The organism is Neorhizobium galegae (assembly GCF_021391675.1).
In the GTDB taxonomy this organism is placed as follows: Bacteria; Pseudomonadota; Alphaproteobacteria; order Rhizobiales; family Rhizobiaceae; genus Neorhizobium; species Neorhizobium galegae_B.
Genome location: NZ_CP090096.1, coordinates 976,134 through 1,091,476, shown reverse-complemented (window position 1 = coordinate 1,091,476; position 115,343 = coordinate 976,134). Strand labels below are relative to the sequence as shown.

Genomic DNA, 115,343 nt, shown 5'->3' with positions numbered 1-115,343 from the left:
GGCGTCGCCGCGCTGCCTGAGGAGATGCCGGGCAATGGCACCTGGCGCTCCCAACGGCGTGGGGTTCCTCGGCGTTGACCGCGATGCGACAGGGGAAATCCCATCGAAGCTTGCCTGTTTCGCAGTCAAACTGATAAGCCGTGGAAAGGCGATGGAGAGGCTGCATGGCTGCGGATACCGGGCAGGGACTTTGGGATTTCGCATTGCGGCTTTATGGTGCCCCCGGTGTCAGCGAAGCCTGCCTGCTGCTTCAGGACGAAAGCGGCGTCGACGTGCCGGTGCTGTTGTTCTCCGCCTGGCTGGCTAAAAATTCCGTGGCGCTTTCGCCAACAGAGATTGCCCGCATCGACGGCCTCGTCGCCAACTGGCGCAATGAGGTGATCGAACCGCTGCGCGCCGTGCGCCGGCGATTGAAGAACGGGCCGCATCCGGCACCCACCGAGGAGACACAAACCTTGCGCAACGGCGTGAAGGCTGTCGAACTCGGTTCGGAAAGGATCGAGCTGGCGGTGCTGGAGGCCGAAGGGCAGGCGCTGATGGCAGCCGATGGTCCAACCGGCGATGCAGCTGGCAATCTCAGAAATGTCGTGAGGTTTTTCCGTGGAGCGGAGCCGGATGAGCGGACGGCCACGGCCCTTGCCGTGATCGAAAACGCGCTTGCGGCCCTTTAGAGTCGACATTCGGAGCACAAAATCAATGCTGGCCGGGTGAACCAGGGCCGTCCTTCCAGCGCTTGACCATCGGCAGGTGGATATCGAAGAGATCAAGCGCCCGGCCAACCGTCTGGGTCACCATCTCGTCCAGTGAGCTGGGCTTCGAATAGAAGGCAGGCACTGGCGGCATGACGATCGCACCGTTGCGGGTCGCCTGGTCCATCAGGGCGATATGGCCGGCATGCAACGGCGTCTCGCGAAACAATAGCACGACACGCCGGCGTTCCTTCAGGCAGACGTCGGCCGCGCGCACGATCAGCTCGTCATTGTAGCAGTTGGCGATGCCGCTCAGCGTCTTTACCGAACAGGGTGCGACGAGCATGCCGGCGGTGCGGAACGAGCCGGAGGAGAGCGCCGCGCCGATATCCTTGTGATTATAGAGCACGTCGGCCAGGCTCTTGATCTCTTCGGCACTCATGTCGATTTCGTCGATCGCGGTGCGAAAAGCGGAGGGCGAGATCACCGCATGGGTCTCGATATCTTCGACTTGCCTCAAAAGCTGCAGGGCGCGAACGCCATAAACGACACCGGATGCACCGGTGATGGCGATGATGATGCGGCGCATGGGACATTTCCCTGAACAATCTATCGCGACGCCTTAGCGCCACTTTCCGATCGGCGCAATGCGGCGATCGTCGGATTGCTCGCATGTGTTCGGCCGCGGCCTCCTCCAGCAGACGCGGTGTCGGGCTCGGGCGCCCCGTTTCGATCGCCGCCGCAGGGAACTCGTGATCTTGTTTCGTACGGGCGCCGGCCCGTGGACAGGCGGACCGGCCGATGCCGTGATCGGGAACCCGAGGGCTCGCGGCAGACTGATTCCGCTGCGAAAAAACTCGCAGACGAGTTCTTCGAAAAGCTTGCGATACGAGCCGTGATGGTTGATCATGCGGCCGATGCCGGAGTAGCGGAGGCTATTGCGACGGCGGCGGTTGCCGCGCCAGTCATGTCAGCTGCACCATCGGCACCTATTTCCCTTGCGGCTCCCGAAGCTGCCGGACCGTCTGTCGCGCCTGCGGCGACGGCCGCGCGGCCTTTCAGCCGTATGTCTTATATCGCCGCCGGCACCGCCGTCGCTGTCATTGTCATCGCGGCTCTCGCCGCCCGAGTTTTTAACAGGAGGGGCGCATGTCCCGCATCACTATCACCGTCAACGGCGCGCCTGAGACGCGCGAGGTCGAAGACCGGACGCTGCTCGTGCAGTTCATCCGCGAACATCTCGGCCTCACCGGCACCCATGTCGGCTGCGACACCAGCCAGTGCGGCGCCTGTACGATCCATCTCGACGGCGAGGCCGTGAAGAGCTGTACCGTGCTTGCCGTCGCCGCCGACGGTTCCCAGGTGACGACGATCGAGGGGCTGGCCGAAGGCGGCAAGCTGCACCACGTGCAGCAGGCTTTCCGCGAACATCACGGCCTGCAATGCGGCTATTGCACGCCGGGCATGATCATGGCCTCGGTGGACATGATCCGCCGGCATGACGGCATGCTCGACGAACATACCGTGCGCCACGAGCTCGAAGGCAATATCTGCCGCTGCACCGGCTACCACAACATCATCAAGGCAGTGCTGGATGCCGCCGAGAAGCATCGCGCGGCACATGCCGTCGCGGCCGAATAAGCGGGGAGGATCACGCAATGTACGCAACGACCTACCACAAGCCGAAGACGCTGGCCGAGGCCGTCGATCTCTACACGAATTCCGACGAGCCCTCCTACCTCTCGGGCGGCCACACTCTGATCCCGACGCTGAAGAGCCGGCTTGCCGCGCCCGCGCATCTGATCGATGTGCGCAGCATTCCGGAGCTTTCCGGGATCGCAATCACCGCCGAAAGAGTGATCATCGGCTCGGCGACCAAACATGCCGCCGTCGCCGCGTCCAAGGAAATCAAGGCCGCCATCCCGGCGCTTTCAGGCCTAGCCGGATCGATCGGCGACGTCCAGGTGCGCCATATGGGCACGATTGGCGGCTCGACCGCCAATAACGATCCGGCCGCCGACTATCCCGCCGCCGTGTTGGCGCTCGATGCGATCGTCCATACGGATCGACGCGAAATCCCCGCCGAGGATTATTTCCAGGGCCTCTACACGACCGCATTGGAGCCAGGCGAAATTCTCGTCCGGGTCGAGTTCAAGATCCCGGAAATCGCCGGCTATGCGAAATTCCGCAATCCGGCCTCGCGTTATTCGATGGCTGCCGCCTTCGTCAGTAAACATCGCGACGGCCATATCCGCGTGGCGATCACCGGTGCGGGCAACGAGGGCGTGTTCCGCTGGACCGAAGCCGAGGCGTTGCTGACCGAGAACTTTTCGGCCGAAGCGCTGGAGGGCCTCACCATCGACCCGTCGCGGATGATGGGCGACATGCACGCGCCGGCCGACTACCGCGCTCATCTCGTCGCCGTCATGACCCGCCGCGCGGTGCAAAACCTCGGCGGCACACATATCCTCTGAGGACAGATGCGCTGATGGAGAAAGGCCGGCGGAGCGACGCGCCGGCCATCGCGGCAGGTCGCGCAACCGAGACGGTATCTTCAACAATCCTGGGGTATGCCGAAGGTCGCAGCGATCCGGCCGAGTACGGCGATCAGAACCGCCTTGTCCTTGCCGGCGATCTCGTCAAGACGGCGGTCGTAGACGACGGCGATCGCGTGCAACTGCTTTTGCATCCTGCGGCCATTTTCGGTGAGCCTGACGCTATAGCTGCGCTGGTCGTCGGGGTTCGGCCGCCGTTCGATCAGTCCGCGATGGGACAATGCCTTGAGGCTGGAGGTGAGCGTCGAGCGGTCGCGACCGCAGATGCGGCTGAGCTCTGACGGCGTCATGCTCTCCCGTTCGGCAAGCACTGTCAGAAGCGCATACCACCCGGGCTTCAGATCCGCCTTGCCGGCCGCCCTGGCAAAGGCCTGGAAGGACGTCTCCTGGGCTACCCGCAGATGATAGCCGATCAGATTCTGGAACATGGCCGGGACAAGCATCTCGGTTTCCGCGGATACCGTATGTGCGTCCGGCCGCGTCGATGGTTCCACCGCCATTTTTGCATTCCTCCCAATATGGAAACTAGTAGGAATGGGGGAGGGCGGCAAGATAGTTTGATATCAAATTACCTTGCTTTGATCGATTGTCCGACAAAGCCGGGCGGACTGCAAGCGAAGCGATGGGCATAGGCCTATCGCGGGAAGATCTGCGACTGGTTCGAGGTATCCAAAAGAAAACCCGCGCCAGACAGCGGCGCGGGCGGAGAGGAGGACTAAGGTCGATGGGCAGATCTATTCGGCCGCCTGGTATCGATCGACGGCTGGAGAAGGTTTCGGGCCGAGCGCCGCGATCAGGGTGATCAGCACGGCGAGCGTCGCGACAAATGCGACAGCGGCGGAATAGGGTTCCCAGCCGACACTGGGAGCGCCGCTGAACACGGCAGATGTTGCCGCCAGCACGACGCCGCCGCCGATCTGGAAGGCGGCGAAGAACATGCCGGAGGCAAGCCCCGACTTGTCCTCCTCGATATCGGCCAGCGCTGCGACCTGGATGGACGGGAAGGTCATGGCATAACCGAGGCCGAGCGGGATCTGTGACAGTATGACGAGCAGGATTGGGTCGATATGGCCGACCGACAGGACCCAGAAGATGTAGCTGATCGCCTGCAGCCCGACGCCCGCCGTCATGAAGCCGGTCGTCCCGCGGTTCTGCGCAAGCGTCGCGAAACGAGGCGCCAGGAACATCACGAAGGCGCCGGCGCCGGCAAAGCAGAAGCCCGTGGCAAAGGCCGACCAGCCATAGACGTCCTGGTAATAGAGCGTCGCGGTGAACTGGAAGCCGATATAGGCGCCCTGGTAGAGAAAGCCGACGATATTGGCATGGGTGAGCCTGGCGCGGCGGAACATCGCCAGCGGCACCATCGGATCCTTGTGGCGGGCTTCGATGGTGAGGAAGGCAATGATCAGCACGATTGCGGCCACGAGCGAGCCCCAGGTGAAGATGTCGGCCCAGCCGGCGGAAGCGGCGTTGGTGATGCCGAACACGAAGAGCAGCAGGCCGGGGGTAATGGTAATTGCGCCGGCCCAGTCGAAGCCGGGACGCGGCCCGGTGCGGCGCGCGTCGAGCGGCAAGGCTATCGGCGCGAGAAGCAGGGTCAGGATCGCGACCGGCGCACCCATTACCAGCGTAGCCCGCCAGCTGATCAGCGTTGCAGCGCCACCGAGCACCATGCCGAGCACGAAACCGGCGGCTCCGGTGGAGGCGAAGAGGCCAAGCGCCTTGGCGCGCTGCGGCCCTTCGCCGAAGACTGCCAGCAGAAGCGCCAGCGCTGCGGGTGCCGTGAAGGCTGCGGCGATACCCTTGATAAGCCGGGCGGCGATCAGCGTCGGGCCGCTGTCGACAAAACCGCCGGCGATGCTGGCCGCCGCAAAGATCGCCAGCGACCAGAGGAAGACGCGGCGATGACCGAAAATGTCGGCTACCCGGCCCCCGAGAAGCAGGAAGCCGCCGTACCCGAGCACATAGGCGCTGACCGCCCATTGCAGGGAAGTGGTCTGCATGCCGAGTTCGGCCTGGATGGCGGGAAGTGCGACGCCGATGGTGGAGACATCCATCGCGTCGAGAAAGTTGGCGGTGCAGAGCAGCAGCAATGCGAGCCCCGCAGCTCCTCGGAATTGAGGATTGCTCATGGGATTGTAATCCTTGTTCATACTGCCCCCGGAGCGGGGAGGTCGAACCGGGCCGGCAGAGGAACGAGAAATTGTCCATCTTCCGAGCCTATTGCAAATTGATAATTGCCATGTCAGGTATTACTGGTGATGATGAATGATGCGACCCTTCGAAAGATTGACCTCAACCTGCTTCTGGCCTTTGCGGTGCTGATGCAGGAACGCAACGTCAGTCGCGCCGCCGAGCGGCTGCTACTCGGACAACCGGGCCTGTCGGCGGCCTTGAAGCGGTTGCGCGAGGCACTGGACGACGACCTGTTCGTACGTGTCGGACGTGGCTTGCAGCCGACGCCCCGGGCGCTGGCAATTGCGCCTGTGATCGAGGACGCACTTTCAAACATCGAGCGGGCGATCCGGCCGCCGGCTGCATTCGACCCGAAAAGCTGGGAAGGCGAGTTCCGCATCGGTATGTGCGACAATCTCGAATCGGCTTTCTTCGGCCCGCTCGCCGCCCGTCTGCGACAGCTCTCGCCCGGATCGCGGCTGATCGGTGTCGCCTCGGAACGGCGTGACGTCTCCCGCATGCTGGATGCCGGCGCCTTTGATTTCAGCGTCGCCGTGCATGACGAGCCGCCCTCCTGGCACGTCCGCGCGCCGCTCTTCACCCAGTCGTCCGTCTGCATTTACGACCCCGCGCAGATCAAGCTCAAGGCGCCGCTCGGCCTTGACGCCTATGCCGATGCGCCGCATGTCGCCGTTTCCTTCGAGGGCAATTCCTCGACCAGCATCGACGTTGCACTCGCCGGCTACGGTAAAACCCGCAATGTCGTGGCGACGGTACCGCGGTTCTCGGCACTGCCGACGGCACTTCGGGCCATGCCGGCCATCGCCACTATTCCGGAATCGATCGCCCGCTGCATGGCCCAGCTCCATAATCTGGCGATCGACTTGCCGCCGATCGACCTGCCGGCCGAGCCGGTGAGCATGCTCTACCGGCGCGTCGACCATGCCGACAGCCGTGCCTTATGGTTCCGCGCCCTCTTCGTGGAAGTCGCCGGCGCGGCGCTCGAAGCCTCCGGCTGCAAGATGGGAATTTCGAAGATTGCAGCTTGAGCCCGAACAGGGCCGGTATCGATGACGGTGGCTAAGATTTCCGGGAGGCTATCAACGTATTGACCCGGTGTTTCAGGCCCGCCTCCCGCCATTCGGAATGGCACGTTGGAGGCGGGCGTCAAGTTTGATGCGTGATCACCCTATCAGGGCGGTCACGAAGGCGACCGCATAAAAGCCTATGATGATCAGGCAGGCGGCGGCCAGCAGGAGGGCTGGAATACTGTTCATGACATCCTTTCCATGCCAGCCCCCCTCAATGCGCGGCAAGCCCGCAATATCCCTTTGAACCGGTTTACGGTCCGCAAAGGTTAATGATTTCCTGCCTTACATTAGGCATTTCAAATTAAAGAGCCGGTGACTTGATGCCGTGCGCCTGGCATGGTCTGTTGAGGAAAATGCTGTGCCGCCACAGGGCCTTGAGCTCGATTTTTTCAGTGATGAGAGTGACATGAGAGATTTCGAATTACCCGGCCGTTCGCTCGCTGTCGGCCGCACTGCGATGGCCGCCACCTCCCAGCCGCTGGCGACGCTCGCCGCCGTCGACATCCTGCGTAGTGGCGGAAATGCCGTGGATGCAGCGGTTGCAGCCTGTGCCGTACAATGCGTTGTTGAAGCCGGCTCGACCGGCATCGGCGGCGATTGTTTCGCACTCCTCTCGCTCGGCGGCACGGACGAGGTGCTGGCCTATAATGGGTCAGGCCGGGCACCGGCTGCCGCAACCGTCGAACATCTCCGCTCGCTCGGCGTCACCAGCCTCACCCGCACCTCGCCGCACACGATCACCGTGCCGGGTGCGGTGGATGCCTGGACGCGGCTGGTTGCCGATCACGGCCGCATGAAGATGGCCGATATTCTCGCTCCGGCCGTCAAGCTGGCGCGCGACGGCTATGTTCTGCCCCCGCGCACGGCGCACGATCTTGCCGCCCAGGCGGAGATCCTGAAGGACGATCCGGCGGCGAGCCGTATCTTCCTCGTCGACGGCAAGGCGCCGCCGACGGGTTCGATCCAGTATCAGAAGCAGCTTGCCGATACGCTCGAAGCCATCGGACGGGAAGGCAGGGACGCTTTTTATCGAGGCCCGATCGCGGAAGGCATGGTGAGCTACCTGAACGGCATCGGCGCGCTGCACGCGCTCGAAGATTTCGCCAATGCCAAAGGCGAATACGTGACGCCGATCAAGACGACGTACCGTGGCCACGAAATCCACGAATGCCCGCCCAACGGCCAGGGCATCATCGCGCTGATGATCCTCAACATCCTGTCGCATTTTCCGGGCAAAGGCGATCCGCTTGCCCCTGAGCGCCTGCATGTCGAGGTCGAGGCGACGCGACTGGCTTACGCGGCGCGCAACCGCTTCCTCGCCGATCCGGCCAAGGTCGACGTGCCGGTCGATTACCTGCTCTCGGACGAACTTGCCAAGCAGTTGGCCGCCATGATCGATCCCGAAAAAGCGATCGAGAACCTGCCGCCCTTCGACGAAGTGCCGCACAAGGATACGATCTATCTCTCGGTCGTTGATGGCGACCGCAATGCCATCAGCTTCATCAACTCGATCTTCTTCGTCTACGGCAGCGGCCACATGGATCCGAAGAGCGGAGTGATGTTCCACAATCGGGGCTTCAGCTTCTCGCTCGATCCGGACCACCCGAACGTGATCGCGCCGGGCAAGCGGCCGATGCACACGATCATCCCCGGCATGGTGACGAAGGACGGCCGTGCCGTCATGCCCTTCGGTGTCATGGGCGGCCAATACCAGGCCATGGGCCACGCCCAGTTCCTCTCAAAAGTCTTCGACTACGGCATGGACCTGCAGAGCGCCATCGACCTGCCGCGGCTCTTCCCGCTGCCTGGGACCAACCAGGTCGAGATGGAGGCCCGGCTGCGCAACACGATCGGCCCGGAGTTCACCAAGCGCGGTTTCGAGGTGAAGGCGCCGGAATCGGCGATGGGCGGCGCCCAGGCGATCTGGATCGACTGGGAAACAGGCGTGCTGAAGGGCGGTTCCGACCCCCGCAAGGACGGCATGGCTCTCGGCATTTGAGCTGTCCGTACAATTTGAGGTGGGACGCTGCCCAGTGTATTGATGTTGTCGTCGCGGCGAAGCTCGGTCGTTATCCTAACAGGGAGCAAGGGCTCCATGGCGGCAGGTTAGCCCATCCGGGATGGGCCGGAAGGGGGCTGTCGGCTGCTAAGACGGTCACCGCGAAAAGCAGACATCGAGGCGACGGTGCGAGGGTCTGGGGTTGCCTCGAAGCGGATATCAGATATGTCGCCAAACTGGTCGCAAAAATCAGATTTTGCGACCGAGTTTTGCGATACAGATTCCCTTGAAGGTTCCGCCTTAGCGATTTTGTCGCGAATGTTAGGATTGAGACAAAGGCTAGGTTAGCCAATGTCGTCAGCAATAAAGCCGCCGGTCTGGCGTCTCCACAGGCGGGCAAACAGCCCGTCCTGCTCGACCAGTTCTTCCGGCCTGCCCTCCTCGACGATGCGGCCGTGATCCAGCACTACGATGCGGTCCATCCTGGTAATGGTTGAAAGACGGTGGGCGATGGCGATCACCGTTTTTCCCTCCATCACGAGGTTTAGCCTTTCCTGGATGGCGGCCTCGGATTCGCTGTCCAGCGACGAGGTTGCCTCGTCGAGCACCAGGATCGGCGCATCCTTCAGGAGCACGCGGGCGATGGCCACCCGCTGGCGCTGACCGCCCGACAATTTGATGCCGCGATCGCCGACGAAGGCGTCATAGCCCTTGCGGCCCTCGCTGTCGGCAAGATCGGCGATGAAGCCATCGGCGCTCGCCATCTTCGTCACCCTTTCGATCTCTTCCTGCGTCGCCTCCGGCCGGCCGTAGCGGATATTGTCACCGACGGAACGGTGCAGCAGCGCGACATCCTGGGCTATGACGCCGATCGCGCGGCGAAGGCTTGCTTGCGTCACCGCCCGGATATCCTGCCCGTCGATCCGGATCGCGCCATCCTTGATATCGTAGAAGCGCAGGAGCAGGTTTGCGAGCGTCGTCTTGCCAGCCCCGGAAAGGCCAACGAGGCCTACCTTCTCGCCGGGCTGCACCGTCAGCGACAGGGCGTCGATCACCGGTTTGCCCGACTTGTAGGCGAAGCGGACATTCTCGAACCGGATCTCGCCCCGATGCACAACAAGTTCGGCCGCATCCGGCCCGTCGGTGATCGTCGGCGGCGTCGTCATGACGGGCATGGCGTCCTTGATCGTGCCGATCGCCTGGAAGATCTGCTGGCCCATCTGCAGGAATGTAAATGTGTGACCGGAGAGGCGGCTGAGAACATATACGGCGGCCGTGAACTCGCCGATCGTGACGAAGCCGTCGACGAGCCCGGTAAAGCCGATCGACAGGATTGCCAGCCAGTGCATCATGTTGAGGACTACGACGATGACCTCAGCGGTACGGTAGATGCGTTGTTCGCTCTGCTGAGCTTTGATCGCGTTGCCGATTATGCCTCTGATGGCGCCGGCCTCGCTGTCTTCCGCGGCGAACTGCTTGACCATCTGCATGTTGGCGTAGAGATCGGTGATGGCGCCGGAAATCAGGCTGCGACGCTTGGCGGAGCGGCGCGCGCGCTCGGTGAAGACGGGTGCCAGCCTGACGGCGAGCAGCACATTGAGCGTGATCCAAATGACGGCCGGAAGGGCAAGCTGCCAGGACAGCGCGCTCAGAAGGATGACGGAGCCGACCATCTGCATGATAAAGCGCGGGATGGACTGGAAGGCCGAAATGACCTGCTGCTGCACCGCTGACGCCACCTGCTGCAAGCGTGAGGCGACTTGGCCGGCATAGAGATCGTGGAAGAAGGCGAGGTCCTGCCGTTCCACCGCCCTGTGGCCCTGCCATTGAATGGCGGCCGGCATGCCGATGCCGAGCGTGTGAGAGTTCAGCGTATTGACGAGGAAAGAGGCAATCGGGATGCCGGGGAAAAGCATCAAGCCTAGTAAGATCAGCAGCATCCGGTCGTTGTGCAGGAAGGCGACAGCACCCTGCTGCGTGACGCCATCGACGATAACAGACAGGCCCCAGACGATAGTCAGGTTCATGGCCTCAATCGCCATGGTGCAAAGGGCGAGCGTGATCAGGATGCCGCGAAACATCAAGACGAAATGAAGAAGAACGGCTACTGGCCCGTTCGACGGCAGCGGCCGGTAGGGGATGTCGAGCGGCCGGATCAGGCTTTCGAAGGGGCGGTAGATCGCATCTGAAATCGACATGGGTGCTCGAACTCAAATTGGAAGAAAAGGCGAGGACTCATCATAAAGAGCAGGATCAGCTTTTGGCTGCAGTCTGAATTAGAACAGCTCAGCAAATGTTAGTGTTTCTGCGACGATACAATTGCGGTCTTGCCGCCTAAGCATAGGCAAGGCACCAGCCGGGACCTCGAACCCAACATTGCTCGGTTGGCAGCTCATCACTACGATACAGCCGCGTCACCCTCTTATGCTCCCCGCTCTCGAATGCCGCGGCAAGCGCTTTTTCCGATTCCGCGTCGCGCATTCCTGCACAGGGGAAGATTGCCACCGGGGAAATCCATTTCGCATGTAATTCTTCACCCCTGCGCGTTACGAGGAACACGGCTCCTCGAAGGTGCATGTTGCTCCAGTTGCTGCTGGTAAATCCAAGATCGGTTGAAAGCGGTAGGATCAGCCTTCCGCCGTCATTGAGCCGGTCCAGCCAGATATCCGCCGGGCGGGTCGCTCCAGCGTTCACATAGATCACATCGGCTGAATTGAAAGCCACGGAACTGCCATCCCCTTGAACCACGGAAACGTTCCGATACGCGGTGAGATTTGCTTTCGCTCGCGCAGCAAGCTCCGGCTCGAACTCGATCGCCGTCACCTTGCCGGATGCGGCAACGAGGTTCGCCATGATCGCAGAATAGTACCCGGCACCAGCGCCAACATGCACGATATGCTCGCCGGTTCGCGACGCAGCCTGCGAAAGCAGGAATGCATGAAGTGACGGCTGCCCGTTGTTGATGTGGCGTTCGGGAACGATCCCGATGATGTCATCTGTATAGACGTAGACCGGATCGGCGGTCGGGGTTGGAACATAGGCTTTTCGCCTTCGGAAGACCGGCCACGGGCCGGGACCAAGGAAATCTTCTCGCGGCACTTCGGCAAAGGCTGTTTCAACGCGCTCATCGACAACTTGAACGGCCGCCGTGATCTGCTTCGCATAAGCTCGACGCACGATCTTCAATTCGTCCGGTGTCATCAGCAGATAAACTCCAATGAACAGTTCCCTGTCGCAAAATTCCCGATTAAAGCGAGACTTGTTTTCCCAACTTTTGCCAGGTCGCAGAATAGGGAGTTTTGCAGCAGCCACAATGCCTCCTGTCGGAGGTGCAACATGCTGCCGCGCGGATCCACAGGTCTGCTTTCGGGGCTCCGCTAGGGGATGCCCTACGACTGGGAGTGGAGGCGCGATCCTGACATGATGGTGGTCGGCCCTAGGCGGCTATACAGATTGGGCGCCGAGAGACGCGCGACGGTCGTCAATCTCTGATGTTAAGGAGGCCGTCCGCACTCGCTTCGAGGGCATAGACAGGTTGCCGGTATGTGGATAGACGGTCAGGATCTGAAGCGCTCAATTTCAATCGTCACCCTCTATCAAAGGTCAGGCTTGTGAATCGAAACGTCGATGCCATCCTGCGCTATTGGCGCACTTCTTTGGCAGATGGTGCTTTGGGGGAGGGCCAGTTTAGCCAACGGGATCGCCAACGTTTTATCGAACTCTCTGCCGAAACCCTGCGGGACGGCCTGCTACCAAAACAATCAGTCAGCCAACTGTTCAAAGACCAGCCAAAAGCGAAGGTTGTCGGGGTTCGCTTGTGGCCGCTGATTGTGGCAAGACGGTCTTCACATGGTGCGGCCAGAGGTGATGGGCTTCCCGAACTGGTTGGGCCGATCGTTACCGAAGCGCTGGTTGATGTCCAGGGGAAGATCTTACCGCAACGCAACACCATTGCGCGAGATTTGCTGACGCCGTTACCTTCCGACGAATTTAGCATCGGCGCGGTAGACGCCTTGGATAGCTTCCTGACCGCGGAGCCTCTGCAATTGGGCGATCGTTTGGACTGGGCAACTTACCTCGCACATTGCCGCAAAATGCTGGATGCCGTGGCGGAAGGCTGGCCCGCCGGAGATCAACATTATGTCCCTGCCGGCTTTGGTCTTTTAGAGCCGGCCGAAGACGCTTCGGCGACAGTGCGCAACATCTTGAACCTTTACGACAAAATCCTCGCCGATCGTCCGAAGGCGCCGCTTCTCAACAAAATCGTTTCACCAGTCGAGCGATTGGTCATCGACACGAAAGTCGAGACAGCTCTTGCTCGTCGTCTAGGCCATTCCAATCCCCATTTCCCCTTGGCTGAGCAGCAGCGGCAGGTTCTGGCCTGGTTGGACGCTGCAGTGCCGGGGGATGTCATCGCCGTCAATGGTCCGCCGGGGACGGGTAAGACGACCCTCCTTCTATCTGCTGTGGCAGGACTTTGGGTTCGTGCAGCGCTGAATGGCGGGGAGCCGCCTGTGATTGTGGCTACGTCGTCGAACAATCAAGCCGTTACGAACATTATCGACGCATTCGGCAAGGATTTTGCCAAGGGCGACGGGCCGCTCGCTGGGCGTTGGCTACCGGGGGTAGACAGCTTTGGCATATTTCTGCCTGCAAATTCTCGACGGCAAGAAGCGTCAGAGAAGTATCAAACCGAGGATTTCCAAACCCGCATGGAAACCGTCGACCGTTTTCGGGCCGCCAAAGATGCATGGCTAACCTCTGCCCGTGCCGCATTTCCTGACAGTCAGGGGAACGTCGCCGAATATGTCTCAGCGATCCAGCGCGCCATTGCCTATCAGGTGGCGAAACTTGAAGAGGCTGACCGCAGTCTAGAGCAACAATTTTTCGCGATGGGCAAAGCGCAGGAATTTGGAGGAGACCCGGCAGCGGCTGAAGCACGTGCTCAGAAAAGTGTCAGTGAGCGAGGCCTGGTGGTCGAAAGAATGAAACGCCATCGCGCAGAGTTCGATCGCCAACAGGCTCAGGAATCCAGCCTCTTGGCTTTTTTCAGTTTTCTCCCCGCCGTTGAACGCAAGCGCGTTCTCAGGGCGCGCGTAGCGCTGGGGGGACTTTCCGGCCTCGATGGTCTGAAGCGTATCTCCGAGGTCGATCAACAGCTAGCTCGGTGGATTCAAAAGGCCGAAATTGAGTACGCCTCGGCAAAGGAGGCATTGAACGGCATCAGGACGTTAATGGCCGAAATCAATGCGGCCCAATCTGCTCGAAAAAAGGCACTGATCTCACTCGACGGAGGGGACGGGCAGGAGGATGGTTTGGAAGATCGGATCGATCTATGCCAACGTTTCGAGCTCTTCCGATTGGCCACTCATTATTGGGAAGGCCGCTGGTTGATGGCGATGGAGGCTGATCTGACGGGAATTGTGGCCTCTACCGTCAAACGAGGTCGATCGACGCTGGTTCCGCGCTGGCATCGACGCATGATGTTGACACCATGCGCAGTGTCGACTTTCGCCACCCTGCCTTCAAAGCTCTCTTACAGCCGCCGGGACGGAGCCGAATGGGCCAATGAGTATCTTTACGATTTCATCGACCTGCTGATTATCGACGAGGCGGGTCAAGCCTTGCCCGAAGTTGCAGGCGCGGCCTTCGCTTTGGCTAAACGCGCCTTGGTTATCGGCGACACCAAGCAGATCGAGCCGATCTCAGCCGTGCCCCGCGCCGTCGATGTTGGGAATTTACGCGAGGCCGGTCTGCTGGAGGAGGATGCGGACATTCAAAACCTTGACGCCACGGGTCTTTGCAGCACGTCAGGCAGTGCGATGCGGCTGGCCCAACAGGCCTGTCAGGTTTCGCCTTGGTCAGACCTGGAGCCGGGCCTGTGGTTGTTTGAGCACCGCCGTTGCCATGATGAGATCATAGAGTACAGCAACGCCCTTTGTTACAAGGGCAAGCTTCGCCCCCGTCGTGGGCCCGCGCCGAGCGATGCGCTTTTGCCGGCGATGGGATACGTTCATGTTGACGGCAAGGCGGTCCGCGCGGGCAATAGCCGATCAAATCCCACTGAAGCTCAAACAATCGGGGCTTGGATTGCTGAAAACCGCACGTCTTTGGAGGCGCGATACAATCGCCCAGTAGAGCAAATCGTTGGCATTGTTACCCCTTTTGGCGCACAGGTCCGCGAGCTGCGGAGAGCTTGCTCCGCGCACAAGCTCACTGTCTCGGGGCGAACAGGCATAACAATCGGAACCGTCCATACACTGCAAGGTGCCGAGCGCCCAGTGGTGATCTTCTCTCCAGTCTATTCCAAACATGCCGACGGTGGTTTCATTGACAGCTCTCCCAGCATGTTAAACGTTACCGTGTCGCGCGCCAAAGACAGCTTTCTGCTGTTCGGAGACATGGATGTGCTTGCGAATGCGACACCTGGTTCGCCGCGTGCCTTATTGTCGAGCTTCCTCGACCAACCCGGTCTGGAGCTTGGTTTCCAGCCGACTCCGCGTGCCGATTTGCAGGAGAGCGAAGGACCGCTGCAAATCCTGCGAAACGCTGCAGAACACGACGCGTTTCTATTGAAAGTCTTGTCTGCCGATGCGCGGCGCTACCTGATCGTCAGCCCTTGGATCAGACTTCGCACGATGGAGCGCACAGGCATATTAAAGGCCCTGGAGCTGGCTACTGCCAGGGGCGCTGAAATCGACATCTACGCCGACCCGTTGTTGAACGGGACCCTGACACCCGGCGGCACCAATCAAATAGAAGAAGCCGCTGCCGCGCTGAAACAGATTGGTGTCAGCCTGCACCGTCTTGAGAAGCTTCATAGCAAAATTATCGCCGTGGATGACGACCTTCTCTGTGTGGGATCCTTCAACTGGCTAAGTGCCGCCCGAGAGGGGCAATATGCGCGCCATGAGACGTCTTATGTTTATCGAGGCAAAGACGTCGAGGCCGAAATCCGCGTGACGAAAGAAGATCTAAAACGGCGAGCTAGCTAAATGACGGATTGATGTAGCTGATCCGGCTGCTGCCAGTCTCCTTATGGCGTACAGAGCAACTGGCGCGGCCGCGAAGATGGTGTCTTCTGCTTTCAGGCGCGCGATAACGTTCTCCATGACCAATGCGGAGGCGCATAGCCGCTACTTGACTTTTTCAACCGGGGCCCCTCCTGCGCGAGGCGCACGGCCCTGATCCGCAGGGCCGCACATTTTCAAATCTCCGTATGCTCAGCCAGTTCCAGCGCATCCTCGATGTCGACGCCTAATTCCATTGGCCATGCACTAAAAGCTTGCTGCCGGGCGGATGGCCCTGCCGGGCGGGAGCAAGCGAGCCCGACGACCGATGAGGATCATCATGTTATTGACGAACCGCGGCGACACCCGAAAATGCTGGGCAGCCTCCCGATTGCTGTTGCCTTTCTCCACAAACGCAACGACACGCGCACGCAACTCGATCGGATGCGGCTTGCCCATGGCGGGTCTCCTTCCATGGGGAAAGCGAATCACAAATCGACCAAATGCGGAATCCTCAATCTGGTGAGATGCGACACGCTTTTTAGCCTTGGGGTTTATTGGCTGTTATAGGGCATGTTCTGAGATTGCAGCCGTAACGTTGACAATAGTGTCAATCGGTTAGCTGACGCGGGGCATCCGCATCATTGATTTTGTGCTTTGCGCATCTGGGTCGGTGGTTTGAATCTGGTCAAGCGAGCAAAATTCTGTCGGTGTTGTCACATATGGCGCGACCCTCGCGTCCTGCACTTTTTTACCAAGCGACTTCGTAGATCCTGACAGCGTCCGGCAGCGACACCGTGCGCGGATTGTTGACCAGCAGACGGGTCTGTTCCATCGCACTTTCCGCTAGCAGAGGAAGTCCGTCCTTGGGAACTCCAACATCTCTCAGGCGTACGGGCAGGTTCAGGCGCACAGGCAGCATCGCCAATCCTTCGATAAAGCCGGAAATCCGCTCGGCCTGGCCTGCAGGCTCAAGATGAGGATAGAGGCAAGGCGCCAGCTCAGCATAGGCATCGCCACACACGGTCGCGTTGAAGCGCAGGACATGCGGTAAGACAAGACTGTTGGAAAGGCCGTGAGGGACGTGATAGCGGCCACCGACCGGATAGGCGAGCGCATGGACAGCAGCGACCGGCGAGTTGGCAAAGGCTTGTCCGGCGAGCATCGCGCCGAGCAGCATCGCCTGTCTGGCGGCCAGATCGGTTCCGGTCATGACGGCGATCTCGATATTCGCCCCGAGAAGCCGAAGAGCCTCCTTGGCAAGGGTACGGGAAACCGGATTGTTATTTGTACTTGCGGAGGTGAACGCCTCGATGGCGTGCACCATGGCGTCAATCCCCGTTGCAGCGGTCACGGTTGGTGGAAGTCCGAGGGTCAGTTCGGCGTCGAGAACGGCAACATCCGGTAGCAGCACCGGTGATACGACGCCCTTTTTTTGATATGCGCCCGTGGTGACGATGGAAATCGGTGTGACTTCTGATCCGGTGCCCGCCGTTGTCGGCACAAGCACCAGCGGCAGACGCTGCCCGCTTACCTTGCCCACTCCATAGATATCATCGAGTGCTTCGCCGCTTCTGCAGAGCAGAGCTACAAGTTTTGCGACATCGAGCGACGAGCCACCGCCGATGCCCAATATACCGGTTGCGCCAAACTCGATCGCCTGCGCCACAGCCGCATGAATGATGGCTTCCGGCGGATCGGCGACAACGCCTGTAAAGAGCGATGTTTCGGCGCCACCTGCCGAAAGGCTCGCCAGGGCCGGCTGCACCAGCCCCGCCTTGACGATCCCATCATCTGAAATCACCAATACACGCGACCCGAGCAGGGTCGTCAGCTCCGAAAGCCTTGCGACGCAGCCCGGCCCTGCAATTATCTGCGGGACGGTTGCGAATGTGAATGTGGACATCGTACCGGCCTCTCACTGATGCCATTTGACGAGAGGTTGATAGTGGTGCGGCTGGCGCATGACAACAAGATCCTTTCGGCGGACGATATTCGTCGGGTAGGGCGTATCGAGATTGGTGGTGTCGACGGTTGCAGCCGCAATACCGTCCTCGTCGAGGATCACCGATTCGTGACGCGGAAAGGCAAAGGAATCCGGCCCGAACACCGCACTCTTGCCCAGGTATCCCCGCGCCGCATCCAGCACATTGGCGAAGGCGAAATAGACGTTGTTCTCGCCACCGCGCACGCGCAATGCATGCCAGTGATAGGGGTCGGCGCCTTTCGGAATCGGATAGTTGTGCGGGATCTTCGTGCCGGCGTGACCGCCGGTAAAAGTGCCGGCGATCGCTGAGGGGCAGGCGACCAAATCGCACCCCATCAGGGAGAGCGAACGGATGGCTTCCGGATAGAGCGCGTCGTGGCCAATCGCCAAGCCGACGCGGCCGATGGCAAGATCGTAGACTTTCCATTCGTCGCCGGCCGTCGCCCAGCTATCGGCAATGCCGAGATGCGTCTTGCGGTAGCTGCCCACAAGTCCCTCGGGTCCTGCGAGGACCGCGCTGTTGTAAACCTTGTCTCCGTCCGCCTCGGCAAATCCGGCGACGAGATGGAAGCCGAGCTTCATTGCCAGACGAACAAAGGCGGATACCGTCTGGCCTGAGAGCAGCTCCGCCCGTGTTTCAGGGGCCTCCAGTCCGGTCAGCGACAGTTCCGGGAAAACCAGAATGTCCGGTGCTGTCGTCGCTTTCGCGTCGGCTGCCAGCTTAGCGATGCGGGCAAGATTATCTTCGATGACAGAGGATGGGGCGAACTGAGCGACGGCGGCGCGCGATGCGCGCCCGCGCGGGATGGGCTGATAGCCATAGAGACGGAAGTAGTCGCCTGGATTCCAGGTGAAGCTGTTGGTCATCATGTTCATGTAGAGCTCGGGCCGGCGGGCCTTGAACACCGGTTCACACAAGACCTCGCGGCGGCGGGCGCGGGCAAGATCGACCGTGCCATAGGCAATCCCGTCGCCCGTATCGATCGATGCGGCAACCGTTCCGTCGGGCTCGATCAGGCAGCTTCCCCCGGAAAACTGTACGGTTCTTTCCAATCCCCAGCGGTTGCTTTCGATGACATAGCAGGCGTTTTCGAAGGCGCGGTTGATCCAGTAGGGTGCCGGCGTGCGCTCTTGCAGCCAGTTGGAGATGTGGCAGATGATATCGGCACCCGCCAGAGCTTCCAGTCGCGCCGTCTCGAAGAAGTGCAAATCCATGCAGACCAGCATCGAGATCCGGCCGATCTCCGTTTCGAAGACCTCGTGGACGATATCGCCATTGGCGGCCCATTTCGGCTCGGCGATATAGGGATGCGACTTGCGGTGCCGGCCAACGACGCCCTCAGGGCCAATCAGGACGGCGGTATTGTAATAGAGATCGCTCGCCGGATCGACTTCTGGCATGCCGACGACGATATAGCAGCGGTGTTTTCTGGCAATGGCCTGGAAAACATCGGTGGTCGGTCCGGGGATAACCTCGACGAAAGGTTTCACTTCGGCCCTGTCGAACCAGCAATAGCCGGTCGTGCCCATTTCGGGCGTGACGATCAGGCGCGCGCCTGCCGCCGCTGCCTCCTCGCAATGGGCTGCCAGCCGGCTGATATTGCGCGCTTTCTCGAACATGGTCGGCTCGAACTGAATGGTGGCCGCGGTGTAGCTTTGTGTCGATGTCATGGTCGTTCCCATTGTCTCTGTGAAAGGATGTCCGGCTGTTTCAGACAGCCATATGCCGGTGAACAAGCGCGTCGGAGAGCGCGTCGATGGCGCCAGTCGCGACCACGCGTCCCTTTTCCAGCATCGCGAACTGGTGAGACGCGTGCCGCGCAAAAGCGACGTTTTGTTCGACGAGGATGATCGTCATGCCGATCTCGCGATTGAGCTGAATGATGATCTTTTCGATCTCCTCGACGATGGATGGCTGAATGCCTTCGTTCGGTTCATCGAGAAGAAGTATCTTGGGGTCGGCGGCCAGCGCGCGGGCGATAGCAAGCTGCTGTTGCTGGCCGCCCGAAAGTACGCCGCCCGGTCGATCGAGGTTGGCCATCAGGTATGGAAAAAGCTCCGGCACCAGCGCTGGAATTTCGCGTTTGCGATCAGTGCGCGCAAAGGTGCCCATCAGGATGTTCTCGCGGATGGTAAAATCGGGAATGATCTCCCTCCCCTGGGGGACATAGGCGATACCGGCCCGTGCCCTCATATGCGTCGGGGAGGAGCCGATATCCGTTCCCTGCAGATGCATCTCGCCCGTCATGCGGTCGGTCAGTGCCATCAAGGTTTTCAACAGCGTCGTCTTGCCGGTGCCGTTGCGACCGAGGATGCTCGTGACCTTGCCGGCCGGAATATCGAGCGTGACGCCGTGCAGGATATGGCTGCGGCCGTAATAGCTGTGCACGTCCTTTAATGACAGCATCAGGATATTCCTTTCGAACCGAGATAGGCTTCACGGACTTTCGGATTACGCTCGATATCTTCGACGCTTCCCTCGGCCAGAACTTCACCGAGATGGAGAACGGTGATGCGCTCGGCGATTTCGCGGACGAACCCCATGTCGTGTTCGACGACGAGGATCGTATGGCGACCTTTGAGATTGTTGATGATCTCCGCGGTTTTGCGGGTTTCGGCCTGGGTCATGCCAGCCGTGGGCTCGTCGAGCAGAACCACCTTGGGGTCTTGGACAATAAGCATGCCCAGTTCCAGCCACTGTGTCTGGCCGTGACTGAGATAGGCGGCCATCATGTTATGCTCGGCTTCGAGGCCTATTAGTGCCAGAACGTCGTCCACGCGCCGTGCCTCGGCGCGCGAAAAGCCGAACCGGAGATTGGCAAGCACCGAAGGGTTGCGGCAATTGGCGACCTCCAGGTTCTGACGCACCGTCAGGTCGCGAAAGACGCTGGGGACCTGGAATTTTCGGCCAATTCCGGCGCGTGCGATTCTGTGTTCAGGCCAGTTGGTGATGTCGGTGTCGTAGACGAAGACCTTGCCCTGCGTACTGTGGGTCTTGCCGCTGACCAGATCCATCAAGGTTGTCTTGCCGGCTCCGTTTGCGCCGAGCAGCACGCGCAACTCGCCGTCGAAGACGGTGATGCTGACATTGTTGACGGCTCTGAACCCGCCGAAATCGACACTGAGACCGTCGATGATCAATGCGATCGCACTCATATCACAATGCCTCGCTTTGTTGCTGCAAGGATGAAGATGCCGCACCTGGTTTGAGCCGGCGGATAAATTGCCGCAGCACATCATGTGCAAGGCCCCCAAGGCCACGCGGCATGAACAGAACGACGAGCACGAAGATGAGGCCGATGATCGCTTTCCACGCCTCGACCAGCGCTTCGGTCTCGCTGACCTCAGCCTCGATCATGTTGATCAGGATCGCGCCGATGCAGGCGCCAAGCAGGGAGGAGCGGCCGCCGACGGCAGCCCAGACGACCATCGTCACCGAGAATGACAGATCCATGAACGTCGGAGAGGCGAACTCCGCGACGACCACGTAGAGCATGCCGGCAACGCCGGCGATCCCCGCCGAAATGACAAAGAAGAACACCTGGTAGAGCGAGACGTCGAAGCCGAGATACCGCGCGCGCACCTGGTCATCGCGGATCGCTTGCAGGATCATGCCCGCACGGGTTTCCACGATAAGACGGGCACCGATGAGTGTCAGCGACAGGCATACGGCGCACAGATAATAGGTCGCCCGGCTGTAGGGGTCGAATTCGATGCCGCCGATCGTCAGCCAGCCAAGATCCGTCAGGCCGTTGAAGCCGTTTGTCACCGGTTGCGCATCAACCATAATGAGACGCACGAGCAGAACAAGCGCCAGCGTGATGATCGAGACGAACACGCCGGAAATGCGCTTGCGGAAAACCAGCATGCCGAGCGCGCCGGCAATCACCACAGGAAGCACGATACCGAGCACGAGACCCACCGACTGGCTTTGAAAGGGAAGCCAGAGGAAGGAGCCCTTGTTGATGCAGCAAAGCTGCGTCGGTGCGCCGGGCTCGGCATTCCAGAGCATGAAATCCGGAACCGGCTTGTCGGAGCCCTGTTGGAGACTGGTCGGGCTCGACAGCTTCAACGACATGGCCAGCATATAGGCGCCCAGGCCGAAAAACAGCCCCTGGCCCAGATTGAGAATGCCCGCATAACCCCATGTGAGCGCGATGGCGACGCCCAGCATCCCGTAGACCAGATATTTCGAAATGCGGTTCAGCCAGAATTCGTCGCCGAAAACGGGGGCTGCGAAGATCACCGCGATGAAAAGCACATAGGCGGCGGTCTGGAATTTCCGTTCGATGCTCATGTCAGCGCCCCTTGAACGAGAACAGCCCGCTGGGCTTGACGAGAATGACGAGGATGACGACGCCGAACACGACGGCACGCGCTAAGATGTCGTTCGTGCCGATGGCCACCAGCGCATTGATTTCGCCCAGAAGCCCTGAAGACAGGATGGTGCCGAAAAGGCTGCCAACCCCGCCGGTGACGACGACCATGAAGCCGTCGACGACCATCGTCGTGCCCATATCGGGAAAAACAGTTTTGAAGCCGGACATCATGACGCCGGCGACGCCGGCAAGGCCGGAACCGAAAGCAAAAGTCATGGCGTTGACGCGTTTCACGTCGATGCCGCAGGCTGCCGCCATTTTCGGGTTCCGGATGATGGCGCGAACCTGCATGCCGGCCGCCGTTCGGTAGAGAATGAACCATGTCGCCAGTGTCAGCACGGCGGTAACGACGATGATGAAGGTGCGGTAGGCGTTGATGTCAGCACTGGCGAGCCTGAACGTGCCCTGCAGATAGGACGGCACTGCTACGTTCTGCAGGCCGGCCCCCAGACCTTCGACATGAATGCCGAAAAAGGACAGGCCGAATTCAAGCCGCACAGCCTGCTGCAGGAGGATGGCGATCCCCCAGGTGGCGAGAAGCGTGTCCAGCAGACGGCCATAAAGCCGCCGCACAACCACCCGCTCGATCAGCAGACCGAGCAGGGCCGTCACGACGAAGGCCAGAGGGATCGCGAGCAGAAGGCTTGCCTTCAGCCAGATGCCGGAGAGGACGGCGACATAGGCGCCGATCATGACCATCTCGCCATGGGCCATGTTGATGACGCCCATGGCGCCATAGGTGATGGCAAGGCCGAGCGCCACCAAAAGAAGGATCGAGCCCAGACTGAGACCGATAAAGAGAATGTCGAGCATAGCGCCACCGTTCGTGAGAAGGGCGGGCCGAATTCTTCTGCGCCTTGCCCATCCTGAAGACAGGATGACAGCTTGCGGAAGGAGAGGGGAGGCCCGCCTTCGAGACATGATCCCGCCATCCATGGATGGCGGGACGACGCGGGGAGGGGTCAGCCCTTGAGCTTTGCGGCATCGAGGCCGTTGCTGGTGCAGAACAGGTTGCTCTCCGTCTCGCCATAGGCCGAATAGGGCAGGGGCTTGATCGGCGCGGGGTAGGCGTTCACCACCTTGCTCTGGCCGTCCGCCTGCCATTGCCCGATGCGCGGCGTCAGCCAGCAATGCAGGTTATCGGGGTCGGTGGTCACCTTGCCGCCGGGTGCTTCGTAGGTTTGGCCGCGAATGCCGGCCCTGATCGCGTCAGCCGAAAGATCGCCGGATTTTTCGACGGCCTGCTTCCACAGGAAGACCTGGAAATAGGCAGCTTCGAGAGAGTGGTAGGTCACGGCTTTCGGATCGTTGACGAACGTCCTGAAGCGGTCGATGAAGCTCTTATTCGCCGGCGTGTCGATCGACATGAAATAGGGGAAGGAGGTGTAGCTTCCGGCCGCATATTCGGCACCCATCGCCGCGATTTCGATTTCGGAGGTAACCGTCGCGCAGATCGGCAGAACCTCCTGCGAGAGCCCCTGGTTCTTGAATTCGCGGTAGAAGGCGATGATGGAGTCGCCGACGACGTTGGACAGGACCACGTCGGCACCCGACTCCTTGATCTTGCTGACCATGACGGCCCATTCCGAATGGCCAAGCTCCAGATACTCGTCCGCCACCCACTTGGCGCCGGCGGCTTCGATCAGCTTCTTGGAAACCTTTGCCATCTCGCGCGGATAGACATAGTTCGAACCGACGATGAAGAATTTCTTCTTGCCCAGTTTCTGGACGATCCAGGGAATGTAGTTGGAGAGCTGCTGGTTCGGAACGGCGCCGGAATAGACGACGTTGCGCGAGCACTCGAAGCCTTCGTAATGCGTCTGGTAGAACAGCATCGCGCCGCGTCGCTCGAAGATCGGGAGCACGGCCTTGCGGCTTGCCGATGTGTGGCAGCCGAACACGGTCGGAATCTTGTCCTTGAGGATCAGTTTCGAAGCCTTCTCGCTGAAGGTCTTCGGATCGGAAGCTCCATCTTCGACGACAACCTCGACCGGACGGCCAAGAACGCCGCCGGCCGCGTTGATTTCGGCCACGGCCATCATGACACCGTTTGCCAGAAGCTTTTCGGCAACCGAAAGCCCGCCCGTCTGTGAATAGAGCGCGCCGACCTTGATGGGGTCGGCAGCGAAGGCGCGGCTGCTGAGAGCCGGCAGGGCGAGGGCGGCGGAGGCGGTGGCTGCGGTTTTCAGAAATTCACGTCTGTTGAACACCATCTTGGTTCCCCTTTTTTTGATTGGCGCACACGGCGGCACGGCCCGCCGAACGGCAAGGCTTTCATGCCGGAAATGAGTAGAGAACTGACGTCACTGTCAGCAGACAACAAAAAACCCGCCAAGCCTGTCACAGCCTGCGGGCACCCTTGCCATCACCGCATCACGGCTGTGCCGCGTGCAACAGCGGCACATGGCTTCGTCAAACGAAGGGATGTGCCGGAGGTGTTTAATCGTAAACACGCGAAAAACTAATCATGTTTTTGGGATGGGCGCAAGAGCTGTTCGGCGTTGATAATCGAATTGGCAATTTCATCGATCGGCACGCGCCGAGCCATCGCCTGCTCGCGCATTTCGCGATACGCCTCATTCTCGCTGGTGCCGCGATTGGCCATCAGAATGGCTTTGGCCCTGGCAAGTTTCTGGTCTCCCAGTACCTTGCGCTTGTATTTGCGTGCTTCCTTGACGAGCTTTTGGCGCTCCAGCCAGAGGTTGCGGGCGATGGCGAGATTGGTCAGCAGACCAAAGGGTTTGATCGGTCTTTCGACAATGGCGAGTGCGCCGCTTTCCAGAACGATCTGCAACGTCGAGGGGTTTTCGTAACCGACGATGGCAAGCATGGTCGGAGCAGGATTGGGGAAAGACTTCAGCAGGCGTTCGATTTCTGGTCGCGCCTCATCTTCCATGGCAAGGAAGACGACATCGGTGCCGTGCGGCAGTTCGGGTGGCACCGGCCAGAGGCAACTGACCGTACAACCGATACGGCGCAGGTGATCGACGAGAAAATCTCCCTCGGATGTCCGGGGATGGATAACCAGAACCTTGAGATCCCGCAAATCTCTGAGAAGGGCGAAAGACATCGTCGCTCCTTCTCAAACCTGGACACGATGCGGGAAAGCCTGCGTCAGGTCCGGGCGATATTCGCGCATGAACGGGTCTGGCGCCACCCGGAGCGACGGATCGTAGACGATGTCGTAGCTGCCCTGTGCATTCACCCTTGCAACTCTTGGCCACAGATGTGTGTGGTTTGTCAGCCGGTCGATCTTCACCGCTCCCTGCGGTGCATCGTACTCGACGTCGTAGAGTGCCGGCAGAAGCTGCTCAAGCCCGTCGCCACCGGCGCGCTGCAAAGCCGCCGCATAGAGATAAACCTGGAAATAAGCCGCTTCGGCCGGAGCGGTCGGCAGCATCTGCAGGCCGTATCTGTGTTGGTAAGCCGAGACGAAGGCGCGGGCACGCGGTGTATCCAGAGACGCGAAGAAGGGGGCTGCGGTGATATGCCCCTCGGCCACCTCCGGTCGCATGCGGATCACGTCGGCCTCGCTTGTCGATTGGCTCGCGATCGGCATCGTCGCCGCATCGAATCCGGCCTCCTTGAACGCCGTGTAGAAGGGAATGATACCGTCACCGACGATCGTCGAATAGATGACATCCGGCTGTGCCGCGCGAATATGCCGGATGATCTTGGCGACGTCCTCGGTTTTGAGGTTCAGGGGAACATACATCTCGTCCAGGACCTGTCCGCCGACCTGAAGAAACAGGTCGCTGATCGTCCGGTTGGATTCATAAGGATAAACGTAGTTCGAACCCACAAGGAAAACCCGTTTTCCATAGTGCTTGGTCAGGAAGTCGACGAGTTGAACGGAGTTTTGATTGGGGGCTGCACCCGTATAGATGCAGTGCCGGGAGTATTCGAATCCCTCGTAGAGCGTCGGGTAGAACAGCAGTGCATCACGGGCCTCGATGACCGGCAGAACGGCTTTGCGGGTGCTCGACATATGGCAACCGAAAACGACCCGGACCCGGTCTTCGTCGCAAAGTTTGACCGCAAGCTCCTTGTAGAGATTGGGCGTCGATTGCGGATCATAGGCGATGGGCTCGATCACCCGGCCGAGCACACCGCCGGACGCATTGATTTCGTCGATCGCCAGCAAGGTCGCGGCCCTTTGTGTTTTTTCCACGGCTCCGGTTACGCCCGTTTCGGAGAACAGCACGCCGACCCGCCAGCTTTCTGAATGCATCATCGCCCACCAAAAAATAAAAAAGCTCCCGCCCGTTTCCGGTCGAGAGCTACCCTGCTCATGGAATATCAGAGGCCCATTGAAGCCTGCCAATCCATGATGTCAGTTTCCGTGTCCGGTGACAATAGCGGAACGAAAGGCCGTGGATGGTTATCGGCGTGCATCCTCAACGAGCATCGCAGCACCTTTCACGAGGCCGAATTGCCGGGGAACCTGTTGGCGTAACCGAATGCACCGTCCGAGTAGATCAGGCTGCGCATAGCCCCATTGCGGATAATGCCTCTCACCTTGCCGATCAGTATGGCATGGGTCGGACTTTCGTATTCCTGTTCGAGTGTGCAATCGAAGGCCGTGAGGGCGTCGCGAAGCACTGGAACACCGGTGGTCAGGCTTCCCCAGTCGCCAAAAGAAAACCGGGCGGCGCCATAGACCTTGTCGCGTCCTGCAAAACGCTCAGCTATGTGGCTTTGTGCTTCAGTCAGGAAATTCGCACTGAAGGCGCCGTTTGCCCGGATTGCCGGCAAAGCGTGAGAATTGAGATTTACGCAGGCGAGAATCATCGGAGGGCTGTCCGAAAGCGAGCAGACGGCTGAGACTGTCAACCCGTTCCGCTCGGTATCCTTGCCCGTGGCCAGAACTGTGACTGATGTCGCCGGCAATCGCATGGCCGCCCGAAAGCTGGCAGGGTCGATGGCGGAAATGTCGGTCGTGAGGTCAAGGGCAGTCATGGGTGCTCCGTAGCATTATTTCGGCGGAACGCGGGCTTGCTCGCCGCCTCCGTTCAGCCATTGGAGGATAGCGGTCAAATGGGTACGCATCGCATTTTCAGCTTCGGAGGCGTGGCGGTTGCGGATCGCTTCGGCGATCATTTGATGATGTCGCCATCCTGTTTCTGCAGTGAACGCGGGGAACATCGCCCGGAAGCCGGGATCGCGGGTGATTTCCATGATCTGTTCGATCAGGTTGAGGGCCAGCGCGTTATGGCTGGCAATCGCTATCGCGCGGTGGAATTCAATGTCGATTTCCAGATCGAAGATCAGGGCGTCCGAGCGCGCGTGAGCAGCCTCTATCGCCTCGATTTCGGCTTTGGTGCCGCGAACGGCGGCGAGCCTCGCAATCTCCGGCTCCAGCGAAAGGCGGACTTCCCAGCATTCGGCCGGGCTCGTCATATGGGCAATGCCAGATTTTGCAGGCAGCCGCTGCGTCTTGCTGACACGCCGGCGACCGCTGGGAAGTTCGGCCGTGGCTCGCAGCAGCCTGAGTGCCTTGCGCAGGACATAACGGTTGACGCCGAGCTGATCCGCCAAAATCCGCTCCGCTGGAAGCTTTCCTTCGGTTGCAGAGATGTGCCGGACCTGTTGCGCGAGGGTTTCTATTGTCTGACCAGCCTCAGTTGTCATCGTTCGTTCGGTTTCCTGTCGCAGTTTTTGAGTCTCTGGACTTTAACAGACTGCGCGGACCGGATCATCATGGTTGAACCAATCAGCTCGACCATCATCAATGTATGAACCAGGAGAAATAATGTCAATGGTTCTTGTTTTTGGTTCGCCAGTGGTTGAATTTTTGGTTGTCTTCTTTCTGAAGTGCACAAAATATGCTCTTTTCTCAATGGAAATAACTCCTTTAGATTCAAAATGTTACCTGGTGATGACCGAGGTGACGCCTGAATCGCGGTCGATTTAAGTAAGAAAACGGTCAAGAAATAGACATTTTGGCATTTTTGGATGTAAACCAAATTCGTGGTTGACGATTGAAGAAATAGCGTGTTCACTCTGGTTGAGAATTTGGTTGACGCCGGCATGCACCTGTCAGCACCCGGACCGGAGGACAGCAAGTGAACAGCATTGCTCCAAAAACGATCCCCTCTCACGCGCTTCAGACGGGCGCCGAATTCAAGGCGTCGCTCGATGATGGGCGCCAGCTTTGGGTCAACGGCCGCAAGCTTGCCAAGGTGACGGACGAGCCGGCACTGGAGGCCGGCATAGATCTGATGGCGTCGATGTTCGACGACCAGTTCGATCCGGCATATGCCGATGCGACCACCGTCCTGGATCGCAAATCGGGCCTGATCGTCGGTCGCTCCTGGCAGGTGCCGGAGACCATCGAGGACATCAGGGGGCGTCGGGCGATGATGGAATATACGTCCCTCAAGACCGCCGGTACTTTCGGGCGGCCGATCGACCTGGGGCCGACCATCGCCGTGGGCATCCTGGCGCATCTGCATCTGTTCAAGGACTTCAAGTCCGGTTTCGACGAATGCCAGCCGGATTTTATCGAAAACGTCCAGGCCTATGTCGAAGAAGGCCGGATGAATTCAATCACCTGCGCCGAAAGTTTGACAGGCCCGCAGAACGACCGTTCGTCACCCATGGCCCAGGCTGCTTCGCTGCTGCGCGTCAAAAAGGTGACGAGGGACGGGGTTTATGTGTCGGGTGCGAAATCGGTGGGTTCCATCGCAGCCCAGACCAACGAAATCTTCTTCACCAATCTCGGTTATCCGGGCACTCCCAAGGAGGCTTGCATCTGGGGCGCCGTGCCGATCAATTCGAAGGGCATCAAGCTCGTCAGCCGCGAAATGCTGTCGCAGCCCGGCGCCGATCCATTCGACCATCCTCTGACGCACAAGGGCGAAGAAGCCGATCAGCTCGTCATCTTCGATGAGGTCTTCGTGCCGAAGAACCGCATCTTCAATCTCGGCTCGGAACATGGGCTTGCGGTATCGGGCAAAGCGACGATCTTCGCTCACTGGCACGTCCTGACGCGCCTCAAGGTGAAGTCGGAGATCTTCGTGGGCTGCGCCCAGATGGTGACCGAAATCCTCGGCACCGATCAGATCGTCGCGGTCCGGGCCATGCTGGCCGAGATCATCGAATATAACCGCACGCTCGAAGCCTTCGTGATCGCGGCCGAGGCCGGCAGCTTCGTCAACGAGAGCGGCGTAATGGTGCCGGACGTGATGATGCTGACCACCGGTCGCCTTTATGCCATCCGCAATTACCCGCACATCATTCACGTCCTGCAGGAGATGTGCGGTCAAGGCCTCGTCATGCGATTCGGCAAGGCAGCCTTCGAAAACCCGGAAATCGGTCACCATCTCGCCGAGCTGCTGCCCGGCAAGGGCGTCACAGGCATGCAGAAGGAGCAACTGATGAATTTCATATGGGATCTCACCTGCTCCTCGCTCGCCGGCCGCGTGGCATTGTTCGAAAACGTCAATGCCAGCCCTGCGCCGCGCATGCGCGAACGCCTGGTCAACGAGTTCAACAGATCATCCTGCGTCGCCAAGGCGCGTGAAGTGGCCGGGCTGTAAGGGGCGGACGATGGCAACACAGCTCGAAATGGTAAAGCTGTTCAGCGAGCAGCTGAAGCTTTGCAAAATGAAGCCCGACGAGACGGTCATCATCCTGTGCGAAGACGATATACGTGCCGACTATGCCGCAGCTTTCATGCTGGCGGCTCGTGAGCTCGGCGCAACGCCATTCCAGATAACGCTGCCGCTGCGCGACAAACGCTCGGCCAAGCAGACGACGGGCAAGAATGCACTCGCCGGAAATCGTCCTGCCATTGAGGCCTTGAAAAAGGCGGGCCTGATCGTCGATGTGATGGGCACGCTTTTTTCGCCCGAGCAGGACGAGATCTGCGGTGCCGGTGCGCGGATGCTGTTCGTGCGCGAACCGTTCGACGTTCTCGTCCAGAATTTTCCCAACGAGGATCTGCGCCGCCGCATCGAATATGGCGAGCAGCTGCTCGGCAAGGCAAAAACGCTGCGCATCTGGTCCGATGCCGGCACCGATGCCACTTTCGAGATGGGCGGCTACCGGGTCATGACCCAGTATGGCTATACCGATACGGCCGGGCGCTGGGACCACATGGGCACAGGCCAGGTTCTGTCACAAGCCCATGACGGCAAGGTCAACGGCAAGGTTGTGGTGATGCCGGGCGATACGGTTACCGCCTTCCAGCGGATGATCGAAAGCCCGGTAACGCTGACCATTACCGACGGATTTGTCGTCGATATCGCAGGTTCCGGCACCGATGCGGTGCTGCTGTCCGATTATATGGAAAGCTTCAAAGATCCCCGCGCATACGCCATCAGCCATATCGGCTGGGGCCTTCTCAACACTGCGACCTGGTTTCATCGCGCCATCACCCGGACGCGCGAGCAGGAAATCAGCGTCAATTCGCTTTCTTATTACGGCAACGTGCTGTTCTCGACCGGTCCCAATACGGAACTCGGCGGTACCAACAACACGCTCTGCCACATGGATATTCCGCTCAGGAAGACGTCGCTCTCGTTGGATGGCGCGACGATTGTCGACAAAGGACGGATCGCCATTCCCGAAATGACGGTGTGAGACTTCCTCCAATGACAAGGTGAGAAAGGAGACGTGATGGTTGAGATCGAAGCTGCCGCTCAAATCGCCAGCACACTGCCCAGGAAGCGATCCGTGGTCACAGCCTGGAGCCGGCAACGGAACCGCCTCACATTCTGGCTGATGACGGCACCGATGCTGTCCATGGCTATCCTTTTCATCGCACCCATCCTGGTGCTGGTCTGGATGAGCTTCGGCGGCGGCTCGGATGCCGCCCCCTTTGACGGCTACAAGGCACTGCTGCAGCCCGTCTATCTCAGGCTTCTGGGGTTCACGCTGCAGCTCGCCTTCCTCTCCACGATCATCTGCGCCATTCTGTCTTACCCGATCGCATACCTGATGGCGAATGTCCGTTCTCAGGTCAATTTGTGGATCGCCGTCGCGCTCTTCATCTCGCTCTGGCTGTCATTCCTGGCCCGCACCTTCTCCTGGATCATCATCCTTCAGCGCCGCGGCGTGGTGAACAATTTTCTGATCAGCACAGGCCTCACCGACCAGCCGTTCGAACTGGTCTACAACAAGATCGGCGTCTATGTCGGCATGATCCATATTCTGCTGCCATTCATGGTCATCACGCTGATCCCGGCGATGAAGGCTATCGACCCGGCCTATATGCGGGCGGCACTGTCCCTCGGGGCATCACCTGCCAAGGTTTTCCGGCAGATCTACTTGCCGCTGTCGCTGCCGGGGCTTGTCGCGGGCTCGATGCTCGTCTTCACACTGGCTTTCGGCTTCTTCATCACGCCGGCAATCCTCGGCGGAGGTCGTGCACCGACGATCGTCCTGGCGATCCGCGACCAGATCCAGCAGCTCGGTGACCTCCAGCTCGCCGCCTCGACCTCGATGGTGCTGCTTGTGATCTGCCTCGCGCTTCTCATCGCCTATGACCGGGTGTCCGGCGTCGACAGACTTTATGACAGGGGAGGGCGCTGATGGAACTTCTCCTCACCGATCCGCAGCGTCGGCTTCTGAAGCTCTATGCCAGCCTGTTCCTGTTCTTCCTGGCGATCCCGGTGCTTTTGCTGGTGCCGATCTCCTTCGGGCAGGGCAATGCGATCACATTTCCCCCGAAAGTCTTCTCTTTCGAATGGTACACGATCCTCGTGGAAGATCCGCGCTGGGGCCGCACCGCGTGGCTTTCGCTGGAAGTCGCGGCGCTCGCCACGGTTTTTGCGACGGTCATCGGTGTCGCTGCCGCCGTCGGCATTGCTCGTGTGGAAAATCCGGCGCTCGCGAAATTCCTGAAGATCTTCTTCATAGCTCCGATGATCGTGCCGCTGATGGTGATCGGCGTCGGGCTCTATATCGTCTTCGCAAAGCTCGGCCTGCTCGGCGCCATCTGGCCGCTGGCGCTGGCGCATTCCATCGTCGTCCTACCGTTCGTGGTGATGCCGGTCATGTCTCGGCTCACCTCTCTCGACCCCGCGCTCGAACGGGCATCCGCGTCGCTCGGTGCGGGCCAAATGCGCACACTTGTATTCGTGACGCTGCCATTGCTGCTCCCGGCCGTCATCGCAGCCGCGGTGTTTTCCTTCGTTTTCTCCTTCGACGAGGTGGTGCTTGCCCAGTTGCTGGCTGGGCCGCGTTTTGAAACTTTGCCGCGCAAGATCTACGAGAGCCTCAGCCAGAACGGCCTCGACAAGACGATCACCTCGATCGCCTCGATCCAGCTTTACCTCGTGTTGGCATTCCTCGGCATCCACGTTCTCTGGCAGCGGCATCTGAAACGGCGCCTGACCGCATCACCGGCGCCAGGTGCGACGCTGGTCAAAGACCAGCCGAACACAGCCATGTCCGCCGCCCCGCTTGTTTCCCATCCCGGAAGGACGTCTGCCATGAAACACTTTTCTCCTCCCGCCGGCGAAGCCGCCCTTGCCGCCGAAAAGCATGGATTCGGCATCCATTTCCAACGGTTGACCAAGTTCTACGGCAGCAAGGCGGTCGTCGAGGATGCCAATTTCAGCGTCGAGCCGGGCGAGTTCCTGACGGTGCTCGGTCCTTCGGGTTCGGGAAAGACGACGCTGCTGATGTTGATCGCCGGGTTCGCTTCGCCGGATGCCGGACGACTGATGCTGGGCACTCGCGATATTTCGCTGGTTCCCCCGCATCAGCGCGACATTGGTGTGGTGTTTCAGTCCTATGCGCTTTTCCCGCACATGACGGTTGCCCAGAACGTCGCCTATCCCCTGAAGGCACGTAGAATGCCGAAGGCCGAGCAACAGCGTCTAGTCAAATGGGCGCTCGACCGCGTGCATATGGGCGCCTATGCCGACCGCCGAATCCCGCAGCTTTCGGGTGGTCAGCAGCAACGCATCGCGCTTGCCCGCGCGATCGCCTTCAGCCCGCGCGCGCTCCTTATGGACGAACCGCTGTCGGCGCTCGACCGCAACCTGCGCATCGAGATGCAGCGCGAGATCCGTTCGCTTCAGCGCGAGCTGGGACAAACCGTCATCTTCGTCACCCACGACCAGGAAGAGGCTCTGAACATGTCGGACCGCGTGGCGGTGATGAATGAAGGCCGGATCCAGCAGGTGGCCGCGCCGAAGGATCTCTACCTGACACCCGTCAACAGCTTCGTCGCCGACTTCTTCGGCGAGTCAAACCTGTTTCGCGGCAAGGCAGACGGCGACCGGTTGTCGCTTGGCGGTCGTGCCCTGCCGCTGCCCGCATCGCGGTCCGGACAGGCCATCCTGTGCGTGAGGCCCGAGGTGGTCCGGCTCGATGATCCCGATGCACCGGACTGGGCATTCAACGGCACCGTTACGGATGCCCGCTTCCTAGGTTCGCTGTTGCGTATCCAGTTGCAGACGGAGCTTGGCCCGATGGTCGTGACCCGGCAGACCGACGGGCTCACCGTGGCACCCAATCCAGGCGACAACCGCAAGATTTCCTGGGGCCCGGCGATGAGCCACGCCATGGCGGACTGAAACGAAACCGGGGCCGCAAGAGCTCCCAAAAACCAACAGAGGAAGAACAGCATGAAAGCCAAGAGACTTTTTTCTGCGGCCGCCGCCATCGTGCTCGGCTACGTCCTCCCTGCAGCTGCCCAGGACGTTCCGGCATCCTTCAAGGGCACCGGTACGCTGATCGTCAACAACTGGGGCGGCCCGACGGTCGAGAAGATGCACAAGGCCTGGTACGGCGATTTCACCGGCGCCACCGGCATCGCGCTGTCGGCAACCTCGATCCCCGACGTCTCCAAGCTGAAGATCATGGCCCAGGTCAACAACGTCGAATGGGATGTGGTCGATTTCGAGGGGAACCAGATGCTGATGGCGACGAAGAACAATCTGCTCGAGCCCATCGACTATGACCTGCTGTTCTCGCTGGTTCCGAAGGACCAACTCGATCCGGCCATGCTTTCGAAATACGGCGTCGGTTCGACCGCATTTTCCACCGTGATCGCCTGGAACAAGGAAGTCTTCCCGAAAGGCGGGCCAAAGGACTGGGTTGAATTTTTCGACACGCAGAAATTCCCGGGCCGCCGCGCGCTTTATGCAAATCCCAAGCCTGCGCTCGAAATCGCGCTGATGGCGTCCGGCAAGAAGGCTGGTGAGCTTTACCCGATGAATATTGACGAGGCCTTCAAGGCGCTCGACGCCATTGGCCCGAAGGTCAATCTCTGGGTCGAAAAGACCTCGCAGTGGGACGTTCTGATCCAGAACAAGGAAGTCGACCTTATGGGAGCTTCGCTCGCCCGCACCATGGCCCAGATCGCAGCCGGCGAACCCTACGCAGTGACCTTCAACCAGTCGATCGTCGAACAGTCCTTCTGGACTATTCCCAAGGGGGCTCCGAACGCCAAGGAAGCGCAGAAACTGGTCGCATGGATGATGCGCAAAGAAGGTGCCAAGAAGGCGCTCGAATTGCTGCCTTATTACGGCATGACCAATGTAGCGGTCTATAAGGAGCTCACGCCCGAGCTCATCTCCAAGCTGCCCGGCTCGCCGCAGAATGCCAAGAACACCCACAAGATCGATGCGCAGTGGTGGCTCGACAACGAGCAGGTCGTGCGCACGCGCTGGCTCGACTGGTTGAGCAAGCGGTGACCGGACGCCCGTGGAGTTCCGAAAGTCTTTGCATACCACCAACTCTCAGTAGGGGAAGCAGCAATGAAACATGGAACTTCCAGACGGCAATTCCTTGGCGGCGTGGGCGCGGCCGGACTTGCGATGGGCTCGGCAATACGCCCCACGTTTGCGCAGGCAAAAGCGGGATTGGACACCCTCAAAGGGCAAGGTAACATCGTCGTCTGTACCTGGGGCGGCGGTTATTCGGACACGATGAAGCGCATCTGGTTCGAGCCGTTCGGCAAATCGACAGGGATCAACGTATCGACCACGTCCATTCCCGACATGTCCAAGCTCGAAGTGATGGAGAAGGTCGGCAACGTCGAATGGGATCTGGTCGATACTGAAGGCGTGCAGATGCAGATTGCCATAAAGAAAGGGCTGCTGCAGCCGATCGACTACGATCTGATCTTCTCCATAGTGCCGAAGGAACAGATCGATCCCAAGGTGATCACGAAGTACGGGATAGGCTCGGTCGCCTTCTCGACGGTGATTGCCTGGAACCACGATCTCTTCGGCGCCGCCGGGCCGCAGACCTGGGCGGAATGGTTCGACACGACACGCTTCAAGGGGCGACGGGCGCTCTATGCACAGCCGCGTCCTTCGTTCGAGATCGCACTGATGGCTGCAGGCGTGCCCAAGGACAAGATTTACCCGATCAACATCGATGACGCGTTCAAGGCGCTCGATGCCATTCGCAGCAAGGTCAATCTCTGGGTCGAAAAGACCTCGCAATGGGCCGTGCTCATGCAGAACGGCGAGGTGGATCTGATGGGCTCCTCGCTTGCGCGAACGCTCGAGGAAAAGAAGCGTACCGGCAAGATCGACTTCTCCTTTAACCAGTCGATCGTAGAGCAGTCCTATTGGACCATTCCGAAGTCGGCGCCCGGCGGGAAGGAGTCTCAGAAGCTGATCGCCTGGATGATGCAGGCGGAAGGCATGCTGAAATATGCCTCGGCCCTGCCGTTCAACGTCGCCAACACGTCGATTTACGCAAACATCCCGAAGGACATGCAGGTTCAGCTGCCCGGCTACCCGGAAAACGCCGCCAAGAACATGCATATCGATGAGGCTTGGTGGGCGGAAAATACGGCATCGGTTCAGCCACGCTGGCTCGAATGGATGAGCCGCTCCTGATGAGAACTGACGCAGGCGGGCGGACTGCCCGCGTCCAGCACCGGAGATAACATGGAACTGTCCGATCTTACAGCAAGGCAGATGTTCGAGAACCTCATCGCCAACCCAGCCCGCCCGCACTACGGCTTCGGAACGCGGCCGATGCTGATCAATGTCGATATGCAATGTGCCTACACCCAGCCGGGTGTCTACAAGACCGCCTACGAGACCGATCCGCGCCAGGCGGAATACGTGAACCGGCTCGCGGCCTATAACCGCAAGCTCGGACTGCCGGTGATCTGGACTTACGTCGCCTTCTCGCCCTCTGGCGACGATTGCGGGGTGTTCGGAACACGCGCCAATGATCCGGATGCGCTGAAGAACATCAAGATCGGTTCAGAGCGGGCCGCCCTCGATCCGAGGCTTGAAATTGGCGCCGAGGACGTTCTTCTCAACAAGAAGATGCCGTCGGCTTTCTTCGAAACGCATATCGACTCGCTGGCGCGCTTCCACAAGGTCGATACCGTGATCGTCACCGGAGGCTCCACGTCTGGCTGCGTGCGGGCGACCGTCGTGGATTCATTATCGCGGTCATTCCGTACTATCGTCCCGATCGAATGCACTGCCGATCTGCATGAAAGCCCGCATTTTTCCAACCTGTACGACATGCATAAGAAATACGCCGACTGCCTTCCGGTGCAGGAGGTCTTCGAATGGTTCGAATCCCTTGCTTAAATTTGCGGATCAGGATTGCGACGTGCCGTTCGTTCATGACGGCATCACCCCTCTGCCCGGCGGGCTGCGAGGGTCGGTGATGCTTCTCGGTAGCTTCGACGGAATGCATCGCGGCCATACGGCACTTCTGGAGGTCGGACTTGACCAGGCTCGGCGCCGCGGGGTGCCTCTCTCGATCCTGCAATGCGATCCCCATCCGCGCGCCTTTTTTGCCGGGCCGTCGCGGTTTCGCGTTTCGACGGGCGCCGCACAACTGAAGCTTTTGGCGGCGGCGGGGATAGATCTCGTGTACGCACCGCATTTCGACGCGGGCTTTGCGGCGACCTCGCCGGAGGATTTCATACTGCGCCTTCTGCTCGACGGGCTGGGTGTGACAGGCGTCGTGATGGGCCGTGACTTCCGCTTCGGGCATCGTCGAACGGGCGATGTCTCGCTTATCGAAGCTCTGACGAAGCAGATGCCGTTTACCCTTGCGGTCGTCGGGGACGAGATGGAACGCGGTTGCCGCATCTCTACCTCATCCGTGCGGACCGCGATCACGGCCGGGGACATTGGCACGGCAACGCAACTGCTCGGCCATCGCTGGTTGACCCAGGTGAATCCGACCGGCAGCGGGCGCTGGCAGTTCTCTCCAGATCAGATTCTGCCGCCGCCCGGGCGTTGGCAGGTGACGGCCTTGAACCTGGCCGGAAACTGCCTGGCAGATTGCGATCTGCTTCTAGATCCCGCCGGTTTCGCGCAAGTGGCCGCGCCTGGCGGCACCGCGATCGTCGAATGGCGTAGCGGCCCGGCCAGACACATGTCCTCCAATCCGAAAAGCAGCGACACGTATGTCTGATTACGATAACCTTGATGCCCTGGCGATGGCGGACCTTGTCCGTCGCAGAGAGGTTGCCCCCGATCATTTCGTCAGGGAGGCAGCGGCACGGGTCGCCGTGGCCAATCCGGTGCTGAACGCGGTCGTTCATGAGTTTTCCGTCCCCGCTGCGATTGAAACAGAAGTCCCGTTCGCCGGCGTTCCGCTTTGGCTGAAGGATACCGGCGTGGCGGTAAAGGGCGAGCTGATGACGTCCGGCACCCGTCTTTATCAGGGCGTCCGCAGTCCCTCGGACAGCACCGTGGGCGGACGGTTGCGTCGCGCCGGTTTCGCCTTCATGGGGCGGACCAACACGCCTGAACTGGCGCTGTCCTTCACGGCCGAAGGGGAATTCCACGGCAGTGCTCGCAACCCCTGGGACCTGACGCGCAGCCCCGGCGGCTCCTCTGGCGGTGCCGCGGCCCTGGTCGGCGCTGGGATAGTGCCCCTGACCCAAGCCTCCGACGGGGCAGGATCCATCCGCGTGCCCTGCGCCCACACGGGAACCTTCGGCTTCAAACCATCGCGGCTTCGCAATCCTCATGGTCCGCTGCAGGCCGAGGGCATGGCGGGTATGTCGACCCTGCATGGGATTTCCCGCAGCGTGCGCGACAGCGCGGCCATGCTCGATATCACCCATGGTGGCGATATCGGCGATCCCTGGTCCTGCCCGGCACCATCGGGGAGTTTTCTATCCGCAGCCCTCAACCCTCCGAAGCGTCTGCGGATCGGAATGCAGATCGAGGGACCGGAAGGTTATCCGCTATCACCCGAGGTGGTTGAGGCGACCGAGGATGCGGCGCGATTGCTGACGGAGCTCGGACATAATGTCGAAATCGCAGCCCCCGTCTATGACAATGGCGCACTGGCGCGCGCTTGGTTTGTCGTGGCGGCAGTCAATATCGGACGCGGCGTCAAAGGTTTTGCGGCGGCTCGCGGCATTGCCGATCCATTGGCTCTGCTCGAACCTGTCAACGCCGAATGGGTGCGCCGATCGGCAGGGATCTCGGGCGAGGATTATCTCGGGGCGGTCCAGGTGCTGCAGGCATCGAGCCGGGCGATGGGGACATTCTTCCAGACCTACGACATCTATTTATCCCCTGTCACGGCAGAGATCGCGCCGAAGCTCGGCGAGCTTGCGGGGACGGGCCTCGGGCCGGAGGAATTCTTTCGTCGTTTCTGGGCACATGCCCCGCTGACAGCGGTCTTCAACGCCTCCGGCTGCCCCGCCATGAGTGTGCCGCTTTACTGGACGACTGCAGGCCTTCCCGTTGGGGCCCATTTCGGTGCGGCTTTCGGAGGAGAGGAATTGCTGTTCTCGCTCGCGGGCGAACTCGAACTGGCGCGCCCCTGGGCTTGGCGCCGCCCAAAGCTGGACCTGGAGGCGATGTACTCATGATCGACCCGATGACGATGACGGCGCGCAAGATAGCCGCAGATGTAGCCAGCGGGAGCCTACATCCCCATGACGTCACCGATGCCTATCTCGACCACATCGCCAGACTGGAGCCTCAGCTGAATGCCTTTGCATGGCTGGATCCGGATGCAGCGCGCGCCGGGGCGGAAGCTGCCGTGCAAGGCCCGCTTGCGGGCGTCCCGTTCGGGATCAAGGATGTGTTCGACACGGTCGACATGCCGACAGGTTACGGCTCCGCCGCCTATGCGGGGTCGCGTCCGGTGCGGGACGCAAGCGCGGTCCATCTCACACGCATGGCGGGGGGCATCGCGCTCGGCAAGACGGTGACGACGGAATTCGCAAGTGCGGCACCCGGTCCGACATGCAACCCCTTCGATCCGGCACGGTCGCCAGGCGGCTCCTCTTCCGGGTCCGCGGCTGGGCTTGCAGCCGGTTTTTTCCCGCTTGCATTCGGCACGCAGACATCCGGCTCAACGGTGCGTCCCGCGTCGTTCTGCGGGGTCGTCGGGTACAAGGCGAGCCGTGGCCTCATCGACCGAACGGGCGTGAAGCCTTTGGCGGAGAGCCTGGATATCGTCGGGGTGATGGCCCGCGATGTCCGCGATTGCGCCCTCTTCGCCTCGGTCCTTGCACGCAGGAATGACCTTGCGCTGACGGATGACACCATTGAGCTGCCGCGCGTTGGCCTATTCGCATATGATCTGGCAGACACGCCATCGACCGCCTCAATGGACATACTCGACAACGTCGCCGGAATCCTGGGGGGCGTCGAGACGCTCGCTAAACCGGATTGGTGGGACGATCTCGGTCAGGCGCAGGCCGATGTCTTTGCCTGGGAGGCCTCCGCCGCACTCGGCCCAGAGCGTGATCTGCACTGGGGCCTTCTAAAACCGCGCTCGCATGAGTTCTTTGCCCGCCACGAGGGAATAACCTTCGAGCGCTGGCGTGCGGGGATCAACAAGCGGGATTCAGCCATGGCCGATCTCGACAGTCTTTTCGGGGACTGCGACCTGCTGATCACCCAGGCGGCTCCCGGCGAGGCACCCATCGGCCTCGGTGCAACGGGAGCGGCAGCCTATAACATCCGCTGGACGCTTCTGGGGACCCCCTCTCTCTCGATCCCCGCCGGCCTCGGACCGTCCGGATTGCCGATCGGAATTCAGCTCGTTGCGCGTCCCGGCGACGATGCAAGACTCCTTGCCTGTGCTGCCGCTATCGAAGATATCCTGCGCCTGGCGGATGTCGTGGTACGGCCCGAAAGAATTGCAATACCTCATGCTTCTTAGTGATCTCGGGCGCTTGCCCCATGCGCTGCAATGGGGGCTGCTTGTTGTCGGCGGCGTCGCTCTGGGGCTCGGCATGGAGTTTTTGCATGTCCCTGCCGCTCTTCTGCTCGGACCGCTTATTTGGGCGGCGATCCTGGGAATGAGGGGCATGGCGATACGCGTCACCGCGCCGACGTATCAATTTGGGCAGGCCATTGCAGGGGCGCTGATCGGCTTGAACATCAATCCGCAGATCCTGGCGATGACGACGCAAATGTGGCCGGTCGTTTTGCTGTTCGTCATCCTGACGCTGGTGTTTGCCTGCGCAGCCGGACTGGTCGCGACCCGCCTGACAGGGCTTGATCGCGAAGTCGCCATGTGGGGTTTCATGCCGGGCATGGCTGGGACGATGATAGCACTTGCCCACGACCGCGGCCTCGACAGCAGAATGGTCGCCTTTATCCAGATCCTGCGCCTCCTCATGGTCATCGCTGCGATGGTCGCGTTCGGTGCGGTTTTGGTCGGGCCTGCGTTACCTCATGCTGCCGCGGAGCCGGGTCAGCCTGCCTTGGCCATCGTGCCGACGCTTCTACTGGGCGCGTTGGGTGTCGCGACGGGGAAATGGCTCAAACGGATACCCGCCGGCGCATCATTGGTACCGATCCTTGTCGGTGGCGTTCTGTGTCTGAACGGGATCGCATATACCGTGCCGCATTGGCTTGTCACCGCCGCCTTCTTCTTCCTTGGGGCTCAAACCGGATTGCGTTTCACACCCGAGATTGTCAGGGTCGGAGCGAAAGCGTTGCCAATGCTGGTCCTTACCGTTGTTCTGCTGCTGGTGCTTTGCGGCGTTTCGGGCGTTGTTCTGTCCCTGGTGTCAGGATCGGATCTCATGAGCTCGGTCCTCGCAACCGTTCCCGGGTCGATCGATTCGATTGCGCTGGTCGCTCTTTCGACCGGGTCTGACATGTCGTTCATCATGGTGCTGCAAACCACGCGCCTGTTCGCGGTAATAGTGTTCGGCCCACCAATAGCGCGCACCTTGCTGCAACTTTTGAAGCTCGCCCGTATCTGACAGCGTCATTTATTATAGTCATTTATAGACGTTGCAGTTCTAAGCGGCGCGCGTCGTTCTCATCGCTCTCGTTCATCCGGACCGACAGAGCAGCAGTCTCGAAGTCAACGCGTTCCGCATCCGGGGCCTTCTTCGCCAGTAACGCTGCCAGAGCGCAAGGATCCGACTTTGCCCGGCCCGGTCTCGTCAATTCAGCGTGGTTCGGTTGGTGGCGTTGGGGTGAATTGGGGGTTCTCCCCTTCACGGCGTTTCTCAAGCTGGAGCCAGGCAACTTTTCACCCTGCACCCGCCGGCGAGGGCGTCCGCCAATTTGGGTAGCCGCGAGGCGGATGCAAACATCCGATTGTTGTTGCTAAGTGGCGGGAATGAGCGCGTCGTGCCACCTCCAGCATTGTGCTGGGAGGAGGACTATCATGCCGTGGAAGCGGATACCGGCCTACATAGCGGGCGTTCAATGGAGCACGCCCGTTGCCGTTCGCATCGGTTACGGTTCGCCTGAAATGATTGAGAACGCCGCGGACGCGCTGGAATTTCTTGAAAGACGTTGGCCGCATGAGCGCGATAAACAGTATCAGGCAGCAAAGCAAGCGTGCGAGGGCGCTCTCTTCCATAGCCGTTCAAGCTCCATAGCTCGCGAGGCATTCATAGCAGCCGCCATTGAGGCATATGTTCTTGCTTAGCGCAGCGTGTGCTTGGCTGTTCCTCCTGACTTCGCCCTTGTTCCCGGGTACAACCCGCGGCACTAATCTCTCGGGTATCAACCGCGGTGATGAGTGTCTTCAGGGATCGTCGCGCGTGTGCCATCCCAACATCAATCTCCCGTTGCCGATGGCCAGACCCGAGCTAGATCAGGCGTCAGCCAACCGCATTCTCATAGTCGAACGTAATCAAAATGGCTTGTGCCGAAGCGTCATACACGCCGTCAACCCTGATGCCATGCGTCTGCAGTTCCAGTACGCGACTTTGAAATTCGAGCGATTTCAGTTGTTGGCCAGCCTGCAGAATGCCTCCGTCAAATCTGAGGTCGAGCCTGTCACCCATCATATGCGATGCTCCCGCTCCGCCGCTCCTGATGAGTTCAACTCCACGCTTGGTCACTTGGATCGTTCCGGCATAAAGTTCGCCCAGACCGGCATGTTTACCGATGATGGAATTTATGACGTCGTCGCTCAGAAGCAACAGCAATGCGTTCTTTGCCTTTTGCTGTATTTCCCGTCGCTCCGCGTTCGCGCGATCCGAGGCCTGCTGCAGTTCGGCTTCTCTTTGCGCTCGAGCAGCATTTACCGTGGCCGCGATGCGCTGTTTCAGGCCAGTGGCGGGGTCTCCCGCCGATTTGACCATCGGGCGGTTGCCAAGAGCCTCCACCGGGTGTGAACTCTCGGCGATATTCACAACCTGTCCATCAAACGCGGTCGGCTTCATGATATTTTAGCCTTGTTGGTCGGTCTTCCGAATTCCGGAGCAGGAAACTTGGCCTCCGCGAGCATAGCGACCTGCGTTGCCGAAGCACCAAGCTTGAGAAAAAGCCGCTCAGCTTCCACCTCACCCAATCGGTATTTTTTCGCAAACTCGTAAACTGCGGCTCGTGGTCCGTCCAAACGTGGTTGTACGGCTTCGAATTTTATCATGGAGAATTTCTCCTAGGGCCCATCAAGGGTCTCGCATGCAGGGGTGGCGCGAGCGGCGATTGTCTTCATAGGCTCTGATCACCGCCTGCTGAACGGCCGCGCGCGACCTGTCGAACGTGTTGAGATCGCACGTTTCGCTTCGTCGAGACTGCGATTTCTGTTTAGAAATTGCAGTGCATATCAGCCTCACTCGGACGGTGACTAGAAGAACAGTGGTGTCACTCCATGGGAAGAAGTCGTCACGTCCCAATCATCGCCGCAAAGCTCAACCAGTAGGTGACGAATACGTTGGTGCCGAAGGGGACAAGACATCAACGATCGACTCAGATTAGCTCACGTGGCGGCCGACAAGTCCAACGCCAAATATTGAACCATTTGCGGCCGGCCTACATGAGTGACATCTCATCCAGCAGGTTCTGCGTCAGTTCGACCGCCCAGCCAACGTTTTCCGCGCGCAGTGCAAGCCCTTCAGTACCGGAGGAAGACTGCTACCGGCCGTTTACGCCACGATGTCAGGGGGTAACCCTCTGCAAGATCGAGAAGGGCCTGCTCCAGCGCCTCTTGGCAGCCAATATCACGATCTGAATAGGGAGCGGCAATCCGAGGCTTAGTACGAACATCTGATCCTCGATCGTCTTTCAGATAAGCGCTAATTCTTATTCGAAAGCAATAAATACATCTTCAAATTTATGATTGTCATTCGCAAGAATTTCCAACTATATCAAAATATTGTCCCCACTTTTAGATTGTCTGGAAGATCGCATGCCATTGCATTTTTTGAGATTTGCGATTATATGAAAATGCGGATCGAAAAATATTGAGTCAGATTTCGAGTTTATTTATTTTTCTTCTTTCTTGAAATCGTTCCGATCTAAGCAATCGCAGGCTGACCGTAATCTTTTTGGCCTGATTCAGATCAGTCCCCACGGACTGTCCGCCACCCCAGCAGGATACTCCGACCTCAGATCGACCCGGTCTTAGCGGTACGATGAAGGAGTTCCACAATGGTAATCGAACAGGCCGGTGTGCGGGTTGCGCGCAAACCCTGGGGCAGCCACGATCTCCAGCCCTGGACGAAGACACGCCACGACGACGCGATCGGCGAAATTTGGTTCGAGCGCGCCGACGCGCAGGCGCCCGATCCTGCTCTGCTTCTCAAGCTGCTCTTCACAAAAGAAGCCCTGTCGATCCAGGTCCATCCCGACGACGGCCTTGCGCAATCGCTAGGCATGGGAAACGGAAAGACCGAAGCATGGTATATCCTTTCAGCGGAACCGGGCGCTCAGGTTGCCGTCGGGTTGAAGAGGAGGTTGACGCAGCCGGAACTGCGCCATGCGATCCTTGATGGATCCGTCGCCGATATCGTGGATTGGCGAAATGCCATCGCGGGCGACATCATTTTCGTCCCGGCCGGAACCATTCATGCCATTGGCGCCGGGCTCGTTGTCGCGGAGATTCAGCAGAGAAGCGATACGACATTTCGTCTTTTCGACTATGGCCGCAAGCGCGAACTGCATGTGGAGCAGGCCGTCGCGGCTGCGGATTTAGAGCCGGCGAAGGCACAGGCAATTCCGGTGGACCTCACAGAGGTCAGGACACAACTGGTCTCCTGCCCTTTCTTTGTCCTCGAACGGGTCAACCTTCCGGCAGACTCGAACTGGGAGTTGAACGCGGAATGCGAAACTTGGGTGCTGGTCATCGCGGGTGAGATAGACGTCGGGACGGCTTATGCCGGCATCGGAGATGCGTTGTTTGCCGACGCTTCGCACACCCATATCAAGGCCGGGAGCAAGGGACTGACCGCCCTGTTTGCCTATGCCGACGCGGAACCAAGGCCCGGCCTGCTACGCAATCTCGACGTACGCGCCACCAAGCCAGCGACCCGGCATCTTGAACAGGCACTCATTCACCACCAACAATCGGCGGGCTTGCCATTCCGCTCAACGGAGGCATGACCATGACCCAACTCAGGAAAATTGCATTCATCGGCAATTCGCTCCCGCGTCGCTGCGGCATCGCGACTTTCACCAGCGATCTTCAACAGGCGGTTTCCAAATCCCCGGCAAAGGTGGAGACGGTAATCGTGGCAATGAACGATCACGGCCATACCTATGATTACCCTCCCAGTGTCTCGCTTCAAATACGTGACGAAAACCTCGAGGATTATATCAGCGCCGCCGAGGCCCTGAATGCCGGACGATTCGATGTAGTTTGTCTCCAGCATGAATTCGGAATTTTCGGCGGCGAAGCCGGTAGCTATATTCTGGAACTGATGTCGCGTCTGAAAATGCCGATCGTGACGACCCTGCACACGGTTCTTGCCGAACCCAATGCAGCCCAGCGGCGCGTTCTGACGCGGATTATCGAGACATCAGCAAAGGTCATCGTCATGGCCGAGAAAGGCCGTGCGCTTTTGCGTCAGGTCTATGATGCCTCGGCAGACAAAATCGAAGTGATCCCGCATGGGATTCCCGACATCGCCTTCGCGGAAACCGACCTCGCAAAGGCGAAACTCGGGTTCAGTGATAGGCCGGTTATCCTGACATTCGGACTGCTTTCGCCCAATAAGGGCATAGAGGTGATGATCGATGCGATGCCTCTGATCCTGGAAAGCAGCCCGGACGCTGTCTATGTAGTACTCGGTGCGACCCACCCCAATCTTATCCGCAATCAGGGCGAGGCCTATCGCGAGAGCCTAATTGACCGGGTGCAGGCGCTCGGCGTGGAAGACCATGTCGTTTTCCTAGACCAGTTTGTCGACCAGGCGAAGCTCCTGGACTTCATTTCCATGTGCGACGTCTATGCAACGCCTTATCTGAACGAGGCGCAGATGACATCGGGCACCCTGGCTTACAGTTTCGGCTTGGGAAAAGCGGTCGTTTCGACACCCTATTGGCATGCGCGCGAACTTCTGGCCGAGGGCCGCGGCATTCTGGTTGCGTCCGGTGATGTAAAAGCCATCGGCACCGAGATCGCGGGATTGCTGACGGATGACACAAGGCGTGATGCCATGCGTGCGCGTGCTTATGCCAGCAGCCGGTCGATGACGTGGCAAAGGACGGCCGAACGTTATGTGGCCGTCTTCGAGACCGCCAAGCGACATTTACGACCCGTCGCAACCGCTGCCGGGGAGAGAAATGCTCCAACACGCGACGTCTCCGTTCTGCCGGATACGCAGCTCACCTATTTCCTCTCCATGTGCGACGACACCGGCCTGTTCCAACACGCCGTCCATTCGGTACCTGATCGCGCGCACGGTTATTGTGTCGATGACAATGCACGGGCATTGCTTCTGGCGAGCGCCCTCAACACGTCCGGCGAAAAATCTCTACCGGAGACGCTGACGAGCCGATTTGCATCCTTCGTGCAACACGCGTGGAATCCCGACAAGAAGCATTTTCGCAACTTCATGGGCTTCGACCGGAGATGGCTTGAGGACACCGGTTCCGAGGACAGCCACGGGCGCACGCTCTGGGCTCTGGGAGAATGTGCCCGCAGCGATATCAATGCGTCCCGCCGTAGCTGGGCGGCGGCCCTGTTCGCGGAAGCTCTGCCGACGGTGGAGATGTTTCGCTCACCGCGCGCCTGGGCTTTCACCCTCATTGGGCTGAATGGCTATTGTGCCATAAGGGGAGAGGATCTTTTCGCCAAACGGATGCGCCGTCTTCTCGCAGACCGTCTGATGGATATCCTCGTTCGTGTGGAGACGGGGGATTGGGCCTGGTTCGAGGAAGGCCTCTCCTATGACAATGCACGCCTGCCCCAGGCGCTGATCCTCACGGGCCACGCCAGCGGAACATCCGCGTATGTCGTTGCGGGTGTGCGGACCCTGCGTTGGCTGATGACAAAGCAGACAGCGCCGGGGGGGCATTTCCGACCGATCGGAACCGATGGTTTCGGCGACATCCGCAAGCCGCCCCAGGAGTTTGATCAGCAGCCGCTCGAGGCCACGGCGACGATCTCGGCCTGTCTTGCCGCCTGGCACGCCGATCAAGGCGCAGAATGGAAAAACGGTGCCATCAGCGCATTTGCCTGGTTTCTCGGCAGCAACGATCTTTCGCAGACACTCGTCGACATCGACACGGGCAGTTGTCGCGACGGACTGCACCGCCTGCGCGTCAACGAGAATCGGGGTGGCGAATCTGTAATCTCCTATCTTCTGGCCCTTGTGGAGTTTCGCAGGTTCGTCCGTGTCAGCGAGCAGCCTGCAGAACCCGCTCTCCTTCGCGCGCTCTGCGCCTAATCGCCAATCAGATCAATTGAGGTTCCTTTGTCACAAGCAACTTTTCTGAACCGTCAGGCCCTTTTCCTGCACCCCGATTCATCGCGCGTGGTCGTGCGACCTTTCAAGCCTGCCACCGAACCAAGGGACCTCAATCCCACCGAAAAGTCGCGGGCAAATCATATCGTCGATCGCGTTCTGGCGCTTGACCTGGAGATGACGGAAATCCTTCTCGCCGACGTCCTGGAGAATTTCGAGGGCCGCCACCGTAACCTGCTGGCGACGTTCGAAAATCGGGCCGCGGAAATGGAAGAGGCATTCGCGCCTCACGCCAACTTCACGAAAAAACAGCGTCAGCTGGTTGGCGCGTATTTTCTCAATGAATATTCCTTCGAAGCATCTGCGTTATTCAATCCCAGTATTGTCTCCCATCCGGATCAATCCGGTCTGGAAAAGGGGAGCCGGCGTTTCGTTCTCAGCTTGCGTGCCGTCGGCGAAGGGCACGTGTCGTCCCTGACATTCCGTACCGGCGTGATCGCCACCGATGGTGGCGTTGACATCGATCCGACGGTGCGGCTCGCTTCCACGCCAACCGTCACTGCGCGCACATTCGTTGCGGCAGGCGAGCAGGTCGACGTCAGCTTCGGTTCCGAACAGTCCATCAGCGAGCGGGTCATCTTTCCGATCACACCCGCTCAGTCGAACGGAATCGAGGACGCTCGATTTGTCGAATTCGAGGACAACGGAGAGAAGACATTTTACGCGACCTACACCGCCTATAACGGCATGGGTATCCGCTCGGAACTGCTGGAGACCAAGGACTTCGTGTCTTTCCGCTTGAGCCCACTCGCAGGCACCGTGGCCAGGAACAAGGGAATGGGCCTGTTTCCCCGCAAGATCGATGGCCGCTACGCGATGATCGGCCGACAGGATAGCGAGAACCTCTACCTCATCTATTCCGACGATCTCTATACCTGGAATGGCGGGCAGTTGATCCTCGGCCCCAAGTTTCCATGGGAGTTCGTTCAGATGGGCAATTGCGGCTCGCCGATCGAGCTCGACGAAGGCTGGCTGCTGCTGACCCATGGCGTCGGCGCCGTCCGCAAATATGCTATCGGCGCGGCGCTGCTCGATAAACAGGATCCCTCCAAGGTCCTCGCCCGTTCGCGGGAACCGCTGGTGCGGCCGGAACCCTCGGAGCGGGAAGGGTATGTGCCGAACGTCGTCTATACCTGCGGCGCCATGCGCCACAACGACCAGATCGTCCTGCCATACGCGGTATGCGACACGTATTCGAATTTCTCGACGATCAAGATTGCAGATCTTCTGCGAACGCTCGACGGCTGAGCCATCTCATTCCGCCGCCATGGCAGGAGCCACGCTAACCTTCAGCGATCGGTCTTTCTCAATCCCGGGCGTGGTCATGCCATACCCGGGATTGCCTATGTCTGGACGAAGCAGATGCGGAATAATTCTAGATAAGACGGTCTTCTTCCTTTGCCGGCAGCGAACGGCGACGCGCGCTTTCCTCTGCCGATTTCTTGTGTCCTTCGACGGCGGCCCCTCGGATCTCGTCGAAGCGGTTTGTTTCGCTCTCCGGCGGCAAGGGTACTGCAGCGACTTTCTTTTCGAAACGGATCATGATGTCATTTTCCTGTTTGGCAGATGGAGGACGCGCCCCGATGACAGGGCGCCAAGCGATCTTGAGGAGGCGGTTAGGCGGCCAGGGCGGTGCTGCAGCCTTCGGCAACGCGGCTGTCGGCGGAGGTTTGGCCCGGCATGGTGGCCCAGCCGCCGGCTTCGATGAACTGACGCTTCCTGTAGCTGTCGGGGATGGCCTTGAGTTCGGTCAGTTTTGTTGCTGCGTCCGGTGCCGCATTGAAACGCTGGACGCAGATGGCGGAGGCGAGTTCGCCCCGAGCCGTATCGCCCGCAGCCACAGACGAGGCGCGCGACGAGCCACCCGTCACCCAGCCGCCCCAGTTGAACCCGACGACGATGGTGGCAATCACCGTGATGAAGCACGCCCAGACAAGAACAGTCTTGCTGGGTTGGTAGCCGTCGAAACGCTGGGCAATAGAATTCTTGCTGCCGTTTTGCATGGCGATTGGTGTATCCCTTTATGGATGTTGCGGGTCGGCTCCCCGGTCGCATCGACCGCGAAGTTTAGGCACTACTCTGTGTATCTCATTCCGGCCACACCGGCGGCAAGGCAGCGCCATCGGCCGGGAAACGTCCCTTTTCCCGCTGCCGCACGGGAGCGTCCCCGCGTCTTCTACGCGGTCCGTTTCTTGACCCTAGCCCGAAGGTCGGCTTGCCGCTTTCGCCGCGCAATCCGGGTTCAACGGCGATCATTTCGCCATCCTGCGGCTTTGCCTGACGATACCGCGAACGATGATCCCGCCCTGTATTTGAGAACGCCTTCGGCGGGCCGGATGGCGCCCCGGTCGTGGAGTGGGCGGTATTTCATGGTCCTTCTGCTGCCGGCGAATGGCGCAGCTATGACCCACGATTACCACTTCGGTGGCCGCTACACCAATGCTAAATGTTCGCTTTTACAATGGTCCACCCCGGCGCATTCGTTCGGCTCATGGCGACAGAAGAGCGGCTTCGATACATCCCCATGCGGGTCGTATGCCCGGCCCCGCACACCTGTTGTCGCGGGCATCTCCATAGCAAGCTCCGCTTGAAACGCTTGCTACGCGTCTACGCCGCGTTGCTGAAGGTAAGATCGCAAAGTCGCAAGAGCGAACATCATCAAGCGTCCGGGATTGGCCCCTAAACTACGCTCGGAGTAGCCAGTCGCCTTTCATGCAATATTCCAGGAGTGGCCTGCTGAATCGGTGGCCCCCAGGCAGCGGCATGTACTTCGAAGCAGCCAGAACAAAATGCGACGGCGCCATCAGGCGGATCATTGCTGGTCAGGACGCCAGAGATGGCTTCATCTCGGCCGCTATCGATGCCCACGTCCTAGCTTATTGACGAGTTGAGCTTGAAAGAAGGTTTCGTGATGATTCGATCTTAATCGCACCGATAACCGCGATTCCAAATTTGCCGCGCGACATTGAACCAGGCGCTCGATAAGATCGACTGGATGCACATCTCTAGCATCTCAGAAAACGTCGGCTTCAGATCGGAAAATTTACAACAATGTTTGATTTCCGCGGAGTCGAAGATGCGCAAACGCTTGCTCAGGCGATCGTCAACACCATTCACGATCCGCTTCTGGTGCTTGATGAACGCTTCAGCGTCCTGGCGGCCAGCCGATCCTTCTATGAGACCTTCAACGTAGATGCAGCGCAAACGCAAGGTCGCCTGCTATACTCCCTCGGCGACGGCCAATGGGACATCCCCGCATTGCGCACGCTGCTGGAAACGATTATTCCCGCCCGAACGGCAATGGACGGCTTTGAAGTGGAGCATAACTTTCCCGGTATCGGGCGCAGGACCATGCTGCTGAATGCCCGGCAGGTGGTCTACGCTGAAAAGCCGGGCAAAACGATCCTGCTTGCCTTCACTGATATTAGCGCGCGCCGATTGATCGAGCGTGAAAAAGAGGTCCTGCATGAGCGTACGGAGGATCTCCTGCACCAGAAAGAGGTATTGCTGCAGGAGATGCAACACCGCGTCGCCAACAGCCTGCAAATCATCGCGAGCATTCTGCTGCTGAAAGCCCGCGCTGTCACCTCGGACGAAACCCGCCGTGATCTTCACGATGCGCATCAGCGCGTCCTGTCGGTGGCGGAAGTACAAAAACACCTGCATCAGTCAGGCGGCGTCGATCAGATCGAGGTGGCGTCCTATCTCACTACGCTTTGCCATAGCCTCGGATCGTCGATGACCGGCGAAAGCCAGCCAATTCTGATCAGGGTCATGGCGCAGGACGGTAAGATCGGCTCCGACCAAGCGGTGAGTCTAGGGCTCATCGTGACCGAACTGGTCATCAATGCGGTGAAATACGCCTTCCCGTATCAAAAGGCGCAGGCGGCTGTTCTGGTGTCATACGAGGTCAGCGGCAGCGATTGGAAACTGACGGTCTCCGATAACGGCGTCGGCAAGGACCGGACGCTCTCCGAGAGAGCAGGGCCTGCCAAGACCGGCGGTGGCCTCGGAACGGCAATCGTGACCGCTTTGGTCAGGCAGCTAGGCGCACAGATCGAAATGGATGGCGGCAATGCCGGCACCACCATCGTCATTACCCGTGCCACATTCTTATCCCGCCCTCCAAGCGTAGACTAGACCGGTTTCCTATGTCGCTTGCTCAATCCTCTCCGGGAGCCGGACTGAACCGCCTAATCTGAACGGGTGATGCGTACGCTTCGGAATGGTGCGATATTTGAGAGCCAACCAGACTGTCGACAGTACGTCCGATACGTCGGGGAACATCCCCTTTTTTTCAGCAGACTGGCTGCGGTGCGGTGGGCTTTCAAGTGGGTCGCGTCGATCATCAACTGCTCGGGCTTGCCGCGTTTAGCGGTCAGTTCGGCCAGAATCCGGTTGAACACGCCGAGCCTGCTCCAGCGGATGAAGCGGTTATAGATCGTCTTGTGCGGGCCGTATTCCCCGGGAGCGTCGCGCCAACGTAGCCCGTTGCGCAGGACGAAAATGATGCCGCTCAAAATCAACCGGTCATCAACGCGCGGAATCCCGCGGACAGTGGGAAATACGGCTCGATCCGCCGCATCTGCGCCTCCGACAACAACAGCAAATCACTCACTGCGGCGGCCTCCTTTCGATCCCGATGAATCAAAGGCAGGAGGCGGGAGTAAGCAATTTAATAGGTCCTGACCCTAGGGCAACGCCCCCCAGATTGGTGACGCGACCCCTCAAATTGGCATCAGGGATGGTCCCTTTCTCATGATGAACACGAGATGTTGCTTATTCATCTGGTTGCCAAGACGACATCATTGTTGCACCACCATTGCGTAGTATAGACTCGATTTTGCAAATGGGATCAAAGCTGAATGCGCATACGATATGGTTTCCTTGGCCTGTTCCTTGCAATCGCACCGTCGGCCTACTCGTTGGAACTTGGACCGCCGCCGGTCCTGTCGCCATTGCAGGAGCAGGCGCAAGCCGCTCATTTGAGCGCGCAATTCCTGACGCGATATGCTTACAAGCCTGTTCCGCTCAATGACGCCTTGTCGGCTAAAATCCTGGATCGGTTTATCGAGTCTCTGGATTCCGACCGGAGCTTTTTCCTGCAAGCCGACATCGACAAGTTCACGGCCGACAGCACCAAGATCGACGATGCCATCCTGGGTGAAGACCTGAAGGTTCCGTTTTCGATTTTCAACGTCTATTCGCAGCGAGTTGTGGACCGCATGACGTATGCCCGCAGCCAGCTCAAACAGGGCTTCGATTTCAGCGTGCGGGAAGACTATTCCCTGTCGCGCGACAAAGAGCCCTGGCCGAAATCCGAAGAGCAAAGCAATGACCTCTGGCGCAAGCGTGTCAAGGGCGACTGGCTGCGGTTGAAACTGGCAGGCCAAGCCGATGCGACGATTCGCGATACCCTCGACAAACGTTACAAGAATATCCTGGAGCGTGTTTATACCTACAAGAGTGACGATGCGTTCCAGTCATTCATGGGCGCCTACACCACGTCCGTTGATCCGCACACGGACTATTTTGGTGCCGCCGCTTCGGCCAATTTCGACATTTCGATGAAGCTCTCACTGGTCGGTATCGGCGCGGTGTTGCAGGAGCGCGATGGTTACACGACGGTCCGTGAGCTCGTGCCGGGTGGACCCGCGCAATTGTCCGGAATGCTGGCCGTCGGCGACCGCATTGTCGGTGTCGGTCAGGGCGATGATGGCGCCATAAAGGAAGTCGTGGGCACGCGCCTTGATGAAGTCGTGCAAATGATCCGCGGGGCGAAAAATTCCGTTGTGCGCTTGGATGTCTTGCCGGCGGATGCCGGAGAGAATGGAAGCCGCCGCGTCATCAGCCTGGTGCGAGACAAGATCAGCCTCGAAAAACAGGCTGCAAAAAAGGCCATCCTGCCCTTGGAGGACCGCGGTGTCGCGCGCAGAATTGGTGTGATCACCTTGCCGGCGTTCTATGAGGACTTCGAAGCGCGACGAAAAGGCGAGAAAGACTACAGAAGCGCAAGCCGCGACGTTGCCAAGCTTATTGGTGAACTGAAGCGGGAAAAGGTCGACGGCGTCCTGATCGACTTGCGCGACAACGGTGGGGGCTCGCTGGCCGAGGCGATTGATTTGACAGGCCTGTTCGTCGGGAAAGGCCCGGTAGTTCAGCAACGTGACGCCGAAGGTAAGATCAAGGTAGAAAGCGATGATCTGCCTACGCCTGCGTGGACGGGTCCGCTTGGGGTGTTGATCAATCGCGGCTCAGCGTCGGCCTCGGAGATTTTCGCCGCAGCGATACAGGACTACGGTCGCGGCGTGATCGTCGGCGAACCTAGCTTCGGTAAAGGTACCGTGCAAACGGTGGTCGATCTCGATCAGGTGGCCCACAACAGCAAACCAAAATTCGGCCAACTGAAACTGACGATCGCCCAATTTTTCCGGGTCGATGGGGGAACGACACAGCTGCGCGGCGTGACACCCGACATCAGCTTGCCGGGCCTCTCGGACCCCAAGACCCTTGGTGAAGCGAGTTATGACAATGCGCTGCCTTGGGGTCAGATCAAGCCTGCGAATTATGCGGCCGCAGGCAACAGGAGCGGATTGCTGCAGCAACTGCAAAGCCGGCATGATGCTCGGGTACAAAGCGATCGGGATTTTCAGCGTTTCGCAGAAGACGCAGCCGAGCTGAAGGCGCAACGTGAAAAGCGTGTCATCTCCCTCAATGAAGTTGAACGTCGTAACGAGCTCACTGCTCTTACGACCCGTCTCAAGGCGCGCGAGCAGACAAACGATGGTTTGGTTCCGGACAAAGACGATGGCCTGCAAGCAAACGAGCGAAGCCTGAATGCTGATATCGCGATTGAAAATGCCCGCAAGAACGCCAAGGACGTCTTGAGAAACGAAGCAGCCTCCATTGTTGCCGATCAGGCCGATTTGCTGGAAAATGCGCGAAAGACCGGCACTCGGTAAATGGGGAATGCCGACGGAAAATAGTCGTGTCTAAGGCTTGGCCTTCGACACGACGCTTGTCCAGGTGCATCGAAATCTCGATTTCGCTCATGACATGCGCGTCCAAACCCAATCCGCTCCATGGTTTCATCCCGCTCAAGGAGCGCATTCTGTGGCGCGGATGCGCTCTCTTTAGCCGCTTATGGGGGGCAACCTCGCGAGCCCTTCCACTTCTCAGAGCCGCTTGTAGGTCACGCGCCAGCCTTCCTTCGGATCCGAAGGAAGGGCGAATTTCTATACACATTTGGCTGCTGAGTGTCCGCGATGTTGCGGGGCCACACGCCCTGTCAAACTGGCGGTTTTTGATTGATGCCTGAGTGTAGCGCGTCTCTAATTTCTATTGCAGCTTCGACGAACTTCTCGAACTCGTTTGTATCGAAGGGGTAGTATTGATGGTTGCCTGCGGCGTTGGAGGCAAGTACCACAAAGACACCGTCACTGTCCTGCTTGAGGCGGAAGGACATTACGCACTTTCCGTTCATGAGAGGAACGTCAGATCGCCGTATTATCTGCCCGGTCATTACCCTTTTTATGGACTTAAATAATCCTTCCATCTTAACCTTTCGATTCCAAAGCGCCTGCACAGAGCAAACTTCTTGCTCTGTGTATCGCCGTGTTGAGAGGATCAAAATAAGCGCGATTCCTCCGCAAGTTGACGCCGCCTTTCAGGGCGTGATCGGAAGGCATCGCGCTCGATCAGAATGCATTGATCTGGCGTTTCGCCTCTGTCCGGGTTTTCGTTCCGCGCCTGCCTTCAGCCCGGTACAGCCGTTCGAAGAACCGGAGCGTTCGCTCCGGCGGGCCGCTGCCTTTCTTCCTCACCTTGAGGGCACGGCTTCACGAACATCGTCGAGCGGCAGTTCGACGCTGGCGTTCGGCTCGGCGAGGCCGTGGCTCGCGACATGGTGGCACTGCGCGTAGGCCCCGATGTCTCTTATTCCGTGGTCGGATCACTCGAATATTTCGAACGTCGCTCACAGCCGAAGAAGCCGCAGGAACTGACGGACCATGATTGCATAAACCTGCGGCTACCCACGTCGGGAATGCTCTATGCCTGGGAGTTTGAGCGGGATGGACATGAATTCAGCGTGAGGGTCGAGGGTCCGCTCATCTTGAGCAACATCGGGCCTGCGATCGACGCCGCGCTGGATGGTATCGGCCTGGCCTACGTGCCCACCGACCTCGTTCGATCGCACGTGGAGAGCGGGCGGCTCCTGTCGGTGCTTTCGGACTGGTGTCCGACCTTCCAAGGCTACCACCTCTACTACCCCAGCCGACGGAACCCATCCCCGGCCTTCTCGGCGTTCGTCGAGGCATTTCGGTACAGATCCCGACGACGACAAACGGTGATAGGGCTGGGGCCAAGTCAGCAATAGACCACGGCGCAAAATTAGGCCAGTTTGCTACTATCAAGCAGGAGTATAGCCGCCCTTCGTCGGCCGGAGAACAAGAGGTTCGAAAAGAGCCCCACTCAGCCACCGATCGGCCGTTATCAGCAATCGTTGGAGGTTGAATGGCTGGTCGTCTGGACGGTAAGATCGCGCTCATCAGTGGCGGCGCGGGTGGGTGCGGCCTAGCCGCCACCGAGCTTTTTGCGCGAGAGGGGGCGGCGGTGGGGATTGTCGATCTCCCGCATAGCCAGGGGGCGGCTGTCGCCGCCCGTTTGCGTGAAGAAGGCCGAAAGGTAGCATTTGCACCAGCCGACGTTTCCGACGAACTGCAGGTGAATCGGGCGGTAGACGCAATTTCCGGTGAACTCGGACCGATAACGGTGCTGTTCAATCATGCCGGAACGATCATCGTCCGGCCGTTCCTCGAAACCTCGGTGGCGGACTGGGACCGGCTGATGGCCATCAATGTCCGCAGCATGTTCCTGATGACCCGTGCGGTCCTGCCGCACATGATCAAGGCGGGCGGCGGGTCCATCGTCTGCACGTCGTCGATCTCGGCGGTCGCCGCGACACCGATGGAAGTTCTCTATGATACGACCAAGGGCGCGTGCCACATGTTTGCCCGGGCGATCGCGGTCGAATTTCGCGACCACAACATCCGCTGCAACGCGGTTTGCCCCGGCTTCATCCAGACGCCACATGGCCAGAAGGAGGTCGAGGAATTGACCCGCTACGGGGTCGATGTTTCGGATACAGTGATCGCGGCCCAGCAGGGCAGGATGTGCCGACCGGACGAGGTCGCCAAGGCGGCGCTCTATCTGGCGAGTGACGACGCCAGCTTCGTCAGCGGTACTCATCTGTTTGTCGATAATTGTTTTACAGCGATGTGAGGGAAACATGGCTCTGGAAAAAGGCGGCCTGTGGCGCAACTGGGTCGGCAATCAATATTGCGTTTCACAATTCAAGGCATCGCCGGAAACGGAAGCTGAAGTGGCGGAGCTTGTCCACGAAGCCGACAGGCGTGATCTGGCGGTGCGCGTTTCGGGCTCGGGACATTCCTTCACGCCCGTCGTCGGCACCAACGGGCTGTTGCTGTCGCTCGCAAATCTGCGCGGCGTGCAGAACATCGACCATGATCGGAAACAGATCACGGTGGCAGGGGGAACACGCATAAACGAAGTCGGCAGGACGCTGAAAGAACACGGTCTTTCATTGATGAACCAGGGCGACATCGACAGCCAGGCTGTCGCCGGTGCGTTTACCACCGGAACCCACGGTACCGGGATCAAGCTCGGTAACCTGGCCTCATCGATTGCCGGCATGCGTATCGTCACCGCGGCCGGGGATGTCCTCGATATCGACGGTCGCGACGGTGACAAGCTGCATGCAGCCCAGGTCTCGGTGGGAACGCTCGGCGTTATCTCCTCGCTGACGCTCAACGTCATGGACGCCTATAATCTGCACGAGCGTCTATGGCGGGACGATTTCGAGACCTGCATGGAGCGTCACGACGAGCTGGCTTCCAGGCACCGCCATTTCGGCTTCTTCTGGTGCCCGACGCCGGAAAGCCGCCATCTGTACTGCCTTCCCGACACCTCTGCGGTATCGAGCACGAACAAACTGGCCGATGTCTGCGAGATGAAGGTGATGGACATCACCGACGCCGCTCCGATGGAGAGCGAATTCGAAAAGATCGCCTACAGTTCCGAGGTCTATCCGATCGAATACGTGCCGAATTTCGTCGAACTGGAATATGCTGTTCCTCTCGAACACGGCAAGACCGCGATAAGGGCGGTCCGGGACCTGATGCTGAACAAGCACACCAACTGCATCTATCCGATCGAATACCGCTTCACGGCTGGCGATCCGGCATGGATGAGCCCCTTTCACCGCCAGGACAGCATCACCTTGTCGGTGTCGGGTGGCCCGGGCATCGATTACTGGCCCTTCCTGAAGGATGTCGATCAAATTCTAGGCGGATACAATTCTCGCCCGCATTGGGGAAAGATGCATTTCCTCGACACGCACGACGTCACAAGGCTTTACCCTCGCGCCAAAGAATTTCGAGCGCTGAGGCGGGATTTGGATCCGAAGGGCCGGTTCCTGAACGATCATTTGAAGATGTTGTTTGGATAAGCGTCAAGTCAGACGTGCCTCGACTTGGCGCTTCGGCCGGGCAACGATCGACCGAGCTGGCGGCTTCATCTAGCCAGCGCTAGATCGCCCGGGCGACCCTTTGGGCGTAACCTGAGGCAATCCGGAACCGCGTTCGGGCCGGGTATCGTCAGGGGTCTGGACCGCCGGGGCGATAGGGGTTATCTGCAGGGCTTGTCGCGATGCTGAAGACATCGCCGAAACATCACCGCAGACACCCAAGGCCTCTCAAAGTGAAAAAAGTCCAGCGCAGCTTTGCCGTCGAATACAAATCGGGTCGGCGAAAACTCAATTCCAATCCGAACTCGATCTGGGGAGACATGGATCTCAAGTCCGTCGCGCAAGATCTGCAGGACGAGGCAATGCCAATCCTGTCGGAAATTTCCGAGGTTAGCAGCGCCGGAATGTCTTTCGCCGGAGAACAACAGGCCGCGGCGTTGTTGACACCGTCGATTGAGCAGCAGACAAATGCATCGGCTTTACAGGAGACCATAATGGCCGACGATATTAATACGATGACTGACGCTGACACGCCGACGGTTGCGGCGCCCGCACCGAAGAAGGAGCGCAAACCTCGCGCCAGGAAGGCGGCCGCTGAAACGGCCTCAGCCGCAGTTTCGGCGCAACCGGCAGCGGCTTCGAATGCCGCAGATGGAAAGCCGAAGAGAGGTCGCAAGGCAAAGTCCGACGAGGCTGTGACAAGCGCCAAACGTGCGCCTGTCAAACGTACTCCGAAGGCCGTGCAGGCTGCGACCGCACCGTCGGTGGCGGCAGTCGATGAGTTTGCGGATCTTCTGCAGCTGGAAGAGGAAAACCAAAGACTGCGCAAGCAGCTGGCCGAGAAGCTGCGTGCTGAAAATGCCGATCTGCGAAAGCGGCTCAACCTCGGTTGATCGACAGCCGTCGGTCAAGCGCTGGCCGCATTCTTAAGGCTATATCGAGACGAACATCTTGGCGGCGGCCAGTCCCGCCGCCAACGCTTTTGCTCGCAGCCTGCATGCGGGGTAGAATACGAGGTCGAATAAAATGGCGTCACCATGGAAACTTCTTGCCCGGCTTGTGTCACCGCGACGTCAGCAGCGCCAAGAACAGGGCTCGACCGATGACGTGAAGCCGGACGCTTTGGCCATCGCCAAACCGACTGAAACGGTCGCCGACAACGGATTGAATGCCGCGGATCCTCCGGTCGACGAAAAGCCAGCCCTTCACGAACAATCGGAGGCGGCGTCGGCGGACCCGGATCATTCCGAAGAAACGGCAAGCGGTGTTCACGGCACGGCAGATATCGAGGGCGCCAGGCCCGTGGAGGCCGCTGATCCGGCCTTGTCCGATGACGCAGGTGCGGTCGCACACGGCGCATTGAAACCCTCGCACACTGGCGAGGGTGCAACGCGAAAGCGCAGCAGGCGGGGCAAGACAACGGAACCGATTGAAGCCGTTCCCCCTCCCTCTCCAGGCGTTCCGGCCGTTTCTGACGACGCGATCAGCCTTGATGAAGAGATCAGGCTGCTCCGGACCCAATTGGCGAGCAAGCTTCAGCTGCAAAATGCACAACTGAAGAGGATGCTGGAGCGGTTCGAGCGCTGAACGTGTCATTGTCCATCGCGCCTAATCCAGCCAATGCAATCCGGCTCGGCATGGGCGTGATTGGCCTCGATCCCACCGTTAAAGGCGTGGTCTTGGAGCATTCGCCAAGGACAGCAGATGCAGTTGGAGCAGGGGGGCTCTATACCTTCTGCCACAAACCGGCACCCAGTCCTTCGACGGCTCCCTGCCCAGCTTTCCGGCAACGATCTCCCGGCATGACCGACGACGACCATGAGTAAAGCGAAACGCGCGAAGCTTCATGATGATTCCACAAATCCTCATGCTCCCCAAAATTGCACTTGATGGCCCCCGTTGGTCCGCTACAAAACGACGACGATAGCCACGAAGCAAAGAATTTGGGATGTATGGCAAAAAAAGCATATAACGAAACGTCCAAAGTCGATCGCGCGGATGAGCCGCGAGAGCGCATTGTTGCGGCCGCGCGCGAAGTATTCATTGAGCAGGGGTTCGATCTCGCGACCGTTCGCGACATCACGAGGCGGGCCGATGTGAATGTTGCTGCCGTCAATTATTATTTCGGCTCCAAGGAAGAGCTCATCAGCGAAGTGCTTAACCTGATGATGGAGCCCTATACGCATGCCCGAATAGAGGCTTTGGAAAAATGCGAGGCCTCAGCCCGGCCGAGATTCCCGATTTTGGAGGAGGTCGTCGGGGCTCTTGTCCGACCGATGGTACAGTTCAGCCGCGATGCCTCGGGCGCCCGTCCGCTGACGCGGCTGATCCTGCAGGTCCGTTCGCGGCCGCGTGAATCGACCAACCGTTTTTTTATACGCCGCGTCGATCCTGCAGTGTTCCGTTTTATCGACGCCTTCAGTCGAGCACTACCGGATATGCAGCGTCGCGATATCTTCTGGCGTTACAATTTTTCGATTGGCGCCATCATGCAGGTCCTGATCGATTCAGACCCGGCATCGCACCGCCTCAAGCAGTTGTCCGGCGGCCTTTGCGATACCGATGACGACGAAGAGATCATCAGCCAGCTCTCGCGGTTTATCTGCACTGGATTTCAGGCGCCTGCCATCGGGTGATAATCCCGAATTTCGAACTTACAGCGAGAAGCTCGCTCAAGATAAGATATACTACAGTATCTATTTAAAAATGGGATCTAGGCTGGATATTTATCTTTTTTATTGCCTTTTGAGAAAAAGGCTAGGGCATATATTTCAGGATTAGACGGTCTTTCCAATTATCCCTTCAATCGCACGCTGCTTTTTCCAAGTCTCCGGCCGTTGCTTGTTTATTGGGCGATTTGACCGATTAAAGTCATTGACTCCATCCCGCCTCAAATTATGTTTCAAACATTGTTTAACATTCACGGAGTCCTGCAATGACTGCTGCTGCCCCCAAGATCACTGGATCCTTCGTTGCCTTGATCACTCCATTTGACAAGTCAGGCGCCGTCGATATGGGGGCATTCCGCGAATTGCTTTCCTTCCATGAGGCGAACGGCACGTCCGCCGTCTTGATCATGGGCTCGACCGGCGAGGTATCCATGCTGTCGGCCGAGGAGAAGAAGAAAATCATCGTCGAGACGTCGAAGATGAAAACGGCCAAGATGCCGATCTTCTTTGGCTGCACCGGCAACAACACTGACGTTACGATTGAAAATGTGAAGTTTGCCAAGGATAACGGCGCAGACGGTGCCATTCTCGCCGCTCCAGCGTATATCTGCGCCCCGGAAGCCGACATCGAAGGCTATTTTCTGGAAGTCGCCGACGCAACAGACCTGCCTCTCGGGCTCTACAACAACCCGCCGCGCGTCAAGAGCGACCTGCACTGGGATCACCTGCTGCGCATCTTCAAGCATCCGAACTACGTCATTCATAAGGAATCCACTGCGCGTGTCGGCCAGGTTGCCCAGGTTCTCGCCGCGCGTCCGGATGTTTCGGTGATGTGCTGCGACAGCCCCAATCTCGGTCTCGTCGTTCCAACAATGAGCCTTGGTGGTCATGGCACTGCAAACATGGGCGGCAATATTGCCCCGGCCGAAGTGGCGGTCATGTCGCGTCCGTGGACGAGCTATGTCGAAGCCGAAGGGTTCCGCGACAACTATTTGAATCTTCTCCCGCTGCTGCACTACAATTACTCGGCCATTAACCCGGTGGCCGTGAAATCGCTGATGAAGGCTGTCGGACTGCCGGCTGGCGAACTGCGGCGGCCATTGACCGGTCTTGAAGGCGAAGCGCTCGCAAAGGGCATTCGCATCGTCCAGGATCTCGGTCTCGACAAGAAATATGGCTGGAAGCTGCAGCCCGCTTCGGCCTTGGCCGCTTGAGGCTCGGCCGATGGATCTCGGGATTTCCGGTCGGAATGCTATCGTTAGCGGCGCTAGCCGAGGCATGGGCAAGGCCGCCGCAATGGCTCTCGCTCGGGAGAATGTGGATCTGACCATCGTCGCCCGGACGCCCGAAACACTGCAGGCGGCAGCCGCAGAAATTCGAGCGGTTACCGGCGCCCGCGTCACCACCGTCGTCGGCGATATTACCACGCTTGCCGGTCGTGAAGCCGTTCTGTCTGTCTGCCCAAACCCGGACATCCTGGTCAACAACGCCGATGGCGAACTACCCGGTGATTTCCGCAACTGGTCTCGAGAGGACTGGTTGCGGGGCATCGACCGGATGATGCTGACACCGATCGACATGATGCGCCTGACCGTTGACGGAATGATGGAGCGCGAGTTCGGCCGTATCGTCAACATCGTGTCGCGGAGCGTCAAGATCGCCCAGGCCGAGCTTGGCATGTCGAATGCGGCGCGCTCCGGCCTCGTCGGTTTCGTCGCGGGCCTTGCTCGACAGACGATCGCCCATAATGTGACGATTAACAATATACTCCCGGGCATTGTCGCTTCGGATGGCCAGCGCCAGCACGTCGAGGTACTTGCTCAGGAAAGCGGTCGCTCTTTCGACGAAATATGGGCCGCCCGTGCGGCGCAGAATCCGGCCGGCCGCTACGGACGTCCCGAAGAAGTTGGCGCCTACATCGCCTTCCTCTGCTCGGCGAATGCCGGCTTCGTCACCGCTCAGAACCTGCTGATCGATGGCGGGCAATATCCCGGAACGTTCTGACGGCCGGAACCGGGCGGATTGCCTCCCGCGACTCGCCGCGAAGGATCCGCCGACACATACAATGACTTTCGACTGCATACATCCTCTTGGAGCCAGAAGGAATCCATCTATGAATCGCTTCGGAACAGCATTGCTTTTTCTTTCGATGACGCTGCCGGTGGCCGGCCTTGCCAAGGCGGACGACTACCCTAGTCGACCTGTGTCCATTGTCGTGCCCTATCCGCCGGGCGGTGCAGTCGATGGCGTTGCACGCGTTCTTGCCGCCACGCTTTCGGTCAAGACCGGCAAGACGTTCGTTGTCGATAATCGTGCGGGCGGTGCCGGCGGGGTGGTCGGTTCGTCCGATGTGGTCAAGGCTGCTCCCGATGGCTACACCCTGCTGCTGAATGCGTCGATCCATGTGGTCACGCCGCTGATCAACAAGAATGTGCCTTTCGATGTCGTCAATGACTTCACGCATATTAGCGGCATCGCGGCTGGCCCGCTGCTGATCACCACCAATCCGTCGGACAAGGCGAACACGCTGAAGGAATTCTTCGCTGAGGTGAAGGCGGATCCGGATTCCTACAACTTCGCCACCTCCGGTTATGGCTCTGCCGGCCACTTGGCTGTGGAAGTCCTGAAGGGTGAAGCCGGCGTCGATACTGAAGTGGTCACCTACAAGGGAGCCGGTCCGGCACTTACCGACATGATTGGCGGCCAGGTGCAGCTGATCGCCGACCCGATCCTGTCGTCCCTGCCGCATGTCAAGGCAGGCCGGCTGAAGCCGCTCGCCGTGACCAGCCTGACCCGCTCGCCCCTGGCGCCGGATGTCCCGACCGTTGCCGAGAGCGGCATGCCTGCATTGGAAATGCTCTCCTGGTACGGCGTCTGGGCACCGAAGAATCTTGATCCAAAGGCGGCGGAATATCTCGGCAAGGTCCTGCAGGACGTTGTCACCTCCACCGAATTCAAGGACAAGCTGACGGTCTTCGGTTTCGAGCCGATGTACAAGAACAGCGCCGATCTGAGGGCGTTCGTGGTTGACGAGACACAGCGTTACAGCAAGATCGTCAAGACAGCCGGCATCAAGGTGGAATGAAGATGACGAAGGCTCCGAAAACCATGCAACATTCGGAGCCTTCGGCAGACCGGCGCCATGTCGGAACCCATTGGGGGTTCTACAGTCATGATGGCTTAGATGGCGCCATTCGTCCGATGGCGGGCGATCCCGATCCCGTTCGATTCGGTGGGGAGCTTCCAGCCGACAGGCTAGCGCCGTGCCGCATTCTCAGGCCAGCGGTCAGGCGATCCTTCCTTGAAAAGGGACCGGGCTATCGTGCCGGGCGGCGGGGAGCCGAGGCTTTCGTCGAGGTCTCCTGGGACGAAGCACTCGAACTGGTCGCCGGCGAAATTCGCCGCGTCAGGGACGAGCACGGCAACGGCGCGATTTTTTCCGGCTCCTACGGCTGGTCGAGCGCCGGACGATTTCATCATGCGCAAAGCCAGCTGAAACGCTTTTTCAACATGAACGGCGGTTCCGTCCGTTCCGTCCAGAGCTATAGTTATGCCGCCGGCGAAATCATCCTGCCGCACGTCATTGGTTCCACCGATGGGTTGATCACCGGCCACAGCCCATGGAGCCAGATCGTCGGTCATGCGGATCTGATCGTGATGTTCGGCGGCACGCCGCTTCGCAACGCTCAGGTCAATGCCGGTGGCGTTTCCCGCCATGAAACCCGCCAGGGTCTGCTTGATTGCAAAGAGGCAGGCGCCCATTTCATCAACATCGGGCCCGTCCGGGATGACGCCGCAGGCGAGCTCGATGCCCAATGGATGGCTCTGAAACCCGGGACGGACGCCGCCCTGCTGCTGGCCATCGCCCACGTGCTGATCCAGGAGAATCGTCACGACACGGGTTTCATCGATCGTTACACCGTCGGCTTCGAGACATTGCGGGATTATCTGTTCGGAAAGGTGGACGGCGTCATCAAGGATGTCGCCTGGGCAGCCGGCATTACCGGCCTTGGAGCGCAGGACATCCTCACCCTTGCCCGCAATATGGCCTCGCGAAAAACCTTCATCATGATGGCATGGGCGCTGCAACGCGCCGACCATGGCGAACAGGCCTATTGGGCGGTTATCGCGGTCGCATCGCTGCTGGGTCGCATCGGTCTGCCCGGCGGAGGATTTGGTTTCGGTTATGCATCCGTATCGGGTATTGGCCAGCCGGCGCCGGCCGTGAAATGGCCGTCGCTACCGCAAGGGCAGAATGCAATTTCTGACTACATTCCGGTCGCGCGGATTGCCGACATGCTGCTTTCTCCGGGAACGGAATACGACCATAATGGCAATAAACGAATCTATCCGGAAATAAGGCTGATATATTGGGCCGGTGGCAATCCTTTTCACCATCATCAGGATCTTCATCGGCTGGTCGAAGCTTGGCAGAAGCCGGAAACGATCATCGTTCACGAACACTGGTGGAACGCCAACGCCCGGCATGCCGACATCGTGTTGCCGGCCGCGACGTTCCTGGAACGCGACGATCTGGTTGCCAGCGGTCGCGACAGTTTTCTCGGATATTCGACACACACGACGGCACCACCTGCGGACGTATTCTCGGATCACGAGATCCTGCGCCGCATCGCGAAAAGGCTGGGGACTGAAGCGGCATTCACGGATGGATTGAGCGAATCCGAATGGCTGGAGAAGCTTTATGCCGAGGCGCAGGCGAACGCCGCGTTGCGCGACATTTCCCTACCTGATTTTCCCACGTTCCGGAATACGGGACTGATCGAGGTGGAAAGCCAAAACGCGGACCGGCCTTTCCTTGCCGCGTTTCGTGCGGACCCGGTTGCCCATCCGCTGTGCACGCCGTCCGGTCTGATTGAGCTTTCCTCGGAGCTCATTGCCGGCTTCGACTATGCCGATTGCCCCGGTCACCCGGCGTGGGTGGAACCGGTCGAATGGCTTGGGAGCAAACTGGCGGCCATCTATCCACTGCATCTCCTGTCCTGCCAGCCGCATGACAAGCTACACAGCCAGTGGGACCATGCAGCGCCGTCGCGCCGGACCAAAAGCGGCGGTCGTCAGCCGGTGCGCATTCATCCCGACGACGCCTCGGCTCGCGGCCTGGCGCAAGGCGAGGTGGTGACCATTTCCAACGCCCGCGGTGCGTGCCTGGCGGTCGTTGCCATTACCGATGCCGTCATGCCCGGCGTCGTGCAGTTGGCGACGGGCGCCTGGTTCGATCCCGCGGATCCCTCGAAGCCGGGTTCGCTGGAGCTGAACGGCAATCCGAACGTACTGACGCCGGATCATGGGACCTCCCGCCTCACGCAGGGGCCAAGCCCGAACTCGTGCCTTGTCGAGATTTCCCGCTTCATCGGCAAGCCGCCGGAGGTGCGAGCCTACCGCCCGCCGGATCTGGCTCCCGACCCGCGATCGAAAGCGTCCAACGGAAAGGAATGCCCATGACCTCACGTCTCAATCCGCAATTGATTGCAGGGCTCCTGTTCGTATTGATCGGCGCCGCTTTCTTGTTGGGCAGCCTCGATCTCTCCTATGGTACCTGGCGTAAAATCGGTCCCGGTGCATTTCCGGGCCTGGTAGCCTCGGCCCTGATCGCCATGGGCCTTATCGTCGCCTTTACGGCAGAAAAACATGACACCGGTAAAGAGCGACCGAGCCTTTATTCCTCGAAGGTCACGTTCATCATTGCAGCGATCGTGGTGTTTGGACTGGTCGTTCGCGGCGGCGGATTGCTGCCAGCGGTCTTCTGTTGCTGCTTTATCTCCTCGTTTGCCTCACGTCCTTTGCAGCCGGTGAAATCAGCCTTGTACGGGCTCGGACTCGGTGCGGCCTGCAGCCTTGCCTTCATCAAGGGGCTCAGCATGCCGCTTGCCATCATCGGTCCCTGGTTCGGGTATTAAGGAAGATCACATGGAGACGCTCAACGCCCTGCTGCTCGGCTTTGACCAGGCAATCCTGCCGACGAACCTGTTCTGGTGCCTGATCGGCACGCTGCTCGGGACCCTCGTCGGCGTCCTGCCGGGCCTCGGGCCTGCCGCGACCATGGCCATCCTCCTGCCTTTCACCATCGGACTTGAACCGGTGACATCGCTGATCATGATGGCCGGTATCTATTACGGTGCGCAATATGGCGGGTCGACGACAGCCATCCTTCTCAATCTTCCCGGCGAAGCATCATCTGTGGTTACGGCGATAGACGGCTACAAGATGGCCCGCAACGGACGCGCGGGCGTGGCACTGTCGACAGCGGCGATCGGCTCCTTTTTCGCCGGCACCGTCGCAACGCTGTTGCTGGCATTGTTTGCACCTTCGCTTGCCGAAATCGGATTGCTGTTTGGCCCCGCGGAGTACTTTTCGCTGATGATCCTGGGGCTTGTCGCCTCGGTTGTGCTTTCGCGTGGATCGCTGCCGAAGGCGCTTGCCATGGTCTTCATCGGCATACTGGTCGGTCTTGTCGGCCAGGACGTGCAAACGGCCGTGCCGCGTTTCACGCTCGGTCTTGAAGAGATGTCGGGCGGTATCAATTTCGTCGTTGTGGCAATGGGATTATTCGGCATCGGCGAGTTGATCAAGGATCTGGAAACCCCGGAAAGCCGCACGGCCATCAACGCACCGTTCTTCTCGATGATCCCGTCGCGGGAAGACTGGCGGCGGATGGTTGCGCCGATTCTTCGTGGTACGGGGATCGGTTCCGTGCTGGGACTTCTGCCGGGCGGCGGCGCGCTTCTCGCCGCCTTCGCTGCCTATGCCATCGAGAAACGCGTTGCCAACCCGCCCGAAGGTTTCGGTGGTGGTGCGATCGAAGGCGTAGCAGCGCCCGAGAGCGCCAACAATGCCGGTGCACAGACGTCGTTCGTCCCGCTGCTCACGCTCGGTCTACCGGCCAATGCCGTCATGGCCTTGATGTTCGGTGCCCTGATCATGCAGGGTATCGCACCGGGCCCGACGCTGATTTCCGAACATCCGGATGTGTTCTGGGGCGTCATCGTGTCGATGTGGGTTGGCAATGTCATGCTGTTGGTCTTGAACCTGCCGCTGATCGGCGTCTGGACGCGCTTGCTGACGATGCCTTTCCACTATCTCTTTCCGGCTATCGTGGTGTTCTGCTCGATCGGCGCATTCTCGCTCGGCAATTCGGTATTCGATCTGTGGCTGCTCGGAGCCTTCGGCGTCGCCGGCTACATCTTCGCCAAGCTTGATTGCGATCCGGCACCACTGGTAATGGGCCTCATTCTCGGGCCGATGATGGAGGAGAATTTCCGCAGGGCGATGTTCCTCGCACGTGGCAATCCCAGCGTTTTTGTCGATCGTCCGATTTCAGCAGGCTTGATTGTCCTGGCTGTGCTCGCCATCACCGTGGTCGCCCTGCCGAAGATCAAAGCCGTCCGCGAAGAGGCATTTCAGGAATGAGCCGGCTTATTCCCGTCACGAAGAGTGAAACGCCATGCATGTAGTGGTCATCGGAGCGGGTATCGTCGGTGCATCGACGGCACTCGAGTTGTTGAAGGACGGGCACGAGGTCACCGTCATCGAGCCGGAACAGCCCGGGGGGCGCCACGCGGCAAGCTATGGTAACAGCGGCTGGCTGAGCCCTGCCTCGATCATCCCGATGTCGGTGCCCGGTCTCTGGAAGAAGGTACCGGGTTATCTTGCCGATCCTTCCGGGCCGCTGACCATCCGCTGGCGGCATCTGGCACGCCTCGCGCCTTGGTTGCTGCGGTTCATGCTGGCCGGTTCGACTGGATCCAAGGTCGAACGGACCGCAAGAATTCTGGCGAGCCTCCTGCACGATGCTCCATCCCGGCATGTGGCACTGGCGGAAAAAATCGGACGGCCGGACCTAATCCGGCGCAAGGGTCTGCTCTACGTTTACCAGGATCGCGCGGCTTTCGAGGCAGAGGCTTTTGCGTGGCGCCTGCGACGCGACAACGGCGTTTCCTATCGAGAGCTATCCTCGGCCGAACTGCACGAACTCGAGCCGAATCTTTCACCCCGCTATTCCTTTGCTGCCTTCGTCGAGGATGGAGGTCATTGCGTGGATCCGGGAGGCTATGTCGCAGCGATGGTGGATCATGCGGTGGACCTCGGCGCCCGGCGCATCAACGCGAGGGCGACCGGTTTCAATCTTACCGGCAGCCGGCTTTCCGGTGTCCGGACAGAGGCGGGCAACGTGGCGTGCGACAAGGCCGTCATCGCTGCCGGAATACATTCGAAAAAGCTTGCGGCGCTGGCCGGTGACACAATCCCGATGCAGAGCGAGCGCGGTTACCACGTAGTCGTCCCCTATCATCTGGCCAAAGGGGAGATGCCGATCATGCCGAGCGACGGCAGGATGGGCAACAATCCGACACTTGCCGGACTTCGCATTGCTGGACAGGTCGAACTGGCAAGTGTCGAGGAAAGACCGAACTGGACCCGCGCCGGCATTCTGCTGAAACACGCGAAGGGAACCTATCCGGCACTGTCGAATATATCCGAGGACAAGAGCATCGACCGGTGGATGGGGCATCGTCCCTCGACTGCGGACGGCCTTCCGGTGATCGGGTTTTCGAGGTCTTCCGAAGATATCGTTCATGCGTTTGGCCACGGTCATGTCGGCCTTGCGGCCGGGCCGGTTAGCGGCGCGCTTGTTGCAGGACTGATCGCTGGGCGCGAATGTGCCATCGATCTATCAGCGCTATCCGCCACCCGTTTTCGCTGATCTGCAATCTGGATGATCTGTCCCGCAGGTGTCCGCTACCCGGCGTCGGCCGTTATGGCTTTCTAGGCGGGTCGTCCAGGACGCATCAACGCTTCTCACATGGCACCCCCTGGAGCCATGACGGGTGGTGCGTCATGAGCAGCGGCCGAAACTCGATGGGGCCTGATCGTCCCGGGCGTATTCCGGACCTGAGCCGGTCCATCAAAAGTTCGTCTGACCCCATCGGCGGCCCGATCGTGTTACGCAACGTTACCGTATCACGCGACTTGATCTGCAAAAGCGCGCGGCGGCATTCGAAATACCGAGCGCAAATATGGACCTCTCGAAGATCAAGACCCTGATCGACTTTGTCGGTCGATCGAGCATTTCCGAACTCACCGTGACCGAGAAGGACCTGACGGTTCGAATCTTCCGGTCGCAGCCGACGGCGGGGGAGACCTCCGCCGATTTGGCTCGGGGACAACAGCCGGTTGCAGGTGCGTCGATCACCTTGGGGCCTGATGAACTGCCGACTATCGGCCAGGCGTCGGTCATTTCCGTAAAAGCGCCGGTCTCCGGCGTGCTGCATCGCAGCTCGGCACCGGGCGAGGAGCCGTTCGTCAAGCTTGGAGATGAGGTGACGGATGGGCAGACTCTCTTCATTATTGAAGCGATGAAGGTCTTCAACAAGATCGCCGCGCCGCGGTCAGGGCGTATTGTCAGCCTGACCGAAGTCGACGGCGGCGAAGTCGAGACGGGTGATCTGCTCGCGGAGATCGCGTGATGCCGGAGACATTCGACAGTCGCCCGCGTTTCGATACGGTTCTCATTGCCAATCGTGGGGAGATCGCGACCAGGATCCAGAAAGCCTGCCGGCAGCTGGGCCTCAAGACCGTCGTTGTCTATTCCGAAGCGGATCGGCAGGCGCCCTATGGCAAGACCGCCGATAGCGCCCTGTGCATCGGCCCATCGAGCGCGGCAAAAAGCTACCTCAACAAGGATGCTCTTCTTCTGGCGGCGCGGTTGACTGGGGCTGGCGCCATCCATCCCGGTTATGGTTTTCTCTCGGAAAATGCCGCATTCGCCGATGCCGTCGAAAAAGCGGGACTGGCGTTCATCGGTCCGAGCGCGTCGTCAATCGAGGCGATGGGCGACAAGATCTCGGCAAAGAGGGCAATGATCGCAGCCGGAGTTCCTTGTGTCCCGGGGCCGGATACGGCGCTTGCCGACGATCCGGCCGCCGTCGAGCGCCTGGCCCTGGAGATCGGTTATCCCGTCATCATCAAGGCTGCCGGGGGCGGCGGCGGGCGGGGCATGCGTCTCGTGCCGGAGGCCGGTCTGCTGCAAGAGGCGGTCGCGCTCACCCGGGAGGAGGCGCGGCAAGCTTTCGGCTCGCCGTCGCTCTACATGGAAAAATTCCTTCAGCATCCGCGTCATATCGAGATTCAGGTCCTTTGCGACACCCATGGCAATGCAATCTGGCTCGGGCACCGGGATTGCTCGATGCAGCGCCGCCATCAAAAGGTCGTGGAAGAGGCGCCGGCACCCGGGATATCGCCGGATGTGATCCGGCTCGTCGGGAGAGCCTGTGTCGAGGCCTGCCGCCAGATCGGCTACCGTGGCGTCGGAACTTTCGAATTCCTCTACGAGGATGGCGCTTTCTATTTCATCGAGATGAATACCCGGCTTCAGGTCGAACATCCGGTCACCGAAATGACAAGCGGGATCGACATCGTGCAAGCGCAGATCAAAGTGGCTCAGGGCGATCCGCTCGAACTGGCCCAGGCTGACGTTAAATGCGCGGGTCACGCCTTCGAATGTCGCATCAATGCCGAGGATCCCGATACTTTCTTGCCGTCAGCCGGTATCATCACCAGTCTCGCCCTTCCCGAAGGGACCGGTATACGGGTCGATACCCATATCCATGCGGGGTACAAGGTACCACCCTATTACGACTCGCTGATCGCCAAGCTGATCGTTCATGCGCCGACGAGGGCGGAGGCGATGGCAAGGATGCGCGAGGCGCTTGCCGAGACGCGAGTGGACGGAATTTCCACGAATATTCCCTTCCTGCGTGCGCTCTTCGAGGACAGCGCGTTTGCGCGAGGCGAGACGGATATCCACTATCTCGAGCAATGGCTGAAACAACGGAGAGCGTCATGAGCGGGATCGATTTTAGCGATCCCGCGACGATCGCGTTCCTCACCGATGCGCTGACGGCTGCCGGGGTGAGCGGGCTCGAAATATCCAGGCCCGGCGGACAGTTACGCATCGTCATTGCGACGGGGAATGAAGCCAGGATCGATGTGTCCGCGACCTCTCAACCGGCCCCGACGGCTCAGCCGGTGGTGATCGTCAGGGCGCCGATGGCCGGCCATTTTTACCCGGGCAGCCCATTGCGCTCGGCAGCCGCCGATCGTCTGCCGCGAACGGTTCCCGCCGCAGACATCCTCGGCTTCCTTCGCGTCGGCCCCGTCCTGCTTCCACTTTGTGCCGGCCGCGCAGGCATATTGACCAAGCAGCTTGCCGAACCCGATGCGCTGGTCGGCTTCGGCGATCCGCTGTTCGAGATCGAGCCTCAATCATGATTGCCACATTGAACAACCACACGCCGTTGCGCGAAATCGTATCCGCCGCCCAAGGCCGTGCTCGCGTTTCCTCGATCGGAGCCCGGTCCTTCCTGCTCGAAGCACCGGGAGAATTCGATCTCGCCGCGCAGCGCCGGATCTGGGCGCTGTCCCAGGCGGTCGGAGGCTGGCCGGATATCGCGGAAATCGTTCCGGGAATGACCAACCTTCTGACGATATTCCAGGAGGCGCCGCAGGATCCCGAGGCCGTCGTAGTGCGGCTGCTGGAGGCGTGGGACAATGCCCGCAGCATCGATCTGGATGGAAAGACGATCGAAATCCCTGTTCACTACGGCGGGGAGCATGCGGTGGACCTGCCTGCGCTTTGCGACATTGCCCGCCTCAGCGACCGTGAGATCGTCCGTATTCATCACGAAGCGACCTACCGTGTTTTTGCCTTGGGCAGCGCTCCGGGCTTCGGTTATCTGCATGGCCTGGATCCGCGCATCTACATGCCGCGAAAGACCGTGCCGTCGCTGAAGATGGCGAAGGGCTGCGTGACCATTGGCGGCATGCAGACCGGCGTTGCGATGCTTACCGGCCCGAACGGCTGGAATTCCATAGGTTTCGCAGAACTGCAGATGTTCGACCCGGCGTCGCCCAAGCCGGCGATGATGGCGCCGGGCGATACGGTGCGGTTCGTGCCGGCAAGGATCGAGCTATGATCGAAATTGTGGAAACCGGCCCGTTCAATACGGTCCAGGATCTCGGACGGCCAGGGTATCGCGATATCGGCGTTTCGGCCAGCGGCGCGATGGATCCGCTCGCCATGAGGATAGGTAATATTCTTGTCGGGAATGACGAGGGCGCGGCCGGGATAGAGGTGCAGACCTTTCCGTTCAGCCTGCGTTTCGACCGCCGGACCGTCTTCGCAGTTACGGGCGCCGACGGCGATCCGCTACTGGATGCGTTGGAATTGCTTCCCTGGTGCGCCTATACGGCGGAGGCCGGACAGGTGCTCGAACTGAAGCATCCTCCGACACTTGCGCGCGCCTATGTTTCCATCGGCGGGGGGCTGGATGTCCCGTCGGTGATGGGGTCGCGCAGTACATCACTGCGCGGCAGCTTTGGCGGCAATGCCGGCCGGCCACTGGAAAAGGGCGATCGGATCGCGTTCGGTAACAGCACCGACCTTGCCCCCGTGCCGGCGAACGGCTTGGCCGTCATCGAGCCCGCCGTGGCGCTCCGGGAGGTCTTTCCGGATCTCGTTGACGGCGCCCTGCCGGTCCGTGCCCTGCCTGGTGGCGAGCATGCCCTGTTTCCCGATGACGGCGACGCCTTCTGGAGCCAGACCTGGAAGATTTCTTCCCGCAGCGACCGCACTGGCTATCGTCTGTCGGGCGAGCCCATCAAACCGACGGCGTCGATTGAGATGCGTTCTCATGGGATCGTGCCCGGTGTGATCCAGGTTCCGCCCGGTGGGGAGCCCATTGTCCAGATGAGCGATGCGAACACAGCGGGTGGCTATCCGAAGATCGCCGGCGTGATCGAATGCGACCTTTGGCGGCTTGGCCAGGCCCGCATAGGCAGCCGCTTGCGGTTCGTGCGGTCCACGCATGCGGAGGCGCGCGCGGTGGAGCAGGCGGTTGCCCGCTATGTCGAAGACGTCCGGACCACATCAGGGATGGTCAAACGCGCCTTGAGGGCGATGGCCTGAAATACGATCGGTCAAAGGGAGTTGCCGGTGAAAATCGATCTGAATTCCGACATGGGCGAAGGGTTCGGCCCTTATCGGCTATGCGACGACGAGGCGATGATGAAGGTCGTGTCGTCGGCCAATATCGCTTGCGGTTTCCACGGTGGCGATCCGGATACGATGGCGCGCATGGTGCGGCTTGCCAAGGCGAACGGTGTCGGCATCGGCGCACATCCGGGCCTGCCCGACCGGCTTGGCTTTGGACGGCGCGAGATGCCTTTCCAGGCGGATGAACTGCGCCAGCAGATGCTCTATCAGCTTGGCGCCCTCAAGGCGATCGCCGCGAGCGAGGGCGTTGCCGTCAGGCATATCAGTTTCCATGCCGCCATGGGCAATATGGTCAACCGCGATCCTGTCCTCGCCGATTTGATGATGGATGCAATTGCCGCAGTGGACACGAGCCTCGTCGTGTTCGTGACGCCCGACAGCGAAATAGAGCAGGCGGCCAAACGCGCACGGTTGAAGACGCTCGCTCTCTTTCTGGCCGACCGGGCCTATGATGCCGCCGGCAGGCTTGTTGCCCGCGGCCTCCCCGGCGCTGTCATCAAGGATGAGGCTTCGGTGCGGGCGAGGGTGCGCCGCTTTCTTCTCGACGGAACCGTCGAAACCATCGACGGAGGCGTCATAGCGATGCCGGCGCGGTCGATCCTCGTGCACAGCGACACACCGGGTTCCCTTGAGCTTGCGCATATCGTCCGAAGCGAGATCGAAGCCTCCGGCGCGATGCTCGCGCCGGCTGCCGACCTCGCGCTTTAACGCATCCCGACCGCCAGGCCGGCGGTCTCCGTTCCAATTCGTATCGAAAGATCATGTCGATGTCTTCTACCGCCGATCGCCTGAAAAACGTCTCCATATCCGCCTCAGCCGCCATGACCCAGCGCGCCCGGGAACTGGCCGCAAAGGGTATCAAGGTTGTCAGCCTCTCCTCCGGGGAGCCGGACTTCCCGACGCCGCTGCATGCCATCGAGGCGGCCCATGCCGCCGCACTTGGCGGTGATACGAAATATCCGCCGATGGATGGTACGCCGGCGCTCAAGGCGGCGATCAGCCGGAAGTTCAAGCGGGACAACAATCTCGACTACGATGCCAGCCAGATCGTCGTATCAGCCGGCGGCAAGCAGGTGATCTTCAACACGATGCTCGCAACCTGCAATCCCGGCGACGAAGTCGTCATTCCAACGCCCTCCTGGGTCAGCTATGCCGACATCGTCAAGTTCGCCGGTGGCATTCCTGTGGCCGTACCCTGTTTCGAGCAGGCCGGCTTCAAACTGCGCCCCGAGGATCTGGAAGCTGCGATCACGCCGCGTACCAAATGGCTGATCCTGAACTTTCCCAACAATCCGACCGGTGCGGCCTGCTCGCGCGCGGAAATGGAGGCGATCGCGCAGGTCATGCTGCGCCATCCGGATGTCTGGATCCTGACCGACGATATCTACGAACATCTGGTCTATGACGGTTTCGAATTCTGCACCATCGTGGATGCTGAGCCCAGGCTCTATGATCGCGTCCTGACCATGAACGGGGTCTCGAAGGCCTATGCCATGACCGGCTGGCGGCTCGGTTACTGCGCCAGCGGCTCAAAGGAGCTGATCGCTGCGATCAGCAACGTCAACGGCCAGAACGGCGGCGGCATCAGCACGGTCACGCAGGCGGCCGCCATCGCGGCGCTGAATGGGCCTCAGGATCTCCTGAAGGAGCGAGCTGCGATCTACAAGCAGAGGCGCGATTTCGTGCTGGACCGGCTGTCGCAGGTGGAGGGATTGCGTTGCCACAAGCCCGAGGGCGCGTTCTACCTCTATCCCAACATCTCCGGTTTGATCGGCAAGACCAGCAAGGGCGGGCGGAAGATCGAGACCGACATCGACTTCGTCATGGCCCTCGTGGACGAACATCATGTGGCGACGGTGCAAGGCGCAGCTTACGGCATGAGCCCCCATTTCCGCATTTCTTACGCAACGAGCATGGAAATGCTGGACGAGGGATGCGCGCGAATCGCCCAGTTCTGCTGGGACATGCGCTGACGATTGGTCCGATGATCCGGCGCGGCTGCCTCGTGCCGGAACTCGCCTTACGTCCTCAGCCGCGCGGTCAGCTCGATAAGGATATCCTTGACCGCCAACGCCGGCTCAGACAGCGAGTTCTGCTCGGCAATGCAGAGCGACAGGGTTTCCTCGATCCGCGGGGAAACGAGCCGGCAGATCAGCGGCTCGCCTGATTCCGTCACGATACGGTCGGCGATGGCTTTCGGCATGATGGTCGCTCCGAGACCGCTGCCCACGGCGCGCGCCAAAGTCCTTACGATTTCAACTTCCGCCACGACCTTCAGGTTGATCCGGCTGCGCGTGAAGGCGGTGTCGACCGCACGGCGAACGAAGTTGTAAGCGGGCGGCATCAGAAGCGGCAATCCGTCGAGAGCGGCAATCGGAATGGGCTTGTTATCCGATTCGATCGCGAAATCGCGGTGGGCGACGAGATAGAACTCCTCGCTGAGGATAGGCTCGAACCGCACACCCTTGATCGGCCCGGCCCCGTGGATCAGCGCCATTTCCAGCCGGCCGTTCATGATCATCTGACTGTAGGTCTGGCCGACGCTTTCTGTGAGATGGAGCAGGATGCCGGGATGGCGCCTACGCGTTTCGGCCAGCAGGTCGACGGACAACGTGGCGGCACTGCTGAACGGCACGAGCCCCACGGAAACGCGCCCGGCAAGTGAGTTGCCGGCGGCGGAGGCGTCCGCCTGCGCCTGTTCCATCTGGCGAAGAATGATCTGCGCATGGCGGTACACCGCATGCCCCGCATCGGTCATGCTGACGCCCTGCTGGCTGCGGATCAGCAGCTTCTGGCCGAAATGCTCCTCCAGCGCCGCCAGCTGCTGGCTGAGCGCGGGCTGCGCGATATGCAGCAGGTCGGCGGCGCGCGTGATGCTGCCGCTGTCGACGATCACTATGAAGGATTTGAGGCGTCTGATGTCCATTCGGGTTTTTGTCTTTTGTCCTGAGCAGACGCATGTTTGCAGACGCGATCTTCTTTTGCAACGCCGCCGACTGCGATCTCGCCCGGTGACCGTCACCTACCGACATTGCGGAGCCGAGCCTCCATAGCCGTTGCTTATTGCTCCACAAATAATCGGTCTTAGGCAAGGGATTAAAGGTTCGCTACTGTCATTCGCAACAACAAGGGGATCCGAATGCCATTCTCCGATTACAAGACCGCACTGGTTACCGGCGCTTCCTCCGGTATCGGCGCCGCTGTGGTGGAGCGGCTTCGCCGTGAGAATATCGAGGTCCACGCGATCGCCCGTAGCGGCGATGCTCTGCGGGATCTGGCCAAACGCACGGGCTGCATCGCTCATGTCATCGACGTTACCGACCGCCCGGCACTCGCCGAACTCGCCGGTCGCGTCGAGTTCGATATTCTTGTCAACAATGCCGGCGTCGACCGGCCGAAGAAATTCCTGGAAGCGGACGAGGGCGATATCGACCTCCTCGTTGATGTCAATCTCCGTGCGGTCCTGCACATCTGCCGTCTGATCGTGCCGGGAATGGTCGCTCGCGATCGAGGCCATGTCATCAACATTTCCTCGATCGCCGGCAACTACAATTTCGGCGGCAACTCCATCTATCACGCCGTCAAAGCCGGCGTCGCCATGCTGTCAAACCAGCTGCGCATCGACGCGTTCGGCAAGCGCGTGCGGGTGACGGAAATCTGCCCCGGGCGGGTCGCGACGGACATTTTCAATCACGTGCACGGCGACGATCCCAGTGTCCGGGAAAGGTTCATCGATGGTTTCGAGCTGCCCCAGGCAGCCGATATCGCCGAAGCGATAGCGTTTGCGATCGCCGCGCCGGTCGCGGTCAATATCGGCCACATGGAGATCACGCCGACATTGCAGGTCATGGGCGGCCTGCAGACGGCCCGGCCGCAGCTTGCACCGGCAGGTCCGGACATTTCCAAGGAGCCGGGGCGGTGAACGGGTTCGATCTCTCGGCTATTCTGAGGAACCCCGAATATACCGCGATGCTCTTGCACGGCATCGAGATGACCTTTGTCATCTATATCGGGTCGTGGCTGCTGGCCATGACGCTCGCGCTCCTGCTTCTGTGCATCCGGTTTTCACCGCTCCGCTTTGGCGGCAGGGCCGTGGCCGCCTATGTCTCCTACCATCGCAACGTGCCGACCCTCGTGCAGCTGATGCTGTGGTATTTCGGCATATTCACCCTGTTTCCGCCAGGCCTGACCTCCTGGCTCGCGGCACACAATGCCGAAACGATCTTCGCCGTCATCGGCCTCGGCCTGTGCCAGGCAGCCTATTTCAGCGAGGACCTGCGGTCCGGCCTTCGCTCCGTAAGCCCGGGCCAGATGGAAGCCGCGAAAGCTCTCGGGCACAGCTATGTCTCGGCGATGCGCTTCGTAATCATGCCCCAGGGCGTGCGCAATGCGTTTCCTCCGCTCATCAACCATAGTGTTTCCCTGTTCAAGAACAGCAGTCTCGCCATCGTCATCGGTGCGTCGGAACTGACGCACGCCGTGAAGGAAGTCGAGAACCTGAGCTTCCGCACCTTCGAAATCTACCTGGTCGGCACGGTTCTTTACCTGTTCTTCTCGCTCCTGATCATGGGCGCCGGCGCCTATCTCTCGATGCGTGCCGATCCGGTCCGGAGTGCACGCGCATGATCAACGATGTCATCGCCATCATCCAGGACTACTGGCTTCTGCTGCTGATCGGTCAATATCCGAACGGCCCGCTGGGCGGACTTGCAAATACGCTGATCCTGTCGGCGTTCAGCATCATGCTCGCTTTCCCTGTCAGCATTATACTTGCCTTGGCGCGGCTGTCGAAATGGCGGCTGCTGCGGTGGCCGGTCACGGGGCTTGTCTACGTAACCCGCGGCGTGCCGCTGCTGATGCTCATCCTCTGGAGCTATTTCCTCGTCCCGCTTTGGACGGGAGCGGACGTTCCGAGCTTCGTGACGATGCTGACCACGCTCGTCGTGTACCAGGGAGCTTTCCTCAGCGAGGTCGTGCGTGCCGGCATTGTCGCACTCGGCAGCGGCCAGATGGATGCCGCCCGCGCACTCGGACACAGCTCTCTCGGAGCGATGCGCTTCATCATCCTTCCGCAGGCGCTCTACAACATGATTCCGAGCATCATCTCGACCTTCGTCTCGACGATAAAGGATACGACGCTCGGATATGTCATCAATGTCCCGGACCTTACGTTCGCGGCAAGCCAGGTCAACAACCAGCTTCTGACGCAGCCCTTCCAGGTCTTCTTCATCCTCGCGGTCGTCTACTACGCGATCTGCTGGAGCCTGACGCATGTCGCCAACATCGTCGAGCGCCGCATCACGCGTCGCCGTGCAGGTCTGTCCGGCGGCGCGGCACCGGTGGAACTCGTGCCGGCCAAAATCATATCGGAGCAGCTATGAGCACCTCAGCAGCGGAGATCCAGCAGGTGCAGACGATCCGCCTTTCGGACGTTTGCAAAAGCTATGGCGACTATCCGGTCCTCAAGAATATCGAAGCGGAAGTCGCACGGGGCGAGGTTGTGGTGATCTGCGGGCCTTCCGGTTCGGGGAAGTCCACCCTGATCCGTACGATCAACCGTCTCGAGGAGATCAATAGCGGATCGATCACCCTCGATGGTCAGAACATTCATGCGGCAATGCGGACGAGGGAACTCAATCTGCTGCGCAGCCGGATCGGTTTCGTATTCCAGAACTTCAACCTGTTCCCGCATCTCTCCGTCGTCGAAAATGTGTCGATGTCGCCGATCCGCGTGAAGGGCGTGGCGGCGGATGTCGCCCATGACAAGGCGCTCAAGCTTCTCGAACGCGTCGGGCTTGCCGACAAGGCGCGGGCCTATCCCGGGCAGCTGTCGGGTGGCCAGCAGCAGCGGGTGGCGATAGCGCGCGCACTCGCCATGGAGCCCCCTGTCATGCTGTTCGACGAGCCGACCAGCGCGCTCGATCCGGAAATGGTGGGCGAGGTGCTGGCGGTCATGAAGAGCCTGGCATCCGAAGGCATGACCATGATCTGCGTGACGCACGAAATGGGCTTCGCCCGCGATGTCGCCGACCGCATCTGGTTCATCGATGCCGGACAGATCCTCGAAACGGCCCCGCCCGGGGAGTTTTTCAAGACCCCCCGCCATCCCCGTGCTCAGCGGTTCCTCGCCGATCTGCGCCATTGACATTCACGACCAACGACTAAAAACAAAGGAGAACAGCAATGAACTGGAAATTTGTAACTCTTACCGCCGTGCTGGCAGGTGCCTCGGCAGCCTTGCCGGCAAAGGCGGATCAACTCGACACGATCATGTCTGCCAAGACGCTTCGCTGCGCGACGTTTGCCGACGTGGTGCCTTTCGCAGCACCCGATCCGAAGACGCGCGAAATGGCCGGCTTCGACGTCGACCTCTGCAATGCGATTGCCAAGGAACTGGGCGTCAAAGCCGAAGTCAAGCCGGTCTCGGTCGAGGCGCGCGTGCCGGAAGTCAAGCTCGGCCGCGTGGACATCACGGTCGCAAATCTTGCCTATACGCTGAGCCGCGCGGAACAGATCCAGTTCAGCGATCCCTACTATCTCGCCAAGGAAATGCTGATCGTCCCGGCCGATGACCCCGGCAAGAAGAAGGCCGACTACGAAGGCCAGCGCATCGCCTCGACCAAGGGCTCGACTTCGGAAATGTCGATCAAGCTCAACAAGTCCGATCCGCTGACCTTCCAGGATACCGCATCCGCCTATCTTGCCGTCCAGCAGGGCAAGGCACGCGGCATGGTGGCGAACACGATGACGACGACAAAATTCGTCAACGAATCCAAGACCAAGGGCAAGGAAATGCGGATGATCGAGGATCCGATGCTGTTCCAGCCGATCGGCATCGGCATGGCAAAGGACAATCCGGCCCTGACGGCCAAGATCAACGAGGTGCTCCGCAAGCTCGATACGTCCGGCGAACTCAACAAGATCTGGGACAAATGGCTTGGCCCGAATACCGAATACAAGATGACGCGTAACGACAAGGTCGTGCCGCTTTCCGAACTGAAGTTCGACCCGATCCCCTGAGGTCTTTGGCCCAGGCACTCCATCCAATTGCAAATCACCGAAGACTGCAGGCGGCGGGACGTGTCCGCCGTCGGCCTAACCGTGGGAGGTTTCCATGATCCACATAAAAGATATCGCCGAACGGCCGAGCAACGCCGACATCGAGGCTCTTTCCAAATTTTCGCCAGCTACCATCCACGAAGCGCAGGGACGCCGCGGAGCGCTCTCCTCCCGCCTGAAGCCAGTGGATTACCGGATGAAGCTGTGCGGCCCGGCCTTCACGGTCAAATGCGCGCCGCGCGACAACATCATGCTTCAGCTCGCGATCAACTATGCAAAGCCGGGTGACATCATCGTCGTGTCCGCCGGCGAATACGAAGAGGCCGGCTCGTTCGGTGACGTTCTCGCCAATGCCTGCCTGGCAAAGGGTATCGGCGGCCTGGTGACTGACACGGGCGTGCGCGACACGCTGCAGCTGAGGGACCTCGGCTTTCCGGTCTTTTCCCTGAGCGTCTGCATCAAGGGCACCGTCAAGGAAACCATTGCGGCGGTGAACGATACTATCATCGTCGGGGGCGAGACGATCAATCCGGGCGACATCATCGTCGGCGATGCCGATGGGCTGGTCGTCGTCCGCCGCGCGGAAGCACAGGAGGCCGCAAGGCTTTCCGAGGCCCGCGAGGATGCCGAAGCCGGCTATATCGCGGCCTACAAGCAGGGCAAGTCGGTGATCGAGGTCAGCAATCTGGAGCCGGTACTGAAAGCCAAGGGTCTGATCGTCGATATCTGAACCCGGCCGCGATTGTCACGCAACGCGGCGGACTGTCTTTTTCGGAAAGAGGTTTGAATGACCTTCCCATTATTTGATTTGGCCGGCCGGCGTGCGTTGGTGACGGGTTCGTCGCAGGGCATAGGGCTGGCGCTTGCGCGAGGGCTTGCGCGGCATGGGGCTTCGGTCGTGCTGAACGGCCGCGACCCTGTGAAGCTTCAGGTCGCCGTCGATAGCCTGGAGAATGAAGGCTATGAGGCGAGGGCTGCCGACTTCGACGTTACCGATCCCGATGCCGTCAAACGCGGCGTCAACGCGATCGAGGCCGAAGTTGGTGCGATCGACATCCTGGTCAACAATGCCGGAATGCAGTTCCGCAGCCCGCTGGAGGAGTTTCCGGCTGATCGCTGGGAGCAGCTCATGAAGACCAACGTCTCCAGTGTCTTCTATGTCGGCCAGGCGGTGGCACGCCACATGATCGGCCGAGGGCAGGGGAAGATCGTCAACATCGCCTCGGTGCAGAGCGAGCTGGCACGCCCCGGCATCGCTCCCTACACGGCCACCAAGGGCGCGGTGAAGAACCTGACACGCGGCATGTGCGCGGATTGGGCAAAGCACGGCCTGCAAATCAACGCGATTGCGCCCGGCTACTTCAAGACACCCTTGAACCAGGCGCTGGTCGATAACCCGGAATTCTCGTCCTGGCTTGAGAAACGCACACCGGCAGCCCGCTGGGGCGATGTCGAGGAGCTCGTCGGGGCAGCGGTGTTTCTTGCCGGCAAGGCTTCCTCCTTTGTGAACGGACACACGCTCTATGTCGACGGCGGTATCACAACCTGCCTTTAGGAAAGCCCGCCACACGGGTATCGACAAACCATCATCTACATCACAATGGAGGAAATCGATGGCCAAGCCGGACATCCTGCTCGTCGGCCCCTACCCCGAATGGGATCTCGTTGAGCTGGAAGCGCAGTACAACGTGCGCAAGCTCTACGAGGCTGAAGATCGCGATGCATTCGTTCAGGATCATGCGGACGGCATTCGCGCCATCGCCACGCGGGGAGAGCTCGGCGCCTCTGCCGAACTGATCGCCAGGCTGCCTAAGCTGGAGATCGTCTCGGTCTATGGTGTGGGCTATGACGCAGTCAATCTCGACGCCTGCCGGGCGCGCGGCATTCGGGTCACCAATACGCCCGATGTCCTGACCAACGACGTTGCCGACCTTGGCGTCGCGATGATGCTCGTCCAGTCGCGCGGCATGATCGGCGCCGAGCGCTGGGTGAAGGATGGCAGCTGGGTGGAGAAGGGTCTCTATCCGCTGAAGCGTCGCGTCTGGGGCCGCAAGGCCGGAGTTCTCGGCCTCGGCCGCATCGGCTTCGAGGTCGCCAAACGCCTCAAGGGCTTCGACATGGACATCGCCTATAGCGACGTTGCCGAGAAGCCGTTTGCGGATGGTATGACGTTCATCGCCGATCCGGTGGAACTTGCCCGGCATTCCGACTTCCTGTTCGTGACGCTGGCGGCGTCGACTGTCACGCGCCATATCGTTTCGAGGAATGTGATTGCGGCGCTTGGCCCGGACGGCATGCTGATCAACATCTCGCGCGCATCCAATATCGACGAGGAAGCGCTGCTCGAGGCGCTCGAAAGCGGCGCGCTAGGATCGGCGGCACTCGATGTCTTCGAAGCCGAGCCGAAGCTCGATCCGCGTTTCCTGAAACTCGACAATGTGCTGGTGCAACCGCACCATGCGTCCGGCACGATCGAAACCCGCAAGGCCATGGGCAAGCTGGTGCGCGACAACCTTGCCGCCCACTTCGCCGGCGCCGCCCTGCCGACACCCGTTCTCTGAGGATACGCCCGTGAAAGCCGTCGTCATTCATGCCGCCAAGGACCTGCGCATCGAAGAGAGGGAGGTCGAGGACCTCGGCCCCGGACAGGTGGAGGTCGCCATCGAGGCGGGCGGAATTTGCGGTTCCGACTTGCATTATTATAACCATGGCGGCTTCGGTACGGTGCGTGTCCGCGAGCCAATGATCCTCGGCCACGAGGTTGCGGGGACGATTAAGGCGCTGGGGGAGGGGATATCGAGCCTTGCGGTCGGAGACCGGGTGGCGGTTTCGCCGAGCCGTCCGTGCAACGCCTGCGACTATTGCCTGAAGGGGCAGCAGAACCATTGCCTCAACATGCGCTTCTACGGTTCCGCGATGCCGATGCCGCACATCCAGGGTGCATTCCGCCAGCGTCTGGTTGCAGAGCAGTGGCAGTGCCACAGGATAGCGGATGGCGTCTCGATCAACGAAGCGGCGATGGCGGAGCCGTTCGCGGTAACGCTGCATGCGGTGGCCCGCGCCGGCTCGCTTGCGGACAAGCGAGTGCTGGTCACCGGCTGCGGTCCGATCGGGGCGCTGGCGATCATCGCTGCCCGTGCCCACGGTGCCCGAGAGATCGTCGCGACCGACGTCATGGGTGCGGTCCTCGACAAGGCGCTGGCGGTCGGCGCCGATCGGGTCATCGACGTCGCCAGCAATCCGGAACAGCTTATGGCCTATTCCGCAAACAAGGGCTATTTCGACGTACAGTTCGAGGCTTCCGGTAACGAACGCGCCGTACGCTCCGGCCTGGAAGTGCTCCGACCCCGCTCGACATTGGTCCAACTCGGCCTCGGCGGCGACGTCTCCATCCCGCAGAACATCGTGGTCGCCAAGGAAATCGAGATGAAGGGCACTTTCCGTTTTCACGAGGAATTCGGTCTCGCCGTGGACCTTATCGGCAAGCGCCGTGTCGATCTGAAGCCGCTGCTCACCGGCATCTTTCCGTTCGAGGATGCCGTGGAGGCTTTTGAGGCCGCCGGCGACAGAACCCGGTCAATGAAGGTGCAACTGGCTTTCTAGCAATCGAACCAGGGCCGACAGGATTGGCATTAGAGGAATTGAAACCGCACCTCTGCCAGGACAACAAGAGTAAGAGGCGGGTTTTGAGAAGCCGCCTCTTACATTCTCGAGTTCAATACCTGCAGAATTGGTTGCCCTTGACCTGCCGAGGCCCGGGCGAGAGTTCAAACAGTCTTTTTCTTGTACAGCAGTGTCGCCAGAGCGAGAAGGCAGCCCACCGCACCGACGGCCGCGAAGATGTAGAAGTTCCATTGCGGTGCAAGCCCTGCTCCCAGGACGGCACCGCCGATGGCGGGTCCGATCATGCCCCCGACGCGACCGATGCCCAGCGAAAAGCCAAGGCCGGTGCCGCGAATTTCGACCGGGTAGAGATTTCCGACCAGGACATTGGCTAGAATCTGCGTTCCGATCGTTCCGGTTCCAGCCAGCGCGACCAGACCGTAGACCTGAAGGCCCTGGCCTACCTGGGTCAACATCCAGATCGAGCATGCGCCGAGGAGGAACATTCCCGCCACGACCATCTTGACATTGCCAAGGTCGGCAATTCTCGCGCCGATCAGCAGACCGACTGCCGCGCCAAGATTGAGCGTGACGGAGAAGAGAAGGGCGGAACCGAGGTCGTAGCCCATCTTGTTCATGATGGTCGGCAGCCAGTTCACCATGCCGAAAGTAAGCAGAAGAGAACAGAAGTGGATGCCCCAGGCGTTCAGGGTCGGCAACAGACGGCCTTCGGAAAACAGCGACTTGATGCCTACCTGACGCAGAGCAGCAGGCCTTGGATTGGGATTGGGCAACCCATACTGATTGGCTATCCGATTGGCTTCTTCCTGGCGGTTCTTGGTCGCCAGCCATTCCGGCGATTCCGGAAGGAGGCGCAGGAACAGCGGAAGAAGCAGTATCGGTGCGCCGCCGATGATCATCAGCACGCGCCAACCGTAAGTCTCGATCAGCATAATCCCCAGAATGCCCGAGATGATGCCGCCGGCGAGATAGCCGAGAAGCGCGGTCGAGTAGGCCATGGCCTTGCGCTTGGGCGGAGAGAACTCGATGATCAAGGCGGTTACCGTCGGGAACAGTGCGCCCAGGCCAAGACCGGCGAGAAAACGGGTTCCTTCAAAAATCAGGAAGCTCGGAGCCAAACCGCTGCCGATCATCATCACCGAAAAACTCAAGAGGCTCCCGACTATGACTTTGCGGCGGCCGATCCTGTCGGCAAGGGTTCCGGCAATCAGGGCGCCGAGCAGCATGCCGAACAGGGTGATTGACGCGGCTCTTCCGACCATGCCGGGCGTCAGAGCCCAGCTTCCTTCTCGAAGCAATGAAGGTGCAACCGCACCATAAACGATAAGGTCATAGCCATCGAAAAGGATCAACAGGCCGCATAGGGCGATGATCATATTCGGGCTGCGGACGCGTTCCTTGGCGATAGCGACATCTTGTATGGTCATTTTTCCTCCCCACACATTTGAGTACAGGAAGTACACCCCCGCCATCGGCAGGCCAGCATCGATCCATGTACAAATCCTCCGGTTCGTCGTCGGCGTGTTTCCTCCCACACCGGACCATCATCCCGAAGACGAGATGATGCCATGACAACGAATGACGCGCCATTAAATACTTGCAGTTAAAATATTTGCAAGTGCAAATTTACTGGTCGCTGGTTTTTCCTTTGCCGGACATGGCCGGCAGATTGCTGTGCATCCGCCTCAACGCACTTTTCAGCGCGGTGACCTCCTCCTTGGACATGCCCTGCACAGCCGTGGCCTCGAGTTCCATAGCAAGCGGCATCAGCTTTTCAGTCAGTGCCTCCCCCTGTGGGGTCAACCGAACGATGACGATACGGCCATTATCCTCGGGACGGGTTCTCGAGACCAGCTTGCGTTTCGCCAGAGTGCCGACGAGCCGCGAGAGGGTGGAGATCTCAACCGAGACGACGTCGGCAAGGTCCCCAAGCGTGCTTTCCTTGCGCTCCCTCAACATTGCCAACACTCGATACATGGCGACGCTGAGATCGTTCTCGGCAATTCGCTGTGAGAAGACCTCGGCGATGCGCACGCCCGCACGGTTGAGCAGGTAGGGAACTGAATCGGTAAGTTTGTACATGTCTCAGTCTGCTGGCGAAATCTCGTGTGCGGCTGACCGCGGCTTGTTCCGACATGCACCTAAATGGCCCAAATGACAACACGAGCCGCTGGATCACTCCGCAAAAAGGAGCAGCAGTGAACGAGAAATTGCTCGCGGTCTAAAAATTTGCATTGACAATAGTTGCAGTTGCAATAATTTAACGCCAAGGAGACTCGGGAGGAACTCATGTCTGCCACAGCTACCGCCGGCTCTACGCCGGCAATTCCGCCTATCAGCGATGCGTTTCGCGCGACCATGCGCAGATTTCCGGCGACGGTTACCGTGATATCCGCCTGTCGTAATGGAGCCGACCACGGCATGACCGCAACGGCGGTGACATCACTTTCCATGGATCCTCCGTCGCTGATTATCTGCCTGAACAACCGCACTTACCTGCACGACATGCTGCTGGAAGTGCCGGAATTTGCCGTCAGCGTTTTGACGCACGAACAGGTTTCCGTATCGGAAGGTTTCAGCGGAAAGATCGCTCCGGAGCGTCGGTTCGAAGCGGCCGATTGGGTTCGTCACGAACGGGGCATGATGGTTCTGGATTCGGCCCATGCCGCTGTGATTTGCCGTCGCATGGGTGCCGTTCCCTATGGAACGCATACGATCTTCATCGGCCAAGTGATAGACACTCGTCTTTCCGACGATACCACCCCGTTAATGTATGAAAACTCGAATTATTGCGCGCCACAGCACGCACCTTTTACTTCCCATAACTGAAGGCAGTTCCATGAACAGTACAGCAGCCTTGTTTCCCGCTTCGATGCGGGCGGAAAACCCATGTCTTGCCAAGCGTATCGCGCCGGTTCTCGATGAGATCCGCGCCGCTGCTCGCGATACCGAGAAAGCGGGGCGCGTGCCGGCCCGCAATATCGACCTGCTGCGCGGCGTCGGGTATTTCGACATTGTTAAGCCTGGCCGTTTCGGCGGTGACCAGGGCTCCTTTGCAGAGCTCGTCGATGCCAATATCGAACTGTCATCGGCTTGCGCCTCGACCGGTTGGGTCGCGGGACTTCTCTCTGCGCATCAGTGGCTTCTTGCGATGTTCGACGAACGGGTGCAGCAGGAAGTCTGGAGCACGAACCCCGATGCACTTGTATGTGGTTCCTATGCGCCGACGCGCATGGCGGAGCGCGTGGAGGGCGGATTTCACCTTTCCGGCGACTGGGCCTTTGCGAGCGGTTGCGAAAATGCGCAGTGGGCACTGTGTGCTGCCATCATCCCGCCAAAAATCGAAGGAGAGCGGGCCGTCCCGTCCTTTCTCCTGGTGCCTGCAAGCGACTACACGATCGCGGAGACCTGGGATGTCGTCGGTCTGGCCGGTACCGGTTCCAAGAGCCTGATCCTGAAAGACGTCTACGTGCCCGAGCACCGTATCCTGGCCTTCCCGGATGCGACTACGGGCAGAACGCCGGGCGGGAGGGGATACGAGGGCATCGGGCTTTTCAACATTCCGCTCCTCATGGGGATTCCGTTTTGCCTCGGCAGCGCTGCCATCGGTGCCGCGAAAGGTGCGTTGACAAGCTATCTCGACCATATGGGCACGCGGATCACGCGCGGTGCGGTCGCCGGGGGCAACAACAAGATCGCCGAGTTTCCGACCATCCAGCTGAGGGTAGCAGAGGCATCGGCATCTATCGATGCAGCACGCGAGATCATGCTGCGCGACGTGGCATGGGCGCAGCAGTTGGCGCAGGCACGCGAAAACGGCACGGTCGAAATCACCGAGGAAGACAGAATTCTGGCACGGCGCACGCAGTCCTTCGCCGTCAACCTGTCCCTTCAGGCGGTCGAAGCCTTGAACGCCTCCACGGGTGGTCTCGGACTTCAAATGTCCAACCCCGTCCAGCGGGCATGGCGGGATGCGAATGCCGTCGGACGCCACATTTCGATGAACTGGGACGCCGTTGGGACCATGGTCGGCCAGCATCTCCTGGGCCTGCCGCCCAAGGGTCAGTACTGACCTGTACACGCCCATTCCAGATCTGAGACAGAAAAGAGAGAGTATCGTGCAAGGTAAAATAGCGCTTGAAGAACACTTCGCCATTCCCGACACGCTGCAGGATTCAGCAGGTTTCGTGCCCGGGGACTACTGGACGGAACTATCGGCCCGCCTTCTGGACATACAGGACAAGCGCCTGCGGCTGATGGACGCCCACGGCATCGACAAGATGATCCTTTCCCTGAACGCTCCGGCTGTGCAGGCTATCCCGGACAAGGCAAAGGCTCTGGAAATCTCCCGCCGCGCCAATGACTTCCTGGCGGAGCAATGCCTCAAGAACCCCAACCGCTTTCTGGGTTTTGCGGCTCTCCCCCTGCAGGATCCGGATGCGGCGATACAGGAACTTCAACGCTGCGTGACGACGATGGGCTTCGTCGGCGCGCTGGTGAACGGGTTTTCGCAGGAAGGCGACGGCTCGACTCCGCTTTACTACGACCTGCCGCAATACCGCCCGTTCTGGGCGGAGATGGAAAAGCTCAACGTTCCTTTCTATCTCCACCCGCGCAATCCGCTGCCGCAGGACAGCCGGATCTATGCCGGTCATTCGTGGCTCATGGGCCCGACCTGGGCCTTCGCACAGGAAACCGCCGTGCATGCGCTGCGGCTCATGGGGTCTGGCCTCTTTGACGAGCACCCTGGCCTGCGCATCATTGTCGGTCACATGGGCGAGGGGCTGCCCTATATGATGTGGCGAATCGACAACCGAAATGCTTGGGTCAAGGTCGAAAAGAGCTATCCCGCCAAGCGTCGCATCGCAGATTATTTCAACGAGAACTTCTACATCACCACGTCGGGAAATTTCCGCACCCAGTCGCTGATCGACGCCATGCTGGAAATCGGCGCTGACAGGATTCTGTTCTCGGCCGACTGGCCGTTCGAGAATATCGACCACGCCGCCGACTGGTTTGATAGCGCTACGATCTCGGAGGCAGATCGCCTGAAGATCGGCAGGACCAACGCAGTTTCGCTGTTCAAGCTCGATCGTTGAACATGGCGCAACGAAGACGGAGTCGACGGGTGTGGTAGCGTCCTTCCAATACAATATTGGCCCGGCAAGGGTCATTTTCGGGCCCGGTTCGCTTGGCCAACTCGCCGACGCAATCACGGGGCAGGGCTGCAAGCGCGCCCTGATCCTGTCCACCCCGCATCAAAGTGCGGAAGCCGAAGGTATTGCCGCCGTCCTCGGTCCGCTTTCGGCCGGGCTGTTTACCGATGCCACGATGCACACGCCGGTCGAGGTGACCGAGCGGGCGATGGCAATTTATCGTGCCGCCGGAGCCGATTGCGTCGTTTCCTTCGGGGGCGGATCGACGATCGGGCTCGGGAAAGCGATCGGCTATCGCAACGATACGCCTCAGATCGTGGTAGCGACGACTTATGCCGGCTCGGAAGTGACGCCGATCCTCGGGCAGACGGAAAACGGTGAAAAGACGACCGTCCGGGCCGCCAGCATACTGCCCGAGGTCGTCATTTACGACCCCGAATTGACCGTCGGATTGCCGGTCGCCATGAGCGTGAGCAGCGGCCTCAATGCGATGGCCCATGCCGTAGAAGGTCTTTACGCACGGGATCGCAATCCGATCTCCTCGATGATGGCAATGGAAGGTCTGCGTGCTCTGAAGCAGGCATTGCCACGGATTCTGAACGAAGCGCAAGATCTCGGCGCTCGGGGGGATGCGCTTTATGGAGCGTGGCTTTGCGGGACGGTGCTTGGAACCGTGGGCATGGCCCTGCACCACAAACTCTGCCACACGCTGGGTGGCAGCTTCGACCTACCGCATTCAGAAACCCATGCGATCGTGCTTCCGCACTCAGCCGCCTACAACGCCTATGCAGCGGCAGATGAACTGAAGTCGGCGGCCGACCTCTTCGGTGGCTCACTGGGAGCCGGCCTCTACGACTTTGCCGCGTCGATCAACGCTCCTACGGCATTGAGAGATCTCGGTATGAAGGAAGCCGATCTCGACCGTGCAGCCGATCTGGCCACCCGCAACCCGTACTGGAACCCGCGTCCCATAGAGCGCCAAGCGATCCGCGCCCTGCTGCAAAACGCCTGGGAGGGCGCGCGGCCGCAATAACGCATTAGGAGGAGTTTCAATGTCTCGATATTTCAGCGAGGAGAAATCCGCAGAAGCGGTCAACGCACGCATGGCCCAGGATATAGCGCCACGACTGGCCGAGGTCATGGCATCGCTTGTCACGCATTTGCATGCCTTTGCAAAGGATGTCAGCCTTACCCAGCAGGAATGGGAGATGGCGATCAGCTTCCTCACCCGGACAGGCCATCTTTGTCACGACGAGCGGCAGGAATTCATCCTGCTGAGCGACGCGTTGGGTTTTTCCATGCTGGTCGATGCCATCAATAATCGCCGACCCGAAGGGGCAACCGAGAACACTGTATTCGGGCCGTTTCACGTCGAGGGAGCGCCACTGCGCCAGATGGGAGAGACGATCTCTCTCGACGGCAGGGGCGAAAGTTGTCTTTTCACCGGCTGCGTGCTGGATCTTGATGGCCACCCTGTCGAGGGTGCGCTGATCGATGTCTGGTCGGACAATTCCGATGGGTTCTACGACGTCCAGCAGCCGGACATTCAGCCAAAATGGAATAATCGCGGGATTTTCGTGACAGGCGCCGACGGCGGCTATAGTTTCGTCGGCATCAAGCCGGTTTCCTACCCGATCCCCGATGACGGTCCGGTCGGCCAGATGCTGAGATCGCTGGGCCGCCACCCATACCGCCCTGCCCATACCCACTATCTGATCACTGCGGAGGAATACCAGAAGCTCGTCACCCACACGTTTGTCGGCGACGATCCCTATCTGGAGTCGGATGCGGTCTTTGGGGTGAAAGACAGCCTGATCGCTCCCTTCGAGCGGATCGATGAAGCGACGATCTGGCGTTCCGATTTCAATTTCGTCCTGAGCCCCCTGGATTGCCGTCGATGACCGCAGGCCCTCGGGAGTTCTCGTTGTCCACGAAGAGCGGGTCGAATGCCGATGGCATACTCATCTGCACCGCAACCCGGATGCGTGTCGTGCAACTGGCCGTCCGGTAATGTTCGGATGGCCAGCGATAAGCCTCAGTCTTCTACTGATATTTCCCACAATCGAGCGTTCGATTGCCAGATGGGTTGGCCCCGGAGCTTTTTGGTCGCGCCGCAGACGTCGACCGTGTCATAGAGGAAAGATATGATGCCGGTGTACCCACATTCGGGACGGGCCATAAGCCCCAGGAAAACGGCGGATGGTTTCTCGAGCGTGATCGTGACGGTGGTTGTATCCACAGCCTTGATACCGGTCACATGGACGATGCGGCTGCCGTCGAAATCACCAGCACAGGTCCACTTTGTTGCAGGATCCATGTAGCGGTTCCAGTTCCACACCACGTCTTCGGCGGTCAGCGTCTTGCCGTTGTGAAACTTCACCCCTTCACGAAGCTTGAACGTATAGGCTAGTCCATCCGGCGACTTGTCGAAGCTCTCTGCCAATAGCGGCTTGACCTCGCCGCTGTCGGAGTAACCGACAAGTCCTTCGACGATGTGCAGAATGACCCCATCGGTATTGCCATCACGGTTTACGCCGGGATTGTTGTTGCGCAGGTCGGAACTCTGGGCAATGACGATATCACGGGCGGTGGAAACACCGGCAAGCGACATAAGGACCGTTCCGGCCAGGAGAATGCTTTTCATGTTCTACCCTCTTTTTTGTGAAGTTCCGTTTGTCTGTTCAGGCTTGGAACGCGTCCCAGCAGGCGCGTGACAACCGGCCGATGGTTTCGAGCGACATCGTGTAACCCGGCGTGCCGTCGGACATTTCCTGTGGCACCTGGTCGGTAAAGGCAGTGATGATGTAAAATGGTATGCCGTCGCGGTAGACGATGCCCGCATTCATCCGCCCGCGTTTTCCGGTGCCGCCCTTATGCGCAACGACAGTGCCGACCGGCAGTCGTGACGGAATGGCGTAACGCAGGATCTGGCTCTTCAGCGTTTTGAGGGCATAAACGCATAATTCCTGCGAGGCGCCGAGCATGGCAGCCGCTTCCGGTGAAGTCTGCGCGTCGAGTATGGCCTGCAGCAGAAACAGCTGGTCGCGTGCCGTCGTCGTGGTTACGGAATTCAAGGTGTGATCCGCAGACAGGCCCAGCGGTGGAATGAGAAAGCGGTGATGGGTGCCGTTCATGCCGATCGACTTGCAATAGCTGTCAACCTCTTCGAGCGTCAGCCGTTCGAACACCATCTTGGTGCAGACATTGTCGCTGAGAACCATCATGCCGGTAATCGCGTCGCGCAGCGAAATGACGATGCCGGGTGTCATGTAGCGAAACATGCCACTGGCAACCTCTTCCGCGAGGCGTGCCTCGTAGGTGATCTGTTCGTCCAGATCGAGCCTGCCCTCATGCACCGCCTTGAGTGCTGCCATCATGATCGATATCTTGCGTGTGCTTGCCGAAGGCGTTTCCTCATCCGCGCCGCGGTCGAACGTCTCGCCGGTCAGAAGGTTACGAATGCTGAAGCGTGTGACGAAGTTCTGGGCGTCGCAGATGGCGTTGAAGCGCTCAGCTGTGGTGCCGGTCGTGGTATGAGTTGTCATGTTATTGATCATTTTCAGTTCTCCAGGCGCCATTTCAGGGTGACGCCGCCGGTCTTGTTCAGATCGAGTGCGGGGATGGCAGAGAGCAGGCGTCGCGTATAAGCCTCCTTCGGGGTGTCGAAGATCGTGTCGCGATCACCCTGTTCGATGATCCGGCCGTCCTGCATGACGACGACGCGGTCGGCCACCTGCTCCACAACGCCAAGATCATGGCTGATGAACAGGCAGGAAAAACCGTAGCGCTTTTGCAGGTCGGAAAAGAGCGTCAGCACCTGCGCGCGCACCGTCACGTCGAGCGCCGACACCGGTTCATCGGCAATCAGGAAACGCGGACGCCGCGCGATTGCGCGGGCAATTGCCACGCGCTGCCGTTGCCCGCCCGAAAGTTCATGAGGATAACGCAGCGAATATTCAGAACCGAGCCCGACTTCCTCCAGCGTTTCATAGGCCCGCTTCTTCTTGGAGGCGCGATCGATGCCGGGAACCCGCCGGAGAGCTTCTTCCACGAGCGCCAGTATGGTCATGCGCGGATCAAGAGACGAGTAGGGGTCCTGAAAAACCATCTGGCAATTCAGCCGGTAGTCCTGCCGGTCGGCCTCCCGCTTGCGGCCTTGAAAAGGGATCTCGCCCCCGGATTCCTTGATCAGGCCAGCGATGGTGCGTCCGAGCGTCGTCTTGCCGGAGCCGGAACCACCCACCAGAGCGACGACCTCACCCTCGTGGATATCGATGGACACGCCATGCAGCGCGCGCTTGACCGCTCCCTTTTTCAAAAGCGACCTGCGGCCCGGATAATCGACCACGATATTCTTGGCGGAAACCATCGGTGCTGCCGTGGTATCGATTGTCCGGACCTGGCCGCGGATCGGCAAGGATGACAACAGCTTGCGGGTGTAGGGATGCTGGGGCGTCTCGAGAATCTGTTCGGTCGTTCCAGCCTCGACGATCGATCCTTTTTCCATGACCACGATGCGGCTGGTGTAACGTGCCACCATCGGCAGGTCGTGGCTGATCAAAAGCACGGCCGTGCCTTCGGCCTTCGTCAGCTCGACCATCAGTTCCATGACATCGCGCTGGATAACAGCGTCGAGCGCCGTGGTCGGCTCGTCGGCGATCAGCAACGCGGGTTTCAGAAGCATGACCGAGGCGAGCATGATCCGCTGGCGCATGCCGCCGGAGAATTCATGCGGATAGGATGACAGCGCTGCTTCCGGGTCGCGGATGCCCACCCGATCCAGCATGGCGAGGATTTTGGCGTGCCGCTCGGCAGGCGTATCCCGGGTGTGAAGGGTGAGCCCTTCTTCCAGCTGCCGTCCGATGGTCATGGATGGATTGAGCGATGTCATCGGCTCCTGGAACACCAACCCGATTTCCGCACCGCGCATCCTGCGAAGGTCTGCTTCGCTCATCGATGAGACGTCACGACCTTTGTAGATCACCTGACCGCCGATTTTGCGGATGGCAGCAGGCAGCAGCGAGATCAGCGAACGGGTCGCCAGCGATTTGCCGGAGCCGCTTTCGCCAACGATTCCGAAAATTTCGCCTGGTTCGAGATCGAAGCTGACATTTTTGACGACATCTATGCCGCGATGGGTGATTTCCAGCGAGAGATCACGCACGCTGAGAAGTTTTTCCTGTGTCATTTCAAACCTCTCATGCGGGGATCGAGTTTGTCGCGAAGCGCGTCTCCGAGCAGATTGATGCCGAGCAATGTCAGTGCGATGCAAAGGCCGGGGAAAAGTCCGAGCCAGACGGCCTGTTCGATGAAGGGGCGGCCAGCCGCCAGCATATTGCCCCAGGTTGGTGCCGGTGGCGGCACGCCAAGACCGAGGAAGCTCAGGGCACTTTCCGACAGGATGGCCCAGCCGAACATCGATGTGGCAAGAACGGTGATCGGTGCCAGGCAATTGGGGAGGATATGCCGCAGCATGGTGAAAATCTCGCCATTACCCATGACCTTGGAGGCTTCGATGAATTCACGCTCACGCAGCGACAGAACCGCGCCGCGAACCACGCGTGCCATGGATGGTGTGTAGGCGATGCCGAGCGCAAAGATGATGCCGTATTGGTTGGCACCGAATACGGCAAGCAGGCCAAGCGCCAGCAGGATGCCCGGAAAAGCGAGAAGGGCGTTGTTGATTGCCATGATGACGCCATCGATCCATCCGCGGGCATAACCGCTGACCAGCCCGATGAGGGTTCCGGCGACGGTGGCGAAACCGACGGTCAAACAACCGATCCAGACACTGGCGCGTGCGCCGATCACCAGACGGCTAAGGACGTCGCGGCCGAACTCGTCGGTACCGAGCAGATGCTGGGTGCTTGGTGCGGCAAGGCGGGCGGTGAAGCTGAGCTTCATCGGGTCGGACGGCGTCCAGAACAGGCTGACGGCTGCGACCGCCAGAAGGACCGAGATAAGCAGTCCGCCGATCAGGCCATTTAGAGTGAAATGTTTCATTCTGCCACCACGCGCGGATCAAACAGAGGGTACAGGAGATCGACGATCAGGTTGACGACGACATAGGAGAACGCGACGAATAGCAGGCAACCCTGAATGCCCGGATAGTCGCGCTGGAAGATGCTATCCACCATCAACCGTCCAAGACCGGGAATGGTGAACACGGTTTCGATGACCGCGATGCCACCGAGAAGATTACCGAGAATGAGGCCGATCATCGTCCAGGTGGGACCAAAAGCGTTCTTGAAAGCGTGTTTCCAGAGCACAGCGCTTTCGGACAGGCCCTTGGCGCGAGCATGGGTAATGTAGTCCAGCCGCAGCACCTCGAGGGTGGAGGCGCGCGCCATGCGAACCAAAGCACCCGCCTAATGGATGACCAGCGTCATGACCGGCAAGACTATATAGACCAAACCGGCGGTAAAATTCTCCGACATGGAGACATAACCAAGTACCGGCAACCAACCGAGCTTTAGGCCGAATAGGAGAAGAAGTAGCAGACCCAACCAAAAGGTCGGGATCGACAGGAGTATCGTTGCGGTACCAACCAGAGCCAGATCGGTGATGCTGTTCTGTCTCCAGGCGGCTATCACGCCAGCCGGGACCGCTATCAGACTAGCGAGAATTACCGCAATCACCACGATCTCAGCGCTTACCGTGAACCGTGAGACGACGAGTTGCAAAACAGGTTCGTCATTGACGATGGAGCGTCCAAAATCTCCCGTCGTTACATTCCCGCTCCAGATCAAAAACTGTTCCGGCATCGACTTGTCGAGCCCAAGCTCGAAACGCATTTGAGCAACCTGTTCGGGCTGAGCCATGTCCCCAAGCATCAGAGATGCGGGGTCCCCAGGTATGAATCGGATGAGAGCGAAGACCGTGATCGATACGATTGCGATCGTTGGCAACGCCATCAGCAGGCGTCTAAAAATAAATCCTGACATTTGTTCCCCTGGATGCGAGGGCCCCACCACTGGGTGCGCCTGTCATCGGCATGTTTTGCGGGAACTATGGGTGTCGGGAGAATGGCACGCAATCTTATGCATATTCGGGTTATGCCTATGCATAAACAGGGCAACCTACAGGATGAACGCGAAGTAGGTAGTCTAGTTTTGGTGCGCCCGAGCCCAGTCGGAGACGTATGGAAGAAACGTCTGCGCTATCTTGGGAAGGGGATACCCTTCCGCGCTAACGACCGCGTAAGTCACGGGCAAGGCGGGTTCAAGGGGAACGAAACGAAGAGGCAGGTTCCTGTACTCGTTGGCGATGAGAGAGCCGACTATGGCAATACCCAGCCCTTCCGCCGCAAGTGAGCAGGCGCACCCAACCGAATGCGCCTCCACGACTGGCTTTTGACGCAGTCCAACCTTATAGAAAAGCGATTCCAGCTCATGGCGGATCGGTCGCTCACGGTTGAGCAATATCAAATCCTGGCCCTTCAGATTGTCGACGGAAAGAAACGTCTCCCTCGCCAACGGGTGTTCTTCATGCATCACGCAGACATTGAAGGATTGAATGGGAATTTCCTGCCGCAGGCCGGTGGATATGGCGGGGAGACGAACAAAACCTATGTCCGCGTTTCGGTCGGCGACCATCCTCTCGATGGAAAGATAATTTCCCGAGGCTATTTCGGTTCTCACTTGAGGATTTTCATCTCGGAACCGGCGGATGAGGCGGGGCATCATTGTGACGGAAAGACTTGCCGGAAAAGCCAGACGCAGGAGAATTTCCCCCGATCGGCCACTTTCCAGCTCGCGCGCGGATATTCTTATCGCATGCAGTCTGTCGGATATCGATCTGATTTCCGGTCCGAGTTGCAAACCCTCGCGAGTAGGTGAAAGTCTGTTCTTTTCACGGTCGAAGAGACGCACGCCCAGATAATTTTCAAGCTGGTGCAGCATTCGGCTGGCGTTGGACTGCGATATGCCAAGCTTCACGGCGGCCGCAATCGTCGAGCCCGTTGCCGAAATCGCATCGTATGTTTCGATGTGTTTTACATTGATCGGCAAATTATTGTCTTTCGACATCGGACCTCCGGTCGGTAATGTTACCCGCCAAATGCATAAGATTGCGGTATGTTAAACGGTGAAACATTCTCCATGCAAATCAATCCCGCATGGAGAATTCAGCCATGGTTACAGTCATTGAAAAGATAGTGCGTCAGATCATGGCTCGCGCGAGCTTCTCTCCGCTCGCCATTTCGCGTGCGACCGATGCAGTGATCGACACCTACGGAGCGATACTTGCAGGTGCGAATGAAAGCCCGGTGAAAGCCTTGCAGCGCGCCTTTTCGGACCAGATCAACGAGGATCACCCATCTTCGATCGTTGGCGGTTTGCGCGCACCGGTGTCGCTTGCCGCTCTGGTGAATGGGACGGCTGCCCATAGCCTCGATTTCGACGACAATTTCCACCCGGCGCGAGCCCACGCCTCCGCAGTGCTGGTGCCGGCATTGCTTGCGGTTGCCGGTGGTGATCGATCGATCACCGGTAGGAATTTTCTGTCCGCCTATCTCGCTGGACTCGAGGCTCAGGCGGCGGTGGGATTCGGCGTCAATCCATCACACTACAATGCTGGCTGGCATGCGACCTCCACGGTGGGCTGCATAGGCGCCGCGGCCGGCGTCGCGATACTCCTGCGGGCTACGGAAACTGAAGTCGCGCATGCGATGAGTATCGCCGTGAGCCTTTCCTGCGGGCTGAAGGGCCAGTTCGGAACTATGGTGAAGCCAGTTCATGCAGGTGTTGCCGCGAGAAACGCCGTTGAAGCGGCTTTGATGGCCAAGGCCGGTCTAGAGGCGAGACTGGATATCCTGGAGGGTCGGCAGGGATTTCTTGAATTGTCCGGCGGTGAAGACGCCAAGGGCTGGAAGGATTTGGTCCTTGCCTCCGAACATGTAATCGAAACGCGCGGACTTGTGACGAAAAGGCACCCCTGTTGCGGCTCGACGCATCGGGCTATCGATGCGCTGCTCGAGCTCAAGAAGCGATACGATCTCGATATCGCCGACATTCGCGGTATCGATACTCAAGTTGGCATATCAGCACAGCGTAATCTTGCTTATGCGGACCCCAAGGATGAAATGGAAGCGCGGTTTTCGATGCAATATTGCTTGGCGACCGCTTTTATCCATGGAAAACTGGGGCTTTCCGACTTCACGCCAGAAGCAGCCGTCCGTCTGGAACTTCGTGATCTAATGTCTCGTATTTCGATGACTGCATACACGCCGGAACAGGAAAAGGGTGTTGAGAGACTGCCGCATCGTGTGACCGTGATCACCTGCGACGGTCGGCATATCAGTGTCGAACGACTTCATGCAAAGGGTGCCATAGAAGCCCCCTTGGATGAAGCTGATCGGGAATATAAGTTTCGAGATTGTTTGAGTTGGGCGAATATCTCCGGTCACCAGATTCCGTCTTGGCAGTCCTTGAGCGACCTCCAGCACACAGAGTGTGTGGCAGCAGCTCTTCCCTTTCCAAGATAACCAGCGCTCGCGGCTCCGACCGACCAGGCTACCAGGTACCGCAACAAGCGAGAGGACGTAGCCCAAAAGGGAAACCTTGTGGCTCGAGGGGAGGGGCATGCTGCGCATTGCCGCCGGGATAATGCACTCACCCCGGCCGGCATTCACAACGAGAGCGGCAGCCGCGCTGCCGCTCTCGTTGTCGCTCGACGCTGCGTTGATCGTGTCAGACGGCAATCTTGCCGCCACCCACCTTGGTGATCGCAACGACTGCAGGTCGCACTGGCATGTCGGGCTTGAAGTCCGGCCAGCGGGTGGAAAGGTCCTCGTAGTAGGACGGACGGCCATGGCCAGACCAGTCCTCGCCGCCATCGGCCGGATGCTGGACGGCGACGAAAGCCGTTTGGTCATCCGGGGTGAAAAGCGGGCCGCACATCTCAGCACCGACGGGAACGCGGAAGAAGAGCTTTGACGTGGCGCGGGCTTCACCTTCCGTATCGACGGCCCAGAGACCGTCTGTTCGGCCGGTCGCCTTGTTGTTGTTGCCGTCGGTCGAGACCCAGAGCCGGCCGGCGGAATCGACGGCGCAGTTATCCGGCATGCCGAACCAGCCGTTCTTGGTGGTTTCTGTGGAGAAGGTCGCGCCGACCGCCGCAACGGAAGGATCGCCGCACTTCAGAAGCACTTCCCACTTGCCGGAGGTGGCGGTGAAATCGCCGTCGTTTTCGGCAATCTCGATGATATGGCCAAAGGCGTTTTCTGCACGCGGATTGGCAGCATTTATCTGGTCGGCCTTGCGGCGGGTGTTGTTGGTCAGCATGACGTAGACCTTGCCGTTGACGCCGTTCGGCTGGACGTCTTCCGGTCTGTCCATTTTTGTGGCACCGAGCACGTCTCCCGCGCGCCGACATTCGATCAACACATCCGCCTGGCTGTTAAATCCGTTGGCGGCGGTCAGCGGGCCCTGGCCGTGGATCATCGGCAGCCACTGCATGGTGCCGTCCTCGTTGAACTTGGCGACGTATAGCGTTCCCTTGTCGAGCAGGTTCATGTTGGCCGCGCGGTCGTTCGGGTTGAACGTGCCTTCAGTCACGAACTTGTAGACATAGTCGAACCGTTCGTCGTCACCGAGATAGAAGACGACCTTGCCGTTCTTGGCGACGATCGATTCGGCGCCCTCATGTTTCGTGCGGCCGAGCGCGGTGCGCTTTTTCGGCATGGAGGCCGGGTCCATGACATCAACCTCGACGATCCAGCCGAAGCGATTCGGCTCGTTCGGTTCCTTGGCGAGATCGTAGCGGTCGTAGAAATTGGCCCACTCGTAGCCACCTTCCGGAACGCCGTATCGCTTGTAGTTGGCGGCCTCCTTATGGCCTTCCGGCAGCTTACCGGAGAAATAGCCATGGAAATTCTCTTCCGCCATGATGTATGTGCCCCAGGGCGTGACGCCGCCGGCGCAGTTGTTGATCGTGCCGATGGCGCGCGTGCCAGTCGCATCGACATAGGTCTTCAGGCGATCGTTGCCGGCCGCCGGGCCGGTAATTTCCATCGGTGTGTTGGCAGTGATACGGCGATTGTATTTGCCGTCGGTGACGATCTGCCACTTGCCTCCGGCCTTGCGGATTTCAACGATGGTGCCGCCATGGGCCGCCATTTCGACATCCACCTGCTCCTTGCTGAGCGCGCCCTGCTTGATCTTGCCATCCACGACCTTGACGAGGCCCGGGAACATCAGGTGCGGATTGGTGTATTCGTGATTGACGACGAGCAGGCCGTGCTCGCTCGAACCTTCGAGCGGAATGTAGCCGACATAGTCGTTGTTATAGCCGAACTGCTTGCTCTGCGCATCAGCCGTCTGCTTGGTGGGATCGAATTTCGGCGCGCCGGGCAGGACGGCATCGCCCCAGCGCAGAAGGATATCGGCGTCATAACCGTCGGCCACGTGGTGGTTGGCATCAACGCCGGCTTCCACTTCGGTGAACCTAAAGGCGGACCCGCTCCTGTTCTGGGCACGCGCCTCGTCGGCGCTCATCAGAGCGACAGGGCTGACCGTGGCCGCAATAGCCGAGACGGCGAGCGAGCCCTGCAGAAAATTCCGGCGCGAGAAACGCTTGCCGATGATTTCACCCATGGTCGGGTTGACGCTCGTGTTGTGGCCATCGCCATCCGCGTCTTCAAGCTGGGTCGTTGGGAATATCTTCCGGGAAGTGTGCTCGTTCATTGGCTCGCCTCTAAGTTAGGATTTGCCCCAAGCCTGGAGCCATTCTAACCTAAGGTTACACTATTACAGGTATGCGACAGGCATCGCCGCGCCGTCCATCTCTTGTCTCGGGGGCCGATTGGGCCAATGTTTCGCTAAAGTATTCGGCGTATGCATATTGTCGTAGAGGTAGCCCCAAAACTCACCTCTTTCTGTGGCCTTTACCTGAGACCAAACCGAGTCGACCGCCATTTCTCCGCACCAGTATGCGTAGACGAAGGGTGCACGCAACTTGTGACGAAGGAAGGCGAGGCGGGATCGAGTTACGTCGGGTGACTGGAGGGAGGCCTCCGCGATATCCGGCACGACCTTGTCGAGGGATCTGCCCTCACCAAGCACTTGCCAGGCGGCGCGGCACCTGAGCGCCGAACGAAGCCGCTGCAGCAGGTGGCCGAGATGATCCTCGGGCGTTTCGATCCAGTCGAGAAACTGCAGGCCGTTATCGGCAATGCCTTCGAAAATGGCCGAACTCGCCGAACTGGTGACGACCTGAGCCGCATCGAGCGGCATGAGGCCTTCCGCCACGCGCCTCTCGCGCAGTTTCAGATGAACGAGATGGCCCGGAAAGGTTTCGTGCACCGCCAGGTGCTTGAGGCTGAATGCAGTGTAGGGAAAATCGACATTGAGCAACAACCGCCTTTCGGGGAAATCGCAATAGGCCGAATACGGCACGTTCCGCTGACCGATCGGCTTGAGCCATTCGCCACCGAGCCAGTCAGCCTTCAACGCGGTCGCCAGAGCACCGCATCGCGCCCGCGCCTGACGCTGAAAGTCCGCCAGAACGTCCAGCACCTTGTCGGACGGTATTCGTGCGCGCTCCTCCCAGCGCGCAAGATCTTCCGACAGGTTCCCGCCGCGGAAGCCGAGTTCGTCCAATGCCTCGCGGATACCTTTGTGATAGCTCGCAATGATCTCTTCAGGGATGTCGCGCACATCGACGCGGATCTGTCGTTCCAGTCTTTCGGCAAAGCTGATGGTATCGCCGCGGAAGGTGGTGATCAGGGCGAGCAGTGAATCCGACATCTCGTCGAGCCAGTCCCGACGCAGTGCGTTTTCCGCTTGTCCGAGGCGGTCGCGCAAGGACAGGAGTGCGCTCTCTGCCTCCTCGTAGGTGTCGAATTGCCGCGGCGAAACTTCGGCGACGGCGACCGGTATCAAGCCTTCGGCATCGAGGATACCGGCATTGCCATTGCGACTGCGATAGAGCAGGTCAAGACCTGCCGTTATCGCCGCCATCTCTCTTCCCAATTCCATCCACGTTACCCCTGATTTTTCACGAAAATCCCGCCCCGGACGATGATCGGCATATGGGCGCCCTGATGTGTCAGCAGCGACATGTCGCTGAGCGGATTGCCATCGACCACGATCAGGTCAGCGAAGGCGCCTGGTGCGATGCATCCGATCTTGCCCTCCATCCTGAGCAGCTTTGCTGCGACATGCGTTGCGGAGGCGATGACCTCATGGGCGGGCAGGACGCGTGTGCGGATCACGAATTCCTCTGACTGATGCCGGTGCATTTCACCGAGCAGGTCGGTGCCGTAAGCCATCGGCAGGCCGGCGTCGCGCATGATCGAGAGCGATTCCATGCCGGCCAGCCGCACGGAATCGACTTTGGCGACGGAGGCGGACGGTAGGCCGAGCGCCGGCCCCTCGACGCCGAGCTTCTCGTAGGTGACGAGCGTCGGCACCGAGATGCAGCCGTTTTCGACGGCGAGCTTCGCGGTCTGTGGGCGGATCAGGTTGCAGTGTTCCAGCGAATGGATCCCGCATTCGATCGCCCGGCGGATCGCCTTGTCGGTATAGAGATGCGCTGCGACATAGGTGCCGGCATTCTCCGCCTCCTCGACGGCGGCGATCAGCTCTTCCCGCGAGAAGCCGAGGAAGTGGATCGGGTCGGTCGGCGAAGCGATGCCGCCGTTTGCCATGACCTTGATGAAATGTGCACCTGATTTCAGTTCTTCGCGGGCGGCCTTGCGGACTTCCGGCACCCCGTCGCAGATGCGCCCGAGATTGCCGAGCGTATGGCCGGTCTTCGGCGTCGGCGTGTCGTCATAGGGGCCGCGATAGTCCGTATGGCCGCCGGATTGCGAGAGCGCCTTGCCGCAGATATTGAGCCGCGGTGTCGGCCAGGGCGCTTCCTGCGTGGCGGCCAGCAGGCCGGAGGTCGCGCCGCCCAAATCACGGACGGTGGTGAAGCCGCGCATCAGCATGTCGCCCATGATCTTGAAGGCGCGCACGGTGACGATCGGATCCGGAAGTTTCGCGTTCTGGCCGAGGTTCACCATGCCGGCGATGACGTGCACATGGGCGTCGATCAGGCCCGGCATCAGCACCTTGCCGGCAAGGTTGATCCGCTGCGCGCCGGCGCTGTTGATGGAGGGCGAAACCTCGCGGATCAGGTCGCCCTCGACGAGCACCGAAACCGGCTCGCTCGGCTGAGGGCTGGTTCCGTCGACAATGCGGGCGTTTTCGAAGAGATAGGAGGTCACGGTCTTGTTCCTTTTCAATCTCTCGGCGCACTGCCGGCGCGGCGGGCTTCGAGGAAGGCGGGGATCAGCAGCGGAGCGAATTTCCTGGCGATCTCGACATGCGTTTCCTCGTAGAAAAATTCTTCGTGCAGCAGGTTGATCGTGCCGATTGTTTCGCCGTCATAGACGACCGGGATGTTGATCGCTGCATTGAGGCCGATGCTGGCAATCAGTTCGTGATCGAAGAAGGCCCATTTGATGGCCTCTCGGTCGCGGCCGAGAAAGGGTTGCTGCCGGCGCAGCACCAAGTCGCCCCAGGGCGTGAGGCCCATCGGTTTGCGGCCGAAGACGGGATAGACGTCCGGCATGTTCGAATAGACGCGCGCCACCTCGTCGCCATCCGTGTAGAGCAGCGTCAACAGGCGGTGGCCAACGTGCCTGGCGAGAGCGGCGTCCAGCGCATCGTAGAAGAAGTTTGGCTGGCCAGGTTCTGCCAGAAGCCCGATCAGGTCCTCGATCATCGTGAAACTCCTCTATCGGTGATGGCAGGCAACGGACTGGCCGTCGGCCTTCCGTTCGAGCCGCGGTTCGATTTGGCGGCAGATATCGGTCGCGAGGGGGCAACGGGTGTGGAAGGCGCAGCCCAAGGGTTTTCGCGTGGCGCTCGGAATGTCGTCGCTGACGGCGCTGAACCTGTGACGCTTGCGCGGATCATGTGCCGGCGCCGAGCGCAGCAGCAGTTCCGAATAGGGGTGAAGGGGTTTCGTGAAGATCGCCTCTTTCGACCCGGTCTCGACGATCTTGCCGAGATACATGACGGCGACCCGGTGCGAGACGTGTTCGACCACGCCGAGATCATGCGAAATGAACAGGTAGGAAAGGCCGAGTTCCTTCTGCAGGTCGGCGAGCAGGTTGAGGATCTGGGCCTGTACGGACACGTCCAGTGCAGAAACCGGCTCGTCGCAGACGATGATATCGGGCTTCAGGGCCAGCGCCCGGGCGATGCCGATCCTCTGGCGCTGGCCGCCGGAGAACTGGTGCGGAAAATTGTCGGCCTGGTCGGGCCTCAAACCCACCAGCGACATGAGCTTGGCGACCTCGGCCCGCCGTTCCTCGATCGTGCCGATGCCATGGATATCGAGCGGCGCACGGATGATGTCGCGCACCCGCTGGCGCGGGTTGAGCGAGGAGAAAGGATCCTGGAAGATGATCTGCATGCGGCGGCGGTAGGATCGCGGGATGCTCCGCATTTGCGTGACGTCCTCGGCTCCCTGCATGGCGATGTGGCCGTCCGTAGCCTTCACGAGGCCCATGAGGGCGAGCCCGGTGGTCGACTTGCCGCAGCCGCTTTCGCCGACAAGGCCGAGCGTTTCGCCCGAACCGATCGAGAAGGAAACGCCGTCGACGGCCTTCACCTCGCCGACCTGCCGCTGGAAGACGCCGGAGCGGATGGCAAAATGCACCTTGAGGTTCTCCACGGAGAGGAGAGGGGCCGCGGCATCAGGCATTGTCATGCTCCCAGCAGGCGGCAAAATGCCCCGGTTTCTTTTCGATGAAGGGTGGGCGTTCCTCCAGGCAGCGGGCCGAGGCGCCGGGACAGCGGGGCGCAAACGCGCAGCCGTTCGGCAGGTCCCAGAGCGGCGGCACGGTGCCGGGAATATCCGTCAGCCGTTCCGGGGCGGCTTCCGTTCTGTCCCGATGGGGGACGGCGCCCATCAGGCCGATCGTATAGGGATGGATCGGGTTGTCGAAGAGTTCGTAGACGCTGCATTCCTCAACCCGCCGGCCGGCATACATGACGATGACGCGGTCGGCGATTTCGGCAACCACGCCGAGATCGTGGGTGATCAGGATCTGGGCTGTGCCAAGCCGCTTCTGGAGGTCGGAGATCAGGCCGAGGATCTGCGCCTGAACCGTCACATCGAGGGCCGTCGTCGGCTCGTCGGCGATGATGATCTTCGGTTCGCAGGCAAGCGCCAGAGCAATCATCGCGCGCTGGCGCATGCCGCCGGAAAGTTCATGGGGATATTGCCGGGCGCGACGTTCGGGGTCCGGCATCTGGACCAGTTCCAGGCATTTGACGGCACGCGCAAAGGCCTCGCGCCGCCCAAGCCTTCGGTGCTGGCGGACGGATTCAGCGATCTGTTCGCCGATCGTCAGCACCGGGTTCAGCGCCGATAGCGGTTCCTGGAAGATCATGGCGATCTTGTCGCCGCGGAAATCCTCGACCTGGCGCCGATCCATGGCGAGAAAGTCCTCGCCATGGATCCTGATCGAGCCGGATGCGACGCGGGCGCTGTCGGGCAGGAGGCGCAGCAGCGACAGCGCGGTCATCGACTTGCCGCAGCCGCTTTCACCGACGATGCAGACCGTCTCGCCGGGGCGCACCGAAAGGCTCATCTCCGAGACGACGGGAAAGGCCCCGTTCTCCCCGAGGATTTCGACATTCAGGTCGCTGACGGCAAGCGCCGGTTCCATCGTCTTTTCCATTGCTCGATCTTGCATCCGTTCATTCCATCTGCCGGAGGGATCCGATCAGTCGGTGGACCCTTCGATATTGCCGACCATGAAGCCGTAATCGCCCGCCTCGACGAGGTTGCGGGTCAGGTGCTGCATGACCATGATGCCGGTTTCGAAGGGCGTCGGGATTTCCTCGATCGTCTCGAAGTCGTAGGGGCTGACGACGCGGCCGAGCAGCGAACCGCCCTTGATGATCTCGCCATTCGCCGGAGAAAGCGGCTCCAGCCAGCCGCCATGCTTCGGGCGGATGCCGACGAGTTCGGTGACCACGACCTGTTTCGGATTGGGCTTCACTTCGCCTTCGATCGAGCCGATCAGGCGAAGCTGGTTCATCAGGCCAGCGACGGTGAGCTCGACATAGGGGGTTTGGTCAACGATGCCGCCGCCGAGCTCGATGGTCACGACCTTGGTGCCATGGCGGTCCATCGAAACGGATTTGCTGGTGCCGGAATAGACCGTGCCGATCTTTCCGGTCGTGGGGCGATAGAGAATCTTCGAACCGAAGGCACGCGACAGCGGCTCGTCATTCCAGATGTAGACATAATCGACGGTCGGCCGGTCGGTGCCGGAATGCAGGTCGAGATTGTAGTCGATCTTGGCGTAGAACTCGTGTGCCAGCGCATCGGCGAGCTGCTGGCTGTAGGTACCACGCGGATCGCCGGGGAATTCGCGGTTGAGGTTCAACTGGTCGAGCGGATTGTGACGATGGTTGACGGCGAAGGAACGCGGGTTGGCGACCGGCAGGAGAATGATGCGGCCCTTGAGCGGCATGTCCTTGATGATGCGGTAGAGTTCCAGGATCGCCTGCGAGCCGGTGTTTTCGTTGCCGTGGATGGAGGCGGAAATTCCGACGGTGGGGCCGTCCTGTTCGCCGACCAGTTCGTGCATGAAGATCACGGCATCGCTGCCGTCCGCATGGGTGGTGAATTTGGGGCGAAGCTTGTTGATCGACTTGACCATGGATGTTTCCTTTCAGTGTCGTTGTCGTCTTGGTCCTGAGGGTTTGGCTATTTCTTCTTGCCCGCAGAGCGCGAGAGATGCCGCGGGTCGAGCACATCGCGCAGGCCGTCGCCGAGCAGGTTGAAGCCGAGCACCGTCACCATGATCGTGGCGCCCGCTATGATTGCCAGCCACGGCTCATCCCGCATGAAGCGCGTCCCGTAGGCGAGCGTCCAGCCCCAGGTCGGCGCCGGCGGCGGCAGGCCGAAACCGAGGAAGCTGAGCGCCGATTCCGAGATGATCGCGGTGCCGAAGCCGAGCGAGGCGAGCACGATGATCGGCCCTATCGCATTGGGCAGGATTTCCTTAACGAGGATGCGCACCGGATGGGCGCCGAGCGCCCTTGCTGCCTGCACATAGTTCTGCTCGCGCAGTACCAGCGTCGTGGCGCGAACCACGCGTGCATATTCCGTCCAGGCGACCACGATGATGGCGATCGCCACGTTGATGGTGCCGGGGCCGAGCACCGCGACGATGGCGAGTGCGAGCACGATCGCCGGAAAGCCCAGGAAGATGTCGGTGATCCGCATCAGGATCAGGTCCGTCCAGCCGCCAAAATAGCCGGCGGCGAGCCCGACCGTCGTGCCGATGAGAGCCGACGCCGTGACCGAGATGCAGGCGATCGTCAGCGAGACGCGCGCGCCGTAGATCAGCCTCGCCCAGAGATCTCGCCCGAAATTGTCGGTGCCGAGCCAGTGGGTGAGCGTCGGGCCGGAGAAGCGGTTGCGCATGTCCATCTGCTCGATGCCATGCGCCGACAGATAGGGTGCGAAGACGGCGCAGATGACGATCGCCAGCACGATCGACATGCCGAGGATCAGGGAGATATTGCGGAAACGCCTGGATAATCTCATGAACCTCAACCCAAACGGATGCGCGGATCGACGACCGCATAGAGAAGATCGACGACGAGATTCACCAGCGCGAAGATGATCGCGAAGGTGAGCACGATGCCCTGGATGAGCGGCAGGTCGCGCTGCGAGATCGCCGTGATGGTCAGTTGACCGAGGCCCGGCCAGGCGAAGATGGTTTCGGTCAGCACCGCGCCGCCGAGCAGGGCGCCGAAGCGCAGGCCGACAACGCTCAGCACCGGGAGGAGCGCGTTGCGGAACGCATGGCGAAGGATGACGCGCTGGCGGCGCAGGCCCTTGGCATAGGCGGTGCGGACGAAGTCCTCACGCAGCACTTCGAGCATCGCCGTGCGCACGAGCCGTGAGATGATCGCAGCGGAGTTGGCGGCAAGTGCCACTGCCGGCAAGAGGATATGCGCGAAACTGTCGATGAGGACCTGCGGCTGGCCGGTAAGTGCGGCCCAGAGCGCTTCGGGGAAGGGCGCACCGCGGCCGATTGCCGGAAGCCAGCCGAGCGTCACGGCAAAGAGCAGCATCAGCAGCAGGCCGAGCCAGTAGACCGGCATCGAAACGCCAAGCTGGGCGAAAATCATCGATACGGTATCGACGATCGAACCCTGTCGCGTGGCAGCCAGCACCCCGAGCGAGATGCCGACGAGACAGGCAAGGATCAGCGCGACAACCGCAAGCTCGATGGTCGCGCCCAGCCGACCGGCGACGATTTCCGACACCGCCTGATTCTGGAAGATCGAGCGGCCCATGTCGCCCTGCAGCAGACGGGCGAAATAGGAGCCGAGGCGGATATACCAGGGATCGTTGAGGCCGAGCGCGTTGCGCAGGTTGTTGATCGCTTCCGCCGAAGCCTCCTGGCCAAGCAGGACGGAGGCCGGATCGCCGGGGAGTAGCAGCAGCAGGCCGAAGGTGACGACGACCATGCCGGCCGCCATCGGGATCAGCAGCAGCAGACGGCGGACGATATAGGCTAGCATGGGGTGGCTCCCCTTGGCTGTGCCGGAGCGAAGGTCATGACAGCACGATCTCCTCGAAGCGGCGCGGGAATTTCGTGAGTGAATCCGGACGTTGCTCGGTGACGAGAACCGTGTCGGCGAGGCGAAAACCGCCAACCTCCGGCACGTAGAGCGCAGGCTCGCTCGAACAGATCATACCGTCCTGGAGAATAGTCTGGTCGCCGGCCTCGACCCAGGGCGGTTCGTGGAAGGCAACGCCCATGCCGTGGCCGACGCGGTGCTTGAGATAAGAACCCATGCCCTGTTCGCGGATATAGGCAAGCGCGGTGATATCGGCAGAGGCGCAGGTGCGGCCGGCGACGAGGCCTGCCGTGCCCAGCCGCTGCGCTTCCTGGGCGATGGCGTAATATTTCTCGTGATCCTTGCCGGGTTCGCCGAGCACAAACGTGCGCTCGCTTTCCGCCGAGCGGCCGCCGACCCGGCAACCCAACGACAAAATAAAGCTCTCGCCGGGCTGGATGCGGCGGTGAGAAATGATGCCGTGCGGATAGGCCGAGTTCGGTCCGCCATAAACCAACCCACCCGCCAGCGTCGGGACATTCATGATGTCCTCGTGCTCGTTTTCCATGATGTCGAGCGCATGACGCACCACATGCGCCTCCAGTGCTATCTCGCTCGGCAGCGGCTTGCCGGCCCGGAAGGCTTCGGTGACGAGATCGGCGGCCGCCTGGACCATGGCGTCGGATATGCGCGCCGCCTCGCGATGCAGCCGCAGCTCCTCGGGATATTTCACCTGCCGCATCCTGGCGACGATATCCGTCGGCATAACGCGGTTGTTCGGAAAGAGGCCGGCAAGCTCTGCCGCCCGTCCCACGGAAAGCCCGTAGGAATGGGCGATATTGCCTGTGATTTCGCCGATCGAGCGCGCGAGCAGCGAAAAGGCCCGGTCTACACCCGGAAATTCGAAATAGACGAGGGTTTCCGCCGCCACGTCCTGACGGTCGGCGTGCTCGCGCTCCAGTTCGGGGATCAGCAGGATCGCATTCGTTGCGGTCAAAGCCAGCGCCACCGGCCGTTCGTTCGGTCGGAAGGAGAAGCCGGTCGTGTAGAGCACGTCGTCGGCAGCATCGAGGATCAGGAGGCCCACGCCTTTTTCCTCCATGCGGGCACGGATATCGCGATGGAGCCGCTGGTAGAATTCCGGTGCTAGACGCTGACTGAAACCCATTTTCCGAACCTTAGGCGATGATGACGTCTTCGAGCTTGCGGGGATAGAGCGTCATGCTGTCCGGCCCTTCTGGCCGTAATCAACACGGTATCGGCGATGCGGTAGCCGGCAAAGCCCGGCACGAAGATCGCCGGCTCGCTGGAGGTGATCATGCCGGGTTCCAGGATTGTCTGGTCGCCGCCCTCCACCCAGGGTGCCTCATGGAACATGATTCCCATGCCATGGCCGACGCGATGGAGCAGGTATTCGCTCATGCCGCTGTCGCGGATATAGGCGAGCGCCAGGTTGTCCGCCGAAGCGCAGGTATGCCCGGCGATCAGTGCCGCAGTCGCCATGCGCTGCGCCTCGTAGGCGACGGCATAATGCTCCCGTTGCAGCTTCGACGGTTCGCCGATGAAGAAGGTGCGTTCGCTTTCCGAAGCGCGAGCGCCAACCCGGCAGCCGAGCGACAGGATGATGCTTTCGCCGACCTTCACCGGATTGCCGGTCGGCATGCCATGCGGGAAAGCCGACCGCGGGCCGGAATAGACGAGCCCGCTCGCCAGTCCCTGCACCAGCATGATGTCCTCATGCTCCTCGTGCATGGTGCGCATGGCGTGACGGGAAACGTAGGATTCGATCTCGACCTCGCTCGGCAACGGGCCGTCCTTCCGCATCGCCTCGCGGATCATCTCGACGCCGACCTCGACCATCCGGTCGGACAGGCGGGCGGCCTCGCGGTGCAACGCAATTTCTTCCGGATGTTTCCGGAGCCGCATCTGCTGGACGATATTGCTCGCGATCACCCGTTCCGCATTCGGAAAGGCGCTCTCGATCGGCTTTACCCGGGCAAGCGAGATCGCGTGGCCATAGGCGACCGTTCCCCCGAACCCGGCAAACTTCCGGCCGAGCACCGCGTGCCACGGGTCTATGCCGGGAAACTCGAAATAGACGATCGCCTCTGCGGCTATGTGCTGGTGTGCCGCATGGGTACGCTCCAGTTCCGGAAGCAGCAGGAAAACATCCGTCGCCGTGATCGCGACGACCACCGGCCGCTCGGTCGTGTAGTGCGAGAAGCCGGTCGCGTAGATGACGTCGTCGTTGGAATCGAGAAGCAGCAGATCAATGCCGGCCGCGTCCATCCGTTTGCGGATGTCGGCCTGAATTTTCGCGTAGAAGTCCGCGCCGAGACGCTGTGAGAAAGCCATCGGGTTACCCTGGAACTGCAATTTCGGTCATGGCGCGCGGGCCGACCTTCAATACTAGATTGGCCGGCCCGCGATCTGAGCATCAGTCCTTGAGGCCGATCATGCCGCGCATGTTGCCGCGCGAGGTCGCCTGCACCTCGAAGGGCAGTTTCTTCGAGTAGAAGATCTGGTAGCCCTGGTAGGAGACGATGTAGTAGGGCAGGTCGCTCGCCAGCAGCGTTGCGGCCTTCTGGTAGGCTGCGGTGCGATCCGCCTGGGTGGTTGCCGAACGGCCCTGCTTCAGGAGATCATCGACTGCCGGATTGGAATATCCGCCCCAGTTGGTCGAGCCGCCCGTGGTCAGCTGGGCGAACAGGAGGCGGTCCGGATCGACGATGTTCAGCCAGCCGAGCAGCGCGATTTGGTGCTGGCTCTTCTGCACGTAATTGGTGGAGAAGGACGGCCAGTCGCTGACCTGCGTCTTGGCATCGACGCCCGCGGCCTGGAAATTCGCCTGCATGAATTCGACCGTCTGGACGCGGTTGCTGTCTTCGCTATGGGTGGACAGAACGACGCTCAGCGGCTTGCCGCCCTTGTCGAGGATGCCGTCGCCGTTGGTGTCCGCCCAGCCTTCTTCCTTGAAGAGCTTCTTGGCACCCTCGACGTCGAAGCCCGGCTGCTTGATGTCCTTCGAATAGGCCCAGGAGGAGGGCAGGACGATCGAGGAAGCCACTGCGTCGACACCCTGATAGATGTCGTTGACGATGGTCTTCTGGTCGATCAGCATCGAAAAGGCCTGCCGCATCTTCGGGCTCGAAAGCAGCGGATCCTTGGTGTTGAAGTTGATGTAAGTCACGCCGAGGCCCGGCTGAACGACGGCGCCGAAGCGCTTGTCCGCCTGCAGGCGCTTGATGTCCTGCGGTGCCAGCGGCGACTGGATAATGTCGAGGTCGCCGGCTTCGAAGGCCTGGGCGCGGGCTGAGCCGTCACCGATGATCTTGATATTGACCTTGTCGGCCTTCGGCTTCTCGCCCCAGTAATTCGGATTGGGCTCGAGCTGGATGGCGCTGCCGCGCGTCCAGGAGGCGAATTTCATCGGGCCCGCGCCGACCGGCTTCAGTGCAATGTCCGTGCCGCCTTCGACCAGCGCCTTTGAAACGATGCCGATGTCGAGATAGCTGAGCAGCGGTGCATAGGGTGCGGAAAGTGTGAATTTCACCGTCTGAGGATCGACCGCTTCCACGGCCGAAATCGGCGTATAGAGCGCCCGCATCGGCGCGTTGAAATCCTTGTTCAGGATCGAGCTGAAGGTGAAGACGACGTCAGCCGCCGTCAGCGGGCTGCCGTCCGAGAATTTCAGGTTCGGGCGGAGCTTGAAGATCCAGGTCGTCGGATTGGGGTTTTCCCAGCTTTCTGCGAGATCCGGCTTCGCTTCCAGGCTCGGTGTCGTATGGATCAGCCCGGAATAGATGAGATCGATGACGCGGTAGGCGGTCGTGTCGCGCGCAAGGCGCGGGTCCAGCGTGCCGGCATCGACGTCTGTCCCGATGGTGACGGTAGCGGCCTGCGCGGACGAAAGGGCGGTGAAGGAAAGTCCTGCAAGCAGAAACGTGGCTGTGATCGATAGTGCTTTGCTCATGTCTGTTCCCCTTATTGGTTTTGGTTCATTCAAAGCGTTGATCGTATCAGCGGGTCTTGGTCCTCCGCGATGCGAGTTCGGAAACCTTGGCCGGCGCCTCGCCGTCCGTGATCTTGTTGTGGCGCAGTTCGGCAAGTGCCGGTGCAAGAAGGTTCTCCAGCACGCCGGGATCGGGCGAATGGCGGTATTCGAAGCAGCGTTTGTTCGGTCCGGCGAGATCGGCGACATGGTCGGCGCCGGAGGCGAAGATGACGACATCACAGCGGGCGATGATGTCGGCGAGATCGTCGGCATAGGACCATGCGACCGTGATGTCGGAAATATGCGGTGCGAACTCGCGCACGCTCGGACGCATGATGGCGATGTAGTCCTTGAGCTGCGTGACGGCGGCGACCCGGGTGCGCGGATCGAGAAGTGCGAGCGACTGCCGGGTCCGCTCCGACGGGATGAAGCGGATCGCCAGGATATTGGCCTCCGGCACAAAACCGCGGATCTCCACCTCGCGATGCACGAAGGTGAGCACGAGGTCGGCATTGCGGCACTGCTCGCGGACGTCGGCGCTGTCGCGCACCTGATCGGCGGTGACCAGGCTGATGACGTCGTTCGCCGCAAGCGTCGGGCGGATCTGCTCGACATAATCGCGCGCCGGCGCCTCGAAGATCCCGACGAAGACGATGTTCAGATGAACCCGCGGTTTCCTCAGCCGCGCCTGGGCCTGTACCATGGAGGCGAGCGTGACAGGCGAAATTCCGAGCCGTTCGGCCTTTTCGAGCAGGCTGTCGATATCCGCGCTCAGCACGTTCGCCGGCGCCACGCGACCGATCTGCCGGTTCGGCTCATAGACGGTAAAAGCCCCGAGGCCAGCCCGGATCTCCACCAGCCCCTCGGCCCGAAGCTGCTTGTAGACTTCGGCCACCGTCATCGGCGCGATGTCGAGTTCGGCGGCCAGCTGGCGCACCGACTGCAGTTTCACCCCCTTCGGCATGTCGCCGAAAGACAGCATGTAAGCCAGCAGTCCGTAGAGCTGCTTTCCGACTGGGACCGGTAGAGAACGGTCAATGCTGGAGGCGTCAATCGTGAACATGTGTGTATTACTCATTTGATACACGAACCGTAACACGAGATACGTCGATGACAATCCCCCTGATAAAAAATTGCATATTTTAGCGGCGAGGCGATTGAATGCCTCGGAAAATTCCAATTATATGGCCTCTTCCAAAGAGGGTATTGCTGTAAGCGGCCACTCCCGAACGGTGAGGTGTATCAATGGATTATGTCAATCTTGGCCGGACTGGCCTGAAAGTCTCGCGTCTCGCGCTCGGCTGCATGACCTTCGGATCGAGCGAATGGGCGCCTTGGGTGCTGGGTTTCGAAGACAGTGCCAAGATCCTGAGGCAGGCGGTCGATCTCGGCATCAACTTCTTCGACACGGCGGATATGTATTCGCTCGGCAAGAGCGAGGAGATCACCGGCAAGGTGTTGCTGGACCTCGTTCCCCGCCACAAGCTTGTGATCGCGACGAAGCTTTTCCACCCGATGAGCAGCGACATCAACGACCGCAGCCTGTCACGCAAGCATATCCTCGACGCGGTCGACGGCAGCCTGAAGCGCCTCGGTACCGACTATATCGACCTCTACCAGCTGCACCGTTTCGACTACGGCACGCCGTTGGAGGAGACTTTGGAGGCCCTGAACGACGTGGTGCGGGCCGGCAAGGTCCGTTACCTCGGGGCGTCCTCCATGCATGCCTGGCAATTCATGAAGGCGATCGGGATGCAGAGGCAGAATGGTTGGGCGCCGTTCGTTTCGATGCAGCCGCACTACAACCTCATCTATCGCGAAGAAGAGCGCGAAATGCTGCCGCTCTGCCTGAGCGAAGGCGTCGGCGTCGTGCCGTGGAGCCCGCTTGCCCGCGGTCGGCTGGCAGGACGGGTTGATGGCGAGACCGCGCGCAGCCAGACGGACGGGACGGCGCGTGCGCTCTACGACCGTATGAAGGCTGCCGACGATGCGGTAATCGCTGCCCTCAAGGTCGTCGCCGACCGTCACGGGAAATCGATGGCGCAGGTCGCCTATGCCTGGGTCGCGAGCCGTCCGGCGGTGACGGCACCGATCGTCGGCATCTCGAAGCCGGGGCAGTTCGAGGACGCGGTGGAGGCACTCGAGATCAACCTCAGTGCCGAGGATGTCGCCGAGCTACAGCAGAACTATCTGCCGAGGCCGACCGCCGGCCACGTTTAATTGGCGAGGTCGCCGGCCGGGGATTACCTGACCGCGCGAAAGCTCGCCGGCGCATTGGACATCCACCTGCATGGGTTCGAGCGTGACGAGGCCGGGATCGAGCACGACGGCGACCGCCAGCGGATCATGGAGCGCGCAGCCGCTGATGCCTGGATACTGTTCACGATAGGCGGCCAGATAGAAGCGGCTCGCCTCATTGCATTGGTCGCATGCGACGAAAGCCTGCGAGCCCGAACGATGTCTGGCATCTTGACGAGGTGTTTGTGACGATCGGCGGGAGAAGGCATTGGCTCTTGCGCGCAGTCGATCAGGACGATTACGTGCTCAACGAGATCGTCCAGACGCCGCAACACCAAGGCTGCTAAACGCCTTCTGATCCGACTGATGAAGAAGCAGGGATGCCTGCCGAACGCATTGTCACCGACAAACTGCTCCTACGGCGCAG

Annotated in this window: 103 protein-coding genes and 5 pseudogenes (2 of these 108 cut by a window edge); 62 read left to right on the top strand and 46 right to left on the bottom strand. The window is 60.1% G+C overall.

From position 1 onward, the window contains the following. Together LZK81_RS27855 and LZK81_RS27850 are read left to right on the top strand one after the other, a co-directional pair. On the top strand, positions 1–20 hold the final stretch of the coding sequence (locus tag LZK81_RS27855; protein ID WP_233957265.1) for a HAMP domain-containing methyl-accepting chemotaxis protein. The gene continues 1,792 nt to the left of window position 1, outside the view; 20 of the gene's 1,812 nt are visible here — the last part of the coding sequence; its start codon lies beyond the left edge, outside the window; the stop codon is at positions 18–20. Between the two features lie 144 nt (positions 21–164). Continuing rightward, positions 165–671 carry a TIGR02444 family protein gene (locus LZK81_RS27850; protein ID WP_233957264.1) on the top strand — a complete coding sequence of 169 codons (507 nt, stop codon included), beginning with the start codon at positions 165–167 and terminating at the stop codon, positions 669–671. Between the two features lie 22 nt (positions 672–693). Here LZK81_RS27850 and LZK81_RS27845 read toward each other — a convergent pair whose 3' ends face one another. After that, positions 694–1,278, bottom strand: a complete 585-nt coding sequence (locus tag LZK81_RS27845; protein WP_046607608.1) for a UbiX family flavin prenyltransferase — start codon at positions 1,276–1,278, stop codon at positions 694–696. Between the two features lie 560 nt (positions 1,279–1,838). Here LZK81_RS27845 and LZK81_RS27840 point away from each other — a divergent pair. Together LZK81_RS27840 and LZK81_RS27835 are read left to right on the top strand one after the other, a co-directional pair. Continuing rightward, on the top strand, positions 1,839–2,330 hold the full coding sequence (locus LZK81_RS27840) for a (2Fe-2S)-binding protein (protein ID WP_233957263.1): 492 nt from the start codon (positions 1,839–1,841) through the stop codon (positions 2,328–2,330). 17 nt (positions 2,331–2,347) lie between these two features. Further along, positions 2,348–3,163, top strand: a complete 816-nt coding sequence (locus tag LZK81_RS27835) for an FAD binding domain-containing protein (protein ID WP_233957261.1) — start codon at positions 2,348–2,350, stop codon at positions 3,161–3,163. Between the two features lie 80 nt (positions 3,164–3,243). Here the strand turns inward: LZK81_RS27835 and LZK81_RS27830 are convergent, their stop codons facing one another. Together LZK81_RS27830 and LZK81_RS27825 are read right to left on the bottom strand one after the other, a co-directional pair. Then, the gene (locus LZK81_RS27830; protein WP_233957259.1) at positions 3,244–3,744 is read right to left on the bottom strand and encodes a MarR family winged helix-turn-helix transcriptional regulator; all 501 of its coding nucleotides are present in this window, start codon (positions 3,742–3,744) and stop codon (positions 3,244–3,246) included. A gap of 234 nt (positions 3,745–3,978) precedes the next feature. Continuing rightward, positions 3,979–5,376, bottom strand: coding sequence for an MFS transporter (locus tag LZK81_RS27825; protein ID WP_233957257.1), 1,398 nt, complete (start codon positions 5,374–5,376; stop codon positions 3,979–3,981). 129 nt (positions 5,377–5,505) lie between these two features. Here LZK81_RS27825 and LZK81_RS27820 point away from each other — a divergent pair, with 129 nt between their 5' ends. Continuing rightward, positions 5,506–6,468, top strand: coding sequence for a LysR family transcriptional regulator (locus LZK81_RS27820; protein WP_046607604.1), 963 nt, complete (start codon positions 5,506–5,508; stop codon positions 6,466–6,468). A 448-nt stretch (positions 6,469–6,916) separates the two neighbouring features. Then, a complete protein-coding gene (ggt, locus tag LZK81_RS27815; protein WP_233957254.1) occupies positions 6,917–8,509 on the top strand; it encodes a gamma-glutamyltransferase in 1,593 nt (530 codons plus the stop codon). Positions 8,510–8,853: 344 nt separating this feature from the next. Here the strand turns inward: ggt and LZK81_RS27810 are convergent, their stop codons facing one another. Both LZK81_RS27810 and LZK81_RS27805 read right to left on the bottom strand, forming a co-directional pair. Then, on the bottom strand, positions 8,854–10,707 hold the full coding sequence (locus LZK81_RS27810) for an ABC transporter ATP-binding protein (protein WP_233957252.1): 1,854 nt from the start codon (positions 10,705–10,707) through the stop codon (positions 8,854–8,856). 136 nt (positions 10,708–10,843) lie between these two features. Then, entirely contained in the window at positions 10,844–11,821 is a 978-nt protein-coding gene (locus LZK81_RS27805; protein WP_233957250.1) for a protein-L-isoaspartate O-methyltransferase family protein, read from the bottom strand. Positions 11,822–12,120: 299 nt separating this feature from the next. Between LZK81_RS27805 and LZK81_RS27800 the strand changes: the two genes are divergently transcribed. Further along, the gene (locus LZK81_RS27800) at positions 12,121–15,504 is read left to right on the top strand and encodes an AAA domain-containing protein (protein ID WP_233957248.1); all 3,384 of its coding nucleotides are present in this window, start codon (positions 12,121–12,123) and stop codon (positions 15,502–15,504) included. Positions 15,505–15,786: 282 nt separating this feature from the next. Here LZK81_RS27800 and LZK81_RS27795 read toward each other — a convergent pair whose 3' ends face one another. The 12 genes from LZK81_RS27795 to LZK81_RS27740 all read right to left on the bottom strand — a co-directional run bounded on the left by LZK81_RS27795 (position 15,787) and on the right by LZK81_RS27740 (position 27,423). After that, positions 15,787–15,978: a hypothetical protein gene (locus tag LZK81_RS27795; protein ID WP_233957246.1), complete on the bottom strand. Its 192-nt coding sequence runs from the start codon at positions 15,976–15,978 to the stop codon at positions 15,787–15,789. Between the two features lie 292 nt (positions 15,979–16,270). After that, positions 16,271–17,425: an iron-containing alcohol dehydrogenase gene (locus LZK81_RS27790; protein ID WP_233957244.1), complete on the bottom strand. Its 1,155-nt coding sequence runs from the start codon at positions 17,423–17,425 to the stop codon at positions 16,271–16,273. Between the two features lie 12 nt (positions 17,426–17,437). Next, the gene (locus LZK81_RS27785) at positions 17,438–19,189 is read right to left on the bottom strand and encodes a nitrilase-related carbon-nitrogen hydrolase (RefSeq protein WP_233957242.1); all 1,752 of its coding nucleotides are present in this window, start codon (positions 19,187–19,189) and stop codon (positions 17,438–17,440) included. A 28-nt stretch (positions 19,190–19,217) separates the two neighbouring features. Next, positions 19,218–19,913 carry an urea ABC transporter ATP-binding subunit UrtE gene (gene urtE, locus LZK81_RS27780; RefSeq protein ID WP_233957240.1) on the bottom strand — a complete coding sequence of 232 codons (696 nt, stop codon included), beginning with the start codon at positions 19,911–19,913 and terminating at the stop codon, positions 19,218–19,220. Next, positions 19,913–20,662, bottom strand: coding sequence for an urea ABC transporter ATP-binding protein UrtD (gene urtD, locus LZK81_RS27775; RefSeq protein WP_233957238.1), 750 nt, complete (start codon positions 20,660–20,662; stop codon positions 19,913–19,915). Before urtD ends, urtE begins: the two co-directional genes overlap by 1 nt. 1 nt (position 20,663) lies before the next feature. Next, positions 20,664–21,803 carry an urea ABC transporter permease subunit UrtC gene (urtC, locus tag LZK81_RS27770; protein ID WP_233957235.1) on the bottom strand — a complete coding sequence of 380 codons (1,140 nt, stop codon included), beginning with the start codon at positions 21,801–21,803 and terminating at the stop codon, positions 20,664–20,666. 1 nt (position 21,804) lies between these two features. Then, positions 21,805–22,698 carry an urea ABC transporter permease subunit UrtB gene (gene urtB, locus LZK81_RS27765; RefSeq protein ID WP_046610428.1) on the bottom strand — a complete coding sequence of 298 codons (894 nt, stop codon included), beginning with the start codon at positions 22,696–22,698 and terminating at the stop codon, positions 21,805–21,807. A gap of 149 nt (positions 22,699–22,847) precedes the next feature. Then, on the bottom strand, positions 22,848–24,098 hold the full coding sequence (locus LZK81_RS27760) for a transporter substrate-binding domain-containing protein (RefSeq protein WP_233957233.1): 1,251 nt from the start codon (positions 24,096–24,098) through the stop codon (positions 22,848–22,850). A gap of 248 nt (positions 24,099–24,346) precedes the next feature. Continuing rightward, positions 24,347–24,955 carry an ANTAR domain-containing response regulator gene (locus LZK81_RS27755; protein ID WP_046607593.1) on the bottom strand — a complete coding sequence of 203 codons (609 nt, stop codon included), beginning with the start codon at positions 24,953–24,955 and terminating at the stop codon, positions 24,347–24,349. 12 nt (positions 24,956–24,967) lie between these two features. Further along, positions 24,968–26,119 (bottom strand): transporter substrate-binding domain-containing protein, encoded by a 1,152-nt coding sequence (locus LZK81_RS27750; protein WP_046610431.1) that lies wholly within the window; start codon positions 26,117–26,119, stop codon positions 24,968–24,970. Between the two features lie 185 nt (positions 26,120–26,304). Next, positions 26,305–26,844, bottom strand: coding sequence for a flavin reductase family protein (locus LZK81_RS27745; protein ID WP_233957231.1), 540 nt, complete (start codon positions 26,842–26,844; stop codon positions 26,305–26,307). 15 nt (positions 26,845–26,859) lie between these two features. Continuing rightward, positions 26,860–27,423, bottom strand: coding sequence for a FadR/GntR family transcriptional regulator (locus LZK81_RS27740; protein WP_233957229.1), 564 nt, complete (start codon positions 27,421–27,423; stop codon positions 26,860–26,862). A 527-nt stretch (positions 27,424–27,950) separates the two neighbouring features. Between LZK81_RS27740 and LZK81_RS27735 the strand changes: the two genes are divergently transcribed. The 12 genes from LZK81_RS27735 to LZK81_RS27680 all read left to right on the top strand — a co-directional run bounded on the left by LZK81_RS27735 (position 27,951) and on the right by LZK81_RS27680 (position 41,703). Further along, on the top strand, positions 27,951–29,426 hold the full coding sequence (locus LZK81_RS27735) for a 4-hydroxyphenylacetate 3-hydroxylase N-terminal domain-containing protein (RefSeq protein ID WP_233957227.1): 1,476 nt from the start codon (positions 27,951–27,953) through the stop codon (positions 29,424–29,426). 10 nt (positions 29,427–29,436) lie between these two features. Beyond that, positions 29,437–30,471 (top strand): leucyl aminopeptidase, encoded by a 1,035-nt coding sequence (locus tag LZK81_RS27730; RefSeq protein WP_052753680.1) that lies wholly within the window; start codon positions 29,437–29,439, stop codon positions 30,469–30,471. Between the two features lie 36 nt (positions 30,472–30,507). Continuing rightward, positions 30,508–31,422 (top strand): ABC transporter permease, encoded by a 915-nt coding sequence (locus LZK81_RS27725; RefSeq protein WP_052753679.1) that lies wholly within the window; start codon positions 30,508–30,510, stop codon positions 31,420–31,422. Then, entirely contained in the window at positions 31,422–33,416 is a 1,995-nt protein-coding gene (locus LZK81_RS27720; RefSeq protein ID WP_233957225.1) for an ATP-binding cassette domain-containing protein, read from the top strand. Before LZK81_RS27725 ends, LZK81_RS27720 begins: the two co-directional genes overlap by 1 nt. A 51-nt stretch (positions 33,417–33,467) precedes the next feature. Then, a complete protein-coding gene (locus tag LZK81_RS27715; protein WP_046610435.1) occupies positions 33,468–34,538 on the top strand; it encodes an ABC transporter substrate-binding protein in 1,071 nt (356 codons plus the stop codon). Positions 34,539–34,601: 63 nt separating this feature from the next. After that, complete coding sequence (locus LZK81_RS27710; RefSeq protein ID WP_233957223.1) at positions 34,602–35,696, top strand: extracellular solute-binding protein; 1,095 nt, start codon at positions 34,602–34,604, stop codon at positions 35,694–35,696. Between the two features lie 51 nt (positions 35,697–35,747). Further along, positions 35,748–36,410 (top strand): isochorismatase family protein, encoded by a 663-nt coding sequence (locus LZK81_RS27705; RefSeq protein ID WP_233957221.1) that lies wholly within the window; start codon positions 35,748–35,750, stop codon positions 36,408–36,410. Positions 36,411–36,432: 22 nt separating this feature from the next. After that, on the top strand, positions 36,433–37,248 hold the full coding sequence (locus LZK81_RS27700) for a hypothetical protein (protein WP_233957220.1): 816 nt from the start codon (positions 36,433–36,435) through the stop codon (positions 37,246–37,248). Further along, a complete protein-coding gene (locus tag LZK81_RS27695) occupies positions 37,241–38,665 on the top strand; it encodes an amidase (RefSeq protein ID WP_233957218.1) in 1,425 nt (474 codons plus the stop codon). Before LZK81_RS27700 ends, LZK81_RS27695 begins: the two co-directional genes overlap by 8 nt. Next, on the top strand, positions 38,662–39,969 hold the full coding sequence (locus LZK81_RS27690; RefSeq protein ID WP_233957216.1) for an amidase: 1,308 nt from the start codon (positions 38,662–38,664) through the stop codon (positions 39,967–39,969). The genes LZK81_RS27695 and LZK81_RS27690 overlap by 4 nt, the downstream gene beginning before the upstream one ends. Then, a complete protein-coding gene (locus tag LZK81_RS27685; RefSeq protein ID WP_233957214.1) occupies positions 39,959–41,023 on the top strand; it encodes an AbrB family transcriptional regulator in 1,065 nt (354 codons plus the stop codon). The genes LZK81_RS27690 and LZK81_RS27685 overlap by 11 nt, the downstream gene beginning before the upstream one ends. Before the next feature lie 413 nt (positions 41,024–41,436). Beyond that, the gene (locus tag LZK81_RS27680; protein WP_046607582.1) at positions 41,437–41,703 is read left to right on the top strand and encodes a DUF982 domain-containing protein; all 267 of its coding nucleotides are present in this window, start codon (positions 41,437–41,439) and stop codon (positions 41,701–41,703) included. 175 nt (positions 41,704–41,878) lie between these two features. Here LZK81_RS27680 and LZK81_RS27675 read toward each other — a convergent pair whose 3' ends face one another. Both LZK81_RS27675 and LZK81_RS27670 read right to left on the bottom strand, forming a co-directional pair. Beyond that, a complete protein-coding gene (locus tag LZK81_RS27675; RefSeq protein WP_233957212.1) occupies positions 41,879–42,445 on the bottom strand; it encodes a hypothetical protein in 567 nt (188 codons plus the stop codon). Continuing rightward, positions 42,442–42,651 (bottom strand): hypothetical protein, encoded by a 210-nt coding sequence (locus LZK81_RS27670; protein WP_046607580.1) that lies wholly within the window; start codon positions 42,649–42,651, stop codon positions 42,442–42,444. Before LZK81_RS27670 ends, LZK81_RS27675 begins: the two co-directional genes overlap by 4 nt. 1,004 nt (positions 42,652–43,655) lie before the next feature. Between LZK81_RS27670 and LZK81_RS27665 the strand changes: the two genes are divergently transcribed. The 3 genes from LZK81_RS27665 to LZK81_RS27655 are packed head-to-tail and all read left to right on the top strand — an operon-like array spanning position 43,656 to position 48,220. After that, on the top strand, positions 43,656–44,606 hold the full coding sequence (locus LZK81_RS27665; RefSeq protein WP_046607579.1) for a class I mannose-6-phosphate isomerase: 951 nt from the start codon (positions 43,656–43,658) through the stop codon (positions 44,604–44,606). A gap of 2 nt (positions 44,607–44,608) precedes the next feature. Beyond that, the gene (locus LZK81_RS27660; RefSeq protein WP_233957210.1) at positions 44,609–46,894 is read left to right on the top strand and encodes a glycosyltransferase family 4 protein; all 2,286 of its coding nucleotides are present in this window, start codon (positions 44,609–44,611) and stop codon (positions 46,892–46,894) included. Between the two features lie 27 nt (positions 46,895–46,921). After that, the gene (locus LZK81_RS27655) at positions 46,922–48,220 is read left to right on the top strand and encodes a glycoside hydrolase family 130 protein (RefSeq protein ID WP_233957208.1); all 1,299 of its coding nucleotides are present in this window, start codon (positions 46,922–46,924) and stop codon (positions 48,218–48,220) included. Between the two features lie 127 nt (positions 48,221–48,347). Here LZK81_RS27655 and LZK81_RS27650 read toward each other — a convergent pair whose 3' ends face one another. Next, positions 48,348–48,515, bottom strand: coding sequence for a hypothetical protein (locus tag LZK81_RS27650; RefSeq protein WP_233957206.1), 168 nt, complete (start codon positions 48,513–48,515; stop codon positions 48,348–48,350). A gap of 73 nt (positions 48,516–48,588) precedes the next feature. Next, positions 48,589–48,981 carry a hypothetical protein gene (locus LZK81_RS27645; RefSeq protein ID WP_046610445.1) on the bottom strand — a complete coding sequence of 131 codons (393 nt, stop codon included), beginning with the start codon at positions 48,979–48,981 and terminating at the stop codon, positions 48,589–48,591. Between the two features lie 703 nt (positions 48,982–49,684). Between LZK81_RS27645 and LZK81_RS29505 the strand changes: the two genes are divergently transcribed. Then, complete coding sequence (locus LZK81_RS29505) at positions 49,685–49,855, top strand: DUF982 domain-containing protein (protein ID WP_418936513.1); 171 nt, start codon at positions 49,685–49,687, stop codon at positions 49,853–49,855. Between the two features lie 168 nt (positions 49,856–50,023). Continuing rightward, positions 50,024–51,112: a sensor histidine kinase gene (locus LZK81_RS27640; RefSeq protein WP_046610446.1), complete on the top strand. Its 1,089-nt coding sequence runs from the start codon at positions 50,024–50,026 to the stop codon at positions 51,110–51,112. Between the two features lie 121 nt (positions 51,113–51,233). On the opposite strand, the pseudogene LZK81_RS27635 reads toward LZK81_RS27640, so the two are convergent. Further along, positions 51,234–51,590: pseudogene (locus tag LZK81_RS27635) on the bottom strand (transposase); the annotation flags it as partial. Positions 51,591–51,837: 247 nt separating this feature from the next. Here LZK81_RS27635 and LZK81_RS27630 point away from each other — a divergent pair. Next, positions 51,838–53,934, top strand: a complete 2,097-nt coding sequence (locus LZK81_RS27630; RefSeq protein ID WP_046607574.1) for a carboxy terminal-processing peptidase — start codon at positions 51,838–51,840, stop codon at positions 53,932–53,934. Between the two features lie 326 nt (positions 53,935–54,260). Here the strand turns inward: LZK81_RS27630 and LZK81_RS27625 are convergent, their stop codons facing one another. Next, on the bottom strand, positions 54,261–54,437 hold the full coding sequence (locus LZK81_RS27625; RefSeq protein WP_233957203.1) for a hypothetical protein: 177 nt from the start codon (positions 54,435–54,437) through the stop codon (positions 54,261–54,263). A gap of 366 nt (positions 54,438–54,803) precedes the next feature. Here LZK81_RS27625 and LZK81_RS27620 point away from each other — a divergent pair. From LZK81_RS27620 to LZK81_RS27525, 20 genes and pseudogenes are all read left to right on the top strand, one after another. Then, positions 54,804–55,349: pseudogene (locus LZK81_RS27620) on the top strand (LysR substrate-binding domain-containing protein); the annotation flags it as partial. 137 nt (positions 55,350–55,486) lie between these two features. Beyond that, a complete protein-coding gene (locus LZK81_RS27615) occupies positions 55,487–56,254 on the top strand; it encodes an SDR family NAD(P)-dependent oxidoreductase (protein WP_233957201.1) in 768 nt (255 codons plus the stop codon). Between the two features lie 7 nt (positions 56,255–56,261). After that, on the top strand, positions 56,262–57,500 hold the full coding sequence (locus tag LZK81_RS27610) for a D-arabinono-1,4-lactone oxidase (protein WP_233957199.1): 1,239 nt from the start codon (positions 56,262–56,264) through the stop codon (positions 57,498–57,500). Between the two features lie 251 nt (positions 57,501–57,751). Next, positions 57,752–58,411 (top strand): transcriptional regulator, encoded by a 660-nt coding sequence (locus tag LZK81_RS27605; RefSeq protein ID WP_233957848.1) that lies wholly within the window; start codon positions 57,752–57,754, stop codon positions 58,409–58,411. A 133-nt stretch (positions 58,412–58,544) separates the two neighbouring features. Then, positions 58,545–59,105 (top strand): hypothetical protein, encoded by a 561-nt coding sequence (locus tag LZK81_RS27600; protein ID WP_233957197.1) that lies wholly within the window; start codon positions 58,545–58,547, stop codon positions 59,103–59,105. Positions 59,106–59,470: 365 nt separating this feature from the next. Then, positions 59,471–60,154, top strand: a complete 684-nt coding sequence (locus LZK81_RS27595) for a TetR/AcrR family transcriptional regulator (protein ID WP_233957195.1) — start codon at positions 59,471–59,473, stop codon at positions 60,152–60,154. A gap of 299 nt (positions 60,155–60,453) precedes the next feature. Further along, positions 60,454–61,401 carry a 4-hydroxy-tetrahydrodipicolinate synthase family protein gene (locus LZK81_RS27590; protein ID WP_046612278.1) on the top strand — a complete coding sequence of 316 codons (948 nt, stop codon included), beginning with the start codon at positions 60,454–60,456 and terminating at the stop codon, positions 61,399–61,401. Between the two features lie 10 nt (positions 61,402–61,411). After that, a complete protein-coding gene (locus LZK81_RS27585; RefSeq protein WP_233957193.1) occupies positions 61,412–62,191 on the top strand; it encodes an SDR family oxidoreductase in 780 nt (259 codons plus the stop codon). Positions 62,192–62,300: 109 nt separating this feature from the next. Beyond that, the gene (locus LZK81_RS27580; protein WP_233957191.1) at positions 62,301–63,272 is read left to right on the top strand and encodes a Bug family tripartite tricarboxylate transporter substrate binding protein; all 972 of its coding nucleotides are present in this window, start codon (positions 62,301–62,303) and stop codon (positions 63,270–63,272) included. Then, the gene (locus LZK81_RS27575; RefSeq protein WP_326491523.1) at positions 63,269–65,650 is read left to right on the top strand and encodes a molybdopterin-dependent oxidoreductase; all 2,382 of its coding nucleotides are present in this window, start codon (positions 63,269–63,271) and stop codon (positions 65,648–65,650) included. The genes LZK81_RS27580 and LZK81_RS27575 overlap by 4 nt, the downstream gene beginning before the upstream one ends. Beyond that, entirely contained in the window at positions 65,647–66,105 is a 459-nt protein-coding gene (locus LZK81_RS27570; RefSeq protein ID WP_046607564.1) for a tripartite tricarboxylate transporter TctB family protein, read from the top strand. Before LZK81_RS27575 ends, LZK81_RS27570 begins: the two co-directional genes overlap by 4 nt. A gap of 10 nt (positions 66,106–66,115) precedes the next feature. Next, the gene (locus LZK81_RS27565) at positions 66,116–67,615 is read left to right on the top strand and encodes a tripartite tricarboxylate transporter permease (RefSeq protein WP_233957189.1); all 1,500 of its coding nucleotides are present in this window, start codon (positions 66,116–66,118) and stop codon (positions 67,613–67,615) included. Positions 67,616–67,649: 34 nt separating this feature from the next. Beyond that, the gene (locus LZK81_RS27560; protein WP_233957187.1) at positions 67,650–68,906 is read left to right on the top strand and encodes an NAD(P)/FAD-dependent oxidoreductase; all 1,257 of its coding nucleotides are present in this window, start codon (positions 67,650–67,652) and stop codon (positions 68,904–68,906) included. A 313-nt stretch (positions 68,907–69,219) separates the two neighbouring features. Beyond that, positions 69,220–69,669, top strand: a complete 450-nt coding sequence (locus tag LZK81_RS27555) for an acetyl-CoA carboxylase biotin carboxyl carrier protein (protein WP_233957185.1) — start codon at positions 69,220–69,222, stop codon at positions 69,667–69,669. Beyond that, complete coding sequence (gene accC, locus LZK81_RS27550) at positions 69,669–71,048, top strand: acetyl-CoA carboxylase biotin carboxylase subunit (protein WP_233957183.1); 1,380 nt, start codon at positions 69,669–69,671, stop codon at positions 71,046–71,048. The genes LZK81_RS27555 and accC overlap by 1 nt, the downstream gene beginning before the upstream one ends. Further along, positions 71,045–71,473: an acetyl-CoA carboxylase gene (locus tag LZK81_RS27545; RefSeq protein ID WP_233957182.1), complete on the top strand. Its 429-nt coding sequence runs from the start codon at positions 71,045–71,047 to the stop codon at positions 71,471–71,473. Before accC ends, LZK81_RS27545 begins: the two co-directional genes overlap by 4 nt. Next, positions 71,470–72,177, top strand: a complete 708-nt coding sequence (pxpB, locus tag LZK81_RS27540) for a 5-oxoprolinase subunit PxpB (RefSeq protein ID WP_233957180.1) — start codon at positions 71,470–71,472, stop codon at positions 72,175–72,177. Before LZK81_RS27545 ends, pxpB begins: the two co-directional genes overlap by 4 nt. Beyond that, complete coding sequence (locus LZK81_RS27535) at positions 72,174–73,169, top strand: biotin-dependent carboxyltransferase family protein (RefSeq protein WP_233957178.1); 996 nt, start codon at positions 72,174–72,176, stop codon at positions 73,167–73,169. Before pxpB ends, LZK81_RS27535 begins: the two co-directional genes overlap by 4 nt. Positions 73,170–73,196: 27 nt before the next feature. After that, complete coding sequence (locus LZK81_RS27530; RefSeq protein WP_233957176.1) at positions 73,197–73,964, top strand: 5-oxoprolinase subunit PxpA; 768 nt, start codon at positions 73,197–73,199, stop codon at positions 73,962–73,964. Positions 73,965–74,017: 53 nt separating this feature from the next. After that, the gene (locus tag LZK81_RS27525; RefSeq protein ID WP_233957174.1) at positions 74,018–75,229 is read left to right on the top strand and encodes a pyridoxal phosphate-dependent aminotransferase; all 1,212 of its coding nucleotides are present in this window, start codon (positions 74,018–74,020) and stop codon (positions 75,227–75,229) included. 47 nt (positions 75,230–75,276) lie between these two features. Here the strand turns inward: LZK81_RS27525 and nac are convergent, their stop codons facing one another. Next, entirely contained in the window at positions 75,277–76,182 is a 906-nt protein-coding gene (gene nac, locus LZK81_RS27520; RefSeq protein ID WP_046612288.1) for a nitrogen assimilation transcriptional regulator NAC, read from the bottom strand. A gap of 213 nt (positions 76,183–76,395) precedes the next feature. Here nac and LZK81_RS27515 point away from each other — a divergent pair, with 213 nt between their 5' ends. The 9 genes from LZK81_RS27515 to LZK81_RS27475 all read left to right on the top strand — a co-directional run bounded on the left by LZK81_RS27515 (position 76,396) and on the right by LZK81_RS27475 (position 83,918). Next, complete coding sequence (locus LZK81_RS27515) at positions 76,396–77,178, top strand: SDR family oxidoreductase (RefSeq protein ID WP_233957172.1); 783 nt, start codon at positions 76,396–76,398, stop codon at positions 77,176–77,178. Next, on the top strand, positions 77,175–77,882 hold the full coding sequence (locus LZK81_RS27510) for an amino acid ABC transporter permease (protein ID WP_233957170.1): 708 nt from the start codon (positions 77,175–77,177) through the stop codon (positions 77,880–77,882). The genes LZK81_RS27515 and LZK81_RS27510 overlap by 4 nt, the downstream gene beginning before the upstream one ends. Further along, positions 77,879–78,637, top strand: coding sequence for an amino acid ABC transporter permease (locus tag LZK81_RS27505; RefSeq protein WP_233957168.1), 759 nt, complete (start codon positions 77,879–77,881; stop codon positions 78,635–78,637). The genes LZK81_RS27510 and LZK81_RS27505 overlap by 4 nt, the downstream gene beginning before the upstream one ends. Further along, a complete protein-coding gene (locus LZK81_RS27500) occupies positions 78,634–79,401 on the top strand; it encodes an amino acid ABC transporter ATP-binding protein (protein WP_233957166.1) in 768 nt (255 codons plus the stop codon). Before LZK81_RS27505 ends, LZK81_RS27500 begins: the two co-directional genes overlap by 4 nt. A gap of 38 nt (positions 79,402–79,439) precedes the next feature. Beyond that, a complete protein-coding gene (locus LZK81_RS27495; RefSeq protein WP_046607549.1) occupies positions 79,440–80,276 on the top strand; it encodes an ABC transporter substrate-binding protein in 837 nt (278 codons plus the stop codon). Between the two features lie 94 nt (positions 80,277–80,370). Further along, the gene (locus tag LZK81_RS27490) at positions 80,371–81,045 is read left to right on the top strand and encodes a 4-carboxy-4-hydroxy-2-oxoadipate aldolase/oxaloacetate decarboxylase (RefSeq protein ID WP_233957164.1); all 675 of its coding nucleotides are present in this window, start codon (positions 80,371–80,373) and stop codon (positions 81,043–81,045) included. A gap of 57 nt (positions 81,046–81,102) precedes the next feature. Further along, positions 81,103–81,870, top strand: a complete 768-nt coding sequence (locus tag LZK81_RS27485; protein WP_233957162.1) for an SDR family oxidoreductase — start codon at positions 81,103–81,105, stop codon at positions 81,868–81,870. Between the two features lie 58 nt (positions 81,871–81,928). Then, positions 81,929–82,876, top strand: a complete 948-nt coding sequence (locus tag LZK81_RS27480) for a 2-hydroxyacid dehydrogenase (RefSeq protein ID WP_233957160.1) — start codon at positions 81,929–81,931, stop codon at positions 82,874–82,876. Positions 82,877–82,886: 10 nt separating this feature from the next. After that, entirely contained in the window at positions 82,887–83,918 is a 1,032-nt protein-coding gene (locus LZK81_RS27475) for an L-idonate 5-dehydrogenase (RefSeq protein WP_233957158.1), read from the top strand. A gap of 164 nt (positions 83,919–84,082) precedes the next feature. Here LZK81_RS27475 and LZK81_RS27470 read toward each other — a convergent pair whose 3' ends face one another. Then, positions 84,083–85,366 carry an MFS transporter gene (locus LZK81_RS27470; protein ID WP_233957846.1) on the bottom strand — a complete coding sequence of 428 codons (1,284 nt, stop codon included), beginning with the start codon at positions 85,364–85,366 and terminating at the stop codon, positions 84,083–84,085. Positions 85,367–85,565: 199 nt separating this feature from the next. Next, entirely contained in the window at positions 85,566–86,021 is a 456-nt protein-coding gene (locus LZK81_RS27465; protein ID WP_046607543.1) for a MarR family winged helix-turn-helix transcriptional regulator, read from the bottom strand. 207 nt (positions 86,022–86,228) lie between these two features. Here LZK81_RS27465 and LZK81_RS27460 point away from each other — a divergent pair, with 207 nt between their 5' ends. Genes LZK81_RS27460 through LZK81_RS27440 form a run of 5 tightly spaced genes read left to right on the top strand, consistent with a single transcriptional unit; the run spans position 86,229 to position 90,996 of the window. Then, positions 86,229–86,768 (top strand): flavin reductase family protein, encoded by a 540-nt coding sequence (locus LZK81_RS27460; RefSeq protein ID WP_046607542.1) that lies wholly within the window; start codon positions 86,229–86,231, stop codon positions 86,766–86,768. A 10-nt stretch (positions 86,769–86,778) separates the two neighbouring features. After that, positions 86,779–88,011, top strand: a complete 1,233-nt coding sequence (locus tag LZK81_RS27455) for a flavin-dependent monooxygenase (RefSeq protein WP_233957156.1) — start codon at positions 86,779–86,781, stop codon at positions 88,009–88,011. Positions 88,012–88,057: 46 nt separating this feature from the next. Then, the gene (tsdA, locus tag LZK81_RS27450) at positions 88,058–89,038 is read left to right on the top strand and encodes a gamma-resorcylate decarboxylase (protein ID WP_046607540.1); all 981 of its coding nucleotides are present in this window, start codon (positions 88,058–88,060) and stop codon (positions 89,036–89,038) included. A gap of 31 nt (positions 89,039–89,069) precedes the next feature. After that, a complete protein-coding gene (locus LZK81_RS27445) occupies positions 89,070–90,128 on the top strand; it encodes a maleylacetate reductase (protein ID WP_233957155.1) in 1,059 nt (352 codons plus the stop codon). A 19-nt stretch (positions 90,129–90,147) separates the two neighbouring features. Further along, positions 90,148–90,996, top strand: coding sequence for a dioxygenase (locus LZK81_RS27440; RefSeq protein WP_233957153.1), 849 nt, complete (start codon positions 90,148–90,150; stop codon positions 90,994–90,996). A 239-nt stretch (positions 90,997–91,235) separates the two neighbouring features. On the opposite strand, the pseudogene LZK81_RS27435 reads toward LZK81_RS27440, so the two are convergent. The 6 genes and pseudogenes from LZK81_RS27435 to LZK81_RS27410 form a co-directional block, all read right to left on the bottom strand. After that, a pseudogene (locus LZK81_RS27435) lies at positions 91,236–91,739 on the bottom strand (ABC transporter substrate-binding protein); the annotation flags it as partial. A gap of 37 nt (positions 91,740–91,776) precedes the next feature. Beyond that, positions 91,777–92,640: a serine hydrolase gene (locus LZK81_RS27430; RefSeq protein WP_233957845.1), complete on the bottom strand. Its 864-nt coding sequence runs from the start codon at positions 92,638–92,640 to the stop codon at positions 91,777–91,779. Positions 92,641–92,654: 14 nt separating this feature from the next. Then, positions 92,655–94,283, bottom strand: coding sequence for an ABC transporter ATP-binding protein (locus LZK81_RS27425; protein WP_233957151.1), 1,629 nt, complete (start codon positions 94,281–94,283; stop codon positions 92,655–92,657). After that, positions 94,280–95,098: an ABC transporter permease gene (locus tag LZK81_RS27420; RefSeq protein ID WP_233957149.1), complete on the bottom strand. Its 819-nt coding sequence runs from the start codon at positions 95,096–95,098 to the stop codon at positions 94,280–94,282. Before LZK81_RS27420 ends, LZK81_RS27425 begins: the two co-directional genes overlap by 4 nt. Beyond that, positions 95,095–96,039 (bottom strand): annotated as a pseudogene (locus LZK81_RS27415) (ABC transporter permease). The gene LZK81_RS27420 and the pseudogene LZK81_RS27415 overlap by 4 nt, the downstream one beginning before the upstream one ends. A gap of 162 nt (positions 96,040–96,201) precedes the next feature. Then, positions 96,202–97,122 (bottom strand): LysR family transcriptional regulator, encoded by a 921-nt coding sequence (locus LZK81_RS27410; protein ID WP_046612303.1) that lies wholly within the window; start codon positions 97,120–97,122, stop codon positions 96,202–96,204. A 104-nt stretch (positions 97,123–97,226) separates the two neighbouring features. Between LZK81_RS27410 and LZK81_RS27405 the strand changes: the two genes are divergently transcribed. Further along, on the top strand, positions 97,227–98,579 hold the full coding sequence (locus LZK81_RS27405; RefSeq protein WP_233957147.1) for an MmgE/PrpD family protein: 1,353 nt from the start codon (positions 97,227–97,229) through the stop codon (positions 98,577–98,579). 205 nt (positions 98,580–98,784) lie between these two features. Here LZK81_RS27405 and LZK81_RS27400 read toward each other — a convergent pair whose 3' ends face one another. From LZK81_RS27400 to LZK81_RS27340, 13 genes are all read right to left on the bottom strand, one after another. Continuing rightward, a complete protein-coding gene (locus tag LZK81_RS27400) occupies positions 98,785–100,779 on the bottom strand; it encodes a PhoX family protein (RefSeq protein WP_233957145.1) in 1,995 nt (664 codons plus the stop codon). A gap of 63 nt (positions 100,780–100,842) precedes the next feature. Next, positions 100,843–101,976, bottom strand: a complete 1,134-nt coding sequence (locus LZK81_RS27395; protein ID WP_233957143.1) for a hypothetical protein — start codon at positions 101,974–101,976, stop codon at positions 100,843–100,845. Between the two features lie 101 nt (positions 101,977–102,077). After that, complete coding sequence (locus tag LZK81_RS27390; RefSeq protein WP_233957141.1) at positions 102,078–103,307, bottom strand: metal-dependent hydrolase family protein; 1,230 nt, start codon at positions 103,305–103,307, stop codon at positions 102,078–102,080. A gap of 14 nt (positions 103,308–103,321) precedes the next feature. Beyond that, entirely contained in the window at positions 103,322–103,807 is a 486-nt protein-coding gene (locus tag LZK81_RS27385; RefSeq protein ID WP_007760648.1) for a GAF domain-containing protein, read from the bottom strand. Between the two features lie 12 nt (positions 103,808–103,819). Next, a complete protein-coding gene (locus tag LZK81_RS27380; RefSeq protein ID WP_233957139.1) occupies positions 103,820–104,794 on the bottom strand; it encodes an ABC transporter ATP-binding protein in 975 nt (324 codons plus the stop codon). After that, the gene (locus LZK81_RS27375) at positions 104,787–105,776 is read right to left on the bottom strand and encodes an ABC transporter ATP-binding protein (protein ID WP_046607532.1); all 990 of its coding nucleotides are present in this window, start codon (positions 105,774–105,776) and stop codon (positions 104,787–104,789) included. The genes LZK81_RS27380 and LZK81_RS27375 overlap by 8 nt, the downstream gene beginning before the upstream one ends. Positions 105,777–105,821: 45 nt before the next feature. Beyond that, entirely contained in the window at positions 105,822–106,766 is a 945-nt protein-coding gene (locus tag LZK81_RS27370; RefSeq protein WP_233957137.1) for a succinylglutamate desuccinylase/aspartoacylase family protein, read from the bottom strand. Between the two features lie 47 nt (positions 106,767–106,813). Beyond that, complete coding sequence (locus LZK81_RS27365; protein ID WP_233957135.1) at positions 106,814–107,659, bottom strand: ABC transporter permease; 846 nt, start codon at positions 107,657–107,659, stop codon at positions 106,814–106,816. Positions 107,660–107,664: 5 nt separating this feature from the next. Continuing rightward, positions 107,665–108,645, bottom strand: coding sequence for an ABC transporter permease (locus LZK81_RS27360; protein ID WP_233957133.1), 981 nt, complete (start codon positions 108,643–108,645; stop codon positions 107,665–107,667). Between the two features lie 34 nt (positions 108,646–108,679). Then, entirely contained in the window at positions 108,680–109,852 is a 1,173-nt protein-coding gene (locus LZK81_RS27355) for a M24 family metallopeptidase (RefSeq protein WP_233957131.1), read from the bottom strand. Then, on the bottom strand, positions 109,831–111,039 hold the full coding sequence (locus LZK81_RS27350; protein ID WP_233957129.1) for a M24 family metallopeptidase: 1,209 nt from the start codon (positions 111,037–111,039) through the stop codon (positions 109,831–109,833). Before LZK81_RS27350 ends, LZK81_RS27355 begins: the two co-directional genes overlap by 22 nt. Before the next feature lie 82 nt (positions 111,040–111,121). Next, entirely contained in the window at positions 111,122–112,657 is a 1,536-nt protein-coding gene (locus LZK81_RS27345) for an ABC transporter substrate-binding protein (protein ID WP_233957127.1), read from the bottom strand. Between the two features lie 46 nt (positions 112,658–112,703). Then, on the bottom strand, positions 112,704–113,741 hold the full coding sequence (locus LZK81_RS27340; RefSeq protein WP_233957125.1) for a GntR family transcriptional regulator: 1,038 nt from the start codon (positions 113,739–113,741) through the stop codon (positions 112,704–112,706). Positions 113,742–113,923: 182 nt separating this feature from the next. Between LZK81_RS27340 and LZK81_RS27335 the strand changes: the two genes are divergently transcribed. Further along, the gene (locus tag LZK81_RS27335) at positions 113,924–114,898 is read left to right on the top strand and encodes an aldo/keto reductase (RefSeq protein ID WP_233957123.1); all 975 of its coding nucleotides are present in this window, start codon (positions 113,924–113,926) and stop codon (positions 114,896–114,898) included. On the opposite strand, the gene LZK81_RS27330 is transcribed toward LZK81_RS27335, so the two are convergent. Continuing rightward, the gene (locus LZK81_RS27330; protein WP_326491532.1) at positions 114,854–115,045 is read right to left on the bottom strand and encodes a nucleoside hydrolase; all 192 of its coding nucleotides are present in this window, start codon (positions 115,043–115,045) and stop codon (positions 114,854–114,856) included. The genes LZK81_RS27335 and LZK81_RS27330 overlap by 45 nt on opposite strands. A gap of 68 nt (positions 115,046–115,113) precedes the next feature. Here LZK81_RS27330 and LZK81_RS27325 point away from each other — a divergent pair. Beyond that, positions 115,114–115,343: pseudogene (locus LZK81_RS27325) on the top strand (IS6 family transposase) (its annotated part continues 264 nt past the right edge of the window); the annotation flags it as partial.

Bases quoted from the DNA above. Each gene is read 5' to 3' on its own strand.
- LZK81_RS27850 (WP_233957264.1), top strand. From the start codon at position 165: ATGGCTGCGGATACCGGGCAGGGACTTTGGGATTTCGCATTGCGGCTT.
- LZK81_RS27845 (WP_046607608.1), bottom strand. From the start codon at position 1,278: ATGCGCCGCATCATCATCGCCATCACCGGTGCATCCGGTGTCGTTTAT.
- LZK81_RS27840 (WP_233957263.1), top strand. From the start codon at position 1,839: ATGTCCCGCATCACTATCACCGTCAACGGCGCGCCTGAGACGCGCGAG.
- LZK81_RS27835 (WP_233957261.1), top strand. From the start codon at position 2,348: ATGTACGCAACGACCTACCACAAGCCGAAGACGCTGGCCGAGGCCGTC.
- LZK81_RS27830 (WP_233957259.1), bottom strand. From the start codon at position 3,744: ATGGCGGTGGAACCATCGACGCGGCCGGACGCACATACGGTATCCGCG.
- LZK81_RS27825 (WP_233957257.1), bottom strand. From the start codon at position 5,376: ATGAGCAATCCTCAATTCCGAGGAGCTGCGGGGCTCGCATTGCTGCTG.
- LZK81_RS27820 (WP_046607604.1), top strand. From the start codon at position 5,506: ATGATGAATGATGCGACCCTTCGAAAGATTGACCTCAACCTGCTTCTG.
- ggt (WP_233957254.1), top strand. From the start codon at position 6,917: ATGAGAGATTTCGAATTACCCGGCCGTTCGCTCGCTGTCGGCCGCACT.
- LZK81_RS27810 (WP_233957252.1), bottom strand. From the start codon at position 10,707: ATGTCGATTTCAGATGCGATCTACCGCCCCTTCGAAAGCCTGATCCGG.
- LZK81_RS27795 (WP_233957246.1), bottom strand. From the start codon at position 15,978: ATGGGCAAGCCGCATCCGATCGAGTTGCGTGCGCGTGTCGTTGCGTTT.
- LZK81_RS27790 (WP_233957244.1), bottom strand. From the start codon at position 17,425: ATGTCCACATTCACATTCGCAACCGTCCCGCAGATAATTGCAGGGCCG.
- LZK81_RS27785 (WP_233957242.1), bottom strand. From the start codon at position 19,189: ATGGGAACGACCATGACATCGACACAAAGCTACACCGCGGCCACCATT.
- urtE (WP_233957240.1), bottom strand. From the start codon at position 19,913: ATGCTGTCATTAAAGGACGTGCACAGCTATTACGGCCGCAGCCATATC.
- urtD (WP_233957238.1), bottom strand. From the start codon at position 20,662: ATGAGTGCGATCGCATTGATCATCGACGGTCTCAGTGTCGATTTCGGC.
- urtC (WP_233957235.1), bottom strand. From the start codon at position 21,803: ATGAGCATCGAACGGAAATTCCAGACCGCCGCCTATGTGCTTTTCATC.
- urtB (WP_046610428.1), bottom strand. From the start codon at position 22,698: ATGCTCGACATTCTCTTTATCGGTCTCAGTCTGGGCTCGATCCTTCTT.
- LZK81_RS27760 (WP_233957233.1), bottom strand. From the start codon at position 24,098: ATGGTGTTCAACAGACGTGAATTTCTGAAAACCGCAGCCACCGCCTCC.
- LZK81_RS27755 (WP_046607593.1), bottom strand. From the start codon at position 24,955: ATGTCTTTCGCCCTTCTCAGAGATTTGCGGGATCTCAAGGTTCTGGTT.
- LZK81_RS27750 (WP_046610431.1), bottom strand. From the start codon at position 26,119: ATGATGCATTCAGAAAGCTGGCGGGTCGGCGTGCTGTTCTCCGAAACG.
- LZK81_RS27745 (WP_233957231.1), bottom strand. From the start codon at position 26,844: ATGACTGCCCTTGACCTCACGACCGACATTTCCGCCATCGACCCTGCC.
- LZK81_RS27730 (WP_052753680.1), top strand. From the start codon at position 29,437: ATGGCAACACAGCTCGAAATGGTAAAGCTGTTCAGCGAGCAGCTGAAG.
- LZK81_RS27725 (WP_052753679.1), top strand. From the start codon at position 30,508: ATGGTTGAGATCGAAGCTGCCGCTCAAATCGCCAGCACACTGCCCAGG.
- LZK81_RS27720 (WP_233957225.1), top strand. From the start codon at position 31,422: ATGGAACTTCTCCTCACCGATCCGCAGCGTCGGCTTCTGAAGCTCTAT.
- LZK81_RS27715 (WP_046610435.1), top strand. From the start codon at position 33,468: ATGAAAGCCAAGAGACTTTTTTCTGCGGCCGCCGCCATCGTGCTCGGC.
- LZK81_RS27710 (WP_233957223.1), top strand. From the start codon at position 34,602: ATGAAACATGGAACTTCCAGACGGCAATTCCTTGGCGGCGTGGGCGCG.
- LZK81_RS27705 (WP_233957221.1), top strand. From the start codon at position 35,748: ATGGAACTGTCCGATCTTACAGCAAGGCAGATGTTCGAGAACCTCATC.
- LZK81_RS27695 (WP_233957218.1), top strand. From the start codon at position 37,241: ATGTCTGATTACGATAACCTTGATGCCCTGGCGATGGCGGACCTTGTC.
- LZK81_RS27690 (WP_233957216.1), top strand. From the start codon at position 38,662: ATGATCGACCCGATGACGATGACGGCGCGCAAGATAGCCGCAGATGTA.
- LZK81_RS27685 (WP_233957214.1), top strand. From the start codon at position 39,959: ATGCTTCTTAGTGATCTCGGGCGCTTGCCCCATGCGCTGCAATGGGGG.
- LZK81_RS27680 (WP_046607582.1), top strand. From the start codon at position 41,437: ATGCCGTGGAAGCGGATACCGGCCTACATAGCGGGCGTTCAATGGAGC.
- LZK81_RS27675 (WP_233957212.1), bottom strand. From the start codon at position 42,445: ATGAAGCCGACCGCGTTTGATGGACAGGTTGTGAATATCGCCGAGAGT.
- LZK81_RS27670 (WP_046607580.1), bottom strand. From the start codon at position 42,651: ATGATAAAATTCGAAGCCGTACAACCACGTTTGGACGGACCACGAGCC.
- LZK81_RS27665 (WP_046607579.1), top strand. From the start codon at position 43,656: ATGGTAATCGAACAGGCCGGTGTGCGGGTTGCGCGCAAACCCTGGGGC.
- LZK81_RS27660 (WP_233957210.1), top strand. From the start codon at position 44,609: ATGACCCAACTCAGGAAAATTGCATTCATCGGCAATTCGCTCCCGCGT.
- LZK81_RS27650 (WP_233957206.1), bottom strand. From the start codon at position 48,515: ATGATCCGTTTCGAAAAGAAAGTCGCTGCAGTACCCTTGCCGCCGGAG.
- LZK81_RS29505 (WP_418936513.1), top strand. From the start codon at position 49,685: ATGCAATATTCCAGGAGTGGCCTGCTGAATCGGTGGCCCCCAGGCAGC.
- LZK81_RS27640 (WP_046610446.1), top strand. From the start codon at position 50,024: ATGTTTGATTTCCGCGGAGTCGAAGATGCGCAAACGCTTGCTCAGGCG.
- LZK81_RS27630 (WP_046607574.1), top strand. From the start codon at position 51,838: ATGCGCATACGATATGGTTTCCTTGGCCTGTTCCTTGCAATCGCACCG.
- LZK81_RS27625 (WP_233957203.1), bottom strand. From the start codon at position 54,437: ATGTCCTTCCGCCTCAAGCAGGACAGTGACGGTGTCTTTGTGGTACTT.
- LZK81_RS27615 (WP_233957201.1), top strand. From the start codon at position 55,487: ATGGCTGGTCGTCTGGACGGTAAGATCGCGCTCATCAGTGGCGGCGCG.
- LZK81_RS27610 (WP_233957199.1), top strand. From the start codon at position 56,262: ATGGCTCTGGAAAAAGGCGGCCTGTGGCGCAACTGGGTCGGCAATCAA.
- LZK81_RS27600 (WP_233957197.1), top strand. From the start codon at position 58,545: ATGGCGTCACCATGGAAACTTCTTGCCCGGCTTGTGTCACCGCGACGT.
- LZK81_RS27595 (WP_233957195.1), top strand. From the start codon at position 59,471: ATGGCAAAAAAAGCATATAACGAAACGTCCAAAGTCGATCGCGCGGAT.
- LZK81_RS27590 (WP_046612278.1), top strand. From the start codon at position 60,454: ATGACTGCTGCTGCCCCCAAGATCACTGGATCCTTCGTTGCCTTGATC.
- LZK81_RS27585 (WP_233957193.1), top strand. From the start codon at position 61,412: ATGGATCTCGGGATTTCCGGTCGGAATGCTATCGTTAGCGGCGCTAGC.
- LZK81_RS27580 (WP_233957191.1), top strand. From the start codon at position 62,301: ATGAATCGCTTCGGAACAGCATTGCTTTTTCTTTCGATGACGCTGCCG.
- LZK81_RS27575 (WP_326491523.1), top strand. From the start codon at position 63,269: ATGAAGATGACGAAGGCTCCGAAAACCATGCAACATTCGGAGCCTTCG.
- LZK81_RS27570 (WP_046607564.1), top strand. From the start codon at position 65,647: ATGACCTCACGTCTCAATCCGCAATTGATTGCAGGGCTCCTGTTCGTA.
- LZK81_RS27565 (WP_233957189.1), top strand. From the start codon at position 66,116: ATGGAGACGCTCAACGCCCTGCTGCTCGGCTTTGACCAGGCAATCCTG.
- LZK81_RS27560 (WP_233957187.1), top strand. From the start codon at position 67,650: ATGCATGTAGTGGTCATCGGAGCGGGTATCGTCGGTGCATCGACGGCA.
- LZK81_RS27555 (WP_233957185.1), top strand. From the start codon at position 69,220: ATGGACCTCTCGAAGATCAAGACCCTGATCGACTTTGTCGGTCGATCG.
- accC (WP_233957183.1), top strand. From the start codon at position 69,669: ATGCCGGAGACATTCGACAGTCGCCCGCGTTTCGATACGGTTCTCATT.
- LZK81_RS27545 (WP_233957182.1), top strand. From the start codon at position 71,045: ATGAGCGGGATCGATTTTAGCGATCCCGCGACGATCGCGTTCCTCACC.
- pxpB (WP_233957180.1), top strand. From the start codon at position 71,470: ATGATTGCCACATTGAACAACCACACGCCGTTGCGCGAAATCGTATCC.
- LZK81_RS27535 (WP_233957178.1), top strand. From the start codon at position 72,174: ATGATCGAAATTGTGGAAACCGGCCCGTTCAATACGGTCCAGGATCTC.
- LZK81_RS27525 (WP_233957174.1), top strand. From the start codon at position 74,018: ATGTCGATGTCTTCTACCGCCGATCGCCTGAAAAACGTCTCCATATCC.
- nac (WP_046612288.1), bottom strand. From the start codon at position 76,182: ATGGACATCAGACGCCTCAAATCCTTCATAGTGATCGTCGACAGCGGC.
- LZK81_RS27515 (WP_233957172.1), top strand. From the start codon at position 76,396: ATGCCATTCTCCGATTACAAGACCGCACTGGTTACCGGCGCTTCCTCC.
- LZK81_RS27505 (WP_233957168.1), top strand. From the start codon at position 77,879: ATGATCAACGATGTCATCGCCATCATCCAGGACTACTGGCTTCTGCTG.
- LZK81_RS27500 (WP_233957166.1), top strand. From the start codon at position 78,634: ATGAGCACCTCAGCAGCGGAGATCCAGCAGGTGCAGACGATCCGCCTT.
- LZK81_RS27495 (WP_046607549.1), top strand. From the start codon at position 79,440: ATGAACTGGAAATTTGTAACTCTTACCGCCGTGCTGGCAGGTGCCTCG.
- LZK81_RS27490 (WP_233957164.1), top strand. From the start codon at position 80,371: ATGATCCACATAAAAGATATCGCCGAACGGCCGAGCAACGCCGACATC.
- LZK81_RS27485 (WP_233957162.1), top strand. From the start codon at position 81,103: ATGACCTTCCCATTATTTGATTTGGCCGGCCGGCGTGCGTTGGTGACG.
- LZK81_RS27480 (WP_233957160.1), top strand. From the start codon at position 81,929: ATGGCCAAGCCGGACATCCTGCTCGTCGGCCCCTACCCCGAATGGGAT.
- LZK81_RS27470 (WP_233957846.1), bottom strand. From the start codon at position 85,366: ATGACCATACAAGATGTCGCTATCGCCAAGGAACGCGTCCGCAGCCCG.
- LZK81_RS27465 (WP_046607543.1), bottom strand. From the start codon at position 86,021: ATGTACAAACTTACCGATTCAGTTCCCTACCTGCTCAACCGTGCGGGC.
- LZK81_RS27460 (WP_046607542.1), top strand. From the start codon at position 86,229: ATGTCTGCCACAGCTACCGCCGGCTCTACGCCGGCAATTCCGCCTATC.
- LZK81_RS27455 (WP_233957156.1), top strand. From the start codon at position 86,779: ATGAACAGTACAGCAGCCTTGTTTCCCGCTTCGATGCGGGCGGAAAAC.
- LZK81_RS27440 (WP_233957153.1), top strand. From the start codon at position 90,148: ATGTCTCGATATTTCAGCGAGGAGAAATCCGCAGAAGCGGTCAACGCA.
- LZK81_RS27430 (WP_233957845.1), bottom strand. From the start codon at position 92,640: ATGACAACTCATACCACGACCGGCACCACAGCTGAGCGCTTCAACGCC.
- LZK81_RS27425 (WP_233957151.1), bottom strand. From the start codon at position 94,283: ATGACACAGGAAAAACTTCTCAGCGTGCGTGATCTCTCGCTGGAAATC.
- LZK81_RS27420 (WP_233957149.1), bottom strand. From the start codon at position 95,098: ATGAAACATTTCACTCTAAATGGCCTGATCGGCGGACTGCTTATCTCG.
- LZK81_RS27410 (WP_046612303.1), bottom strand. From the start codon at position 97,122: ATGTCGAAAGACAATAATTTGCCGATCAATGTAAAACACATCGAAACA.
- LZK81_RS27405 (WP_233957147.1), top strand. From the start codon at position 97,227: ATGGTTACAGTCATTGAAAAGATAGTGCGTCAGATCATGGCTCGCGCG.
- LZK81_RS27400 (WP_233957145.1), bottom strand. From the start codon at position 100,779: ATGAACGAGCACACTTCCCGGAAGATATTCCCAACGACCCAGCTTGAA.
- LZK81_RS27385 (WP_007760648.1), bottom strand. From the start codon at position 103,807: ATGATCGAGGACCTGATCGGGCTTCTGGCAGAACCTGGCCAGCCAAAC.
- LZK81_RS27380 (WP_233957139.1), bottom strand. From the start codon at position 104,794: ATGCCTGATGCCGCGGCCCCTCTCCTCTCCGTGGAGAACCTCAAGGTG.
- LZK81_RS27375 (WP_046607532.1), bottom strand. From the start codon at position 105,776: ATGGAAAAGACGATGGAACCGGCGCTTGCCGTCAGCGACCTGAATGTC.
- LZK81_RS27370 (WP_233957137.1), bottom strand. From the start codon at position 106,766: ATGGTCAAGTCGATCAACAAGCTTCGCCCCAAATTCACCACCCATGCG.
- LZK81_RS27365 (WP_233957135.1), bottom strand. From the start codon at position 107,659: ATGAGATTATCCAGGCGTTTCCGCAATATCTCCCTGATCCTCGGCATG.
- LZK81_RS27360 (WP_233957133.1), bottom strand. From the start codon at position 108,645: ATGCTAGCCTATATCGTCCGCCGTCTGCTGCTGCTGATCCCGATGGCG.
- LZK81_RS27355 (WP_233957131.1), bottom strand. From the start codon at position 109,852: ATGGGTTTCAGTCAGCGTCTAGCACCGGAATTCTACCAGCGGCTCCAT.
- LZK81_RS27350 (WP_233957129.1), bottom strand. From the start codon at position 111,039: ATGGCTTTCTCACAGCGTCTCGGCGCGGACTTCTACGCGAAAATTCAG.
- LZK81_RS27345 (WP_233957127.1), bottom strand. From the start codon at position 112,657: ATGAGCAAAGCACTATCGATCACAGCCACGTTTCTGCTTGCAGGACTT.
- LZK81_RS27340 (WP_233957125.1), bottom strand. From the start codon at position 113,741: ATGTTCACGATTGACGCCTCCAGCATTGACCGTTCTCTACCGGTCCCA.
- LZK81_RS27335 (WP_233957123.1), top strand. From the start codon at position 113,924: ATGGATTATGTCAATCTTGGCCGGACTGGCCTGAAAGTCTCGCGTCTC.